This is a genomic window from Paraburkholderia sp. EG287B, from assembly GCF_040965595.1.
Lineage (GTDB): Bacteria > Pseudomonadota > Gammaproteobacteria > Burkholderiales > Burkholderiaceae > Paraburkholderia.
The window spans coordinates 1-112,987 of sequence record NZ_JBFRCG010000016.1 but is presented as its reverse complement, the minus strand read 5'-3'; the positions used below and the strand labels follow the sequence as shown (position 1 = coordinate 112,987).

Annotated in this window: 104 protein-coding genes and 2 pseudogenes (1 of these 106 cut by a window edge); 54 read left to right on the top strand and 52 right to left on the bottom strand. The window is 66.0% G+C overall.

Annotation, left to right across the window (positions count from 1 at the left end):
* On the bottom strand, positions 1-385 hold the start of the coding sequence (locus AB4Y40_RS28445) for a potassium transporter Kup (protein WP_368690681.1). The gene continues 1,553 nt to the left of window position 1, outside the view; the window shows 385 of its 1,938 coding nt (coding positions 1-385); it begins with the start codon at positions 383-385; the stop codon falls past the left edge of the window.
* A gap of 189 nt (positions 386-574) precedes the next feature.
* Between AB4Y40_RS28445 and AB4Y40_RS28440 the strand changes: the two genes are divergently transcribed.
* Positions 575-1,555, top strand: a complete 981-nt coding sequence (locus AB4Y40_RS28440; protein ID WP_368690680.1) for a GNAT family N-acetyltransferase — start codon at positions 575-577, stop codon at positions 1,553-1,555.
* Between the two features lie 6 nt (positions 1,556-1,561).
* On the opposite strand, the gene AB4Y40_RS28435 is transcribed toward AB4Y40_RS28440, so the two are convergent.
* Complete coding sequence (locus tag AB4Y40_RS28435; RefSeq protein WP_368690679.1) at positions 1,562-2,893, bottom strand: MFS transporter; 1,332 nt, start codon at positions 2,891-2,893, stop codon at positions 1,562-1,564.
* Positions 2,894-2,937: 44 nt separating this feature from the next.
* Entirely contained in the window at positions 2,938-3,822 is an 885-nt protein-coding gene (locus AB4Y40_RS28430) for an oxaloacetate decarboxylase (RefSeq protein WP_368690678.1), read from the bottom strand.
* A gap of 196 nt (positions 3,823-4,018) precedes the next feature.
* Here AB4Y40_RS28430 and prpR point away from each other — a divergent pair, with 196 nt between their 5' ends.
* From prpR to AB4Y40_RS28415, 3 genes are all read left to right on the top strand, one after another.
* Positions 4,019-5,980 (top strand): propionate catabolism operon regulatory protein PrpR, encoded by a 1,962-nt coding sequence (gene prpR / locus AB4Y40_RS28425; RefSeq protein ID WP_368690677.1) that lies wholly within the window; start codon positions 4,019-4,021, stop codon positions 5,978-5,980.
* Between the two features lie 72 nt (positions 5,981-6,052).
* Positions 6,053-6,667: a LysE family translocator gene (locus tag AB4Y40_RS28420; protein WP_368690817.1), complete on the top strand. Its 615-nt coding sequence runs from the start codon at positions 6,053-6,055 to the stop codon at positions 6,665-6,667.
* 16 nt (positions 6,668-6,683) lie between these two features.
* The gene (locus AB4Y40_RS28415; RefSeq protein ID WP_368690676.1) at positions 6,684-7,529 is read left to right on the top strand and encodes an alpha/beta hydrolase; all 846 of its coding nucleotides are present in this window, start codon (positions 6,684-6,686) and stop codon (positions 7,527-7,529) included.
* On the opposite strand, the pseudogene AB4Y40_RS28410 reads toward AB4Y40_RS28415, so the two are convergent.
* From AB4Y40_RS28410 to AB4Y40_RS28400, 3 genes and pseudogenes are all read right to left on the bottom strand, one after another.
* Positions 7,504-7,701 (bottom strand): annotated as a pseudogene (locus AB4Y40_RS28410) (hypothetical protein); the annotation flags it as partial. The gene AB4Y40_RS28415 and the pseudogene AB4Y40_RS28410 sit on opposite strands and share 26 nt — an antisense overlap.
* A gap of 28 nt (positions 7,702-7,729) precedes the next feature.
* Positions 7,730-7,999 carry a hypothetical protein gene (locus AB4Y40_RS28405; RefSeq protein ID WP_368690675.1) on the bottom strand — a complete coding sequence of 90 codons (270 nt, stop codon included), beginning with the start codon at positions 7,997-7,999 and terminating at the stop codon, positions 7,730-7,732.
* 393 nt (positions 8,000-8,392) lie between these two features.
* Positions 8,393-8,683: a hypothetical protein gene (locus AB4Y40_RS28400; protein WP_368690674.1), complete on the bottom strand. Its 291-nt coding sequence runs from the start codon at positions 8,681-8,683 to the stop codon at positions 8,393-8,395.
* Between the two features lie 165 nt (positions 8,684-8,848).
* On the opposite strand from AB4Y40_RS28400, the gene AB4Y40_RS28395 reads away from it, so the two are divergent.
* Both AB4Y40_RS28395 and acnB read left to right on the top strand, forming a co-directional pair.
* Positions 8,849-9,235 (top strand): DUF3175 domain-containing protein, encoded by a 387-nt coding sequence (locus AB4Y40_RS28395; RefSeq protein ID WP_368690673.1) that lies wholly within the window; start codon positions 8,849-8,851, stop codon positions 9,233-9,235.
* A gap of 180 nt (positions 9,236-9,415) precedes the next feature.
* Positions 9,416-12,001 carry a bifunctional aconitate hydratase 2/2-methylisocitrate dehydratase gene (acnB, locus tag AB4Y40_RS28390; RefSeq protein WP_368690672.1) on the top strand — a complete coding sequence of 862 codons (2,586 nt, stop codon included), beginning with the start codon at positions 9,416-9,418 and terminating at the stop codon, positions 11,999-12,001.
* 118 nt (positions 12,002-12,119) lie between these two features.
* Here the strand turns inward: acnB and AB4Y40_RS28385 are convergent, their stop codons facing one another.
* Positions 12,120-12,716, bottom strand: a complete 597-nt coding sequence (locus AB4Y40_RS28385; protein WP_368690671.1) for a TetR/AcrR family transcriptional regulator — start codon at positions 12,714-12,716, stop codon at positions 12,120-12,122.
* 115 nt (positions 12,717-12,831) lie between these two features.
* Here AB4Y40_RS28385 and AB4Y40_RS28380 point away from each other — a divergent pair, with 115 nt between their 5' ends.
* Both AB4Y40_RS28380 and AB4Y40_RS28375 read left to right on the top strand, forming a co-directional pair.
* Positions 12,832-13,212 (top strand): DUF4267 domain-containing protein, encoded by a 381-nt coding sequence (locus tag AB4Y40_RS28380; protein WP_368690670.1) that lies wholly within the window; start codon positions 12,832-12,834, stop codon positions 13,210-13,212.
* 1 nt (position 13,213) lies between these two features.
* Positions 13,214-13,534 carry a DoxX family protein gene (locus AB4Y40_RS28375; protein WP_368690669.1) on the top strand — a complete coding sequence of 107 codons (321 nt, stop codon included), beginning with the start codon at positions 13,214-13,216 and terminating at the stop codon, positions 13,532-13,534.
* A gap of 62 nt (positions 13,535-13,596) precedes the next feature.
* On the opposite strand, the gene AB4Y40_RS28370 is transcribed toward AB4Y40_RS28375, so the two are convergent.
* Positions 13,597-13,959 (bottom strand): BON domain-containing protein, encoded by a 363-nt coding sequence (locus AB4Y40_RS28370; RefSeq protein ID WP_368690668.1) that lies wholly within the window; start codon positions 13,957-13,959, stop codon positions 13,597-13,599.
* Between the two features lie 102 nt (positions 13,960-14,061).
* Positions 14,062-14,250: a hypothetical protein gene (locus AB4Y40_RS28365; protein ID WP_368690667.1), complete on the bottom strand. Its 189-nt coding sequence runs from the start codon at positions 14,248-14,250 to the stop codon at positions 14,062-14,064.
* A 98-nt stretch (positions 14,251-14,348) separates the two neighbouring features.
* Here AB4Y40_RS28365 and AB4Y40_RS28360 point away from each other — a divergent pair, with 98 nt between their 5' ends.
* A complete protein-coding gene (locus AB4Y40_RS28360) occupies positions 14,349-14,999 on the top strand; it encodes an ureidoglycolate lyase (protein ID WP_368690666.1) in 651 nt (216 codons plus the stop codon).
* A 38-nt stretch (positions 15,000-15,037) separates the two neighbouring features.
* Here the strand turns inward: AB4Y40_RS28360 and tatA are convergent, their stop codons facing one another.
* Complete coding sequence (tatA, locus tag AB4Y40_RS28355) at positions 15,038-15,265, bottom strand: Sec-independent protein translocase subunit TatA (RefSeq protein ID WP_368690665.1); 228 nt, start codon at positions 15,263-15,265, stop codon at positions 15,038-15,040.
* Positions 15,266-15,583: 318 nt separating this feature from the next.
* Here tatA and AB4Y40_RS28350 point away from each other — a divergent pair, with 318 nt between their 5' ends.
* The 3 genes from AB4Y40_RS28350 to AB4Y40_RS28340 all read left to right on the top strand — a co-directional run bounded on the left by AB4Y40_RS28350 (position 15,584) and on the right by AB4Y40_RS28340 (position 19,350).
* Positions 15,584-16,426 (top strand): helix-turn-helix domain-containing protein, encoded by an 843-nt coding sequence (locus AB4Y40_RS28350; protein WP_368690664.1) that lies wholly within the window; start codon positions 15,584-15,586, stop codon positions 16,424-16,426.
* Positions 16,427-16,509: 83 nt separating this feature from the next.
* Positions 16,510-16,902 carry a cupin domain-containing protein gene (locus tag AB4Y40_RS28345; RefSeq protein ID WP_368690663.1) on the top strand — a complete coding sequence of 131 codons (393 nt, stop codon included), beginning with the start codon at positions 16,510-16,512 and terminating at the stop codon, positions 16,900-16,902.
* A 267-nt stretch (positions 16,903-17,169) separates the two neighbouring features.
* A complete protein-coding gene (locus AB4Y40_RS28340; protein WP_368690662.1) occupies positions 17,170-19,350 on the top strand; it encodes a glycoside hydrolase family 28 protein in 2,181 nt (726 codons plus the stop codon).
* 316 nt (positions 19,351-19,666) lie between these two features.
* Here the strand turns inward: AB4Y40_RS28340 and AB4Y40_RS28335 are convergent, their stop codons facing one another.
* The 3 genes from AB4Y40_RS28335 to AB4Y40_RS28325 all read right to left on the bottom strand — a co-directional run bounded on the left by AB4Y40_RS28335 (position 19,667) and on the right by AB4Y40_RS28325 (position 21,734).
* Positions 19,667-19,978, bottom strand: a complete 312-nt coding sequence (locus AB4Y40_RS28335) for a high-potential iron-sulfur protein (RefSeq protein WP_028206842.1) — start codon at positions 19,976-19,978, stop codon at positions 19,667-19,669.
* A gap of 224 nt (positions 19,979-20,202) precedes the next feature.
* Complete coding sequence (locus AB4Y40_RS28330) at positions 20,203-21,216, bottom strand: NAD(P)-dependent alcohol dehydrogenase (RefSeq protein WP_368690661.1); 1,014 nt, start codon at positions 21,214-21,216, stop codon at positions 20,203-20,205.
* Entirely contained in the window at positions 21,213-21,734 is a 522-nt protein-coding gene (locus AB4Y40_RS28325) for an SRPBCC domain-containing protein (protein WP_368690660.1), read from the bottom strand. The genes AB4Y40_RS28330 and AB4Y40_RS28325 overlap by 4 nt, the downstream gene beginning before the upstream one ends.
* 120 nt (positions 21,735-21,854) lie before the next feature.
* Here AB4Y40_RS28325 and AB4Y40_RS28320 point away from each other — a divergent pair, with 120 nt between their 5' ends.
* On the top strand, positions 21,855-22,757 hold the full coding sequence (locus AB4Y40_RS28320; protein ID WP_368690659.1) for a LysR family transcriptional regulator: 903 nt from the start codon (positions 21,855-21,857) through the stop codon (positions 22,755-22,757).
* Positions 22,758-22,785: 28 nt separating this feature from the next.
* On the opposite strand, the gene AB4Y40_RS28315 is transcribed toward AB4Y40_RS28320, so the two are convergent.
* Positions 22,786-23,196 (bottom strand): hypothetical protein, encoded by a 411-nt coding sequence (locus AB4Y40_RS28315; RefSeq protein WP_368690658.1) that lies wholly within the window; start codon positions 23,194-23,196, stop codon positions 22,786-22,788.
* 110 nt (positions 23,197-23,306) lie between these two features.
* Complete coding sequence (locus AB4Y40_RS28310; RefSeq protein WP_368690657.1) at positions 23,307-24,215, bottom strand: LysR family transcriptional regulator; 909 nt, start codon at positions 24,213-24,215, stop codon at positions 23,307-23,309.
* Between the two features lie 128 nt (positions 24,216-24,343).
* Here AB4Y40_RS28310 and AB4Y40_RS28305 point away from each other — a divergent pair, with 128 nt between their 5' ends.
* The 5 genes from AB4Y40_RS28305 to AB4Y40_RS28285 all read left to right on the top strand — a co-directional run bounded on the left by AB4Y40_RS28305 (position 24,344) and on the right by AB4Y40_RS28285 (position 29,876).
* Positions 24,344-25,699, top strand: a complete 1,356-nt coding sequence (locus AB4Y40_RS28305; protein WP_368690656.1) for an MFS transporter — start codon at positions 24,344-24,346, stop codon at positions 25,697-25,699.
* Positions 25,696-26,763 (top strand): hypothetical protein, encoded by a 1,068-nt coding sequence (locus AB4Y40_RS28300; protein WP_368690655.1) that lies wholly within the window; start codon positions 25,696-25,698, stop codon positions 26,761-26,763. Before AB4Y40_RS28305 ends, AB4Y40_RS28300 begins: the two co-directional genes overlap by 4 nt.
* A gap of 75 nt (positions 26,764-26,838) precedes the next feature.
* Positions 26,839-27,717: a LysR substrate-binding domain-containing protein gene (locus AB4Y40_RS28295; RefSeq protein WP_368690654.1), complete on the top strand. Its 879-nt coding sequence runs from the start codon at positions 26,839-26,841 to the stop codon at positions 27,715-27,717.
* Positions 27,718-27,875: 158 nt separating this feature from the next.
* Positions 27,876-29,030, top strand: coding sequence for a methionine aminotransferase (locus AB4Y40_RS28290; protein ID WP_368690653.1), 1,155 nt, complete (start codon positions 27,876-27,878; stop codon positions 29,028-29,030).
* 57 nt (positions 29,031-29,087) lie between these two features.
* Positions 29,088-29,876: an ABC transporter substrate-binding protein gene (locus AB4Y40_RS28285; RefSeq protein ID WP_368690652.1), complete on the top strand. Its 789-nt coding sequence runs from the start codon at positions 29,088-29,090 to the stop codon at positions 29,874-29,876.
* A gap of 34 nt (positions 29,877-29,910) precedes the next feature.
* Here the strand turns inward: AB4Y40_RS28285 and AB4Y40_RS28280 are convergent, their stop codons facing one another.
* Positions 29,911-30,147, bottom strand: a complete 237-nt coding sequence (locus tag AB4Y40_RS28280; protein WP_368690651.1) for a hypothetical protein — start codon at positions 30,145-30,147, stop codon at positions 29,911-29,913.
* Between the two features lie 33 nt (positions 30,148-30,180).
* On the bottom strand, positions 30,181-30,759 hold the full coding sequence (locus AB4Y40_RS28275) for a hypothetical protein (RefSeq protein WP_368690650.1): 579 nt from the start codon (positions 30,757-30,759) through the stop codon (positions 30,181-30,183).
* A 198-nt stretch (positions 30,760-30,957) separates the two neighbouring features.
* Here AB4Y40_RS28275 and AB4Y40_RS28270 point away from each other — a divergent pair, with 198 nt between their 5' ends.
* Positions 30,958-31,338, top strand: coding sequence for a hypothetical protein (locus tag AB4Y40_RS28270; protein WP_368690649.1), 381 nt, complete (start codon positions 30,958-30,960; stop codon positions 31,336-31,338).
* A gap of 13 nt (positions 31,339-31,351) precedes the next feature.
* Here the strand turns inward: AB4Y40_RS28270 and AB4Y40_RS28265 are convergent, their stop codons facing one another.
* The 3 genes from AB4Y40_RS28265 to AB4Y40_RS28255 all read right to left on the bottom strand — a co-directional run bounded on the left by AB4Y40_RS28265 (position 31,352) and on the right by AB4Y40_RS28255 (position 35,279).
* Positions 31,352-32,674: an MFS transporter gene (locus AB4Y40_RS28265; protein WP_368690648.1), complete on the bottom strand. Its 1,323-nt coding sequence runs from the start codon at positions 32,672-32,674 to the stop codon at positions 31,352-31,354.
* Positions 32,675-32,801: 127 nt separating this feature from the next.
* Entirely contained in the window at positions 32,802-34,343 is a 1,542-nt protein-coding gene (locus AB4Y40_RS28260; RefSeq protein WP_368690647.1) for a bifunctional 3-(3-hydroxy-phenyl)propionate/3-hydroxycinnamic acid hydroxylase, read from the bottom strand.
* 84 nt (positions 34,344-34,427) lie between these two features.
* Entirely contained in the window at positions 34,428-35,279 is an 852-nt protein-coding gene (locus tag AB4Y40_RS28255) for a fumarylacetoacetate hydrolase family protein (protein WP_368690646.1), read from the bottom strand.
* Positions 35,280-35,424: 145 nt separating this feature from the next.
* Between AB4Y40_RS28255 and AB4Y40_RS28250 the strand changes: the two genes are divergently transcribed.
* Entirely contained in the window at positions 35,425-36,003 is a 579-nt protein-coding gene (locus tag AB4Y40_RS28250) for a VOC family protein (RefSeq protein ID WP_368690645.1), read from the top strand.
* Positions 36,004-36,015: 12 nt separating this feature from the next.
* On the opposite strand, the gene AB4Y40_RS28245 is transcribed toward AB4Y40_RS28250, so the two are convergent.
* The 4 genes from AB4Y40_RS28245 to phaP form a co-directional block, all read right to left on the bottom strand.
* Positions 36,016-36,771 (bottom strand): IclR family transcriptional regulator, encoded by a 756-nt coding sequence (locus AB4Y40_RS28245; protein WP_368690644.1) that lies wholly within the window; start codon positions 36,769-36,771, stop codon positions 36,016-36,018.
* Between the two features lie 230 nt (positions 36,772-37,001).
* On the bottom strand, positions 37,002-37,745 hold the full coding sequence (gene phbB / locus AB4Y40_RS28240) for an acetoacetyl-CoA reductase (protein ID WP_342924554.1): 744 nt from the start codon (positions 37,743-37,745) through the stop codon (positions 37,002-37,004).
* A gap of 257 nt (positions 37,746-38,002) precedes the next feature.
* Complete coding sequence (locus AB4Y40_RS28235) at positions 38,003-39,184, bottom strand: acetyl-CoA C-acetyltransferase (RefSeq protein ID WP_342925516.1); 1,182 nt, start codon at positions 39,182-39,184, stop codon at positions 38,003-38,005.
* A gap of 143 nt (positions 39,185-39,327) precedes the next feature.
* Entirely contained in the window at positions 39,328-39,903 is a 576-nt protein-coding gene (gene phaP / locus AB4Y40_RS28230; protein ID WP_368690643.1) for a TIGR01841 family phasin, read from the bottom strand.
* Between the two features lie 471 nt (positions 39,904-40,374).
* Here phaP and AB4Y40_RS28225 point away from each other — a divergent pair, with 471 nt between their 5' ends.
* The 9 genes and pseudogenes from AB4Y40_RS28225 to hmpA all read left to right on the top strand — a co-directional run bounded on the left by AB4Y40_RS28225 (position 40,375) and on the right by hmpA (position 46,933).
* Positions 40,375-40,635 (top strand): YXWGXW repeat-containing protein, encoded by a 261-nt coding sequence (locus tag AB4Y40_RS28225; protein ID WP_176732864.1) that lies wholly within the window; start codon positions 40,375-40,377, stop codon positions 40,633-40,635.
* Between the two features lie 92 nt (positions 40,636-40,727).
* Positions 40,728-41,327: an RNA polymerase sigma factor gene (locus AB4Y40_RS28220; protein ID WP_368690816.1), complete on the top strand. Its 600-nt coding sequence runs from the start codon at positions 40,728-40,730 to the stop codon at positions 41,325-41,327.
* Positions 41,324-41,779 carry a hypothetical protein gene (locus AB4Y40_RS28215; RefSeq protein ID WP_368690642.1) on the top strand — a complete coding sequence of 152 codons (456 nt, stop codon included), beginning with the start codon at positions 41,324-41,326 and terminating at the stop codon, positions 41,777-41,779. Before AB4Y40_RS28220 ends, AB4Y40_RS28215 begins: the two co-directional genes overlap by 4 nt.
* Positions 41,776-42,300, top strand: a complete 525-nt coding sequence (locus AB4Y40_RS28210; RefSeq protein WP_368690641.1) for a periplasmic heavy metal sensor — start codon at positions 41,776-41,778, stop codon at positions 42,298-42,300. Before AB4Y40_RS28215 ends, AB4Y40_RS28210 begins: the two co-directional genes overlap by 4 nt.
* An 87-nt stretch (positions 42,301-42,387) precedes the next feature.
* The gene (locus AB4Y40_RS28205; protein ID WP_368690640.1) at positions 42,388-43,839 is read left to right on the top strand and encodes a DUF1800 family protein; all 1,452 of its coding nucleotides are present in this window, start codon (positions 42,388-42,390) and stop codon (positions 43,837-43,839) included.
* On the top strand, positions 43,836-44,993 hold the full coding sequence (locus AB4Y40_RS28200; protein ID WP_368690815.1) for a DUF1501 domain-containing protein: 1,158 nt from the start codon (positions 43,836-43,838) through the stop codon (positions 44,991-44,993). Before AB4Y40_RS28205 ends, AB4Y40_RS28200 begins: the two co-directional genes overlap by 4 nt.
* Before the next feature lie 121 nt (positions 44,994-45,114).
* On the top strand, positions 45,115-45,330 hold the full coding sequence (locus AB4Y40_RS28195) for a YXWGXW repeat-containing protein (protein WP_342923058.1): 216 nt from the start codon (positions 45,115-45,117) through the stop codon (positions 45,328-45,330).
* Positions 45,331-45,474: 144 nt separating this feature from the next.
* Positions 45,475-45,630 (top strand): annotated as a pseudogene (locus AB4Y40_RS28190) (GntR family transcriptional regulator); the annotation flags it as partial.
* 91 nt (positions 45,631-45,721) lie between these two features.
* Complete coding sequence (gene hmpA / locus AB4Y40_RS28185) at positions 45,722-46,933, top strand: NO-inducible flavohemoprotein (protein ID WP_368690639.1); 1,212 nt, start codon at positions 45,722-45,724, stop codon at positions 46,931-46,933.
* On the opposite strand, the gene AB4Y40_RS28180 is transcribed toward hmpA, so the two are convergent.
* Together AB4Y40_RS28180 and AB4Y40_RS28175 are read right to left on the bottom strand one after the other, a co-directional pair.
* Positions 46,863-47,072 carry an amidohydrolase family protein gene (locus tag AB4Y40_RS28180; RefSeq protein ID WP_368690814.1) on the bottom strand — a complete coding sequence of 70 codons (210 nt, stop codon included), beginning with the start codon at positions 47,070-47,072 and terminating at the stop codon, positions 46,863-46,865. The two genes, hmpA and AB4Y40_RS28180, sit on opposite strands and share 71 nt — an antisense overlap.
* Positions 47,073-47,118: 46 nt before the next feature.
* Positions 47,119-47,991 (bottom strand): LysR family transcriptional regulator, encoded by an 873-nt coding sequence (locus AB4Y40_RS28175; protein ID WP_368690638.1) that lies wholly within the window; start codon positions 47,989-47,991, stop codon positions 47,119-47,121.
* A 104-nt stretch (positions 47,992-48,095) separates the two neighbouring features.
* On the opposite strand from AB4Y40_RS28175, the gene AB4Y40_RS28170 reads away from it, so the two are divergent.
* From AB4Y40_RS28170 to AB4Y40_RS28150, 5 genes are all read left to right on the top strand, one after another.
* A complete protein-coding gene (locus AB4Y40_RS28170; RefSeq protein WP_368690637.1) occupies positions 48,096-48,989 on the top strand; it encodes a CoA ester lyase in 894 nt (297 codons plus the stop codon).
* Positions 48,986-50,188, top strand: a complete 1,203-nt coding sequence (locus tag AB4Y40_RS28165) for a CaiB/BaiF CoA transferase family protein (protein WP_368690636.1) — start codon at positions 48,986-48,988, stop codon at positions 50,186-50,188. Before AB4Y40_RS28170 ends, AB4Y40_RS28165 begins: the two co-directional genes overlap by 4 nt.
* Positions 50,189-50,253: 65 nt before the next feature.
* Positions 50,254-51,129 (top strand): amidohydrolase, encoded by an 876-nt coding sequence (locus tag AB4Y40_RS28160; RefSeq protein WP_368690635.1) that lies wholly within the window; start codon positions 50,254-50,256, stop codon positions 51,127-51,129.
* Positions 51,130-51,206: 77 nt separating this feature from the next.
* Entirely contained in the window at positions 51,207-52,574 is a 1,368-nt protein-coding gene (locus AB4Y40_RS28155; RefSeq protein WP_368690634.1) for a short-chain fatty acid transporter, read from the top strand.
* Positions 52,575-52,618: 44 nt separating this feature from the next.
* Positions 52,619-54,103, top strand: a complete 1,485-nt coding sequence (locus AB4Y40_RS28150; RefSeq protein ID WP_368690633.1) for an MmgE/PrpD family protein — start codon at positions 52,619-52,621, stop codon at positions 54,101-54,103.
* Positions 54,104-54,121: 18 nt separating this feature from the next.
* On the opposite strand, the gene AB4Y40_RS28145 is transcribed toward AB4Y40_RS28150, so the two are convergent.
* The 4 genes from AB4Y40_RS28145 to AB4Y40_RS28130 all read right to left on the bottom strand — a co-directional run bounded on the left by AB4Y40_RS28145 (position 54,122) and on the right by AB4Y40_RS28130 (position 61,093).
* Positions 54,122-55,708, bottom strand: coding sequence for a Na+/H+ antiporter (locus AB4Y40_RS28145; protein WP_368690632.1), 1,587 nt, complete (start codon positions 55,706-55,708; stop codon positions 54,122-54,124).
* 55 nt (positions 55,709-55,763) lie between these two features.
* On the bottom strand, positions 55,764-56,669 hold the full coding sequence (locus AB4Y40_RS28140) for a LysR family transcriptional regulator (protein ID WP_342923066.1): 906 nt from the start codon (positions 56,667-56,669) through the stop codon (positions 55,764-55,766).
* 92 nt (positions 56,670-56,761) lie between these two features.
* Positions 56,762-57,529: an SDR family NAD(P)-dependent oxidoreductase gene (locus AB4Y40_RS28135; protein WP_368690813.1), complete on the bottom strand. Its 768-nt coding sequence runs from the start codon at positions 57,527-57,529 to the stop codon at positions 56,762-56,764.
* 30 nt (positions 57,530-57,559) lie between these two features.
* Positions 57,560-61,093, bottom strand: coding sequence for an indolepyruvate ferredoxin oxidoreductase family protein (locus tag AB4Y40_RS28130; RefSeq protein ID WP_368690631.1), 3,534 nt, complete (start codon positions 61,091-61,093; stop codon positions 57,560-57,562).
* A gap of 141 nt (positions 61,094-61,234) precedes the next feature.
* On the opposite strand from AB4Y40_RS28130, the gene AB4Y40_RS28125 reads away from it, so the two are divergent.
* The gene (locus tag AB4Y40_RS28125; protein ID WP_069263434.1) at positions 61,235-61,708 is read left to right on the top strand and encodes an Lrp/AsnC family transcriptional regulator; all 474 of its coding nucleotides are present in this window, start codon (positions 61,235-61,237) and stop codon (positions 61,706-61,708) included.
* A gap of 62 nt (positions 61,709-61,770) precedes the next feature.
* Here AB4Y40_RS28125 and AB4Y40_RS28120 read toward each other — a convergent pair whose 3' ends face one another.
* A complete protein-coding gene (locus tag AB4Y40_RS28120) occupies positions 61,771-62,730 on the bottom strand; it encodes a DNA-binding protein (protein ID WP_368690630.1) in 960 nt (319 codons plus the stop codon).
* 456 nt (positions 62,731-63,186) lie between these two features.
* Between AB4Y40_RS28120 and AB4Y40_RS28115 the strand changes: the two genes are divergently transcribed.
* The 5 genes from AB4Y40_RS28115 to AB4Y40_RS28095 all read left to right on the top strand — a co-directional run bounded on the left by AB4Y40_RS28115 (position 63,187) and on the right by AB4Y40_RS28095 (position 66,447).
* Entirely contained in the window at positions 63,187-64,593 is a 1,407-nt protein-coding gene (locus AB4Y40_RS28115; protein ID WP_368690629.1) for an FAD-binding oxidoreductase, read from the top strand.
* Positions 64,594-64,627: 34 nt separating this feature from the next.
* Complete coding sequence (locus AB4Y40_RS28110) at positions 64,628-64,921, top strand: GYD domain-containing protein (RefSeq protein WP_342923072.1); 294 nt, start codon at positions 64,628-64,630, stop codon at positions 64,919-64,921.
* 298 nt (positions 64,922-65,219) lie between these two features.
* Positions 65,220-65,564 carry a hypothetical protein gene (locus AB4Y40_RS28105; protein WP_368690812.1) on the top strand — a complete coding sequence of 115 codons (345 nt, stop codon included), beginning with the start codon at positions 65,220-65,222 and terminating at the stop codon, positions 65,562-65,564.
* Between the two features lie 4 nt (positions 65,565-65,568).
* Positions 65,569-65,913 (top strand): hypothetical protein, encoded by a 345-nt coding sequence (locus tag AB4Y40_RS28100; protein WP_342923073.1) that lies wholly within the window; start codon positions 65,569-65,571, stop codon positions 65,911-65,913.
* Positions 65,914-66,015: 102 nt separating this feature from the next.
* Complete coding sequence (locus tag AB4Y40_RS28095; RefSeq protein ID WP_342923158.1) at positions 66,016-66,447, top strand: lytic transglycosylase domain-containing protein; 432 nt, start codon at positions 66,016-66,018, stop codon at positions 66,445-66,447.
* 49 nt (positions 66,448-66,496) lie between these two features.
* On the opposite strand, the gene AB4Y40_RS28090 is transcribed toward AB4Y40_RS28095, so the two are convergent.
* Positions 66,497-67,468: a DUF6492 family protein gene (locus AB4Y40_RS28090; RefSeq protein ID WP_368690628.1), complete on the bottom strand. Its 972-nt coding sequence runs from the start codon at positions 67,466-67,468 to the stop codon at positions 66,497-66,499.
* A gap of 19 nt (positions 67,469-67,487) precedes the next feature.
* Positions 67,488-69,509, bottom strand: a complete 2,022-nt coding sequence (locus AB4Y40_RS28085) for a GumC family protein (protein ID WP_368690627.1) — start codon at positions 69,507-69,509, stop codon at positions 67,488-67,490.
* A 336-nt stretch (positions 69,510-69,845) separates the two neighbouring features.
* Between AB4Y40_RS28085 and AB4Y40_RS28080 the strand changes: the two genes are divergently transcribed.
* The 4 genes from AB4Y40_RS28080 to AB4Y40_RS28065 all read left to right on the top strand — a co-directional run bounded on the left by AB4Y40_RS28080 (position 69,846) and on the right by AB4Y40_RS28065 (position 74,963).
* Positions 69,846-70,565, top strand: a complete 720-nt coding sequence (locus tag AB4Y40_RS28080) for a polysaccharide biosynthesis/export family protein (protein WP_368690626.1) — start codon at positions 69,846-69,848, stop codon at positions 70,563-70,565.
* 64 nt (positions 70,566-70,629) lie between these two features.
* Positions 70,630-71,916, top strand: coding sequence for a hypothetical protein (locus tag AB4Y40_RS28075; RefSeq protein ID WP_368690625.1), 1,287 nt, complete (start codon positions 70,630-70,632; stop codon positions 71,914-71,916).
* Positions 71,903-73,588 carry a glycoside hydrolase family 44 protein gene (locus AB4Y40_RS28070; protein WP_368690624.1) on the top strand — a complete coding sequence of 562 codons (1,686 nt, stop codon included), beginning with the start codon at positions 71,903-71,905 and terminating at the stop codon, positions 73,586-73,588. Before AB4Y40_RS28075 ends, AB4Y40_RS28070 begins: the two co-directional genes overlap by 14 nt.
* A complete protein-coding gene (locus AB4Y40_RS28065) occupies positions 73,581-74,963 on the top strand; it encodes a lipopolysaccharide biosynthesis protein (RefSeq protein ID WP_368690623.1) in 1,383 nt (460 codons plus the stop codon). Before AB4Y40_RS28070 ends, AB4Y40_RS28065 begins: the two co-directional genes overlap by 8 nt.
* On the opposite strand, the gene AB4Y40_RS28060 is transcribed toward AB4Y40_RS28065, so the two are convergent.
* Positions 74,960-75,103 carry a hypothetical protein gene (locus AB4Y40_RS28060; RefSeq protein WP_368690622.1) on the bottom strand — a complete coding sequence of 48 codons (144 nt, stop codon included), beginning with the start codon at positions 75,101-75,103 and terminating at the stop codon, positions 74,960-74,962. The genes AB4Y40_RS28065 and AB4Y40_RS28060 overlap by 4 nt on opposite strands.
* Positions 75,104-75,132: 29 nt before the next feature.
* Between AB4Y40_RS28060 and AB4Y40_RS28055 the strand changes: the two genes are divergently transcribed.
* Complete coding sequence (locus AB4Y40_RS28055) at positions 75,133-75,471, top strand: hypothetical protein (RefSeq protein WP_368690621.1); 339 nt, start codon at positions 75,133-75,135, stop codon at positions 75,469-75,471.
* A 359-nt stretch (positions 75,472-75,830) separates the two neighbouring features.
* The gene (locus tag AB4Y40_RS28050) at positions 75,831-77,621 is read left to right on the top strand and encodes an FAD-binding protein (protein ID WP_368690620.1); all 1,791 of its coding nucleotides are present in this window, start codon (positions 75,831-75,833) and stop codon (positions 77,619-77,621) included.
* Positions 77,622-77,698: 77 nt separating this feature from the next.
* Here AB4Y40_RS28050 and AB4Y40_RS28045 read toward each other — a convergent pair whose 3' ends face one another.
* From AB4Y40_RS28045 to AB4Y40_RS28035, 3 genes are all read right to left on the bottom strand, one after another.
* A complete protein-coding gene (locus AB4Y40_RS28045) occupies positions 77,699-79,381 on the bottom strand; it encodes an alkaline phosphatase family protein (protein WP_368690619.1) in 1,683 nt (560 codons plus the stop codon).
* A 282-nt stretch (positions 79,382-79,663) separates the two neighbouring features.
* Positions 79,664-79,918, bottom strand: coding sequence for a hypothetical protein (locus tag AB4Y40_RS28040; protein WP_368690618.1), 255 nt, complete (start codon positions 79,916-79,918; stop codon positions 79,664-79,666).
* A 60-nt stretch (positions 79,919-79,978) separates the two neighbouring features.
* On the bottom strand, positions 79,979-80,311 hold the full coding sequence (locus tag AB4Y40_RS28035) for a PilZ domain-containing protein (protein WP_368690811.1): 333 nt from the start codon (positions 80,309-80,311) through the stop codon (positions 79,979-79,981).
* 243 nt (positions 80,312-80,554) lie between these two features.
* On the opposite strand from AB4Y40_RS28035, the gene AB4Y40_RS28030 reads away from it, so the two are divergent.
* A complete protein-coding gene (locus AB4Y40_RS28030; RefSeq protein ID WP_368690617.1) occupies positions 80,555-82,960 on the top strand; it encodes a putative bifunctional diguanylate cyclase/phosphodiesterase in 2,406 nt (801 codons plus the stop codon).
* Between the two features lie 233 nt (positions 82,961-83,193).
* On the opposite strand, the gene fabI is transcribed toward AB4Y40_RS28030, so the two are convergent.
* From fabI to AB4Y40_RS28015, 3 genes are all read right to left on the bottom strand, one after another.
* Positions 83,194-83,976, bottom strand: coding sequence for an enoyl-ACP reductase FabI (gene fabI, locus AB4Y40_RS28025; protein ID WP_368690616.1), 783 nt, complete (start codon positions 83,974-83,976; stop codon positions 83,194-83,196).
* Between the two features lie 27 nt (positions 83,977-84,003).
* Positions 84,004-85,185 carry an acetate/propionate family kinase gene (locus AB4Y40_RS28020; protein WP_368690615.1) on the bottom strand — a complete coding sequence of 394 codons (1,182 nt, stop codon included), beginning with the start codon at positions 85,183-85,185 and terminating at the stop codon, positions 84,004-84,006.
* A 78-nt stretch (positions 85,186-85,263) separates the two neighbouring features.
* The gene (locus tag AB4Y40_RS28015; RefSeq protein ID WP_368690614.1) at positions 85,264-87,654 is read right to left on the bottom strand and encodes a DUF3141 domain-containing protein; all 2,391 of its coding nucleotides are present in this window, start codon (positions 87,652-87,654) and stop codon (positions 85,264-85,266) included.
* 442 nt (positions 87,655-88,096) lie between these two features.
* Between AB4Y40_RS28015 and AB4Y40_RS28010 the strand changes: the two genes are divergently transcribed.
* The gene (locus AB4Y40_RS28010; protein WP_368690613.1) at positions 88,097-89,848 is read left to right on the top strand and encodes a SulP family inorganic anion transporter; all 1,752 of its coding nucleotides are present in this window, start codon (positions 88,097-88,099) and stop codon (positions 89,846-89,848) included.
* A gap of 28 nt (positions 89,849-89,876) precedes the next feature.
* Positions 89,877-90,557 (top strand): VIT1/CCC1 transporter family protein, encoded by a 681-nt coding sequence (locus tag AB4Y40_RS28005; protein ID WP_368690612.1) that lies wholly within the window; start codon positions 89,877-89,879, stop codon positions 90,555-90,557.
* A 77-nt stretch (positions 90,558-90,634) separates the two neighbouring features.
* Here the strand turns inward: AB4Y40_RS28005 and AB4Y40_RS28000 are convergent, their stop codons facing one another.
* From AB4Y40_RS28000 to AB4Y40_RS27985, 4 genes are all read right to left on the bottom strand, one after another.
* On the bottom strand, positions 90,635-91,702 hold the full coding sequence (locus AB4Y40_RS28000) for a hypothetical protein (RefSeq protein ID WP_368690611.1): 1,068 nt from the start codon (positions 91,700-91,702) through the stop codon (positions 90,635-90,637).
* 359 nt (positions 91,703-92,061) lie between these two features.
* Positions 92,062-93,963, bottom strand: a complete 1,902-nt coding sequence (locus AB4Y40_RS27995; RefSeq protein WP_368690610.1) for a hypothetical protein — start codon at positions 93,961-93,963, stop codon at positions 92,062-92,064.
* A 260-nt stretch (positions 93,964-94,223) separates the two neighbouring features.
* The gene (locus tag AB4Y40_RS27990) at positions 94,224-94,772 is read right to left on the bottom strand and encodes a DUF488 family protein (protein WP_368690810.1); all 549 of its coding nucleotides are present in this window, start codon (positions 94,770-94,772) and stop codon (positions 94,224-94,226) included.
* Positions 94,773-94,892: 120 nt separating this feature from the next.
* Positions 94,893-95,600, bottom strand: coding sequence for a transposase (locus tag AB4Y40_RS27985; protein ID WP_368690609.1), 708 nt, complete (start codon positions 95,598-95,600; stop codon positions 94,893-94,895).
* A 21-nt stretch (positions 95,601-95,621) separates the two neighbouring features.
* On the opposite strand from AB4Y40_RS27985, the gene AB4Y40_RS27980 reads away from it, so the two are divergent.
* Positions 95,622-95,789, top strand: a complete 168-nt coding sequence (locus tag AB4Y40_RS27980) for a hypothetical protein (RefSeq protein ID WP_368690608.1) — start codon at positions 95,622-95,624, stop codon at positions 95,787-95,789.
* Between the two features lie 164 nt (positions 95,790-95,953).
* Here AB4Y40_RS27980 and AB4Y40_RS27975 read toward each other — a convergent pair whose 3' ends face one another.
* Positions 95,954-96,901 (bottom strand): NAD-dependent epimerase/dehydratase family protein, encoded by a 948-nt coding sequence (locus tag AB4Y40_RS27975; protein WP_368690607.1) that lies wholly within the window; start codon positions 96,899-96,901, stop codon positions 95,954-95,956.
* Positions 96,901-98,619 carry an FAD-dependent oxidoreductase gene (locus tag AB4Y40_RS27970; protein ID WP_368690606.1) on the bottom strand — a complete coding sequence of 573 codons (1,719 nt, stop codon included), beginning with the start codon at positions 98,617-98,619 and terminating at the stop codon, positions 96,901-96,903. The genes AB4Y40_RS27975 and AB4Y40_RS27970 overlap by 1 nt, the downstream gene beginning before the upstream one ends.
* 308 nt (positions 98,620-98,927) lie before the next feature.
* Here AB4Y40_RS27970 and AB4Y40_RS27965 point away from each other — a divergent pair, with 308 nt between their 5' ends.
* Entirely contained in the window at positions 98,928-99,752 is an 825-nt protein-coding gene (locus AB4Y40_RS27965; RefSeq protein WP_368690605.1) for a WecB/TagA/CpsF family glycosyltransferase, read from the top strand.
* 58 nt (positions 99,753-99,810) lie between these two features.
* Here the strand turns inward: AB4Y40_RS27965 and AB4Y40_RS27960 are convergent, their stop codons facing one another.
* Positions 99,811-101,253: an undecaprenyl-phosphate glucose phosphotransferase gene (locus tag AB4Y40_RS27960; RefSeq protein ID WP_368690604.1), complete on the bottom strand. Its 1,443-nt coding sequence runs from the start codon at positions 101,251-101,253 to the stop codon at positions 99,811-99,813.
* Between the two features lie 654 nt (positions 101,254-101,907).
* Positions 101,908-102,264, bottom strand: a complete 357-nt coding sequence (locus AB4Y40_RS27955; protein WP_368690603.1) for a DUF4148 domain-containing protein — start codon at positions 102,262-102,264, stop codon at positions 101,908-101,910.
* A gap of 271 nt (positions 102,265-102,535) precedes the next feature.
* Here AB4Y40_RS27955 and AB4Y40_RS27950 point away from each other — a divergent pair, with 271 nt between their 5' ends.
* Genes AB4Y40_RS27950 through AB4Y40_RS27940 form a run of 3 tightly spaced genes read left to right on the top strand, consistent with a single transcriptional unit; the run spans position 102,536 to position 108,466 of the window.
* Positions 102,536-105,745: an efflux RND transporter permease subunit gene (locus AB4Y40_RS27950; RefSeq protein ID WP_368690602.1), complete on the top strand. Its 3,210-nt coding sequence runs from the start codon at positions 102,536-102,538 to the stop codon at positions 105,743-105,745.
* A gap of 9 nt (positions 105,746-105,754) precedes the next feature.
* Positions 105,755-106,969: an efflux RND transporter periplasmic adaptor subunit gene (locus AB4Y40_RS27945; RefSeq protein WP_368690601.1), complete on the top strand. Its 1,215-nt coding sequence runs from the start codon at positions 105,755-105,757 to the stop codon at positions 106,967-106,969.
* A 12-nt stretch (positions 106,970-106,981) separates the two neighbouring features.
* Positions 106,982-108,466, top strand: coding sequence for an efflux transporter outer membrane subunit (locus tag AB4Y40_RS27940; protein WP_368690600.1), 1,485 nt, complete (start codon positions 106,982-106,984; stop codon positions 108,464-108,466).
* Here AB4Y40_RS27940 and AB4Y40_RS27935 read toward each other — a convergent pair.
* From AB4Y40_RS27935 to tssF, 4 genes are all read right to left on the bottom strand, one after another.
* The gene (locus AB4Y40_RS27935) at positions 108,441-109,856 is read right to left on the bottom strand and encodes a heavy metal sensor histidine kinase (protein ID WP_368690809.1); all 1,416 of its coding nucleotides are present in this window, start codon (positions 109,854-109,856) and stop codon (positions 108,441-108,443) included. The genes AB4Y40_RS27940 and AB4Y40_RS27935 overlap by 26 nt on opposite strands.
* Before the next feature lie 8 nt (positions 109,857-109,864).
* Complete coding sequence (locus AB4Y40_RS27930; RefSeq protein WP_368690599.1) at positions 109,865-110,542, bottom strand: heavy metal response regulator transcription factor; 678 nt, start codon at positions 110,540-110,542, stop codon at positions 109,865-109,867.
* Positions 110,543-110,712: 170 nt separating this feature from the next.
* Positions 110,713-111,093 carry a type VI secretion system lipoprotein TssJ gene (gene tssJ, locus AB4Y40_RS27925; protein WP_368690598.1) on the bottom strand — a complete coding sequence of 127 codons (381 nt, stop codon included), beginning with the start codon at positions 111,091-111,093 and terminating at the stop codon, positions 110,713-110,715.
* Positions 111,094-111,239: 146 nt separating this feature from the next.
* A partial coding sequence (gene tssF / locus AB4Y40_RS27920) for a type VI secretion system baseplate subunit TssF (protein WP_368690597.1) occupies positions 111,240-112,987 on the bottom strand: 1,748 nt, incomplete at its 5' end.

Sequence of the window (112,987 nt, the reverse complement as noted above, 5' to 3'; positions counted from 1 at the left end):
CGCCGACGAGCCCCGCGAGCACGAGCAGACGCGGGGCGGGCCGCCCCGCCTTCGCGAACCCGGCGCGCACGAGCGCCGTGAGCGCGACGATGCCGCCCTCGCCTTCGTTGTCGGCGCGCATGACGAAAGTGGCGTACTTGAGCACCACGACGATCAGCACCGCCCACAGGATCATGGAGAGCACGCCCATCACCACGGGCTGCGCCGTGGAATGCGCCGTCTGCACGGCTTCGCGCAGCGCGTAGATCGGGCTCGTGCCGATGTCGCCGAACACCACGCCGAGCGCGCCGAGCACCAGCGCGCGCTGGCCAGCATCGGCGGCGTCCTGCTTGCGCGCCCGCTCTTTCGGCGCGTTTCCGGGCGGGTTGAGGCGTTCCTTGAGCATGGCTGCGCGGCGATCGTGGATGCTTTGCCTTCACGCAATTGGCGTTCCTCTTGCGCCTCGGCGAGTCAAGGGTCGAACGCAATTTCCCGGCCGCGTGGCGAACTTGCGTTATCCGCCGGGCGCGCCTATATTGAGTTCGAATGGTTGCGACTCGCAACCATTCGCATGAAGACCATAACGGAGACCATCATGGATTTTGTCGACGTGCCCGCGCAGCCCCGCGAGACGACCATCCTCGAGCTGCGCGAGTTCTCGCGGCGGCTGGTGCGCGAGCTGGGCTTCATGCGTACGACGCTCGCCGACAGCGATCTCGCCCCTTCCGCCGTGCACGCGATCATCGAGATCGGCGCGCAGCCGGGCATCAACGCGAGGGCGCTGGGCGACATCCTGCGGCTCGACAAGTCGAATACGAGCCGGCAGGTCGCACGGCTCGAGGCGGCCGGCCTCGTCAAACGCAAGACCGCCGACGACGACGCGCGCTCGTCAGAGCTGACCCTGAGCGCGGCAGGCCAGAAGCTGCGCGCGAAGATCGACCGCTTCGCCACGGACCAGGTGTCCAACGCGCTGCGCAGGCTCGTTCCGGCCGACCAGCAGACACTCGTGCGGGCGCTCGCGCTCTATGCCGACGCGCTCGCGCACGACAACCCCAACGAGACCAGCACAACCGCGCCGACGGCGGGCGTGCAGATCGTGGAAGGCTACCGGCCCGGCTGCATCGGCGACATTGCGAGTCTGCACGCGCGGTTCTACGCGGCGAACTGGGGCTTCGGCGCTTTCTTCGAAAAGAAGGTGGCGGCGGAACTCGCCGATTTCGCCGGCGCCTTGCCAGCCGTTGGCAAGGCGCTCTGGCTCGCGGTGGAGCGCGATCGCGTACTGGCTTCGCTGGCGATCGACGGCAACGAGAGCGGCAACGCCGGCGTGGCCCACCTGCGCTGGTTCATCGTGGACGACTCACTGCGCGGCACCGGCGTCGGCAGGCAGCTGATGACGAACGCGATGCAGTTCGTCGATGCGCACTACGCCGAGACTTACCTGTGGACCTTCAAGGGCCTCGACGCCGCGCAGCATCTGTACGAGTCGTTCGGCTTTCACCTCGCGGAAGCGTCCGAAGGCGACCAGTGGGGCACGAAGGTCACGGAGCAGCGCTTCGTGCGGCGCCGCGCCGGTTGACTCGCATCACACGGAACTTGCCGGGCGCCCGCGCGTTTCCGGCATGCGCAGATACACGATCAGCGAAATCGCCGCGCAGGCCGTGACGTACCAGTAGAAGTACTGCTCGTGCCCGCTCGCCTTGAAGCGCAGCGCGACGAACTCCGTCGTGCCGCCGAGAATCGCCGTGGTGAGCGCATACGGCAGGCCCACGGCGAGCGCGCGGATGCGCGTGGGGAACAGCTCCGTTTTCGCGAGCATGTGCACCGAGGTGAACCCGCTCAGCATCACGAGCCCGGCGAACGACAGCAGGAATGCCACCAGCGGATCGCGCGTATGGCTCAGCGCCGTGAAGAGCGGCACGGAAAACAGCGTGGTCGACAGGCCAAAACAGATCAGCACCGGGCGGCGGCCGAACACGTCGGAAGCGAGCCCGAACAGCGGCTGGAGCGGCATATACAGCAGCAGCGCGCCGGTGGAGACGAGCGTCGACATCTCCTTCGAAAGGCCCACGGTGTTCACGAGGTACTTCTGCATATAAATCGTGAACGTATAGAAGCCCACCGTGCCGCCCACGGTAATGCCGATGGCGAGCAGAATCTGCCGCCAGTGCGACAGCAGTTGCTGCAGCGCCGGCGGACCGGCTTCACGCCGGCCGCGCTCGAACGCTTCGGTTTCCGTCACGTTGCGGCGCATGTAAAGCGCGAACAGCGCGAGCGCGCCGCCCAGCAGAAACGGCACGCGCCAGCCCCAGCGCTCGATCTGCTCGGCCGTCATCAGCAGGTTCTGCATGACGAGCATGAGTGCGAGCGCAACGAGCTGCCCGGCCACCACGCTCACCTGCAAAAAGCCGAGATAAAAGCCGCGCCGGTTGGCGGGCGCGATCTCGCTGAGGTAAGTCGCGCTGGTGCCGTACTCGCCGCCCATGCTCAGGCCCTGCAGCAGGCGCGCCGCAATCAGCACGACAGGCGCGAGCACGCCGATGCTCGCGTAACCGGGCGTGAGCGCGATCATCAGCGAGCCGATGCACATGGCCGTGACCGACCACGTGAGCGCGGACTTGCGCCCGTGGCGGTCGGCGTAGAAGCCCACGAGCCAGCTGCCGAGCGGTCTCGCCACGTAGCCCACGGCCGCGATGGCCGCCGTGTTCATGAGCTGCACGGTCGGCTTGTCGCTCGGGAAAAACGACTTCGCGAAGTAAATCGAAAAAATGCTGTACGCCAGAAAGTCGTACCACTCGATCAGGTTGCCGGCCAGGCCCCCGACGATCGAACGGATGCGTGGCCGTGCGCTCGGTGCAGCGTATGCTTCCACCGCCTGGTTGTCGATTCGGACTCCGAAATCCGTGTCATTCGACATGCGTGTCTCCTCCTCTTGTTTTTCAAAATTCCGGGGGGTGCCGTTCAGTCCTTCGGTGCGTACTCGCGATCGAGCCGGTCGAAGAGCGGCTTGTTCACGAGGCGCTGACGCTCGGCGAACGGCGCGACGATCGTCGCGTCTTCATCGAGCCGGCCATTCGCGCGCAATTGCCCGAGAGCACGCTGCATGCCGACCACGGCGCCCTGCAGCGCCGCGTTCGCGTACAGCACCAGCGCGTAGCCAAGGCCCGCCAGCGCTTCGCGCGACTGCACCGGCGTCTTGCCGCCAATCACGATGTTGATGAGTTGCGGCGCGTCGATGAGTTTGGGCAGCCGTTCGATGTCTTCGAGCTTTTCCGTGGCTTCGATGAAGAGAATGTCCGCGCCCGCCTCGATGAACGCGTGGCCGCGCGCGATCGCGTCTTCGATGCCGTGCACGGCGGCCGCGTCGGTGCGCGCCATGATGAGCAGGTTGCCGTCTTCGCGTGCGTCCACGGCCGCGCGGATCTTGCCCACCATCTCGCTCGCGCCGATCACTTCCTTGTTGGCGAAGTGGCCGCACTTCTTCGGCATCACCTGGTCTTCGAACTGGATCGCGTCGGCGCCGCTGCGCTCGAGCGTGCGCACGGTCTGGCGCACGTTGAGCGCGTTGCCGAAGCCCGTGTCGGCGTCGACGATGAGCGGCAGGTTGACCGCGTCGCGCACGCGCGCCGTGTGCTCGGCAATGTCGCTCAAGCCGATGAAGCCGAGATCGGGCAGGCCGAACGACATGTTGGTGACGCCCGCGCCCGTGAGGTACAGCGCCCCGAAGCCGGCGTCCTCGATCACGCGGGCGCTCATGGCGTTGAAGGCGCCCGGCACGAGCAGGCCGCGGCGTTCGTCGACCTTGGCGCGGAACGCGGCGCGGCGTGCGGCAGTGGAAGTGGTCATCGCGATGACTCCGTTCAGTGGGTTTTGAGATGGCTCGGATATTCGCACGATGTATGCCAACCAGCGGAAGCTGGGCGCAAGCCATATAGAACAATACTTTAGGCGGCCCAGCGTGCGATCGACGTTTCATGCCACAATCTCTGGAACGTTTCATGAAACGTTCCAGAACGCCAACCTTCGTACCGAGGATTCCGCCGTGCCTCCCCCCAGCCCGCCCCAGGCCGCCAGCCGCCCGAGCATCGCGCTCGTGAGCATCAGCCGCTTGCGCAATCTCTGCGAAACCGTGGCGCCGCGCTATGCCAGCGAGGCGCGCTTCTTCAACGTGCGCGAAGGCTATGGCGACGCCGTCACGGCGCTGCAGCCCTATATCGAAGCCGGCACCGTGGACGTGGTGCTCGCCGCCGGCTCCAACGGCGCGTACCTGCGCGACAACCTGAGCGTGCCCGTGGTCATGGTCAAAGTGAACGGCTTCGACGTACTGGCCGGCATCACGCACGCGAACGCCACCTGGCCCGGCGCGCCGATCGGGCTGATCCTGCATGAGAGCGTCTCGCACGAACTCGCCGACCTCGGGGCGTGGCTCAACCTGCGCCTCACGCAGCGCGCCTATCGCACGGTGGACGAAGTGCGCGACGCCGTCACGGCGCTCGCCGACGAGGGCTGCCGCGTTATCATCGGCCCCGGCATGGCCTGCGATCTCGCCCAGGCCGCGGGGCTCGAAAGCGTGTTCCTCTACTCGCTGGGCGCGGTGCACGAGGCGTTCGAGCGCTCCGTGGAACTGGCGCGCGTGAGCCGCCAGAAGGAGTCCAAGCGGGTGCGCCTGAACACGATCGTCGCGCACCTGCGCGACGGCGTGGCCGCGTTCGACGCAGCCGGTCAGCTCGAAGCGGTCAATCCGGCCATGCTCGATCTGCTCGGTCTCGACCGCGCGCGCGATGTGAGCGCGCAACTGGTCCGCTCGGTGGGCCCGCTGCTGCGCGAAGTGGCCGGCAGCGATGCGGCCGTCGATGAACGCATCGAGCAGATCGGCGGGCGCTCACTGATCGTGAGCTGTGTGCCGATCGTCGAGCAAGGCGCGCGCTCGGGCGCGGTGGTCACGGCGCAGGATGCGCTCGTCGCGCAGCGCATCGACCGGTCGCTGCGCACGACCCAGCGGCCGCGGCACCTCGTGGCCCGCTACGAACTGGACGACCTGGTCGGCGTTGCGCCCGCCATGGCGCGCGTCCGCCGCCTCGCGGCCATGAGCGCCGCCCACGACGCCACCGTACTGCTCACGGGAGAAAGCGGCACGGGCAAGGAACTCGTCGCGCAGGGCATCCACAACGCGAGCCGGCGGCGCGGCAATCCATTCGTCGCCTTCAACTGCGCGGCGCTGCCCGAGGGGCTGATCGAGAGCGAGCTGTTCGGTCACGAGGAAGGCGCATTTACGGGCGCGCGGCGCGGCGGCAAGCCTGGCCTCGTCGAAATCGCGCATACGGGCACGATCTTTCTCGACGAAATCGGCGAGATGCCGCCCGCGCTGCAAAGCCGCCTGCTGCGTGTGCTCCAGGAGCGCGAGGTGATGAAGCTGGGCGCCAGCCGCGCCACGCCCGTGGACGTGCGCGTGATCGCCGCCACGCACCGCGACTTGCGCGCGCTGGTGCAGGAAGGCGCATTTCGCGCCGATCTGTATTTCCGGCTCAACCTGCTGCATATTCCGTTGCCGGCCTTGCGCGAACGGCGCGAGGACATAGGCGCGCTCGCGCGCCATCTACTCGAACGTATGGCCGATCGCTACGCCCTGCGCGCCGCCGCGATCGAGCGCGTGCTCACGCTGTTCGCGCCGTACTTCGCGAGCTATGCGTGGCCGGGGAATGTTCGCGAACTCGAAAATCTGCTCGCGCGGGCGGCCATCTTCCTCGCCGACGAAACCGGCGGCGCGCACGGCGATAGTTCGTTATACGATGTATTTCCGGAGTTCGCGCAAAGCGACGCAGCGAGCCATGCGCCGCGGCGCGCGGCGACTGCCTCGAGCGGCGCGCGGCGCGACGACGCCACGCCGGTCACGCGGGAAGACGTCGAGCGCGCGCTCGCCGCGCACCGCGGCAATCGGGCCGCCGCCAGCCGCGCGCTCGGCATAGGCCGCACGACGCTGTGGCGCTTGATGAAGGGCGCCTGAGCGCACGGAGTATCATGACGACCTTCACGATGCGTCGATTGAGGGCGCATCGGACCTGCCGCGGAACCTGCCATCGTGAACTATTTCAACGTCCTGCTCGCGCTTTCGGGCGTCCTGCTGCTGAGCGTCGCCAGCCCCGGGCCGAACTTCGTGATCGTCACCTCCACGGCGGTGGCCTCGCGGCGCGCGGGCCTCGCGACCGGCCTCGGCCTCGCCGCCGCCTCCGGCACGTGGGCATGGATCGCCATCGCGGGCCTGAGCCTGATCGTCACCCACGTGGCCTGGATCGGCACCGGGCTGCGCATCGCGGGCGCGGGCTATCTGATCTGGCTCGGCGCGAAAATGCTCCTCACGGCGCGACAGCCCTTGCAGGTTGCCGCGCAGGCGGGCGCATCGGGTTGGGCCGCCGCGAAGAAGGGCTACGTCGTCAGCATGACGAATCCCAAGGCCATTGCGTTCTACGGCAGCATCTTCGCGTTGATGGTGCCCGCTACGGCGCCGCGCTGGCTCGAAGTGGCGGTCGTCGTGATCGCCATTCTCATTTCGTGCGCCTGGTATTGTTCGATGGCCCTGCTCGCCTCGCATCCCACCGTGCGCCAGTTCCTCGTCCGGCGCAAAGCCGCGCTCGACTCGGTGGTGGGCGTTGTGCTGATCGGACTCGGCGGGCGCATGCTCGCAGGCCGCTGAGCCCGGTCACGCGGCCATGAGCGGGCGCCTGGCCTGGCGATGGCTGCTTGCCGCGCCGCTGGTGTGGGCATTGACACTGGCGTTCGTGCTCGCGGCGGCGTCCTTGCTAGCCCACGCGCAAAGCGCGCCCAGGGTCGTCGACCTTCCTACCCGGCCCGGCGTCACCCAGCGCTTTCTCTTCATTGCGCCGGCAGCGCCAAAGGCGGTCGCGATTCTTTACGCGGGCGGGCACGGCGGCCTGCAAGTGGACCCGCAGGGAAGCTTCGGCTGGGGCGCCAACAATTTTCTCGTGCGCAGCCGCATGCTGTTCGTGAACGACGGCGTGGCCGTGGCGGTCGTCGACGCACCGAGCGACCGGCAAGCGCCGCCCTACCTCGACGGCTTTCGCCTCACGCCCGAACACGCCGCGGACGCCCGCGCCGTGATCGCATGGTTGCGCGAACAGCTGCACGTGCCGGTCTGGCTCGTCGGCACGAGCCGCGGCACGCAGTCGGTCGCGGCCATCGCCATTGCGCTCGCGAAAGACGACGCAAGCCCTGGCGCGGGCCCGGACGGCATCGTGCTCACCTCGACCATCCTGCGCGAAAACCGGGGCGGCGATCCGGTCACGGGCATGAACCTCGCCGCACTCAGGATTCCCGTGCTCGTGGTGCACAACAAGGACGACGCCTGCAAGGTGTGCCCGGTAGCCGAAACGGACACCCTCATGCAAAAGCTCACGCAAGCGCCGAGAACGAAGCTGACGCTCGTCTCCGGCGGCGCCTCGCGGGGCGACCCGTGCGGGGCGTTCGCGTATCACGGCTTCAATGGCATCGAAAGCGAGGTCGTGCACGGCATCACGGCGTGGATGCTTGCGCCTTAGCGGGTTTTCGCACCGGGCGCCCCACCTCTTCCCGCACCTTGCTTCTCAGCCAGTCGCGAAACGCCGTGAGCCTCGGCAGACTCGCGCACTCGGGCCGATAGACCACGTAGTACGCCAGCGCCGACGTAAAGGCGACCTCCGGAAAGAGACGCACGGCGTACTCGGCGGCCAATGCGAGCGCGTCGCGGTATTTCGCAGGACTAACCGCCCTTCTTTTTCACGGGCGCGCTGTTGTGCCCGAACGACCCCGGCGGCTCCGCCCGGCCGTGGTGGCCGAGCGGCACCTCTGCGGTCTGCTCCGGATGCGGGCCGCCCTCGCGCGGCATGAACTCGGGCCGCGACTCCGGTTGATCGAAGCTGCCCGGCGCACCCCGTGCGGGTTTCTCCTGCGCCGGTTGCTTGCCGGCGGCGAGTTCGTCGCCGGTTTTGCTGGCCTCGTCCGGCCTTGGGTTTTGTGGCGAAAGACCCATACTCGGCTCCTTAAGGGGCGTGGATGCGAGGCATCCTGTTCATTCTTTCGGACCGCTCGCCGGCGCCGCTTGCGCGCCGGCTGGCGCCGACATCTGGCTACCCGGAGAATTCTGGGTTTGCGGGCGCGCACCTTCGTCCGCACGTTTGCAGGCCGTACAGCCGAGCGCCAGCGCGGCCGCGCCGAGCAGCCACAAACGCGGCCAGGAGCGGGGACGCGGCCTGGCCAGATTGGCAGCCGATTTCGCAGAGCTTTTCATCTGATCCCTCCCTTGTGCGCGCCATTTGCAAATCCGCGCGCCACGCTTGTAATTCTTCTACCCCGTTCCCCGCCTCTCCAATCTTTCACTTTGGCGCTGGCGCGCTCCGTCTCGCGCCGGTCCTGCGCCCATCCTTCATTCCCGATAGGCCGCCATCACGATCCACATGTCGCGCTCGCCGTTGCTCACTTCAGCAGCCAGCGCATAGCGGTCGTGCGGGCTGCAGGCGTTCTGCAGCGCCTTGCGCGCCTGTTCCGTGTTGTCGTAATCGCGCTTTTCCAGCGGACGCACTTCGTTGCGTCCCTCGAACATCTTCTGGTCCCTCCGGTAGATAAGCGTTTCGGTTTTCCATTCGCGAAAACATTCCCGGACATGCTGGAAATCGCCTCCGCAGACGTTCACTTCGTAGCGTGGAGTTGACTTCATGATCGACTGCCTCCCTTGCCGGTTCGACGCGCACCTGCCGTTTTCCTCACGCCGCGCGCGTGCACACCCGCGAGGTCGCATAGGGCGTGCCGGACCTGACCTCACAGTGCGGGCGGTATTGCAATTGCGCAGCGGGTGAATCGTCTGATGGGAGAGGGAGAAGTCATGAGCACGAGCCAGCATCCAGCTACGCGGCGCAAGGGCGGCCGCCCCGCGCGGCAGCGTCATGCCCACGCGAGCGCCGCGAAAGGTCACTCGAAACGTGCCACGAGCGGCGCCACGAACAAATGGTCGAAGCACGTGAACGAGACGAGCGACGCCATGGACATCGAGTCCGGCGTATTCAGGTCCGGCAGCGCCGAAGCGATCGCCCGTTCGCTCAAGGAATCGTCGCTGCACAGCCGGCGGCGCAAGGGCACGCCGTTTCAGTCGGCCATGTCGATGCTGAACTTCTACATCAATCGCGCGGGTAGAAATCTGCCCAAATCGCGGCGCGACACGCTCGTGAAAGCCAAGGGAAAGCTACGGGAAGCGTTTGGCCGCAAGCCCTGAGCGAAAATTTCAGGCTTTTTCACGGTGGCATCGGCTCTGCGGCTCAACTCTTATATAAGACATAAGACATTTGACGTTATATCGTATTGCGCTTAAAATCCCGCTCAAAGCAGTGCCTGGAAAAGCCTCGGAGTGCCTGAAAAGCCTTCGCCTTCAAACGCAATACCAGTAGGTCCCCCAATGCTTGAAAACTTTCGCGCTCACGTAGCCGCACGCGCCGCGCTCGGCATTCCCCCCCTGCCGCTCACGGCTCAGCAGACCGCCGAACTGGTGGAACTGCTGACGAATCCTCCCGCTGGCGAAGAGCAGACGCTGCTCGACCTGATCACCAACCGCGTGCCCGCAGGCGTCGACGAAGCCGCCCGCGTGAAGGCCGGGTTCCTGGCCGCCGTGGCCAAGGGCGAAACCGCCTGCGCGCTGATCTCGCGCGCTCGCGCCACCGAACTGCTCGGCACGATGCTGGGCGGCTACAACATCGCCCCGCTGATCGCCCTGCTGTCCGACGCCGAAGTGGGCACCGTGGCTGCCGACGCGCTGAAGAAAACCCTGCTGATGTTCGACCAGTTCCACGACGTCAAGGAACTGGCCGGCAACGGCAACGCCAACGCCAAGGCAGTGCTGCAAAGCTGGGCTGACGCCGAATGGTTCACGAGCCGTCCGGAAGTGCCGCAAAGCCTGACCATCACCGTGTTCAAGGTGACGGGCGAAACCAACACCGACGACCTCTCGCCGGCCCCGGACGCGACCACCCGCCCGGACATCCCGCTGCACGCGCTGGCGATGCTGAAGAACGCGCGTCCCGGCATCACGCCGGAAGAAGACGGCAAGCGCGGCCCGGTCAAGTTCATCGAATCGCTGAAGGAAAAGGGCCACCTGGTCGCCTACGTGGGCGACGTGGTCGGCACCGGCTCCTCGCGCAAGTCGGCCACCAACTCGGTGCTGTGGTTCACGGGCGAAGACATCCCCTTCATCCCGAACAAGCGCTTCGGCGGCGTGTGCCTGGGCGGCAAGATCGCACCGATCTTCTACAACACGATGGAAGACGCCGGCGCCCTGCCGATCGAACTCGACGTGTCGCAGATGGAAATGGGCGACGTGGTCGAACTGCGCCCGTACGAAGGCCGTGCGCTCAAGAACGGCGCAGTGATCGCCGAATTCCAGGTCAAGTCCGACGTGCTGTTCGACGAAGTGCGCGCCGGCGGCCGCATTCCGCTGATCATCGGCCGCGGCCTGACGGCCAAGGCGCGTGAAGCGCTGGGCCTGGCCCCGTCGACGCTGTTCCGCCTGCCGCAGAACCCGGCCGACAGCGGCAAGGGCTTCTCGCTGGCGCAGAAGATGGTTGGCCGCGCGTGCGGTCTGCCGGAAGGCCAGGGCGTGCGCCCGGGCACGTACTGCGAACCGAAGATGACCTCGGTCGGCTCGCAGGACACCACGGGCCCGATGACGCGCGACGAACTGAAAGACCTGGCGTGCCTCGGCTTCTCGGCCGACCTCGTCATGCAGTCGTTCTGCCACACCGCCGCCTATCCGAAGCCGGTGGACGTGAAGACGCACCAGACGCTGCCGAACTTCATCAGCAACCGTGGCGGCATCGCGCTGCGTCCGGGCGACGGCGTGATCCACTCGTGGCTGAACCGCATGCTGCTGCCCGACACCGTCGGCACCGGCGGCGACTCGCACACGCGCTTCCCGATCGGCATCAGCTTCCCGGCAGGCTCGGGTCTGGTGGCCTTCGCGGCCGCCACCGGCACGATGCCGCTGGACATGCCCGAATCGGTGCTCGTGCGCTTCAAGGGCAAGATGCAGCCGGGCGTCACGCTGCGCGACCTCGTGAATGCGATCCCGCTATGGGCGATCAAGCAAGGCTCGCTGACGGTCGCCAAGCAAGGCAAGAAGAACATTTTCTCGGGCCGCATTCTCGAAATCGAAGGCCTGCCCGATCTGAAGGTCGAGCAAGCATTCGAACTCTCGGACGCATCGGCTGAACGTTCGGCTGCCGGTTGCACGGTGCACCTGAACAAGGAACCGATCATCGAATACCTCAACAGCAACATCACGCTGCTGAAGTGGATGATCGCCCAGGGCTACCAGGACCCGCGCAGCCTGCAGCGCCGTATCAAGGCGATGGAAGCATGGCTGGCCGATCCGCAACTGCTCCAACCGGATGCCGACGCCGAGTACGCCGCCGTCATCGAAATCGACCTGGCCGACGTGCATGAGCCGATCGTGGCCTGCCCGAACGATCCGGACGACGTGAAGACGCTGTCGGACGTCGCCGGCGCCAAGATCGACGAGGTGTTCATCGGCTCGTGCATGACCAACATCGGTCACTTCCGTGCCGCGTCGAAGCTGCTCGAAGGCAAGCGCGACATTCCGGTCAAGCTGTGGGTCGCGCCGCCGACCAAGATGGACCAGAAGCAGCTGACCGAAGAAGGCCACTACGGCGTGTTCGGCACGGCTGGCGCGCGTACCGAAATGCCGGGCTGCTCGCTGTGCATGGGCAACCAGGCACAGGTGCGCGAAGGCGCAACGGTCATGTCGACCTCGACGCGTAACTTCCCGAACCGCCTGGGCAAGAACACGAACGTGTACCTCGGCTCGGCGGAACTGGCGGCGATCTGCTCGCGTCTGGGCAAGATCCCGACCAAGGAAGAGTACATGGCCGATATGGGCGTGCTCAACGCCAACGGCGACAAGATTTATCAGTACATGAACTTCGACCAGATCGCCGACTTCAAGGAAGTGGCCGATACGGTGACGATGTAAGTGTGATGCTGGAGTACGGCGCGGGACTTTAGTTCTAGATCTGCGCCGTAGCACCAGACAGTGGCGCCGCAGGCTGAATGCCTGCGGCGCCATTTTTTTGGTTCGTCGAGGTGCTTCCTTATGAGCCGGGGTCGAGCGAGCCGTTGCGAGAAGCGATGACTGCCCGGACGACCAGCATGATGCGTTCGACCCGTGCGCCGGGCCGGATTCGGCCTGCACGTTCGAGTTCGGCAAGCCCATGCAAAGCTGCCCAAAAGGTCTCGGTCACGTTCTCGACATCTATGCAGAACGGCGCGACGACCGATGCGAGCGCTTCGAAACCGGCCCGCAGTTCCGGCCGCGTTTCGGCGTCGGCAAACCGCAGATTGGTCGGAAGCGTGAACATCGCCTCGTAGAGCGCGGGACACCGCGCTGCGAAGCCGAGATAGGCCACGGCGACATTCTCGACGGCGTTTTCTTGCCCCGCCGCTCCATGCGCCGCTTCCCGCAGCGCTACCGTGAGTTCCTGAAAGCCCTCGAGAGCAACGGCTGAAACGATCGCGTCCCGGTTCTCGAAATGCGAGTAGAGGACTGGCTGGCTATATTCGATCTCTTCGGCGAGGCGGCGAACCGTGACGGCGTCCCACCCATCGCGCTCCGCGATCACGCGCGCTGCCGCGACGATGCGGGACTCGCGCTCAGCCCGTTGCCTGCCTTTGCGCTCGGCAATACTCAACTTGTCCTCTCCCTGACCCCGATGGTCCACATGGCCTGTGATGATACGGAAGCTTGAAAATATAGCAACGCTAGATTATATTCCGCCACTACACCACGAAGCATAGGACTCTGCGATGCATTGGCTTTCGTTCGGACTGGCGCTGTTTCTCGCCCTCGCGATTATCGCGATCGGCACCCAATATCTCGTTAGGCCGATGACCGCGACACGCAGTTTCGGTCTGCCGCTTCCAGAAAACGGCGCCAACACTGCCTGGTGGCTTCGCCTCAAGGGCGTGCGCGACATTGCGTCGGGATTGGCGGTCCTGGCGTTCATGGTGTGGGGCACGCCGCTCGGGATCGGCATCGTCCTGCTCGTGGAAGCCGTCATTCCGGTTGGCGACATGTCGCTCATTCTTGCCGCGAAGGGCTCCACCAAAAGCGCCTTCGGCATGCATGGCGCGACGGCCGCGCTGATGGTCTTCACCGCGATTTCGATGATGATGGGAGGGCGCTGAGATGGTCCACACGCTTTCGATCTGGCTGCTCGCCGCCGGCTTCTTCGGCGCAGGTCTCTTCAACGCGATCGGCACGCCCGCTTCGCAAGGCGATTACGCCCGGTGGGGTTACCCGCGCTGGTGGGGTCGTTTGACCGGCGCACTGGAGATGCTGTCCGCCGTGCTGATCGCGCTTCCGGCAACTCGCATGATTGGCCTGGCGCTCGGGACGCTCATCATTGCGGCTGCGGTGTTGACCGTTCTGCGTCACCGCGACTTCTCGCACCTTGTGCCGCTGGGTGTGTTTGTCGCTGTGATCGCGATCGCAGGAATCTCCGCTTGAAAGGGCCGCGCGCTGATCTGCACATCCCGCACAGTCAGCGCGCGAATGCCAACGCGAGGTACTCAGCCATTCCCGCCGTGAAAGAGCGTCAGCCTGTTCGTCACCGAAGTCACACCCTGCACCGAACGCGCAACGTCTTCCGCCTGGCGGATCTGGTCGCCAGTGCGAACCGTGCCGCTCAGCGTCACGGCGCCGCTGCGCGCGCGCACGAAAACGCCGGACACGTTGAATCCCTGCGCCCTCGACAACGCACGTCGCACGGCACGGGCAAGTGCGCGGTCCGCCTTCTTCTCGCTGGGCGCCGCCTGGGTCGTGCTCGGCGCCATCGACGCGTCAGTTGGCGCATTTGCCGATTGGGCATGCGCCATGCCAGCGGCGGTCAACAGAAAAGACGCCAACACGGCGCATCGCAGATTCGATTTCATGACCCACTCCTGACAGTGCCGCGCAGGGACGCGCCGGCAGCAAGCCATATTGCACCACCACGCGAACACCCGCTCCGAAGGCGCTCGTATCGCGACGCCGCACTACACGGCCGCGGATGCCGCCGCCACGCCCAGAAAGGTCTGCACGATTCCTCGCTTGCGCTGGCTGTGCAGGCAGGCCACCGAATCGATATTGCAGCCGCGCAGTTCCTCCACCGGGATGGCAACGCAACGCGCGCACTCGGGAATCTCGCGTTCGAGCACGAATCCGATGCCGAGGCCTTGCCGCACGGCTCGGCATTAATTTGACTGGCACCGGGTACGCGCTCTAAGCTCGATGCCGTTGCGGTTCTGGCGACCCGCCCTGTTGACGCCTGGTGAGATTCGTAATGAGCAAAGAGATCGACTACCTCAATCCCGCCCTCCCTCGGGGCCTGCGGCGAGTGGCGATGCCCGTGGTCGACGCGACCACGGCAACGCTGAATGGCTATGGCAAGCTGGTGGACGACCCGCACGCATGCCAGGTGGAAATCGTCCAGTGGCCTGCGATGGGGTCAAGGCCGATCGACCCGGGAACCGGCGACGAAGCGGGCACGACCGAAGGCACGTTCGTGAGCGAATGGCGCGGCGACATTCTCTACGGGCGAAACGAAGCCGTAGGCGGCAACTATGTTCTCGCCTACGCAACGGAGCCGGAAGACGCACGCGAAGACAACGCCGCCGCACCCGAACGCATGTTGATATGGCATGCGAACTATCACCCGGACGGCGGGCAACTGTTCTTTCCGCTCGATCATCGCCCGTTCTACGTGCCGCTGGCATTGCCGGGCGACGATATTACGCCGGAGAAGTTCGTGTGCTTCCGCTTCGACGGACGCCAGGGTCTCTATATCCACCCCAACATCTGGCATGAAGGCGTGTTCACGCTCGAGGGGACGCAGCGATTCTTCGACAAACAAGGCGCTGTTCATGCGCGCGTCTCGGTCGAATTTGCGTCGGAGTTCGGCTGTCTGCTCGAGGCCGCCATCGCGCGTGACTAGCGCGCGTTGCACCCGCAGATGCACGGAGACGGATGAGGCTAGCGGACGTCGCTCGAGCGGGTCACGTCCTTTGCTTCCGCGTCGACGGCATCGCTGTGCTGCAATGCAGGCTGCCGTTCAGGCGTTTCGCCTTGCGCCATGCCTTCCTTGAATCCCTTCACCGCGACGCCCAGATCGCCGCCGATGTTCCGTAGCTTGTTCGTACCGAAAACCAGTGCCACGATCAGAAGAACGATCATCCAATGCCAGATGCTCAATGAACCCATAACTGAAAATCCTCTCTTTGCCGTCGCAAGCGTCGCTTGCGACGAATGACATGAACGTTGCGGCCCGAACCGGCGTATCGCCCGATGTGCCGCAGGCGTATTGGAACGCGCGGACGTGTCTCGCTCGTTTCCTGGAACGGCGGTTTTGTATGCGCATGTACGCATGCGCCCTGTAGATACATGCAAATACAAAAGGGAGCCGGGTCCGCCAATTTGCGCGCGAATCCCGGCGTCAGCGCGGTCGTCGCACGACCGCCTTTCAAACGGTTCCAGACAAGCGTTTAATATCGGCTGCAACGTCTCTTTGGGAGCCCTCCCATGCTTAGGGTCCTTGAACCGGGCGACTACTTCGGCACCACTTCCCTGCGCTACGGTAGTGACGGCATCTCGCTCGTGGAGACCGATTTCGCCACGGATCTGATCATTCCGCAGCACGAGCATGTCAATCCGTTTTTCTGTTTCGTGCTGAACGGTTGCGGAACCCGATCCTGGCCGGCCCGCCGCGGTCAAGACGGGCCGATGTCACTGACGTTTTTCCCCGCAGGCGTGCCCCATGCCAACACCTGGTACGGGGCCGGCGGCAAAGCCCTCCATCTCGAGTTTTCGACTTCGTGGGCACAGCGCCTTGGCGGCCGGACCCGGGTGCTCGATCGTCCCGATGACTTTGCAGGCGGCGCACCGCTGTCGTTCATGCGCCGCCTGGTCCGCGAATGCCGTGAGCAGGATTCGGCGACGTCGCTGGCCGTCGAAGGGCTGGTACTCGAACTTCTCGCCGCGTGCGAGCGGTCCGTCCCGCGCGCGCCGACGGTTGGCGGTTCGCGCCGCTGGCTCACTCGCGTGGAAGCCATGCTGCACGATCGCTTTCGCGAGACGTTGGCGCTCGATGAAATTGCTTCGGAGAACCATGTTTCTGCCGACCACCTCGCGCGTGAATTCCGCAAGCACGTTGGCTGTACGGTCGGAGAGTACGTGCGCCAGCTGCGGCTCGATTTCGCCTGCGCTCAATTAACGAGTGGACGCCTTTCGCTCGCCGCGATTGCCGAGGCCGCCGGCTTTGCCGATCAAAGCCACTTTACGCGGGTCTTTCGGCGCAGCATGGGGCTGACACCAGGCGCGTATCGCGCGCAGCTGCTCGAAGATCGCTCCCGTACCAAAGATTGACGGTCCGGTACAAGACTCACGGTGCGGCCACGGCCTAAAGTGGCTCGCATGTTCGACACGAACTGACGTTCCTGGAGATCGATGTGAGCCCACATGCCTGTCCTTATTTGACGCGCCTTGACGTCCTCTACGCCTTCGGCGAAATCATCGACGTGCCCGCCCTCGTGGCGGCAAACAGCCATCCCTGGTACAACCAGACGCTATGCGAGGTAAACCAGTCGGTCGTTCGACTGGGTGTCGTGGAGGGCGCATATCACTGGCACAAACACGACGCACAGGACGAGTTCTTTTATGTCGTAAGCGGACACTTCCTGATCGATCTCGAGGACCGGGTCGTCGATCTGAGCCCGGGGCAAGCGTTTGTCGTGCGTAAAGGCCAGCTGCACCGCCCGCGAGCGCCGGAGAAGACAGTGATCCTGATGGTCGAGTCAGCGGGCATCGTTCCCACAGGCGACACGCCACACCCGCTCGTCTGACAAATTTACAATACCGTAAGCCACCCGCAGCCATAGGGCATATCCACGAAACCCAGGTACACCACCTAGATAAATCTGATTGACGATTTCGATGTCGTCTGACAACAATATCCAGGGTGATCGAGTCAGCCGCTCCTGTTCGATCTCGCCGCTGTAACCGTGCCTCCGTTCGCATTAGCGTCGCCACGCGGCCCAATCGCCGCCGAAGTCGAGCCACGCCCCCTGCAGCAAAACAATCCAGCGAGACAACATAGGAGAACGAATCAAATGGCAACTCATGACCAGGACGATCCCCTGTCCTCCGAAGCCCCCGCCTCGCCCAAACGGCGCGCGTTCATGGCCTTTGCCGGCGCGTCCGCAGGCGCAAGCCTCCTCGCCGCCAGCCGCGCAGCGGCAGCAGCCGATTCCATGTTTCCCACGCCTGCCACATTCGAAAGAAAGATTCCGCAGCCGCCCGGCCACGCAGCGGGCGACCCGATCTGGGGCCCGGACGGCCAGGCCACGGCGATCATCAGGAGGCTTGCCCACGTCGATCGCTCGCTGTTCTCCCGCGCCGACTTTCACGTGACGAGCTACGGTGCGCGCACACTCCCCGCCTCCGCACTGATTACGTCGACCGCGTGGCCGGGCGGCAAGATTCCATGGGTGACGGGCGGCACGGAACAGACCGCGCATCCGACCAGCGATCTGCAAAGCCCGGGCTCGGGCGTGATGGTGCCGTGCGACTACACGGGCACGCAATACGACTCAAGCACGGCGATCAATGCCGCGATTGTCGACGCGAGCCGTGCCGGTGGCGGCCGCGTGGTGGTGCCGTCCGGCAACTGGTACTGCGGCGGTCCCATCGTGCTGCTGAGCCACGTGAACCTCCACCTCGAATCGGGCTGCACGATCTATTTCAGCCCGAATCCTGCCGACTATGCGAAAAACGGCCCATACAAGACGGCGAACGGCAATCTCTACCACACGCGCTGGCAGGCGAACGACTGCCTGAATTTCGGCTCGCCGATCTACGCATTCCGCCAGACCAACATCGCCGTGACCGCCGACGACAACACCTGCGTGCTGAACGGTCAAGCGATGACGCCGATGCAGCTGAGCACCCAGGCGCCGACCTCGTGCTGGTGGACCTACAAGGGAAGCAGCAACACCTACGGTTGCGCCGGTTCCTCGACGCCTTCCCAGGCCTATGTGAATCCGAACAACGTCGCGCTAACGAGCCTCCCCGCTGGCCAGATCCAGAACCTGCAGGCGAACGTATCCTTCACGAATCAGTACGGCGTGACGACTTCGCTGATGACCCTGCTCACGGGCACGGGCTGGAACCAGGACCAGAACTATCTGCCCGCGCTCTCCGAACTGCGCGTGCCCATCGAGAACCGCATTTTCGGCAACGGTCACTATCTGCGTCCGTGCATGATCGAGTTCATCGGCTGCACCAATGTGTATCTGCAGAACTACCACACGCAGAACACGCCGTTCTGGCAACTCCATCCCACCGATTGCACGAACGTGGTGATCGACGGCGTGTTTGCCGACAGCATCGGACCGAACAACGACGGCTTCGATCCGGACGCGTGCAATCACGTGCTGGTGCAAAACGTTCAGTTCAACACCGGCGACGACTGCATCGCGATCAAGTCCGGCAAGTATCTCGACACCGAGTACGGTCCGATGCAGAACATCGTCGTGCAGAACTGCACGATGCAAAGCGGCCATGGCGGTCTGACGATCGGCAGCGAAATGAGCGCGGGCGTGCGCAACGTCTACGCTCGCAATCTGACGATGCAGAACGAGAACTGGGCGAGCAATCCGCTCAATATCGCGCTGCGGTTCAAGAGCAACATGAACCGCGGCGGCTTTATCGACAACGTCTGGATCAACGGCGTGACGCTCGCCAACGGCGCAAACCTCGCGGGGAAATACGGCGGCGGCTCGCTGGGCGCCGCGATCAGCAAGATCACGGGCACGGGCACGACAGGTCTCGCCACGAACCCGTCGACGGGCCAGGGCGGCCTGATCACGTTCGACTGCGATTACAGCCCGTCCGGCGACGCGGTGCGCTGGAGTCCGTCGGTGATCAGCAACATCAACATCACCAACGTGAACGCGAGCAACGTGTCGGGCGCGGTGTCCTACTCGATGCCTTCGGGCTTCGTCGCCGGGTCGAACTCGTGCTTCCAGGCGATCGTCATGCAGGGCCCCGAGGCGGTCGACTACAACGGTGCGCTGCCGGTGCCGACCGTGAGTCCGATCAGCGGCGTCACGATCTCGAACTGCAACCTCGGCAGCCCGGTGTGCACGGGCGCGGTGCCGACCACGCCGTCGACAGCGGCGACGGCCGCGCCGGGGCCGGTCTTCGCGAGCAACGTGAGCGGCATTACGCTGACCAATGTGGTGATCGCGGGCACCACCTACAACACCTCGCTGACCGCACCGGCGACCTGAAGCCGACGCAACGCACACGGACGCGGGCAAGCGCGTTCCGTGTGCGTTGCGATCGGTTCGTCAGCGTGGTTCCTTGTCTGCCGGAGGTTGCCGGCGTTTCGGCGCCGGCTCGTTTCCGGAGCCCACCGGCTCGCGCGCACAGGCGTCCGGCGGCATGACAAAGGGAATGTCGTCGCGGCAACACGCATATACCGGAAACCCATACGCGTTAGTACCGACGATAGTCGTTGGCCCATGCAGCGGGCACACCGCCTTCATGCTGCCTCCCGAAACTCATTGCTCGATGGCTTATAGCTTACCCCTCGCGGGGCATGGCTCAAGCCTTCTTCACGTAGGCATTGCACCAGCCTTTGGCGTCGACGATCTTGCCGCCATAAGTCGCGCATGGACCATTCGGCGCGCCCGGCTTGCCCTGAAACAGCTGGCAGTTCGCGCAGGTCTGCCCCGCCTGGAAGCGCGGAAACTTGGTCTTGTCGACTTTGCTCGCGTCGGTTTTGTAGCCGAGCGCCATGGCGGTCGGGTCGCTCTCGGAGAGCACCGGCGCGTCGGCGCGCGACTCGCTGGAAAGCGCCGCCGTGGAAGCCACGGAGGCGGCAAGGATCATGAAGCGACGACGGGAAAGCGGCATGGTGGGGCTCCTGAGCATGGAACGTACCCGGCTCTCGTTGTTGCCGATCAGCTGGCCGATTCGTTCGTGTTTTTTCCGTGTGCTATTTATTTATATCACTTCGTGATGCCTTGTAAAGAACGGAAACATTGCAGCACTTCGCATAGCGCTTGTAATTATTTCGCTATGCCAGGCAATTTTAACGGCGAGCGCAAACGCGACGCCACAGCGGCGCCGCATTGACTTCACCAGGCCGCGCAGACCTTGCCGAAATGCGCCCCGGCCTGCTGATGACGAAACGCATCGGCCAGTTCGTCCAGCCCGAACGTCCGGTCGAGCACGGGGCGAATGCCAGCCTGGTCGAGCGCCGCGACGTACTCTTGCTGCTGGCGCCGGCTGCCCACGATCAAGCCCTGCAGGCGCGCCTGCTTCGCCATCAGCGCGGAGGTCGGCACGGTGCCTTCGCGTCCGGTCAACACGCCGATCAGCGCGATGTGGCCGCCCACACGCACCGCGTCGATCGACTGGGCGAGCGTGCCCGGACCGCCGACTTCGATCACGTGATCCACGCCCTTGCCGCCCGTCATGTCGCGCACGAGCGCGCCCCACTTTTCGTGTTGCCGGTAGTTCACCACCTGGCCGGCGCCCAGCGCTTTCGCACGCGCCAGCTTCTCGTCCGACGATGACGTGACGATGACCGAAGCGCCCATCATCTGCGCGATCTGCAACGCCGCGATCGACACGCCGCCGGTGCCGAGCGTCAGCACGGTGTCGCCGGCCTTGAGGCCGCCGTCGGCCACCAGCGCGCGCCATGCGGTGAGTCCAGCCGTCGTAATCGTCGCCGCCTCGGCGTAGCTCCAGCCGTGTGGCGCGAGCGTGAAGGCGCTCGCGGGCCGCACGGCGTGCAAGGTCGCGAAGCCATCCGCGCCGTCGCCGGGCGTCTGCGCGAAGTTGCCCACGGCCTGCCACGGCAACCCGTCCGCCCATTGCGGGAAGAAGCACGACACCACGTGGTCGCCGCGCTTGAATTCCGTCACGCCCGCGCCGACCGCCGACACCACGCCCGCGCCATCGGACATCAGCACGCGCCCATCCGCCGTGGGGATCGCGCCATTGGCGATCAGCAGGTCGTGAAAATTGAGCGAGGTGGCGTGAAGCTCCACGCGGATCTCGCCAGCGCCGGGCGCACCGGGCTCGGCGATCTCGCACAGCTCGATGCGGTCGAGCCCGCCCGGCGCACGCACCACGGCGGCCTTCATGGCCGTGCTCCCTTCGCCTTGCGCGCGGCGTCGATCAGGCCGTCGAGCCAGTCCTGGTGCCCGTTGATCATCGGATTCGGACGCGTTTTCGCCAGCGTCACAGCCGGTTTGCCCGTCTGCGATTCCTGCGTGAGCACGCGCACGCGGCCGCCGGCAAGGTCTTCGATGAGCCAGGCGTGAATCACGTCCAGACGCGTTTCTGCGTCGCCCTCGGCCCAGCCGTGCCACGCCACGCGCGCGGGCTGGCCCGCGGCCGGCGGCACGTGCTCGGTCACTTTGGCCTGCACCGGAAAGCCGAAGGTCTTGAACTGAAAACGCGCGCCCGCGCTCAGCTCGGGGCCCAGGCCGTCGTGGAAGCCGACATCGGCGGAATTGCTGTAATAGCTCGGCCACACGGTCGCGTTGTTGAGCAGCGGCCAGACGTCGGCAGTGGAGAGGCCCGCCACGATCACTTCGTTGGAACAGAAGTTATCGGTCGTGCCGGGCAAGTAGTCTTCGGGCCAGATAATCTCGTTCATGTTCGTTACCTTTCGATGCTGTCGGTTTCGGTGCGGTGGACACGAGAAATCATGCGGGCTATGCTGAAATAAATCCAATCGCGACTCATTATTTCGGCCATAAATCATGTTGATATCAGAATGCTCGATCTGAACCTCTTGCGGGCGCTCGACGCCCTGCTCGACGAACGCAACGTCACGCGCGCCGCGCAGCGTCTGTCGCTCACGCAGCCGGCCGTGAGCGCGATGTTGACGCGTCTGCGTGAGAGTTTCGGCGATCCGCTGTTCGTGCGCTCGCAACGTGGCATCGTGCCGACCGAACGCGCGCTGCAACTGGCCGCGCCGCTCAAGCAGGTCTTGAGCGAGATCGAGCAGATGCTGCAGCCGCAGGCCTTCGCACCGGCCGAGGCCGAGATGACGCTCACCCTCGCTTCGACCGACTACGCGTTACGCGCCGTCGTCGTGCCGTATCTCGCGCGGCTGCGGGAAACGGCGCCCGGCGTGCGCGCCGTCATCGTGCCGGTGCAGCACGAGCGCCTGCAGGCACAACTGGAAAGCGGCGACGTCGATCTAGCCCTGATCACACCGGAGACCACGCCCGCCGACCTGCATGCACGGCGCCTGTTCGACGAGCGCTACGTGTGCGTGATGCGCGCGGATCACCCCGCCGCCCAGCGGCGGCTCACGCTGGAGCGCTTTTGCGCGCTCGATCATGCGCTGGTGTCGTATGAGGGCGGGAGCCTGAGCGGCGTCACGGATGAGGCGCTGGCGCGCGTGGGGCGTACGCGTCGCGTGACGGTGTCGGTGAACAGCTTTCTCGTGCTGCCCGATATCTTGCTGACGAGCGACCTGATTGCGGTCGTGCCGTCACGGCTCGTGAAGGACGCAGCGGGGCTCGCCGTGATCGAGCCGCCGCTCGCGATACCGGGGTTCACCAAGACGCTCGCGTGGCACGAGCGCACGCATCGCTCGCCAGGGCATCAGTGGGCGCGCGCGTTGTTGTTCGAGACGTGTGAGGCGTTGGCGGGCGAGGCGCGGGGGTGACGTCGTCCCGTCGGCGCGCACGATGCCATCAGCAGGACGGGCTGCCGTTGGCCGTGCAGAACGCCGCGGGCGCCCCCGCGATGAGCGGGAGCGGCATGACGGGTCCTGGCGGTGGCGGCACGATCCTCACGGCGCCGCACCACGAGGTATGGCTGTGCCCCGCGCTGGGCACGCAGGGCGCAACGGCCGCGCGCAGTTCCTCGGCCGCTTCCTCGCTCAGTTCGTTGCGTTCGCGCGCTTCGAGCGCCGGACGCAACTGGTCGTCCAGCCATGACGCGAACGCGACGACACAGCCCGCCGCGACGGCCAGCAGCACGACCCGCGCCTTGTGCTCGCGCAGCTTGATGAGCAGGCGCACCGTCGCCGGGCGCCCTGCAATGGGCGCCTCGCGCCCGGCGGCGGCCCGCACTGCCGCTCCTTCGATGATTCTCGTTGCCACTGTTTATTCGTTTTGCTCTTGTGATTGCGCCTGGCGCCCGTATCGAGGCATACGGGTTAACGGCAGGTCGGCCCAATCCGAAAGGGGCGCAACGAAAATATTTGAAAGCCTTAGTGGCCTTCGCGCGAGCGCTCCGCAAACGCGAACACGGTTTCGCGGAACCGCTCCACCGCCGGATTGCGCACGGCGGGCTTCGTCACGAGATGAAGCGGCGCGCGAAACGCCTCGTCCCCAGCCACGCGGCAGTAGCGCACGCTCTCCTGCTGGTAGCGCCGCATCGAAGCCGGCACGAGCGTCACGCCGCCGCCCGCGGCCACGAGATTGATCGCGGTGACCATGCGCGGCACCTCGTCGACCACGCGCAGCTGCACGCCCTGGGCTTCGCAGGCGCGCACGAAATCGGCGTACATGCCGGGGGCGCCGGGCCGCCGCACGAAGATGAACGGCTCGCCCGCGAGGCGCTTGAGCGACACCGCCCGCGTCCCCGCCAGCCGGTGGCCCGCCGGCAGCACGAGCAGCATGTGCTCCTGGGCGATGCGCTCGAAGCGCAGCTCGGCGGGCGTCTCGATCGGTTTGCGCAGGATCGCGACATCGACCTGCCCGTTCATCATCATCTCGATGATCTCGGCCGCGTTGATCTCGCTGAGCTCGATGGCGATGTCGGGATGCGCGTCGCGATACGCGCGGATCACGGCTGGCGCGAGCGGATGAAACGCGGCCGAACTCGTGAGCGCCACATGCAGCTTGCCCACCTGCCCGAGGGCCACCCGCCGCGCGTGTGTCACGCCCTGCTCGAGCGTGCGCAGAAGGTTGCGCGCGCAAGCAGCGAACGCCTCGCCCGGCGCGGTCAGCTCCACGCCGCGCGGCTGCCGCGTGAACAGCGCAAAGCCCAGTTCCTGCTCGAGTTCCTGGATCTGCTGCGAGAGCGGCGGTTGCTGCATGTGCAGGCGCGCGGCCGCACGCGTGAACTGGCGCTCTTCGCAAACCGCGAGGAAGTAGCGCAGGTGACGTAGCTCCATCGGGACACTCCGGCAGAAGTAATCGGTATAGGCATTGGATATGGCAACCCCATCCGATATGTATTTTACATTTGCCGCGCGACTCCCTAGTCTGTGAGGAAAACACCAACGACGACCTCCGGAGACATATGCAATCCATTCTCGAAGCAGGCCCGGCGGCGCTCGACGCGCCCCGCCTCACCACCTCGCAGGTGCGCCGCGCCGTGCTCGCCTCGGTCATCGGCAACGGGCTCGAGTGGTTCGACTTCCTCATCTACGGCTACTTCGCGAAGACCATCGCGCACGTGTTCTTCCCCGTGCAGAGCAGCTTTCTGTCGATCACGCTCACGCTCGCCACGTTCGCGATCGGCTTCGTCGTGCGGCCGCTCGGCGGCGTGGTGATCGGCGCATTCGCCGACCGCTACGGGCGGCGCAAGACCCTGTCGGCGCTGATCGTGCTGATGGCGGCGAGCACGCTGCTCATGGGCGTCACGCCCGGCTATGCGTCGATCGGCATCGCCGCGCCGCTCATCGTGCTGCTTGCGCGCATCCTGCAAGGGCTGTCGGTGGGCGGCGAGTTCGCCACCGCCGCCTCGATGCTCACCGAGTACGCGCCGCCCGGCCGCAAGATGTTCTATGGCAGCTTCCAGATGACGTCCCAGGCCGTCGCGCTGCTGCTGTCTTCGGCGTGCAGCCTCCTGCTCACCACGCGGCTCTCGCCGGCGGCGCTCGTCGAATGGGGCTGGCGCGTGCCCTTTCTGCTCGGCGCGCTGGTCGGCCCGGTGGGCTTCTATATCCGCCACAAGGTCGCCGAATCGCCGGAGTTCGTGCAGTTGCGCGAGCGCCTCGGCCATGCGCCGCGCCAGTCCTTGCGCACGTTCCTGCGCGAGCGCGGCGACGCGGCGCTGTGCGCGGTCGGCGTGATCGCCGTGGGCGCGGCGACCAACTATCTCTGGCATTCGTATATGCCGCTCTATGTCGAGCGCCAGCTGCATCTACCGCTCAAGAGCGCGCTGCTCGGCACAGCGGTGTCGGGGCTCATCGGCATCGTCGGCTATCCGCTCGCGGGCAAGCTCGCCGACCGCTTCGGCGCGTACCGGCTGTTCCTGCCCGTGACGCTCGTGTGGATCTGCGCCGCCTGGCCGCTCTTCGCCTGGGTCCTCGCCGCGCCCACGCCCGAGCGCGTGTTCGCCGCGCAGATGGTCGCCACCGTCGTGCTGAGCCTGATGTCGGGCGCGCACCCCGGCATGCTCACGCAGCTGTTCCCCACGTCCACGCGCTCCACGGGCGTCGCGCTCTCGTACAACATCGCCGTCACGCTGTTCGGCGGCATGGCGCCGCTCACGGTCTCGACGCTGATCGGTGTGACCGGTTCGCGCATCGTGCCGGCGTGGTATCTCATCGTCACGGGCATCGTGTCGCTCGTGCTGGTCTTTGCGAGCGTGTCGGGCCGGCGTCTCTTTCGCGAGCCCAATGCGTGGCCGGCCGAGTCGGAGCTGGAATGAGCGAGCCGTCCATCGTGAGCGACGTGAGCCGCGCGAGCGATCAACGCCCGCGCAACGAGTACCCGGTGCGCGCGATCGGCGAGGTGATGCTGCGCGTCGTCACGGCGCAAGGCAGCGGCAGCGTGCCGATGTTCGTGGGCGGCTGCACCCAGAGCGAGCGCGCCACGCGTGCCCTCGTGGTGCTGCACGGCCGCCTGCGCGACGCCGACGCCTATTTGCGCTCGACGCTGCGCGCCCGCGCCGCCTCCTCCGCGCATGACGACGACACGCTCGTCGTGGTGCCGCAGTTCCTCGCCAGCGCCGATGTCGAACATCACCGCGCGCCAGCGCACCTGCTGCACTGGGAATGGACCGCCTGGATGGGCGGAGCCGATGCGCGCGGTCCGGCGCCCTTGAGTTCGTTCGACGCGCTCGATGCCCTCGTCGCGCAGCTTGCCGACCGCGCCCGTTATCCGGCGCTGCGCGAAATCGTGATCGCCGGGCATTCGGGCGGCGCCCAGGTCGCGCATCGCTATGCGATCCTGAGTGCCGCGCCCGAGCGATGCGCGCAGCGCGGCGTGACCCTGCGCTTCGTGATCGCGAATCCCTCCTCCTGGGTGTATTTCGATTCGTTGCGCCCGCAACCGGATGGCGGCTTCGCGCCTGCGGATCGCACCGCATGCCCCGACGTCGACGACTGGAAGTACGGCATGCGCAAGCTCCCGCGCTATGCGGCGGCCATGCACGATGCCACCACGCTCGAGCGCCGCTACCTTGAAAGAGAAGTGGTCTATCTGGCAGGCGAGCGCGATTGCGACCCCGTGCATCCGGCGCTCGACCGTTCCTGCGCGGCCAGCGCGCAGGGGCCGCACCGGCTCGCGCGGGCCCGCGCCTACTTCGCCTACCTCGGCGCCCGGCATCCCCAGTTGCGCCATACGTGGTTCGAGGTGCCGGGTGCGGGCCACAACGCCGAGGCCATGTTCCTCTCCGGGGCAGGCATACGCGCCCTGTTCGGCGCGCACGCCACGATAGACGCGGCACGCGCCGCGAGCACGGAGCAAAGCACAGGCGGCGCAGACGATTGAAGCGGGCGGCCGTCGTATCATAGCGGCTCGATTCCCGCCGGCTGCGCGCACTCGCCCGGCCGCCCAACGACCGCCATGAGACGCCTTCCCCCGCTCAACGCCCTGCAGATTTTCGAAACGGTCGCCCGCTACGGCAGCTTTACGCGCGCGGCCGAGCACCTTTGCCTCACACAGGGCGCAGTCAGCCGGCAGATCCTCGCGCTCGAGCAGTACTATGGCCTGCCGCTCTTTCGCCGCTCGTCCAAAGGTCTCACGCTCACCGCCGAAGGCGAGCAACTGCTGCCGGCCGTGCGCGACGGCTTCGGGCGTATCGAAGAAGCCTCGCAGCGCCTCACGCGCCAGCGCACCGAGCTTGCGCTCAAGGTCCCGACCTGCGTGATGCGCTGGATGCTGCCGCGCATCATGCGCTTCCAGAACGAGCACCCCGACCTGCAGATCCAGATCACGACCACCTGGGGGCACGAAGTCGACTTCCAGGCCGAGCCGTTCGACGCGGCGATCATCTACGGTTCGTCGCCCGGCGCCGACGTGCATGCGGTGCCGCTCTTCGACGAATACCTCACGCCCGTCTGCACGCCCGAGGTGCTGTCGCGCCGCCCGCTCGTCGAGCCCGACGACCTCGCGCATCAGACCCTGCTGCACCCCACGCGCGACCACGCCGACTGGCGCCTGTGGCTCGCGCAGGCGGGCGCGAAACAGGTCGATGCCGATCTCGGTCCCACCTTCGAATCGCTCGATCTCGCGGCCACGGCCGCCATGCAAGGCTTCGGCGTCGCCATTACCGACCGCACGCTCGTGCGCGAGGATGTCGAGACCCGCCGCCTCGTCATGCCCTTCGACCTCGCCGTGCCCACGGGCTCGCGCTACTATTTCGTGTACCCCGAGTGCGTGGCCCAGCAGAAGAAGGTGCAGCTGTTCAGCGACTGGATGGGCCGGGACCGCTCGACGCCGTAGCGCGCCATGAGGGCCGTGCATGGCGGCCATGAGAATTAATCGATTGCATGCGGGCCGCTCTTTCGGCGTAATGGGGCGCTCCGCGCAAGGCCCGATCTTCCGGCAACCTCGCATTTGTCACACCATGCGGCCGCGCGCCGCCCGAAGGGAGACCGACCATGCAGAGCGCCGCGCAGGCCCGCTCGAAGCTGCCCGATGTAGGCACGACGATTTTCACGGTAATCGGCCAGCTTGCCGCCGAGCATCAGGCGCTGAACCTCTCGCAAGGCGCGCCGAATTTCGACCCGAGCGCGAAACTCGTCGACGATGTGGCCGCCGCCATGCGCGCGGGCCACAACCAGTACGCGCCGATGGCGGGGCTGGCCGACCTGCGCGAAGCGCTCGCTGTGAAGTTCGAAACGCTCCATGGCGCCCACTACGATCCGTCGAGGGAAGTGACCGTGCTCGCGAGCGCGAGCGAGGGCCTGTACTCGACGATCAGCGCGCTCGTGCATCCCGGCGACGAAGTGATCTATTTCGAGCCCGCGTTCGACAGCTATGCGCCCATCGTGCGCCTGCAGGGCGCGCAGCCCGTGGCGATCAAGCTCGCGCAGCCGCATTTCCGCGTCGACTGGGACGCCGTGAGCGCGGCCATCACGCCGCGCACGCGCATGATCATCGTGAACACGCCGCACAATCCCACGGCCACGATCTTCGGCGAGGACGACATCGCGCGGCTCACGGCGCTCACGCGCAACACCGACATCGTGATTCTCTCCGACGAGGTGTACGAGCACGTGGTGTTCGACGGCGCGCCGCACCGGAGCATGGCGCGCTATCGCGAGCTGGCTGAGCGCAGCGTGATCGTATCGTCGTTCGGCAAGTCGTATCACGTCACGGGCTGGCGGGTGGGCTATTGCCTCGCCCCCGCCGTGCTGATGGACGAGATCCGCAAGGTCCACCAGTTCATGGTCTTTTCGGCCGACACGCCCATGCAGTATGCGTTCACGCAGGCGCTTGCCGAGCCGCAGAGCTATCTGGGACTCGCGGCCTTCTACCAGCACAAGCGCGACCTGCTCGCGCGCGCGCTGTCAGCCTCGCGCTTCGAACTGCTGGCGAGCGAAGGCAGCTTTTTCATGCTCGCGCGCTTCCGCTCCTTCTCCGACGAGCGCGACAGCGACTTCGTGCTGCGGCTCATCCGCGATGCGCGCGTGGCGACGATTCCGCTCTCGGCGTTCTACACCGACGGCACCGACGAAGGCATCATCCGCCTGAGCTTCGCCAAGGATGACGAAACATTGCTCGAAGGCGCACGCCGCCTTTGCGCGATCTAGCGCACCGGATTCGAAACACAACGAAACTGCCTGGAACTGGCAGGCAAGGAGATCACCATGAAGCGACTCAACGCGCTCCTCGCGCTCGCATGCGTGTACGGCGTACTCGGCCCGGCATCGGCATTCGCCGATGCGAACCTGTTGCGCTTCGGCGTCGAGGCGCAGTATCCGCCGTTCGAAACCAAAGCCTCGGACGGCACGCTGCAAGGCTTCGATATCGACATCGGCAATGCCGTGTGCGCGAAGGCGGGCATGACCTGCAAATGGGTCGAAACCTCGTTCGACGGCCTGATTCCCGCGCTGCAGGGCCGCAAGTTCGACGCCATCAACTCGGCGATGAACGCGACCGAAAAGCGCCGCGAGGCCATCGACTTCACCACGGTGATCTATCGTGTGCCGAGCCGACTGATCGCGCGCAGTGACAGCGGACTCGTGGCCACCGCCACGTCGCTCAAGGGCAAACGGGTCGGCGTGCTGCAGTCGTCGATTCAGGAAACCTACGCAAAGGTGCACTGGGAGCCGGCCGGCGTGACGGTGGTGCCCTACCAGGACCAGAACCAGATTTACGCGGACCTCGGCGCGGGCCGTCTCGATGCAACGCTCGTGCTCGCGCCCGCAGGCCAGAAGGGCTTTCTTTCGCAGCCTGACGGCAAGGGTTTCGCGTTCGTGGGCGAAGCCGTGCGCGACGACAGGATTCTGGGCAGCGGCGTGGCGTTCGGCATCCGCAAGGGCGATACGGCCTTGCGCGAGCGCCTGAACGCGGCCATCGCGAAGATCGAGTCCGACGGCACGGTCACCTCGCTCGCGCACAAATACTTCGGCGACATCGACGTTTCGCCCAAGTAATACCCCGCACTCAGGGGCGGGCGCATGGCATGAGTCAGCGCCGCCCCTCGCGCGAATTGCGGTTCACGTGGGCGTCGTTCTTCGTGCGCTCCTGGTACTCATCGCCGCCCCAGCGGTCCGTGTCCTCCTGCCCGCTTTCCACGTCGCTATGCCCCTGGCGGCCCACCGAGCGCGGCTCGTGCGGGTGGCGCCGCGCGAGCGGCTCGCTGCTTTCATGCTGCGGACGCTTGACGTTAGTGCCGTCGTCGTCCGGGGTCTCGTGATGCTTCATGGTTGCCTCCTTGTCTGCGCAACGCGCCGCCGCTCATTCGCGCAGCGGCTCGACGCTGCGGGTCGGGTCGAAGTCGGCCCAATGGCCCTGCTGCCAGCGGCCGTCGGCGCGCTCGATCTCCATGCCGCCCGCCGCGCCCAGTACCTGCGCGGCCGTGTGCTGCGTGCCGGGGCTCACGTGCACGGCCACCAGCACGCCGGACTCGCGCGCCTTCGGCGTGCCGTCGGGCTCGTGGCCGATGTCGGGCTGGCGCCCCTTGCCGCCGCCCCTCGTCTGCCATAGCGCGCCCGCGAGCGTGCCCACATAGGCGCCCACGCCGGCGGCCACCGCCAGCACCACCAGCGAGTGAAACACGACGTACGAGATCAGCACGCCGAGCACGAGGCCGAGCACCGCGCCCGCCGCCGCTCCCGTGGCCGCGCCGAGCGACGTGTCGCGCGCGCCCGGGTCGACGAACTCGTCGCCGCCCACCGGATAGCGCGCGTGCTGGCCGCTCGGGTTCACGAAGAACGAGGCGACATCCTCGCCGACGAAGCCGCTCGAATGCAGCTTGTCGACGGCCGCTTCCGCTTCGTGCAGGGTCGTGAAGCGGCTTGCAACGATCATGGACATGGCTCTCTCCTTGCAGGCTTCGATGAGTGGAAGTTCCTGAGCGAGCGCGCACGCGTCGTGCCATTCGCCTCGCGCTACGCGATGCGCGCGTTCGCCTGCCGCTTGCCAGTTAGCGCATCGGGCGTGCCCAGGTACGGCTGGAACGCCCGATGCGCGCTGCGAGGTCACCGGGAAGCAGCCATCGAGACGGGAGCCCCTATGAACACCTTCGATTTCGACCAGCGTCTGGAGGAAATCCAGATCGCTGTCGCGACTATTTTCGATTCGCCCAAGCGGCCGGCGGTCAGCCTCATCGACGAGGGCGAGACGTTCGTCATCCAGCTTTCGTGGGTCGTGGACTCGCACCGCGACACCACGCTCGACGCGCGCTGCGCCGCCACGCTGCGCTTCTCTCGCGCGCAACTCGACCGCTACGCCGCGATGGACACGGCGCGCCGGCGCATGATCCAGCAGCGCATTCGCGAGCGCGTGCGCGAACGCTTCGAGGCAAGGCAGACGCCGCCCGCCACGGAGGGCGCGTGCTCGATTGAACTCGACGTCGACGATTCGGAGTTCGAAATGCCGGCAGGCTTTCCTTGAGCCACGCGTACGCCTAACCCGCGGCTGCCGCCGGGCGCTCCACCCGCGAGCGCGACGACGCGTGCAGCCCGAGGTTCGCCACCAGCGCGACCAGCGCCGAGCCGATCACGTACCACGCGGGCGCAGCCGGCGACCCGCTCATGCGCACGAAGGCCGCGCAGAGCAACGGCGCAAAACCGCTGAACACGACCACCGAAACGTTGTAGGCGAGCGCGATGCCGCTAAAGCGCACCTGCACCGGAAAGAGGTCGGCGAGGACCGCGGCCCACGTGCCGCTGGCGAGCGAGAACACCAGCGCGGCGATCACGAACAGCACGACCACGTTCACGCTGTGCGCTGCGAGAGCGGTATAGAACGGCCAGGCGAGCGCGGCGAGCAGCACGCACGACACGCGCAGCAGGTATCGGCGCGGCACGAAGTCGCCAGCCCAGGCCGCCGCGAGCAGCCCCACCGAACTCACGAGTAAGTACGCATTCTGGGCGAGCGCGGCCTCGCGTGGCGCGTATTTCAACGTCTCGATCAGATACGCGGGCATGTGGCCGTAGAGCACGCCGTTGAAGCCCGCCATCACCGCAATCGACAGCGCGCCGCCCACCACCGCGCCGCGATGGTGGCGCAGCGTTTCGCGAAACGGCTGCTTCACCACGGCGCCCTGCATTTGCCGGAATTCGGGCGACTCGTCGAGATTGCGGCGCAGCAGATAAGAAACGATCCCGCACAGGCCGCCCACGAGGAACGCGATACGCCAGCCGTAGCTCGCGGCGTCGGCGGGTCTGAGCGCGGACTGCACGACGAGATTGACGATCGTCGCGAGCATCACGCCCGTATTGATCGCGCAGACGATCACGCCGGCCGCGAGGCCCGCGCGTCGCGGCGCCGCCTCCACCGCGTAGGTGATCGCGCCGGGCATCTCGCCGCCCACGCAGAAGCCTTGCAGCACGCGCAGGCCGATCAACGCGATGGGCGCCGCAATGCCCCAGCGCGCGTAATTGGGCAACAGGCCGATGCAGATTGTTGCGAGTGTCACGACGACGATCGAGCCCATGAACACGGGGCGCCGCCCGATGCGGTCGCCCAGGCTGCTGAGCACGATGCCGCCGAGCGGCCGGATGATATAGCCGATGGCGAGCACCGAAAATGTGAGCAGCATGCTCACGAGCGGGTCGCTCGCCGGAAAGAATTGCGCGGCGATCGAATGCGCGAAGAAACCGTAAATCACGAAATCATAGAACTCCAGCGAGCCGCCCAGACTCGCAATGAGGATCATCTTCCACTGGGCGCGGGTCAGGCCAGGCGCCGCGGCGTGCGACGCTGGCAGTGAGGGTGTCGTCTCCATATGCTCTCCTTGTTGATGGACCTGGCGGCGCTTGGGGTTGCTGCTAGCGGATCTTCGTCCTGCGCCACTTCTTCAAAAGCATCGGCCCGCGCGGCCGCGTTTCATCGCGAACTGCCCGGGCGTTGGGTCAAGCGGCCTCGCGTCGCTGCAGCGCGCACGCAACGCCTGCGCGTGCGAGCAGTGCTTCCAGTTCAAGCGCGTCGTGCGCCACGCCGCCGACGTAGCGGTCGGGCCGCAGCAGCACGGCGCGCGCGCCGGTTTCCGCAAGCCAGGCGCGCAGCGGCTCCCGTGTGGCCGGCACGATCGCCACGCGCGCGCCTTGCGCTGCGGTCGTCAGCGCGTCCTGCGCGGGTTGCGCCAGCGCTTCGTCGACGATCAGGGCGAAGCGATAACCGACGGCGTCGTCGAGGCGCGAGCCGTCGTCGAACACGGGTTGCGGCCCGATATCGCCGCCCGCCGCACCGGCGTGCCAGCCCGGGCCCAAGCGCGGCTGGGGCGTGCGGAACTCGCGAATCGCGGCCGTCATCTCGCGGTCGCGCGCGGCGACGGCGTCGCTGTCGGTGGCCTGGATCACGCCGCCTAGCTGCACCGCCGTTTCGATGAACGTGCGCACGTGCGGCTCGCGCTCGCTCTCGTAGGTGTCGAGCAGCGCGTCGGGCAGCGCGCCGTGGATCACGTCGGCGAGCTTCCATGCGAGGTTCGAGGCGTCGCGTATGCCCGCGGCCATGCCCTGCCCCATGAACGGCGGCGTCTGGTGCGCGGCGTCGCCCGCGATCAGCAGCCTGCCGCGCCGCCAGCCCTGCGCGATCACCGAATGGAACGTGTAGATCGCCGAGCGTTCGAGTTGCGCGTGCTCCGGCGTGATCCATCGTGCGAGCCGCTCCCAGATCCATTCCGGCGTGCCGATGCGGCGCTCGTCGTCGCCCGGCATCACCATGATTTCCCAGCGGCGGCGGTTGTGCGGTCCGCGCGTGTATGTGGTCGGCCGCGCGGGGTCGCAGTACTGGATCGAGTAGTCGCCGAGATCGGCGCGCTCGCCCTCCAGCAGCACGTCCACCACGACCCAGCGTTCGTGCGATTTCAGATCGGCCAGCTCGGTGCCGATGAAGCGGCGCACCGTCGAGCGCGCGCCGTCGCACCCCACTACGTAGCGCGCCGTGGTATGGGCGAGGCGCCCTTGCGCCGTATCCTCGAAGCGGATGCGCACGTGGTCGTCGCGTTCGTCGAGCGCGAACACCTCATGACGCAAGTGCACGTCGGCGCCGCCGCGCGAGCATAGCTGCGCGCGCAACGCCCGTTCGAGATCCGGCTGATGAAACTTGTAGCTCGCGCACCAGCCTTGCGGGCCGATGCCGCCGGGCCGGGTCCAGTCGATCATCAGCTCGCCGCGCGCATTCACGAACTTCATGCCGGGGCCGACGAAGAGATTGGGCAGCAGCGTCTGCGCGATCCCGGCAGCCTGAAACACGCGCATGCATTCGCCGTCGAAGTGCACCGCGCGCGGGAGCTGGAATACGTCCTTGTCGCGCTCGAACACCACCACTTTCAGGCCGCGCAGCGTGAGCAGATTGGCGAGCGTCGCGCCCGTCGGCCCGAAGCCGACGATCGCGACGTCATAGTCGGGCTCCGGATTTGATTTGCATACCGAACTGTCTACGACATCCTTCATCCCATTCACCTGATCCATGGCTAACTGCGTGAAAACTGCGTGGATGACTGCGCCGCCTGCAGCGTGCGGGCGGCGTCCTGCGGCTTACGCTTCGTCCGCGACGGAATTCCTGAGCGTGCCGATGCGATCCACTTCGACTTCCACCACGTCGCCATGCTTCATAAAGAGCGGCGGATTGCGCTTCGCGCCCACGCCACCGGGCGTGCCGGTCACGATCACGTCGCCGGGGAACAGCGGCGTGAAAGTGGAGAGATACGCGATCTGCTTCGCAATGCCGTGAATCAGCATCTCCGTGGTCGCGCGCTGCACTTCCTGGCCGTTCAGACGCGTGACGAGCGTCATCAGCGCGTTCGGCTCGATCTCGTCGCTCGTGACCATCCACGGGCCGAACGCGCCCGTGCGATAGAAGTTCTTGCCCGGTCCCCATTGGCCCGTGTGGCGCTGCCAGTCGCGCACCGAGCCGTCGTTGTAGCAGCTGTAGCCCGCGATATGACGCCATGCGTCGGCCTCGACGATGCGCCGCCCGCCCTCGCCGATGATCACGGCGATCTCGCCTTCATAGTCGAACTGCGTGGACTCGCGCGGACGCAGCATCGGTTCGCCCGCGCCCACTTGCGAAGCCGGCAGGCGCATGAAGATCACGGGCTGCTCGGTGGTCTCGCGATTGGTCTCCTTCACGTGCTCCGCGTAGTTCAGGCCCACGCAGAAGATCTGCTGCGGATTCGCAATAACGGGCTCGAGCGTGACTTCGGCAAGCGGATAGTCGCCCTTGCCTTCGCTCGCGGCACGTTCCGCTTCGGCGAACGCGCCGGCTGCGATCAGCGACTTGAGGTCGGCATAGCGGCCGTCCAGGCGCTTCTTGAGGTCGAACACCGCGCCGTCGCGCACGACGCCGAACGACGAACCTTCATGGGTGGAAAAGCTGGCGAGTTTCATGATGCTCCGATGATAAAGAGTGGGGTTTCCTTGATATAGAGACGCGCATTTGTTGGTGCGTTTATCGTATTTTGAGAATACACTACGAAAAACGCGCTACACAACTTGATTTTTATCAGGGTTTATCACTACCACTGGAGACAGCATGACTCTGCCGAACACCGAAACAGCCACGAAGCGCACCGGCCTCACGCTCAGCCATATGGGCTTTTTCGTGAACGACATGGCGAAGGTCGAAGACTTCTATACGCGGGTGCTCGAATTCACGGTGACGGACCGCGGCACGCTGCCCTCGCCGCGTGGCACGGTCAGCCTCGTCTTTCTCAGCCGCGATCCCCGCGTGCATCACCAGATCGTGCTGGCGAGCGGCAGACCCGAGCAGTTGCCGTTCAATCCGATCAACCAGATTTCACTGGAGGCGGACAGCCTCGCCACGCTCAAGCACTTTCACCGGCGCTTCGTGGAGGAAGGGATGGAGGAGATCGTGCCGGTCACGCACGGCAATGCGATCTCTTTCTACGCGCGCGACCCGGAGGGCAACCGGCTGGAGATCTTCATCGACACGCCGTGGTACGTGGATCAGCCCATGCGTGTCGCCGTGGACTTCACGCTGCCCGACGACGCGTTGCTGGCCGAGGTCGAGCGCCATGCGAGCACGTTGCCGGGCTTCCGGCCACGCGCGGTGTGGGAGAGGGAGATGGCGGCGCGGATGGGCGTAGCGTGACGCCGCGCCGTTTTATGACTCGATCAATGCACGCACGCGCGTGGAAATGCGCGCGGCGGCTTCCTTCACCGCCTCGACCACGCGCTCGAGGTTGAAGAACGCGAGGCGCTGCTCGGGCACGACGAGCGCGAGCGCGGCCACGGCTTCGCCCGATGCGTCGGTGAACAGCGGCGAAGCGACGGCGGACATGCCCGCTTCGAGTTCGCCCTTCGAGAGATAGAAGCCCGCGCGGCGGATCTTGAGCAGGCTCGCGCGGAATTCTTCGAGCGAGCCGCCGAGTCCGCTGGCCGCGATGTCTTCGGGGTACTGCTCGAACAGCGCGGCGAGTTTCGCCTTCCGAAACGTCGAAAGGATCGCCTTGGGCGCGGCGCCAAGAAAGAGCGGACGCGGACGGCCGCGTCCATAGCGCAGGTCGAATACGGCGTCGTGCGATTCGCGATGCGTATCGACGAGTTCATTGCCGTACCAGCGCGACATGACGGCGTCGAAGCCCGATTGCTCCGCCAGCTCGCGCATGACCGGCTGCCCCGCTTTCAACAGCGGATCGGAAATGCGCAGATGGTAGTCGAGCGTGATGATGCGCGGACCGAGGCCATATTCGCCGCCCACGAAGCGCAGCAGCATGCCCGTCTCGACGAGTTCGCGCAGATAGCGGTAAGCGGTCGGCACTGAGCATTGCAGTTCGGCCGCCACCTGTTCGGCGGAAAGAAAAGGCCGCGCCTCGGAGAAGAGTTCGAGGATGGACAGCAGTTTCGCAATGCTCGACAAAGGCCGGTCTCCGGTCACGCGTGGGGTGGCCAATTATAGCGGCACGCTTGACCGCGTTCGTGCCCCGCAATCCCGGCGGCACCATGCAAAACCGCCGCATTGCAGGGCACGCTTTACACGTGCCCTGCAATGCGGCGGTCGGTATGGATTACCGCTGCCACATGCACCTCGCATCGCCCAGGCGAAATTCGCCTGACATCATTCATGCGAGATACATGTTTAGCATAGCTTTATTGCATATGCTGGCCGCCGTTGATAGGAATATTTGCGCCCGTCACGAAGCCCGCTTCGTCCGAACACAGGAACAGCACAAGCGCAGCGACTTCACCCGGATTACCGAGGCGGCCCATCGGGATTTGCGGCAGGATCTTCGAGTCGAGAATGTCCTGAGGAATGGCGGTCACCATTTTCGTGGCGAGATAGCCCGGCGAAATGGTGTTTACGGTCACGCCCTTGCGAGCCACTTCCAGCGCGAGCGACTTCGTGAAGCCGTGCATGCCGGCCTTCGCCGCTGCGTAATTGGTCTGGCCGACCGAACCCTTCGAGCCGTTCACCGACGAAATGTTGATGATGCGGCCCCACGCGCGCTCGACCATGCTGTCGCACAGCGGCTTCGAGATATTGAAGATCGAGTCGAGATTCGTGCGCAGCACGGCGTCCCAATTGACCTTGTCGAGCTTGCGGAACGTCATGTCGCGCGTGATGCCCGCGTTGTTCACGAGAATATCGACAGGGCCGATCTCGCTCTGGATCTTCTGCGCGCCGCGCTGGCACGAATCGTAGTCGGCCACGTCCATGCCGTAGGCGTGGAATTCGCGGTCGGTCTCCTTCATGCGCGCCAGCCAGTCCTTCGCGCCTGCGTTATCGGGCGAGTGCGTCACCACAACGCGATAACCCGCGTCATGCAGTTTCACGCTGATGGCCTCGCCAAGGCCGCCCATACCACCAGTCACCAATGCAATACGATTAGTCATCCTATATATCCGCGAGAGTTGAGCGTCACTAAAACCGTGGCGTTACGCGCTACGCGTGCAGGCGCCACATACACTGTTGCCCGGCTTCATCCTTCCACCCAGGAAAAAGACAGGCGAATGCCGCGCGGCTTCTGATCAATTTCTAGTATTGCGCGTGGTTGCTGCTACAGGCGGATCGCCGCTGCTTTTCGCGCGACGAACCGCCTGATACCTCCATACTGCTCTGCTTACTGCCTTAATAGCGGGATCAAGCTGAATCAAGCGCGCTCGAGCGCGAGCGCCACGCCCATGCCGCCGCCGATGCACAGCGAGGCGAGACCCCGCTTCGCATCGCGGCGCTGCATTTCGTGCAGCAGCGTCACGAGAATCCGGCAGCCCGACGCGCCGATCGGGTGACCGATCGCAATCGCCCCGCCGTTCACGTTGATCTTCGACGTGTCCCAGCCCATCTGCTTGTTCACGGCCAGCGCCTGCGCCGCGAACGCCTCGTTGATCTCCATGAGATCGAGGTCGTTCACCGACCAGCCCGCGCGCTCCAGCGCACGCTTCGACGCCGGCACCGGGCCCATGCCCATCACCTTCGGATCGACGCCGCCGCTGGCGTACGCCTTGATGCGCGCGAGCGGCGTGAGGCCCAGCGCCTCGGCCTTCTTCGCCGACATCACCACGACCGCCGCTGCGCCGTCGTTGATGCCCGACGCGTTCGCCGCCGTCACCGTGCCTTCCTTGTTGAACGCCGGCTTCAGGCCCGCGAGCGATTCGGCCGTCACGCCGTGGCGCACGAACTCGTCGGTGGCGAACTGCAGCGGCTCGCCCTTGCGCTGCGGAATCGCCACCGGCACGATTTCCGCGTCGAAGCGGCCGGCCTTCTGCGCGGCTTCCGCCTTGTTCTGCGACAGCGCCGCAAACGCGTCCTGTTCTTCGCGCGTGATGCCGTATTCCTTCGCGACGTTTTCCGCCGTCACGCCCATGTGGTACTGGTTGTACACGTCCCACAGGCCGTCGACGATCATGCTGTCGATGAGCTTCGCATCGCCCATGCGGAAGCCGTCGCGCGAGCCCGGCAGCACGTGCGGCGCGGCGCTCATGTTCTCCTGGCCGCCGGCCACGACGATGTCCGAATCGCCCGCGATGATCGCGTTGGCCGCGAGCATCACCGCCTTCAGGCCCGAGCCGCACACCTTGTTGATCGTCATGGCGGGCACGGCCGCGGGCAGGCCCGCCTTGATCGATGCCTGGCGCGCCACGTTCTGGCCCGAACCGGCCGTGAGCACCTGACCCATGATCACGTCGCTCACCTGCTCGGGCTTCACACCCGCGCGCTCGAGCGCGGCCTTGATGACGATCGCGCCCAGGTCGGGCGCCGCCACCTTCGCGAGCGAGCCGCCGAATTTGCCTACTGCCGTACGTGCGGCCGAAACGATCACAATGTCAGTCATGTTGAGCTCCTGCTCTGCAGATGCGCTAAAAAATCGATGTCTGGAAAACTGAGCCGGCAAACGCCGCGCCCCCGTCGTTCACATTCACGACGAAGACGCGTGTTGACACGTACTGGCGTATTACCGGCGGGCAGGAACGCGAATCAGGCCTTGGCCGGGCTGGCCTTGGCGGCAGCCGGCTGGACCGCGACCGGCGCGGCTTCCTGGGCGGAAGCCACGACGTGCTGGAAACCGCTCTGGGCCGTTTCGATGGCCTGGCGGGTCACGCCGCGCAGCGTTTCGGCGGCGTTGTTGACTGCGGCGAAGGTCGAGTTCATGGCCGCGACGAACGGCTCCACGCCCGCGGGCGCGTTTTGCGTCAGGCCTTCGGAGAAGGCCTTGAAACGCTGCTCGTTTTCGCCCGATTGCGCCTGGGCAGCTTGAATCAACTCGTTTTGGGTCGTCGTCGCGATGTCGACGAGATGGCGGCCGTACGACATGGCCTTGGCGGCGGCTTGCTGCGACGCACCAATCTGCTGCGTCAGGAACTCGGCGGGATTGCCGCTTTCGAGGGCGCCCTTGAGCGTCGCTTCGCTTTCTGCGATGGCAGCCTTGCTGGCCTGGACGTTGAGATCGATCACGGCCTGCACGCCCTCGACAACGGGCTTCGTGAGCGCAAAGAACGCTGCGACGCCAGCCTGGTAGTTCGCGCGGAATTGTTCGGGTGCGGAAATGGACATCAGCTCATACTCCTTGGTTAGTCTTACTAATTAAAGCGCCAACCCCGATGGCCTGACTTGCGGCTGTATTCCTATGTTTTGAAAGCTAATGCTGCATTGCCGCAGTCGATCTCGAGTGTCCATTCTAAGACAGAAATTTAACAATTTTGTGGCGATTCATATTAGGTAGAAACCCTTAACGTAAGTCTTTCGGGTTCGGAAATTGCAGTTGTCAAGCAACCCCTTTCGAGACCGGTAATTTCGACGCTGAGCGCGAAAATTGCATGGTGAATAAATGGTCCGCGACGGGTTTTCCCCGCGGCGCCGTTTAAGTCCTTATAGGGGCTGTTGACCCCTCTGCATCAAGGGAGAGAAATCATGACCCGCAAACCGCTGCGTTCGTCACTTGCCGCCGCTCTGCTCGCCTCCACCGCAACGGCCGCGCTCGCACAGCCCGTGGTCGTCGAGCCGAATGAGGCGCCACGGCAGCCCATGGTCGTCGAGCCAAATGAGCCGCCGCAGCAGCCCGTGATGGTCGCGCCGACGTCGCCGCCGCCTCCGCCGCGGGAAGAAGCGGCTCCCCCGCCGCGCCAGGGTTACGTGTGGCAGTCCGGCCACTGGCGCTGGGACCGGGGCGTGTACGTCTGGGAACCGGGCCACTGGGAAGAAGCCCGCTCGGGGTACAACTGGGTGCCGGGGCACTGGGTCGAGGACGGCCCGAACTGGCGATGGATCCCGGGCCACTGGGCATAATGCCGCTCGAGCGGCATCAGGCCTGAGTGCCCGACTTCAAACTGGGAAACGACTATGACGGCGCGGCAGCGGGTTCGCCTGCGGTTCCATCGTTGCAGACCGACAAGGCCGGGAAGGCCTTGAACGAACGCGATCCGGACGCGGAACTCGTTGCGCGTGTCGGCGCGCGTGATCCGCTTGCCGTGCGCGCGCTCGTCGCGAGCAAGCTGCCGCGCCTCATCGCACTCGCCACACGCATGCTCGGCGACCACAGCGAAGCCGAAGACGTCGCTCAGGAAGCGTTCGTGCGGATCTGGAAACAGGCGCCCACCTGGCGCACGGGCGAAGCGAAATTCGACACGTGGCTGCATCGCGTGGCGCTCAACCTGTGCTACGACCGCTTGCGTGGACGGCGCGAAGAAACCGTGGAAGACGTGCACGCCGTGAGCGCGCCCGCACCCGATCCCGCAGGCTCGCCCGACCAGCAGATCGAAGCACGCACGCGCGACGAACGCGTGCGGGCCGCACTCGCGGCGCTGCCCGTGCGCCAGCGCGAAGCGCTCGTGCTCACTTACTATCAGGAGCTTTCGAACCTCGAAGCAGCCAGCCTGATGGATATTTCGGTGGACGCGCTCGAAAGCCTGCTGGCGCGCGCCCGGCGCACCCTGCGCGCACAACTGGCCGGCGAAGCTGCCGGTAAGGACTCCGTATGACACCCGAACGATTCCACACGCTCGTCGCGGCCTATGGCGCCGACCCGCAACGCTGGCCGCAGCACGAGCGCGAAGACGCGCTCGAATGGGCGCGCGCGCACCGCGCCGAAGCCAACGCGGCGCTCGACGAAGCCATGGCGCTCGACAGCTGGCTCGCCCGCGACATGGTCGCGCCGCCGGGACGCGCGCTCTTCGAGCAGATCGTCGCGGGCGCACCGGTGAAGCCCGTTGCGGCCGTGAAGCGCCGCAGCTTCTGGTGGTCCGGCGCGGCATTCGCGGGCGTGGGCCTCGCGGGCGCACTCGCGGGCGCGCTGACGATATCGCTCGTCGTGCTCGGCGGCGCGGCGCCCGCCGCCCCGCACGAGACGTATCTCAGCACGAGCTTCGGGGGGACGGGTTCGGACTGGAGCGAAGCGAACCTCAACCCCGGCGCCGAAGGGAGTGACGAATGAACGGCTGCTCATGGAAAACGCTGCTCGTCGGCTCGGTCCTCCTGAACGTTTTTCTGCTCGGCGGAATTGCGGGCGGTGCGTGGCGCTGGTTCGCCGTACGCGGCGAGCCGCAGGCGCAAGCGACGCAACGCGTGGCGTTGCGCTTCGCCACCGAAGAGCTTTCGCCGGCCCGCCAGCAGCAGTTCGCCCAGGCGCTCAAGTCCTCGCGCCGCGAAGGCCGCCAGTACGCGCGCGACGGACGCGACGGAAGGCGCGAGGTGCTCGACCTGCTCGCCGCGCCGCAACTCGACCGCAACGCCATCGACGCCGCGCTCACGCGCACGCGCACCGCAGACAGCGCGTTGCGCGCGCAAATCGAAAGCGGCGTGGTCGATTTCGCGGCCACGCTCACGCCCGAAGAACGCGTGAAGTTCGTCGCAGGGCTCGAAAAGCGCGGCCAGTGGCGGCTGCCGGCACAGTCGCAAAAGCAGCCGCAAATGCAACCCCAGAAAGCCGTGAGCGAGGCGAGCGGCGCGCAGTAAAAAATCTGGCAGACCAGCGACGGATACCGCGAGCGACGAGCGTTTAACGGGAATACGCAACGCTCCAGTGAGCACAAGGGACCGCGCATGGAAAGCCTTTCGAATGCCCGCGCCGGCGCGATCGCCATGAACCGCTTCGGCCTCGGCGCGCGCGCCGACGAGACGCCGCCCGCCAACCCTCGCGGCTGGCTGCTCGGCCAGTTCCAGGCCTACGAACCGCTGCCCGCCGCATGGCGCAACGAGCCCGGCGCACTGGCGCTCGCGGCGCGCTTCGGGGAGGAACGCCAGCAAGGCATGGCGGGCAACGCGGCAGCGAGCGCGGCTTCAGAGACGAACGCACAAGAGAACGCGCAACAAGCCGCACGCCGCGCGGTCAACCAGGCGATCCGCCGCGAGAGCGTGGGCATCTACCGCAGCGCGGTCAACGCGCGCCTCGTGAGCGCCTTGCAGACCGATACGCCTTTCGTCGAGCGCCTCGTACATTTCTGGTCGAACCACTTCGCCGTATCGGTGGACAAGGCGCTGATTGCGGGCATTGCGGGCGCATTCGAAATGGAAGCGATACGGCCGCACGTGCTCGGCAATTTCGCGGACATGCTGGTCGCCGTCGAGCAGCACCCTGCCATGCAGCTCTTTCTCGATCAGGCGCGCTCCGTCGGCCCCGACAGCCGCGCCGCGCTGCGCGCCGATCAGCGCGACCCCGCGCACAAGCGCGGCCTCAACGAGAACCTCGCACGCGAGATCATGGAACTGCACACGCTCGGCGTGCGCACCGGCTACACGCAGGACGACGTGACCGAATTCGCCCGCGCGCTCACGGGCTGGAGCGTGGCAGGCGTGCGCGGGCCGCAGCCCGGCAATGCCGCGCCCGGCAGCTTCGTGTTTCGCCCCGCGCTGCACGAGCCGGGCACGCGCACCGTGATGGGCAAGCGTTACGATCAAGCGGGCGAGCAGCAGGCGCTCGCCATCCTCAACGACCTCGCACACGCGAACGCCACGAGCCGCCATATCGCGTTCCAGCTCGCGCGCCACTTCGTCGCCGACAATCCGCCACCGGCGCTCACCGAGCGTCTCACGCTCGCCTTCGAGCAAAGCGGCGGCGACCTGCCCACCGTGTACCGCGCGCTCGTTGAAGCGCCGCAGGCGTGGGCGCCCATCGATGCGAAGTTCAAGACACCGTGGGAGTGGACCGTATCGTCGATGCGCGGTCTCGGCTGGCGCGAACCCGGCGAAGCGGGCGAAATCAACGCCGCGCCGCTGCTCACGCAGCTTGGCCAGCCCGTGTGGCGGCCGGGCTCGCCCGCCGGCTACGACGACATCGCTGCAAGCTGGGCCGCGCCCGATGCGCTCGTGCGCCGCGTCGAAGTCGCGCAGCGCTTCTCGGCGCGCGTGGGCGACCGGCTCGACCCGCGCACGCTCGGCAACACGCTCATGGGCGCCACGCTCAGCGCGCCCACGGCCAGTGCCGTCGCGCATGCAGAAAGCGCGTCCACAGCGATCGCCTTGCTGCTCGTCTCGCCCGATTTCCTGAGGAGATAACCGCCATGGTTTCCCGCCGCCATTTCCTGCGCGTTGCCGCCGCCGGCGCGGGCGCGATGCTCGTCGCGCCCCGCATCGTGTTCGCCAGCGTCGAAACCGAGCGCCGCTTCGTGTTCGTGATCCAGCGCGGCGCGGCCGACGGCCTCAACATCGTCGTGCCCTATGCGGAGCCGGCCTACGCCACGCTGCGCGGCCCGCTCGCCATCGACATCGACAAGGCCACGAAACTCGACGGCACGTTCGCGCTGCATCCGTCGCTCGTCCAGATGGCGCAGATGTATGGTGAAAAGCAGGCGCTCTTCGTGCATGCAATCGCTTCGCCGTATCGCGACCGCTCCCACTTCGACGGTCAGAACGTGCTGGAAACGGGCGGCCGCGCGCCCTACCAGGTCAAGGACGGCTGGCTCAACCGGCTCGTCGCCATGCTGCCGGCCTCGCGCGAAAGCGCCATTGCGCTCGCGCCCACCGTGCCGCTCGCGCTGCGCGGCACGGTCCAGGTAAGTTCGTTTGCGCCCTCGGCGCTGCCCAGCGCGTCCGACGATCTGCTCACGCGCGTGTCCGCGCTCTACGAAGCAGATCCGCAGCTGCGCGCGCTCTGGACTTCGGCAATGAATGCACGCGGGCTCGCGGGCAACGCGAGCGCGCGCCAGGACCCTGCGAGCGTCGGCAAGCTTGCGGCGGGCTTCCTCTCGCGCCCCGATGGCCCGCGCATCGCCATGATCGAAAGCGGCGGATGGGACACGCACAGCGCGCAAAACGCGCGGCTCGCGAATCAGCTGAAAGCGCTCGACACGATGCTCGCCGCGCTGCGCGATGGCCTCGGCCCCGCATGGGACAAGACCACGGTGCTCGTCGCGACGGAGTTCGGCCGCACGGCCGCCGCGAACGGCACGGGCGGCACCGACCACGGGCAGGCTTCGGTAGCGATGCTCGTGGGCGGCGCCGTGGCGGGCGGACGCGTGCGGGCCGACTGGCCGGGGCTGCGCAGCGCGGATCTCTACGAGTCGCGCGACCTCAAGCCCACGGCCTCACTCGATGCATTGATCGCGGGCGCGGCCGCGGAGAGCCTCGGGCTCGATCCACAGCGCACTGCATCGACGCTATTCGGCGATGCGGGCACAAAAAATGCGGCTACGGGTTTGATAAGGACATGAACGGATAGAACAGACGAACACGAAAGCGGGCCGCTTTACGTGGACCCGGATGCCGCCATGCGACGAGACCAGCCAGCCGTTCGGATAACCAAACAATTTCAGTCAGTGGAGGAAACCCGCCATGAAGATAAAACTACTGCACCCCGTGACCCTGGTCGCCTGCGCCGCCCTGCTTTCCGCCTGTATCGTGGAGCCGGCCCACCCGCCGGAGCCGGCGCCCCGCGTCGAGACACCGCCGCCCGCCCCCGCCGAGGGCTATGCCTGGACCAAGGGACATTACCGCTGGGAAGGCAACCAGTGGGTGTGGATTCCGGGACATTGGGTGCAGGGGTACTAACAGGGAACGTTGGGAAGGAATACTGAGTATTCGTATTGCGGCGGTGAAATTGCATTCACCGGGCAAATCGACCGCCGCACCTCGTTGAATTCGAACTTGCCGCAAACAGAATCGTGACACCGACGCGCCAGCATTCGATCACCTCGCGCGCCGCTGATGGTCGAGCACATGACCGAGGCGTCCAGGCATGTCAAGCGAATGGAAGGCAAGCTGCGCGGGCGACTGATTCTCGATTCGGAAATTCGCAAACGCGTACGCATGATCGTGGGTGCCGCCGCTGCCGACGACAAGGAGGAGTGAGCCGCTGCCATCGGAGCCTGCGATTGCGGCTGTCTTTGTCTAGACTGGAACGAGTACGTGCGCTTCCCCACTCGTGAAAGGAGGACCGACAATGCTCACGCAGCGAACGAAGGACATCGTGAAGGCGACCGCGCCCGTGCTCGCCGACCACGGTTTCGCCATCATCAAGCGTTTTTACACGCGGCTCTTCGAGGCCCACCCTGAACTGAAGAATGTGTTCAACATGGCGCACCAGGAACAGGGGCAGCAACAGCAGGCGCTCGCGCGCGCCGTCTATGCGTATGCGGAAAACATCGAAGACCCCTCGAGCCTCGCGGCCGTGCTCAAGAACATTGCAAACAAGCACGCGAGCCTCGGCGTGCTGCCCGAGCACTACCCTATCGTTGGCGAACATCTGCTAGGCGCGATCAAGGACGTGCTCGGCGACGCCGCCACGGAGGACATCATCTCCGCATGGGCGCAGGCCTACGGCAATCTCGCCGACGTGCTCATGGGCATGGAAAGCGAACTCTATGAAGGTTCCGGCGACAAGCTGGGCGGCTGGACCGGCTGGCGCAAGTTCGTCGTGCGCGAGAGGCGGCCCGAAAGCAGCATCATCACCTCGTTCGTGCTCGAACCGGCCGATGGCGGCCCGGTCGCGAACTTCGAACCCGGCCAGTACATCAGCATCGGCGTGACCGTGCCGGCGCTCGGCTTGCAGCAGATCCGCCAATACAGTCTTTCCGACATGCCCAACGGCCGGACCTACCGCATTTCCGTGAAGCGCGAGGCCGGCGGCCCGCAGCCGGCCGGCTACGTTTCGAACCTGCTGCATGACCACCTGAACGTGGGCGACGAAGTGAAGCTGGCCGCGCCCTACGGCAACTTCCATATCGACGTGAACGCGCATACGCCTATCGTGCTCATCAGCGGCGGCGTGGGCCTCACGCCGATGATCAGCATGCTCAAGCGCGCGCTTCAGGATCCGAACCGCAAAGTGGTGTTCGTGCACGGCGCGCGCAATAGCGGCGTGCATGCCATGCGCGACCGTCTGCGCGAGACCGCGGCCACGAACGCCAACTTCCATCTCGAGATTTTCTACAACGAGCCGCTGCCCGGCGACGTGCAGGGCCGCGATTACGATTACGCGGGGTTCGTCGATATCGGGCAGATCAAGCAGGCGATCCTGCAACCCGACGCCGACTACTATATTTGCGGCCCCATTCCCTTCATGCGCATGCAGCACGATGCGCTCAAGAATCTCGGCGTCCACGAAGCCCGGATTCACTACGAAGTCTTCGGGCCGGATCTCTTCGCGGAATAGGCGCGAAGTTCATCCAGGCAAGCGCGGCGCCAACGCCGCGCGTGTCGTGCACCTGGTGCGGCCAGTCCGTGCCGAACATGACCTGGTCCGCGCCCACCACCGAGATCAGGAACTCGACCGAGGCCGGGCTATACGTGATGCAGTCGTAATAGATGTGGCGCAGATAGTCGATGGGCTTGCGCCCCTCACTTGCGCAGCGCCTCGCCGGAGCATTCGATCATCCCCCGAATCAGGCGGCTGCGCGCGGAAGCGCGCGACCACAGAATGCCGAAGCGGCGCGGCTCGGTTGCCTCGGCCAGCGGCAGGCGCGCGAGCCGCAAGCCCTTCGTAAGCGGCGTGCCGATATCGGGCACGAGCGAGACGCCAAGGCCGCGGTCCACCATCAACGCGATCGCCATCAGCGAGTTCAGTTCGAACAGCTCGCGCGGTGCGATCTTCGCGCGGCGCAAATACTGGTCGGCCTGCTTGCCGCCGCCCAGTGCGCGGTCGTAGCGAATGAACGGCTCGCGGCGCAGCAGGTCGTGCGGATCGGCGCGCGCGAATTTTGCCGGCGCGAGCACGACGATGGGCTCCTCGCGCAGCAGATGCCAGTCGTACGACTTCGGCAGCGCGAAGGCGGGATGCAGGCAAATCGCCACGTCCACCTCGCCGCGCTGCAAGGCTTCGAAGAGTTCCATCGACGTGCCCGCGCGTATCAGCAGCTTCACTTGCGGGAACGCGGCGGCGAAGCGCGCCAGCACGTCGGGCAGCACGCTCAGCAGCGCCGACGTGATGGTCCCCACGCGCAGCTCTCCGCCCATTTCCTGCTCCTGCGCGAGCGCTTTCAGCCCATCGAAACCGCGCACGAGCGAGCGGGCGCGCTCCACCACGCGCTGGCCCGCCTCCGTGGGAATGACCGTGCGGCCCGCGCGCATGACGAGCGCCACGCCCAGTTCGCGCTCCAGCGCCTGGATTTGCTGCGCGATCGCGGCGGGCGTCACGCCCACGCGCCGCGCGGCCTCCGCCATCGAGCCGCTCTCCACGACGAGCAGCAGGTTGCTCAGGAACCCCGTGTCCATAAACGTAGCTTCTCTACGGTTTAAAGATAGATTTGCATAGTTTATCTAAATCGTTACCGATCGTAGACTGCCCTTCAGTGGTGATCTATACGGAAAGCATGGAGATGAGAAGCAAGTTGTTCGTGCCGGCATCGCGCCCGGAGCTGTTCGAAAAGGCGCTGGGCAGCGCCGCGGACGCGTTGTCGTTCGACCTGGAAGACTCGGTTGCCCCTGCGCGTAAACCCGAAGCGCGTGAGGCGCTGCGCACGCTGCTGGTGTCGTCTGCCGTGCGCGAACGCGGCAAGGTGCTGATCGTGCGCGTGAACGCGCTCGACACAGCGTGGTTCGCCGACGATATCGCCGCCGTGGTTCAACCGGGCCTCGACTACGTGAATCTGCCGAAACCCGAATCCGCCGACGACGTGCGCGCCGCTGCTGACGCGATCGAGCGCGCGGAGCACGCCAATGGCGTAAGCCGCCCCGTGAGGCTGTTGCTCAACGTCGAGTCGCCGCGCGCGCTGCGCGAAGCGGCGACGCTCGCCGCCGCGCATGCCCGCGTGGCAGGCCTCCAGCTGGGTCTTGGCGACCTCTTCGAGCCGCTCGGCATCGCGCGGCGCGACCCGGCGGCCATTCAGCAAGCCATGTTCAGCCTGCGGCTCGCCGCGGGTGAAGCGGGCGTGTTCGCGTACGACTCGGCTTTCGCCAATATCAAGGATGCCAAAGGATTTCGCGCCGAAGCCGAACTGGCCCGTTCGCTAGGCTTTCTCGGCAAAAGCTGCATCCACCCGAGCCAGATCGCGCTCGCCAACGACGTGTTCCGCCCTACCGACGAAGAAATCGCCCACGCGCTGCGCGTGGTGGAAGCGGCGCGCAACGCCGAACACGACGGCGTGGGCGCTTATGTCGTCGACGGCAAGATGATCGACGCGCCTTTCGTCGAGCGCGCCCGCGCGCTCGTGCAAAGCGCCGAACGGCTTGGACTCGTTGCGTCCGCAACGTCGAGCGAGGTGCGCCAATGAGCCGGCTTCCCAAAACGAATGCGGCGCCGCGCGGCCCGCTCGCGGGTGTGCGCGTGCTCGACCTGAGCGCCTATATCGCGGGCCCGTATGGCTGCACGCTGCTCGCCGATCAGGGCGCCGACGTCATCAAGATCGAGCCGCCCACGGGTGACAACCTGCGCAAGTATCCGTCGACGCTGCAGGCCGAAAGCCGCGCCTTTCTCGGCGTCAACCGCGGCAAGCGCGGGCTTGTGCTCGATCTGAAGCAACCATGCGCGCAGGAGGTGCTGCTGCGCCTCGTCGAACAGGCCGACGTGCTCGTGCACAACTTCCGGCCCGGCGTGCCGGCACGCCTTGGCATTGCCTGGGAACAGCTGCGCGAAGTGAACCCGCGGCTCATCTACTGCGCGGTCACCGGCTACGGCGACCAGGGGCCGAACAAGGACAAGGCCGGCTATGACCAGGTGCTGCAGACCATGACGGGCATGTGCGCGCTGCAGGGCAAGAGCGACGGCCCGCCCGAGATTCTCTATGGCTCGGTGGTCGACTACTACGCGGCCGCGCTCGTCGCAGCGGGCGTATCCTCCGCGCTGTTCGAGCGCGAGCGCAGCGGTGCGGGCCAGTACGTGGGCGTTTCGCTGCTGCGCAGCGCGCTCACCATGCAATCGGCGCGCATGATCTGGGCCGACGACGAACCGAAGGACGTGGGCCGTGACATGCGCTCGGGCGGCATCACCGGCATTCATCCCACGCGCGAAGGCTGGCTCTACATCTCCGCGAACACGCCGCATTTCTGGCAGGCGCTCTGCGAAAAAACCGGGCTCGCTGCACTCGCGCAGAACGCGCGTTACGATTCGGTGCGCAAACGTGCCGAGCATCGCGACGAGATCGTGCCGCAACTGCACGCCGCGTTGCAGGCGCGCAGCGCGCTCGAATGGGAGGCGCACTTTGGCGAGGCGGTGCCCTGCGCGGCGGCGCGCACGGTCGAAGACATGTTCGACGATCCCCAGGTGCTCGCCGAGGAGATGGTCACGCGCTACGACTATCCCGGCGTGGGCGCGTATCGCGGCTTTCGCGAGCCGATTCGCTTCGGCGCGACGCCGGCACCGGACCCGATCGCGGCGCCCGCCTTCGGCGAGCATTCCGATGCGGTGCTGCGCGAAGCCGGCTGGAGCGATGCCGATATCGAACGATTGAGAAACGAGCACGCCGTGCTCTGAACACACAAAGCGGCATCCGCGCGCATCCATGCCTGGCGGCGCGCGGCAAACAAGGAGACAACGCGATGGACCGTGAGCAGCATGTCCATACCCTCGACGCCCCCAGGGCGCGCATAGCGGCGCCTGCCTTCGCGTGCGATTCGCACATCCACATCTACGATCGCCGCTTCGCGGCCTCGCCCGGCAATGGCGCGCATATCGTCGATCGCGCGACGGTCGAGGACTATCGACGCGTGCAGGAACGCACGGGCACGCAGCGCACCGTCATCGTCACGCCGCGCCCGTACGGCACCGATAACTGCGTGACGCTCGACGCGATCCGCCAGCTGGGCATCGACAACGCCCGCGGCGTAGCTGTGCTGCGCCCCGAGGTCAGCGACGCCGAACTCGCCATGCTCGATCGCGGCGGCGTCCGCGGCATCCGCTTCACGTTGTACACGCCGCATCAGGCGGTCGTCACCTTCGACATGGTCGAGCCGCTTGCGCGGCGTATAGCGGAACTCGGCTGGCATGTGCAACTGCACTGGACCGCCGACCAGATCGTCGAGCACGAGGCCTTGCTCACTCGCCTGCCCTGCAAGATGGTGTTCGACCATCTCGCGCGCCTGCCCTTGCCCGCGGGCACCTCGCATCCCGCATTTGGCGTGGTGCGCCGCCTCGCCGCCTCGGGGCGCGTGTGGGTCAAGCTCTCGGGCGCCTACCTCGATTCGCAGGTGGGCCTCGCGGGCGGTTACGCCGACCTCGCCGAGACCGCGCGCGCATGGGCCGCACTGCTGCCGGAGCGCACCGTGTGGGGCAGCGACTGGCCGCACGTGACGGAGACGCACAAGCCCGACACCGCCGCGATCTTCGATCTGCTCAGCAGATGGGTCGAGGACGAAGCGGCACGCAAGCGGATTCTCGTCGACAACCCCGCCGAACTCTACGGCTTCGCCCGATGAACCAGCGCCACGGCGCCCCCATACAAACAGCCGTGCGCCAGGTACGCGCGGCCACATTCAGCACCAGGAGACGATACGTGAAGTCCACCGCCACCGCCGCACCCGTACGCAAGACACGCTTTACCGACGCGACGATCAGCCTGTTCGAGCGCACCATTCCCGACCCGTTCGTGCTCGCGATTCTCATCACCGCGGTCGTGGCCGCGCTATCGGCGATGTTCGCCCCGCATGCGACGCTCAACACGCTCGTGGTCGGGTGGTACAAGGGCTTCTTCAATATCCTCACGTTCGCCTTCCAGATCACACTCGTGCTCGTCACGGGCCACGCATTCGCGCACGCCGCGCCGGTGCAGCGCGTGTTCAAGGCGCTCGTGGGCGTGGCCCGCACGCCGGTGCAGGCCGCGGCGCTCACCTTCGTGCTCGTGGCCGTGGCCTCGTTCTTCAACTGGGGGCTGGGTCTCGTGGTGAGCGCGCTGCTCGCGCGCGAAGTGGCCAAGCGCATGCGCGTGGACTTCGCGTGGATCGTCGCGGCGGGCTTTTCGGGCTGGGTGGTGTGGGCGAGCGGCATTTCCAGCTCCATCGCGCTCGCGCAATCCACGCCGGGCAGCGCGATGAACGTCGTGCAAAAGCTCACGGGCGAAGTGCTGCCGTTCAACGACACCGTGTTCACGGCGTTCAACCTCGTGCCCGTGGTCGTGATGCTGATCGCCACGCCCATCGTGCTCGCGCTCCTCAAGCCGCGCGATGAAGACGCCGTCGTGCTCGACATCGAGAAGAACCCCGACCCGGAACCGCGCAAGCGCCCCGAAGGCAAGCTGAGCTTCGCGAAGTGGCTCGAATACTCGTGGATCGGCAGCGCGTTCATCGGCCTCGTGGGCGTGACGTTCCTCGTGCTCGCGCACGTTGAGCATATCGAAGCGTTTTCCGGCGTGAACGCCGTGATCTTCGTGATGTTCATCGCGGGCGTGATCCTGCATGGCTATCCGCTTGCCTACGCGGACGCGGTCAAGAACGCCGCCAAACAAACCGGCTCGATGATGCTGCAATACCCGCTCTACGGCGGCGTGATGGGCATGATGGACGCCACGGGCCTGCCCAACGTGATCTCGCACTTCTTCATCGCGATCTCGAACACGCATACGCTGCCGTTCTGGAGCTATGTGTGCTCGCTCATCGTCACGTTCTTCATTCCGAGCGGCGGCGGCCACTGGGCCGTGCAGGGGCCGTTCGTCGTGCCCGCCGCGATCGCGCTGCATGCTTCGATGCCCGCGACCACCATGGCCGTCGCCATGGGCGAGCAGGTCTCGAACATGATGCAGCCGTTCTGGGCCGCGCCCGTGGTCGCGATGGCGGGCATCGGCGTGCAGCGCGTGCTGGGCTTCACGGTCATGACGTTCCTGCTCGGCACCTTGGTATTCGGCGCGGCGCTGCTGCTGCTCGTTTGATCGGCATTCTTCCCTAAAACCAACGAAGATCAAGGAGACACCGCATGCAACGGCGTGCATTCATGGCGTCGCTCACGGCGCTCGCCGCGAGCGCGGGTACATTCGGCGGCATCGGCGCGGCGCGCGCGCAGAAGGTCGCGTCCGCATCGGCATCGGCCACCATCGCGCAGCGGCTTGCGGCTTACGCCGCCGCACTGAACTACGACGACCTCGACGCCGGCACGATCGAAGCGGTCAAGACCCACACTGCCGACGCGCTGGGCTGCGGCATCGCTGCGCTCGGCGAGAAACCCGTGGGCATCGCGCGCCAGGTTGCGCTCAACTACGCGAGCGGCGACGGCCGGGGCGCAACCGTGCTCGGCACGCAGCGGCGCACGTCGCCCGACCTCGCGACCTTCGCGAACGGCGCGGCCATCCGCTATTACGACCTCAACGACGTCTACGCGGGCAAGGAAATCGGCCACCCGAGCGACAACATCGCAGCGTGTCTCGCCCAGGCCGAGGCCGAAGGTGCGAATGGCCGCGATCTGATCGTCGCCATCGCCCTTGCCTACGAAATCGATTGCCGCCTCATGGACGCCGCCTCGATCAGTTCGCGCGGCTGGGATCACCCCATCTTCAGCCTGCCCGCAGCCGCGCTCGCGGCGGGCAAGCTCATGAAGCTCGACGAGCGGCAACTGGCCGAGGCGGTCAACCTCGCGCTCAACGGCCACCTCGCGCTGAACCAGACGCGCGTGCAGACCATGTCGAACTGGAAGGGTCTCGCCGATGCCGACGCCGCACGCAACGCCGTGTTCTCGGCCGCCCTCGCGCGCGACGGACTCACGGGCCCCGCGCCGATCTTCGAGGGCAATGCGGGGCTGTTCAAGCAGGTGTCCGGACCATTCAGCATCGACACGGCGAGCTTCGGCGGCAAAGGCCGGCCGTTTCGCATCAACGACTGTGCCGTGAAGTTCTACCCGGCGCAGGCGCTCACGCAGACGGCCATTGCCGCCGGCATCGACGTGGCGAAGCAGGTGGGCGACCTCGACCGTATCGTCAGCATGGAGATCCGCACCTCGCACGAAGGCTACTTCTCGGCGGGCATGGACCCGCAGAAATGGGCCCCCGAAACGAGCGAGACCGCCGATCACAGCCTGCCCTACGTGACCGCGCGCGCCATGTTCGACGGCGATATCAGCCTGGCGAGCTATCGCCCCGAAGCGCTGCGCGACCCGAAGATCCGCGCGTTCATGCAAAAGATCAAGGTTGTAGACGATGCCGAACTGACCCGGCTCTATCCGAAGTATTACGCGACCCTCGTGAGCGCCACGCTCGCGGACGGACAAACCGTGTCGAAGCGCGTGGACGACATTCCAGGCTTCGCCACTCGGCCGATGCAGCGCGGCGACTTCGAGGTCAAGTTCCGCAAGAACGCGGCGCCTGCGATCGGCAAGGCGCGCGCCGACGATGCGCTTGGGTTTCTCTGGAACCTCGACCAGCAGCGCGACCTCTCGCACCTGTTCGCGCCACTCGTCGTGCACGCCTGAAGAACGCGGGGGAAAGCATCAACCCCTGCCGTGCCGCGCCGAAAGCTCCTCCAGATCGAGATCGCGTTCGAGCACGCGCAGCAGTTCGTCGTGGATGAGTCCCGCGCGGTGCATCTTCAACAGCTCCGCGCGCCCGGCCTCCACGGCGGCCAGCACGACGTCGTAGTGCGAGGTGCGCATCCCCTGCGGATAGCTCTCGGCATTCGCATAATTGCGCGTCAGGTTCGCGCGATACGTGTACTGCTCCAGCAGCCGCGGGTGGATCACGCTGCCGTCCGGCCCGTGGACGAGCGGCGTGATCGCCGCCAGCTGGGCAGCTTCGAGGCGCGCCCATGCCTGCGGCTCGTTGAGGTAGGGCTCCTCCCCTTCCATATCGTCCGCAGGCCTGATCAGCTTGATGAGCGGCCCGATGGTCGTGCCTTGCAGCAGCACCGTGAACAGAATGACGGCAAACGCGGCGAAGAGAATGAGATCGCGGCCCGGCATCGCCTCCGGCAGCGCGAGCGCAATGGCCAGCGTGACCACGCCGCGCATGCCGGCCCAGCTCACCACGGTTGCGCCGCGAAAGTCCGGCGCGCTCACGCGGCGCGGCATGATCCGGTGCAGCGCGGTCCTCACGATCTCGATGCCATACGTCCACACGCAGCGCGACACGACAACGGCGAGCACCACGGCCATCGCGGCCGGACCGAGCAGCGCGACGGCATTCGCCGTCCCGCCGAGACGCAGCATGACCCCGCGCAGCGAGAGGCCGATCAGCACGAACACCAGCGCCTCGAGCACGAAGACCATGACCTGCCAGAACGCCGTACCGCGGCTGCGCACCGTGGCCGAAAAGATTTCGTGCTGATGCCAGCCTAGCTGCATGCCGCACGTGACCGTGGCGATCACACTCGAAACGCCCAGCATGTCCCCGGCGATATAGGCAATCCAGCCCGCCAGCACGGAGGCGGTGATGATCAGATACTCGTCTTCGAGCTGACGCAGCAGGCACACGACGACATAGCCGACGACAGCGCCGACCACCATGCCGCCCAGCGCGAGCCCGACGAAACTGAGCGCCGCATTCGGCTCGCTGAAAACGCCCGTCAATGCCGCCGCGACGGCGAAGCGAAACAGCACGAGACCGGCGGCGTCGTTGAGCAGGCTCTCGCCTTCGAGCAGCACCATCAGGCGGCGCGGCAGCGCGAGCCGTTCGAGCACGGCTTTCGCGGCGACCGCATCGGGCGGCGATACCACCGCGCCCAGCGCGAAACATGCGGCCCACGGCAGCGACGGAACGGCCCAATGCGCGACCACGCCAACGGCCCACGTCGTGAAAGCCACCGCGCCGATGGCGAAGAGCAGGATGGGCGCGAGGTGACGCTTGAAGTCGGACCAGACGAAGAAGTAGGCGCCGTCCATCAGCAAGGGCGGCAGAAACACGATGAGGACGAGGTCCGGGTCGATCACGACCGGCGGCAGGCCGGGCGCGAAGGCCATGGCGGCGCCGCCGACCAGCAGCGCGGCAGCGGGCGGCAGGCGCAGGCGTTTGGCGAGCAACTCGAGCGCGATGATGGCGATGAGCGAAAGGAGCACGAGCTTGAACGCCGACACGGCCGACATGAGGCTTCCTTGTTTTTACCCAGGTACGGTGCGTGGAGGAGCGCGGCCGCCCCCCTCAATTCCCACAAGCATGAATCAAAAACTGCTGCATCGCTCTCGCCGGATCGCTGAGCACTGCCCCAGGATGCCACAACATGCCCGCTTCCATCTGCGGAATGGCATCCTCGATGGCGCACGCGTCGATGCGCTTGCCCTCCAGCGACCACGGCCTGAACACCATGTCCGAGAGAATCGTCACGCCGAAGCCGTGCGCCACGAGCCCGCGCAGCGCTTCCATCGAACTCGTGCGAAACGCGATATTCGGCGCAACACGGCGCTTTTTCCAGTAGCGCAGCGTCGAGGCTTCGCCCTCGTCCACCGTGAGCTGGATATAGGGGTAACGCGCGATGTCGCGCAGCGTGACGGTGCCCATCTGCGCGAGCGGATGCGTCGGCGCAGCCCACAACTGGCGGCGTGAACGCATCAGCAAGTGGTGGCCGAAGCGCGCGCGCCGCTCCACGTTGGAAAGCAACGCCACGCCGAGATCCACCTCGCCCGCGAGCACCGCCGCCTCGATGGCGGGCCGGTCCAGATCGTGCAGGTCGATCTCGATCTCGGGATAGGTCGCGCGAAAGCGCGCGAGCAGTTCCGGCAGGAAGTAGCCGAGCAGCGTATAGGAGGCGGCCATGCGCACCGTGCCGCGCAGGCTATGCGCGCGAAATGGCGCCTTGTGCAGCGCGTCGCGCACCGACTCCAGCACGTGGCGCGCGTGATTGAGGAAGTCCTGCCCGTCGGGCGTCAGCTCCACGCCCTGGGGCAAGCGCACGAAGAGCCGCGTGCCGAGCGCCTCCTCGAGCGCGAGCACCGCATTGGTGATTGCCGACTGCGAAACATGCTCGGCCGCCGCCGCCATCGAAAACTGCCCGTTCTGCGCCGCCGCCACAAAGTAGCGGAACTGCCGCAAGGTCACGTCCTTGGCCATGTGCTTTTCGAATATCGTGAGTCGATGGTTCCGATTCTACGATACGCGGTCTGCGACGTCGCCCCGACGGTCGGCCCCACACAAACCGGATATCAGCGCGGCGCCATGCGCAAGGCGCCGTCGAGCCGGATCACCTCGCCGTTCAGATAGCGGTTGCCGACGATATGCTCGACGAGCGCCGCGAACTCCGCGGGCTGGCCAAGACGTTGCGGAAACGGCACGCCCGCGCCCAGCGCCTGCTGCACTTCGGCGGGCATGGCGAGCAGCATCGGCGTTTCGAAGATGCCGGGCGCGACGGTCACGACGCGAATGCCGTTGCGCGCCAGTTCGCGCGCCGCGGGCAGCGTGAGCGAAACGACACCGCCCTTCGAGGCCGCATAGGCCGACTGCCCGATCTGGCCATCGTACGCGGCCACCGAAGCCGTATTGACGATCACGCCGCGCTCGCCGCCGGCGTCGGGCGTGTTGTTCGCCATCGCCACGGCGGCGAGGCGCATCACGTTGAAGGTGCCGATGAGGTTGACGCTCACGACCTTGGCGAACAGATCGAGCGAATGCGCGCCCTCTTTGCCGACGATGCGCTGCGCCGGTGCGATGCCCGCGCAGTTGACCACGCCATGCAGCGCACCGAAGCGCTGCGTGACGAGCGCGATCGCCGCCTCGACGCTTGCCGCCAGCGTCACATCCACCTCGACGGCCAGTGCATGCTCGCCGCCGAGCGCCGCCACGTCACGCGCACGCGCTACGTCGATATCGCCGAACACGACATTCGCGCCGCGTTCGAGCAGGTGTCGGCCCACCGCCGCGCCGAGTCCCGAACCACCACCAGTGATAAAAAACGTCTTGTCCTGCACAACCATTTGAGTCTTCTCCATTAGTTATCCGATCTTTTAAACCGTCTCAACCGCCAGTTCCGCGCGATACTTTTCGCGCACGCCGCGCGAACGCTCGTAATTGCGCTCCTTGACGATACCGAAGCCTCGCACCGCACCCGGCACGCCGAGGAGGCCCACGGCCGCTGCAAGCGTCCGCTGCGTGAGCTTGCCGAGCACGAGGCGCACGTCGTCCTCGAATTCGCCGATCATCGCGCGCTCGATCACGCGGTCGCGCTGCAGTGCGAACGGATCGAGCGGCGTGCCGCGCAGCGCCTTGCCGTGCTTGAGCACGCGCAGCAGCGGCTCGGCCCACACGCCGCGCAGCGCGATCTTGTTGCGGCGTCCCGTTTGCGCGTCGCGGCGCGTGAGGAGCGGCGGCGCCATGTGGAAAGTCTTCTTGCCCGCCGTGCCGTCGAACAGGCCGGACAGGTACGCGCCGAAGCCGCCATCCGTGTGCAGGCGCGCCACTTCGTACTCGTCCTTGTAAGCCAGCACCTTGAAGTAATGGCGCGCTGCCGCTTGCGCGAGCGCGCCGCTCGCCCCTTCGATCGCGCGCTCGGCCTGCGCAACGGTATCGACCAGCGCGCGATAGCGCTTCGCATAGGCGGCGTTCTGGTACCGCGTGAGGTCGCGCTCGCGTTCGGCCACGAAACGTGCGAGATCGAACGGCGTGTCCGCGGCCGCAACCTCCGCTCCCGTCACGCGTTCGAGCACGCGAGTGTCCTGTGCGATCAGACGCCCCCAGAGGAACGCGCGTTCGTTCATCTTTACAGCCGCGCCGTTGAGCCCGATTGCCTGCACGATCGATGCTTCGGCAAGCGGCACGAGGCCAGACTGATACGCGTAGCCCACCATCATCATGTTCGAGGCGATGGCGTCGCCGAAAATCGCTTCCGCCGCCGCCGTACAGTCCCAGAACACCGCGCCGTCCGCGCCCATCGCGCTCTCTATCGCTGCCTGATGCACGGCCTTGCTCACGGGCAGATCGCCGTCGCGCACGAAGTCGGCGGTCGCGGTGATGCGCTCGTTCACGATCGCGCGCGCGCCGCTGGCCGGCAGGCGCGAGAGCGCGCCCGACGATGCCGCCACCACGGCGTCGCAGCCCAGCAGTACGTTGGCCGCCTGTGCGCCGATGCGCGAGGTGGTGATGAGCCCGCGGCTCTGCGCGATCTGCACGTGGCTCAACACCGCGCCGTTCTTTTGCGCGAGGCCGGTGAAGTCGAGCGTCGAGGCGCCGCGCCCTTCAAGGTGCGCGGCCATGGCGAGGATCGCGCCGATCGTCACGACGCCCGTGCCGCCCACACCCGTCACAACCATGCGCAGATGTTGCTCCAGCGCCTGCGGCACGCGCGCGGGCGGCGCGAGCGTGGCGCGCAGTTCGGCCTCGATGCGCTGGATGCGCGCGGCGTCCGGGCGCTTCGGCTCCATGCCCTCCACCGTCACGAAGCTCGGGCAAAAGCCCTTCACGCACGCGGTGTCCTTGTTGCAGCTCGATTGATTGATGGCCCGCTTGCGGCCGAGCGCCGTTTCGAGCGGCTCGATCGCGATGCAGTTCGACTGCACGGAACAGTCGCCGCAGCCTTCGCACACGGCCGGATTGATCACCACACGCGTAGGCGGATCGATCAGCTTGCCGCGCTTGCGGCGGCGGCGCTTTTCGGCGGCGCAGGTCTGGTCGTAGACGATCACCGAAACGCCCTTCTGCTCGCGCAGGCGGCGTTGCAGCGCATCGAGCGCGTCGCGGTGGAGGAGCGTCACGCCCGCAGGCAACCCCAGCGATCCCGCGTATTGCTCAGGCCGGTCGGTGACCACCACGACTTCGTTCACGCCTTCGGCCTGCACCTGCGCCACCACGCGATGCACGGTCAGGCCGCCCTCGGCGGGCTGGCCGCCGGTCATCGCCACCGCGTCGTTGAAGAGAATCTTGTAGGTGACGTTCGCGCGCGCCGCCACGGCCTGGCGGATCGCCAGGCTGCCCGAGTGCTGGTAGGTGCCGTCACCGAGATTCACGAACAGATGCGGCATGTCCGTGAAGGTCGACATGCCGACCCACTGCACGCCTTCGCCGCCCATCTGGCAGAACGTCGCCGTGTTGCCCGCCTCGCCGAGCGCCATGATGTGGCAGCCGATGCCGGCCGCGGCATGCGAGCCGTCCGGCAGACGCGTCGACGTATTGTGCGGGCAGCCCGCGCAGAAGAACGGCTTGCGCGTGAGCGGTTCGCCTTGCGGCACCTGCGCGAGCGCGATCACGCGCTGCGCGCCGCCCAGACGCGCCTGGGTTGCGCCCGTAGCGAGCAGCGGCACATCGACCTCGACGTGCCGGAAAAACCGCTGCAGTGCGTGCGCCAACTGCTCGGGCGCGAACTCCATCGCGGCGGGCAGCAGCGGCTCGTGCTCGCCAAGCGTCTTGCCGTGCACGGAGGGCCGCTCGTCGGCACGCACGTTGAAGAGCGCCTCCTTGATCTGCCGCTCCACGAACGAGCGCTTCTCCTCCACGACGAAAAGCGCCAGCATGCCGCGCGCAAATACCTTGATCCCTTCGGTTTCGAGCGGCCAGATCATGCCGACCTTATAAAGCCCGATACCGAGTTGTTCGAGGCGCTCCGCCGTGAGGCCCAGCGCCTCGAACGCGGCCAGCACGTCCGCATGCGCCTTGCCCGCCGTGACGATGCCCACGCGTGCCTGCGCGGGACGCAGCAACGCGCGGTCGAGCGGATTCGCGCGCATGAAGGCGAGCGCGGCGGGCAGGCGCTCTTCCAGCACGCGGCGCTCCAGTTCGGCGCGCTCCGCGGGCCAGCGCAATTGCGTGTCGTAGTTGAAGCCGCGCTGCGGCGGCACCGCGATGTCCGCAGGCAAGCGCAACGGCGCGCCACGGCCCACGCGCATCGAGCGGCCGCTTTCCACCGTTTCCGTAATCGCCTTGAAACCGACCCACAGCCCGCTGAAACGCGACAGCGCATAGCCGGTGAGCCCGTAGTCGATGTACTCCTCGACCGACGCCGGAAAGAGAATCGGCATCATCGCGCCTTCGAAGACGTGGTCCGTCTGGTGCGGAAACATCGACGACTGCGCCGCGTGGTCGTCGCCGGCCACGGCCAGCACACCGCCGTGCCGCGCGGTGCCGAGCATGTTGGCGTTGCGGAATACGTCGCCGGTGCGGTCCACGCCCGGCCCCTTGCCGTACCACATCGAGTACACGCCTTCCACACGTTTGCCGGGAAACGCGTCGAGTTGCTGTGCGCCCCACAGCATGGTCGCGCCGAGGTCCTCGTTCAGGCCCGGCTCGAAACGCACATCGAAGTCCGCGAGCAGCGCCTTCTGGCGCCACAGTTCCTGATCGAATCCGCCGAGCGGCGAGCCGCGATAGCCGGAAACGAGACCCGCCGTTTTCAGCCCGGCAAGCCGGTCCGTGCGCGCCTGTTCGATCAGGATGCGCACCAGCGCCTGGGTGCCGGTGAGAAACACCGCGCCGTCCTCGCGCAGATAGCGGTCTTCGAGGCGATAGTCCGTATCGATCTGGCGGTCGGTCTCGACGGCTCGCATGTTCATGTTTGTCTCCGCTGTTCGGCTTGTGGGTATTAGCGGATTCTAGGTAGCCAATAGCGGCGATTCGTGCCAAACTGAGCCACGGTTTGCTCATGAATTAGCAACACTCGCCCCAAATTCACCTTTTTCAGGGAAACCTGGCCAATGAAATTCGACCGCGTAGATGTGGCCATCCTGCACGCCCTGCAGCGCGACGCGCACGTGAAGTCCGCCGACCTCGCGGAATCGCTCGGGCTTTCGCTCTCGCCGTTCTACCGGCGCATCCGCATGCTCGAAGAGCGCGGCGTCATCACGCAGTACGTCACGCTGCTCGATCAGGAGAAGGCGGGCTTTCCCGTCAACGCGTACGTGTCGGTGGCAATCGAGAAGAAGAACGAGACACGGCTGGCCGCGTTCGAGCGCGCGATCTCGAACTACGACGAGGTGATGGAGTGTTATTTGATGACGGGCGCGTTCGACTACATGCTGCGCGTAGTGGCGAGCGATATTGCGGGCATCGAGCGTTTCGTCATGACGCGCCTCACCAAGATCGAGGGCGTGCGTGACATTCACACTTCCGTCGCGCTGCGCCGCGTGGAGTACAAAACCGAGCTGCCGGTGCGCGTGCGCGACGAGTGACACGCGGCGCGACGCCGTGGTTCAGTGAGGATCTCGAAGGAATCGCGGAACAGATAAAGCCTTCACGCCTTTTGCCCCGCCTTGCGCGCCGCTCGCAACGGCTTCGCAGCAGCGCCGTTCTCCGGCGCCGCCTCACGCTCTTGCCCCTGAATTGTGTGGGTCGAACGCAGTGCGTCGAGCCGGCCTTCGAGCGTGCCCACCTGGTGGCGCAAATCGCCGAGCTGCGTCTGCAACGCCTGAATTTCGGCGCGCGCACTGTCCTCCGTGCGCGCCGCGCGCTGCGTGGCGGCTTCGGCATCGCGCTGCAAACGCGCGTTGGCCGTGCGCTCGCGCTCGATTTCGAGCTGGGCGCGCTTCTCCGCTGCCTGCCAGCGCGTTTCCGCGAGTTCGGCGCTTGCGCGCAGCTTGTCGCGTTCGGCCGCAAAGTCGGCGCGCGCCTGGGTGAGCGCCGTGTCGCGTTCGCGGCTCGCCTCGCGCTCGCGCACCAGTTCCGCTTCGAGTGCGCCGCGCGTGGCAACCGCGGCGGCTTGCGCCTGCTCCAGCTCCTGAATGCGCACCTGCGCCGTGAGCAACGCGGCGGTGCGCTGTTCGAGCGCCACCTCCGTGTGTGAGAGGTCCGCGCGCACGGTGGCCGTTGCGCCTTCCGCGGCGCGGCGCGCCTCCTCCACTTCCAGCCGCAGCGCTTCGAGCGACGCCTGTGCGGCCGCCGTGGCGCGCGTCCAGAGCGCGCCCATGAGTTCGCCGGCGGCCCCTTGCAGTTCCTCGGGCAGATCGGCGTGCTCGATACGCACGCGGCTCTTCTCGCGCAGGGTGGCCCAGAACTCCGAAAGGACTGCCGTAGGCGTGCTCATGCTGCCGCGGTGCACGAGCTGATAGAGCCGGTTGGCCGTGGGCGTGATGCCATAACGGAAGAACATCAGCGCGCACACTTCGCGATACAGCTCGCGCGTTTTGGGAAACTCGGCCTTGAGCCGTTCGATCTCGGCGGCGAGGCGTACTTCGTCGGGGGCGACGTCGGTCATGGGGCGGTGCGGGGCTGGAATGCGTCGATATTACAACGTAAAGCGTATGATTCCTACCGCCACGCATGCCGCCCGCTCGTGCGCGAAAATGATAGAAGCCATGCAGTGCGCTTGCTAAACTATTAAAGCGAATCCAGACGCGACAATAATCTGAATTAATTGCACGTTTTTTTATCAGGCTGCGTAATTTAGGTTATCTAATGAATCGGCGAGGCTCGGTGTCACAAAGCGCTCGCCCCCGGTCCCTCGCGGTCCGGCCAGAGGCGGCCCCCACCGCCCTTTGCGAAAGCCCTTCCTTCCCGCTTTCCCGACCGGACGCATGCCGCGTCACGCGCGTGCGTCAGCCGCATTGATTCGACAATTGAAGCGGTCGCCCGCAGTTCCGTTCAGTCCATGAAAACGCACGCCCGGCTAGTGGCGCGCGCTTGTCCGATCCGTAGAATTGAGAGGTGTGCCATGTCGAGCCTGTCGAGCGAATCCATCGCCACATTGAAAAGCACGCTGCGCGGCGAAGCCCTGCAACCCGGCGACGCGGCCTACGAAGAAGCCCGGCAAATCTGGAACGCGATGATCGAGCGCCGCCCCGCACTCATCGTGCGCTGCCGCGGTTGCTCCGACGTGCGCCAGGCCGTGGCGCTAGCGCGTGAAAGCGGGCTGCCGCTCGCCGTGCGCGGCGGCGGCCACAATATCGCGGGCAGCGCGCTATGCGACGGCGGCATCGTGATCGATCTCTCGCTCATGAAGTCGGTCAGAGTCGAGCCCGCCACGCGCCGCGCGTATGTGGAGCCAGGCGCCACGCTGCACGACTTCGACCATGAAGCGCAGGCGTTCGGCCTCGCCACGCCGCTCGGCATCAACTCGACGACGGGCGTCGCGGGTCTCACGCTGGGCGGTGGCTTCGGCTGGCTGAGCCGGCGCTTCGGCATGTCGATCGACAACCTCGTCGCTGCCGACGTCGTGACCGCCGACGGCAATCTGCTGCGTGCGAGCGCCGAAGACAACGCCGACCTCTTCTGGGCGCTGCGCGGCGGCGGCGGCAACTTCGGCGTGGTGACGATGTTCGAGTTCGCGCTACACCCCGTCGGCCCCGAGATCTACGGCGGACTGGTCGTGCTGCCGTTCGACGCCGCGAAAGAAGCGCTGACGCATTACCGCGAGGCGGCCGAAGCGATGCCCGAAGACCTGACCGTGTGGAGCGTCTCGCGTCTCGCGCCGCCGCTGCCGTTCCTGCCGCCCGAGGTGCACGGCAAGCCCGTCATCGTGTTCGCGATCTGCTATTCGGGGCCGCCGGAAAACGGGCCGAACGCGGTGGACGCGGTGCGGCGCTTCGGCAAGCCGTGTGGCGAACATCTCGGGCCGATGCCCTACGCCGCGTGGCAGCAGGCGTTCGATCCGCTCCTCACGCCGGGCGCGCGCAACTACTGGAAATCGCACAATCTCAACGCGTTGCCCGACGGTCTCATCGACACGCTGATCGACGCCATCGCCGCGCTGCCCTCGCCCGAGTGCGAAATATTCTTCGGCCAGATCGGCGGCGCGACGCTGCGCGTCGCGCCCGATGCGATGGCCTACCCGAATCGCGACGCACTCTACGTCATGAACGTGCACGGCCGCTGGACCGATCCCGCCGACGACACCCGCTGCGTCGCCTGGGCGCGCGGCTTCTTCGAAGCTTCCGCGCCTTACGCGCTCGGCAGCGTCTACGTAAACTTCCTCACCGACGACGAAAGCACGCGCGTCGAAGCCGCCTACGGTCCGAACATGAGCCGTCTCGTCGCCGTCAAGACGAAATACGACCCGCACAATCTTTTCCGCCACAACCAGAACATCCGGCCCGAAGGGTCGGCCGAGGGAAGCCAGTAGTCCGCGTATCGATGTCATCGTAAGGAGATTCGTCATGGCGACTTATGTGGTGCTCTCGCAGTTCACCGACCAGGGTATCCGCGCCGTCAAGAACAGCGCGCAACGCGCCAGTCAGGCAGCGGAACTCGCCAAAACTTTCGGCTGCGAAATGAAGCAGATCTACTGGACGCTCGGGAAATACGACGTCGTCACGGTCATCGACGCGCCCGACGAGCAAAGCTTCATGGCGTTCGGCCTCGCCCTCGGGTCGCTCGGCAATATCCGCACGCAAACGCTGCGCGCCTTGAGCAAGGACGAGTTCACGGCGGTGCTCGGCAAGCTCAATTAACGAGCGCCGGCGCGCGGCACCCGGGCCGGTGCCGCGCCGCCGTTCAGCATTCTTCACACCTATTCGCCGCATGCGCAGCGCATTCCCCATCCAGATCGGGGAGGCAGTTCCCTGCCCGAACACACCATGGCGCGCGGGCAACCTTCCGGGAAGCGGCACTGCGCGAGCGAAGTCTTTCTTTTTGGCAAACGTTTGCCGCCTGGGTATCAAGTCCGCGCGCGCGAGGCCGACAACGCGTACATCGCCACGAATTTTTGGAGACCCGGACGTGACGCGCGTTTTGCTTTTACTTGCCGTAATGGTTATGACAGGCTGCGCGCAACTGCAGCCGGCCACCACGGCACAAACCGGGAAACCCGCCGTGTCGAACGTCATCATGAAGTTCGACATTCCCGCCGATGCGCTAGGCGCGCACGACCCGCAGCTGAGCGCGGTGCTCGCCAAGGCGGGCGCGCTCGCCGCCGCGCAGAAGCAGCCCACCGTGATCCGCGTGACGGCGCTCGGCCAGGACTTCAAGTACATCAATCAGGCCATCTGGCGGGGCGTGCCCGCGCAAGGGCCCAAGCCCACGCTCGAAAACCTGACGGCCGGCGCGAACCAGACGTACAGCGTCTCGATCGAGCCGTGGCATGCGGGGAGCTGACACGATGCGTCCGATCGTTCTCGCCGCCGCCGCATTCGGCTTCTGTAGCGCCGCCTGGGCGGGCCAACCCGCCGCCAGCGCGCCCGCCACTGCCACCGTCGTTGCCGCTGCGGCGACGCCCGCCGCCGACAAGGTCTATCCGCCGCTGCCCTCGCTCGCCATGCTGCCGCCCACGACCGGCGACGACGACGAGGTTCCCGCGCCGCATTCGTCTTCGCACAGCAAGAAGAAGGTGCGCCAGCGCGATTGCCATTGCGCCATGCCCACGCCGCGCCTCGTCGTCTCCGACACCTCGCGCGCCTACCTCAAGGACATCGAGCAGCAACTCGATTCCGCTCTCGCGCAGTGACGTCGCGCATTGACGCCCAACCCGGAGCTTCGACCCATGCAGCAGAAGACCAACGCCCTGCGCCAGCTGCGATCGCGAGTCATGCGCGCGTGGGTCGCGTTCATGAGCCTCGCGGCGCTCGGCGCAACGGCCGCGCACGCCGCGCCGCCCGCCGACGAATGCTTTGAAAAGGCCGGCGCCTACCAGGGCGTGAATCCGCTCGTGCTGCGCGCCGTGGCGTGGCGTGAATCGAAAGGCGACGCGGCGGCCATCAATCACAATGCGAACGGCTCGATCGACGTCGGGCAAGCGCAGATCAACTCGATCCACTTTTCGGAGCTTTCGCGCGAGGGCATTCCACACGGCGCCCTCACGGACCCGTGCGTGAATATTTTCGTGGCCGCCTGGCTGCTCAAGCAAAAGATGGTGCGATACGGCAACACGTGGCGCGCCATTGGCGCGTACCACTCGGAGTCGCCGCACGAGCGCGATGCCTACGCGCGCAGCATTCAGGCCATCCTCGTGAGCTGGGGCCACCTGCAGCCGGGGCGATGAACGACGCGCCCGGCGTCGTTTCGGGCTCGCTTCAAACGCAACGGCCTGATTAGCCGCGCAGCTTGTTCAACAGCTTGAGCCCGCGACGCGCCACAGCCGAATAAAGCTCGGCACCCTTGAGCGTGGGGTCGATATGGCGCTCGTAAGGCTGCAGCGTGATCGGGAAATACGGCGCAAGCTTTTCCACCACGCGCTGCGGCGAGATGTGCGTGTTGCTCTGGACCACGGCGAACATGCCGTCGCTTTCCGGCGCGAGGTGGCGCGCCTCGCTCCAGCCTTCCATCTTGTCGGCAAACCAGACGCTTTCGTCGGCGTGCAGCGCGCGCTGGCCAGGCTTCGGGCCCGTGTGGTACTGCTCCAGCAACCCTTCGTTTTCCGCGTTGAGCCAGTAAAGCGTGTATTCGGTCCAGTCGAGCGCGTAGTTGGCGAGCAGCACGCGGCGCCAGTCGGTGCCGTGCAACGCCGCCAGGCGCTCTTGCAGGCTCAGGCACAGCGTGCGCGACAGGATGGCCGGCGTCCACCAGATGCCGTCGCGCGCGAGTTGTGGATCGAGACTCAGCAGCTTCGCCGAAGCCTCCCAGTAATACGGCTCCACCGTACGCGGCTGCACATGCGTGAGCGCACGGCCGTCGAGAATCAGCGTATCCGCGCTGAAGCGATGCGTGGCGAAGCAGTCGGGGTCGAGCACGAGGAAATACTCGGTCTCGATCCATTCGGGCGCATTCAGCTTGATGATCTGCTGCCGGTGCCAGTTGCGGATCTGGTGACGCTGCGAGAACTCCGCAAAAATGCCCATGTACAGCGATTCGTCGACCACTTCGATGGGGAAATCGGACCACGCCTTCGCGTAGCCTTTGACCTCGTCGAGTTCGTCGTGCGGCACGACGATCACGAAACGGTGAAACGTTTTGGGCGTCGTGAAGTGACGCAGCGACGAGAACAGGATGTCGCAGCGGCCGATGTTGTCGGCGTAATGCCGTCCCCGCGTCTTGACCGGCAGGATGGCGCTGATCTGATGCATGGCAGTCAGGTCCCGAATGTTAGAAGAATCGATAAATGAAGTTCGGGATATAGCCGCGCCGATGCGTCAGCGCGATGCCGATCAACCTGCCGCCCGCGTCGAGCAGCTGCGTTTTGAGGCCGAGGACTACGGGCTTGCGCGACACCTCTGCGCGCACCGCCATGACCGTGGCGTCCGCCAGCGCCGCGTTTTCGATGCCGGCGAAGGACTGGCTCGCGGGCGGCGCATGCACGACGATGTAGTCGTGCGCCTCGCGCAGCGCGTCGAAGAGAGTCGTGGTCTGCTGCCACGAAGCCGGGAACGTGCCGCTTTCCGGCCGCGCGACGACGATGTTGTGCCGCTCGACGCTCTCGAACACGAGTCCGCCAGAAGCCGCGATCTCCGTGGGCGCCGCGCTCGCCGCCCGGCTTTGCCCGCCGTGCCCCGACCACGTCAGCAGGCCCTGCGCGTTCGGCGGACCGTAGAGCGGCGCGTCGGCGCCGGAAGCCATGTCGAGAATGAGGACCGGCTTGGTCGTGCGGTGCTCCAGTTCGACGGCGAGGCCGCGAATCACCGAAAGCAGCCCGTCGTTCTTGCCGAACGAGAGCGCCATGACGACCTTGGCGGGCGAGTCCGTGCTCGCGTTGATGGCCGCGATCATGCGGCCGTACGCCATATGCGCGGGCCGGCTGGCCGCCTTGCCCGCGTCGGCTGACGCGCCCGCGGCGCCGGGCCGGCGCGCGCCGCCGCCGCCGAGCATCACGGGCGCGTTCAGCACCGGCAGCAGCAGCGAGCGCTCGGCCTGCTCCGGACTCAGGAAGGTCTCGCGCAGGCTCGCCATGACGAGCACGACGAGCGCCGCAATCAGCAGACCCGCCGCCACGCTCGCCGCAATGATGAGACTGGCCGACACGCTGCGCTGCGAAGGCGGGAACGGCGCCTGGATCACGCGCACGTTCGTGCTGTTCACCTGGCTCACCTGCCCCTGCTGGATCTTCGCCAGCTCGACCTGGCGCGAACGGTCCTTGAAGCTGTCGGCCAGAATGTCGCGCGTTGCCTGCAGCTGGCGCAGCTGGCTGGAGATGTCGCTCAAGTTCCGCAGCGTCGCGCGGGTGTCCTTGATCTGATCTTCGAGCGCCTGCTGGCGCGCGGTTTCGCCCGCGATGCTCGCATTGAGCGCGGCCAGCCGCCCTTGCACCACGTCGTAGTAGTCGTTGTGGCCGTAGCGCGTGGCCGTGGCCATCTGCGCCTTGCGACGCGCGATGCTCGCGTGCATGTCGGCAATCTGCTGATCGAGCTGCTGCACGAACGGCGAGCTATCCATGTAGCGCGAGGCGAAATCGGCGCGGCGCGCTTCGAGCTGCATCAGCGAAAGCTGCATCGTGTCGAGCGCGTGGGCGGCTTCGGAGTCGTCGGTGAAGATCGGAATCGTCGCCTTCACCCCCTTCGAGGACGCCTGCTCCGACTTCAGTTCGCCGCGATGCTGCGCGAGCGACGTGTCGTTCTCGAGCTTTTGCTGCACGAGCTGGCTTTCGAGCAGCACGGCACGCGAAGTCTGGTCGTCGATATTGACGATGCCGTGCGTTTTCTGGAACGCGAGCAGGTCGGCATCGGCCTTTTTCAGCTGCCTTGCGACTTCGTCGCGCTGGCCGGTCAGGAAATCGACGCGGCCCGACGTGAAGATCGTCGCGCGCCGGCGGAAGTACGTGTCGAGCAGACGCGACAGCCCATCGGCCGCTTCCTTGGGATCGGCGTCGTAATACGTGAGGTTGATGGTGCTCGCGAGATCGTTCTGCTCGATATGCAGCCGGTGCTCGAATTCCTGCAAATGGCTGTCGATTTCGTGTTCGCTGGCGTTCGGCCCCAGTTTCGCAATCACCACGTCGCGATGCAGTTCCGGGCTGCTGAGAATTTGCGCCTCGACGCCGTCGAGCTGGCCGATGGCGGGCTGCACCGCGGCGCCGCCATTCGGGTTGTTCGACTGGTCGTAATATCCTGCAAGGAGTACGAGCAGCGTCGACTGCGCCCGGTAAGGCATGGGCACCAGCAGCGCGACCGCCACGCCGATCGCCACAACGGAAAGAAATACCGCCGTGGCAAGCTTGCGATAATAAAAAACGGTGTTGAGATAATCCCGGACCGTCAGTTCGACAACAGCCGCCTTCCTTTCAGGCCTTGTTCTAGTAGTAATAACCATACAGGTGCGGTTCCGGGCCAACAGTGAAGATTCGACGGCGCATATAATACGTAAGAAAACATCCAGGATGTCGCGTTAAACTGACAGTCTTGGCAAATTCGCGAAAAAATCGTGTGAGTTCCACCCTTCATTAACGGCAATTCCTGCCGTTACTTGACAAGAGATCAGGAACCGCAAGCCACCGCTTCACCCACGCGCCCGATGAACATACTCCGACCAGCCTGCGTCCTCGGGCTGCTGACGCTTACCGCCTGCACCCAGACCTGGGTGGAACCGCAATTCCAGCAGCGCGCGCAGTTCGCCGCGTGGTCGCAAGCCACGCCCGGCGTCTATCGCATCGAACCCGGCGACGACCTTTCGGTCGTCATGCCCTTCAATGCCGAGCTGAACTTTCGCGGTTCGGTCGCGCCGGACGGCGGCCTGACCATGCCGTTCGCGGGCACGATCCCCGCCGCGGGCCTCACGGTGGCCCAACTCGGCGACGCCATCAACAAGGCGCTCGCCGCCAACGGCATGGCGAAGAACGCGCACGCTTCGATTGCCATCGTGCAGTCGGCCGCCAAGGTCTATGTGGCCGGCCAGGTCGGGCGCCCCGGCGAAATCGCGCTGCACACGGGCATGAGCGTGCTGCAGGCCATCTCCGCCGCGCAGGGCTTGCTCGACACGGCGCGCACCAACGAAGTCGTGCTGATCCGCCGCAGCCCCGACGGCCGTCCGATGCTGCGCACGATCGACCTCGACGCGCTCACGCATCGCGGCGACCCGACCCAGGACGTCGTCCTGCAGGCCACCGACACGATCTTCGTGCCGAAGTCCTCGATCGCCGAAGTCGACCAGTGGGTCGATCAGTACATCGACAAGGTCATTCCGTTCCAGCGCGGCTTCGACTACACGATCTCGAACAACCCCACGACTTACTAGGCCTGCTCCGCGAGCCCGTGGTTTTCCACGCCCGGGCCAACGAATCAAGCGCGAATCACACGCGATGGAAACCGCCACCACGACCACCGGGCTTGCCCCGGTCTTTTCGAGCGAGCCCGCCAGGTGGCGGGTCACGTGGTGGCTGCTCGCGCTCCTGCCGCTCTTCGGCCAGACCTTCCACTACCTGAGCACGCTCGTGCCGCTCTGGGCGCTCTCGAAAGCGCTGCCGGTCATTTCGCTGCCCGCCGTGCTGCGTCTGGGCGGCGAACCGCGTTTTCCCATGACGCGGCAAATCCTCATCAGCTTCGCGTGGCTCCTGCTGGTGCCGAGCTTCGCCGCCGTGTTCTATTTCCACGAGGGCTTTTTCACGAGCATCACGGCGCAGGTGAAGCTGCTGCCCGTGCTCTATTTCTTCTCGTTTCTCGCGCTGCTCCTCACGCTCAAGCCCACGCTCGGCGAGCTGGAGCGCGGCTTCCTGGTGCTCGGCGTCGTCATTCTCGCGGTGCTGATCGTGCTCTGGGCCGTGGTGCCCTCCGACTGGTACCAGGAGTCGTATGTGATCGGCCAGTCGCCCTTTTTCAGCAGCGACAACCGCGGCCATCGCATCCGCATGTCGATGTATTTCCCGCTCATCCTGCTGTTCTTCTGCTACCGGCGGGCCTTTTTCGAAAAGCACGCGGGCTATCTGTGCGGCGTGGTCGTCGCGTTCGCCGTCACGCTGCTGATCGTCAAGACGCGCGCCATGGTCATCGGCATCATGGGCGTGCTCGTCATCAACACCTTCGCCTGGTCGCGCATGCGCACGCGCGTCCTGCTGCTGCTCGCCGCGCCCGTCGCGCTCGTCGCCCTGTTCTCGGCGGGCTACCTCGCCACGACCTTCAGCACCGACGCGAGCACGGGCTTCGACACGCGCCGCATCACCATCCTGCTCGCCACGAAGTTCCTCGGCAGCGAGCCGATGCGCTGGCTCTTCGGCGTGGGCACGATCAGCTCGACCAGCAAAGACAACCTGATCGACTACTTTCACCACTTTTTCTTCCTCGCCGACATCACGTGGCTCGGCATCGTGTTCGAGTACGGCCTGATCGGCGCGCTCATCATCCTGTTCTTCCAGCTGCGCGGCATCGTGTTCTACCGGCGCCTGCGCAAGAAGGTCGACGACGATTTTCTCGGCGCGCTGTTCGACTATCTCGTCTACGTCCTGCTCATTTCATTCTTTTACCCGCCTACCCTCACGCCGGGCGAGACCGCGGTCATTCTCGCGATCTTCGCGTACATCTGGCGCGTGGGCGAGCTGGACGGCCATCACGACGACCATGCCGATCTGCAGGTTCACCATGCCACGCCCTAAGCGCAACAAGCGCATCAAGCGCCCCAACCTGCATGCGCTGCTGGTGGGCGCGCTGCTCATGTCGGGCGCGGCGGCCTGCACCGACGCGACCTCGGGCACGCCCTTGCCGGTAGCCATCCCGGTGGATGCCGCCGCCGGCCGGCACCCCATCAGCCCGCTGATTTACGGCGTCAACTTCGGCACGACGGCCGTCCTGCAAGACCTGCGCGCGCCCATCAACCGCTCGGGCGGCAACAGCGCCTCAGCCTATAACTGGCGCCTCGACGCACGCAACGCGGGCAAGGACTGGTATTTCGAGAGCCTCGCCGTCAATCCAGCCGATATCAACGACCAGTTCGGCGAGCGTTTCGTCGCGCTCACCCAGGCGGCGGGCGCCACGCCCATCGTGACCATTCCGATGCTCGGCCGTGTGGCGAAACTCGGACCGGCGCGCGAGACGCTCGCGAGCTTCTCGATCGACAAGTACGGCCCGCAGCCGAATCACGACGTGAACGGTCACGCCGACGCCGGCAACGGCGTGGCGGCCGGCGGCAAGCCGATTGCCGGCAACGACGCGAACGACGCCTCGACGCCCGACGACCCGCAAAACGAGCAGGCGCGCGTCGCCGATCTGGTGAAGCAATTCGGCGGCGCGAGCGGGGGCGGCGTGCGCTACTACGCGCTCGACAACGAGCCGAGCCTCTGGCAGCTCATACACCGCGACGTGCATCCCACGGGCGCGCATGCGAGCGAAATCGCCGGCAAGGTGATCGCCTATGCGCGCGCCGTGAAGGCGGCGGACCCGCACGCGCAGATCGTCGCGCCCGAAGAATGGGGCTGGCAGGGCTATTTCTACAGTGGCTTCGACCAGCAGTACGCCGCGGACCACGGCCTCGATCACACGCCGGACCGCACGGGCGAAACCCAAGGCATGCCGTACGTGCCCTGGCTACTCGCGCAATGGAAAGCGGCGGGCCATCCGGTCGACGTGTTCAGCCTGCATTTCTACCCGCAGGGCGGCGAATACGCCGAAACGGGCGTGACGAACTCGCAGGCCGTGGCGCTCACGCGCAACCGCTCCACGCGCGACCTGTGGGACCCGAACTACAAAGACCCCACGTGGATCAACAGCGTCGTGGCGCTGATCCCGCTGATGCGCCATTGGGTCGATACGTACTACTACCCGGGCACGCCCATCGGCATCACGGAATACAACTGGGGCGGCGACACGCTGATGAACGGCGCGACGGCCCAGGCCGACGTGCTCGGCATTTTCGGCCGCGAGGGGCTGGATATCGCCACGCGCTGGGGCACGCTCGATCCCTCGATGCCGGTGTACAAGGCATTCAAGCTCTACCGCAACTACGACGGCAACGGCGCGGCGTTCGGCGCGACCAGCATTGCCGCGAACGCGCCCGACCCGGACACCGTTTCCGCATTCGCCGCCTTGCGCGAGCGCGACCATGCGCTGACGCTCGTGGTCATCAACAAGCAGCTGGACCGCCCCGCCGACGCCGCCGTCACGCTCGCTCATTTCGCGGCGAGCGGCGTGGCCGAAACCTGGCGGCTCGCGAACAACCAGCTGTTCCGCATGCCCGACGCGCGCTACCAGGACAGCACGCTGCGCGCGAGCCTGCCCGCGCAGAGCGTGACGCTGTTCGTCCTGCGCGGCGCACAGGCGCAGCATGAGTGAAGCCCGCGAAGCGCGCGTGCCCGCGCGCCCAAACGGCGGCTCGATGATCCGGGGCTCGCTCGTGAGCCTCGGCGTGCGCCTGCTCGACCTGCCGAGCCGCTACGGCTTCCATCTGCTGATCGCCGCCATGCTGGGCGTGGTGCAGACGGGCGACTTCTATATCGTGTTCAGCACGATGGTGGCGCTCGCGGGGTTCGGGCGCCTCGGCATCGACCAGGCGCTCACGCGGCAGATCGCGATGGACCTCGCGGCGGGCGAGGCGCGCGGCGTGCGGCCCGCCATCCGCCGCGCGCTGTGGCTGGTGCTGCTCGCCTCCACCGCCATCTCGATCGCGCTTGGCGCCGGCGCATTCGCCTTCGCGCACGCCGTGCTGAAGAAACCCGAACTCGCCTGGCCGCTCGCGCTCGGCGCGCTCTCGTTCATCCCGCAAAATCTCGGCGCGGCCATGGCGGGGGCGCTTGCCGGACTCCAGCGCGTGGGCTGCAGCCAGATGATCTATTCCTGGCTCTGGCCCGCGATCTTCTGCGCCGTCGCCATCCCGCTCGGACTGACGCACGGCATGAGCGTCGCCAGCACGCTCATGCTGATCGCCGCCAGCTTCACGCTCACCGCGCTGACCGGCGCGTTTCTGCTCAGGCGTTTTCTTGCCGGCGTGCCCGCTAGCGCACCAGCGCCCGCCGAACCGCCGCGCCTGCTCAAGGCGGGCTTGCCGCTTTTCACGCTGGAATTCACGAAGCTGTTGATCACCTCGGCGCCCGCCATCGTGCTCGGCATCGTCGCCTCGTCGCGCGAGACCGGGCTCTTCGCGCTGGCGTGGCGTCTCGCGCTCGTCATCAATCTGCTGATCAGCGGCGTGACCGGCATGGCTGCGCCGAAGTTCGCGAGCCTTTTCGCGCGCAACGACCGGCATGGGCTCGACAAAAGCGCGGCCCAGGCGGCGGGCCTCGTGCTGTGCCTCGCGTTGCCCGCCGCGCTCTGCATGCTGCTCTTTCCCGAACACTTGCTGCGCCTGTTCGGGCCGGGCTTCGGCGGCGGCGCGGCCGCGCTGCGCGTGCTCGCGCTCGGCCAGATCGCCGCGGCCTGCTTTACCGCCATGCCCGAACTGCTGGGCATGACAGCGCACACTTCCGTCCTGTACCGAATCAACTTCTACTCGGTCGCCATGTTGCTCGTGGGCCTCGCCGTGCTCGCGCCGATGGGCGGCAGCGTCGGGGCTGCTGCTGCGGCATCGCTCGCCATTGCCGTGAACGGCGCGCTCGCGGCCTGGGCGGCGCACCGGCTGCTGGGCGTGTTGCCACTTGCGCTGCTCGGGCGATGGGCACTCGGACGCGTGCCGGGACGCAGCGCGGCGCGAGACGGAAAACAGGACGCCTAGATCGTCGCGATTTCAACGGCGCCGGCTTCAACTGCTTGCGCCTGCAACGACTCATCGTTCCGGCGCGAATAAGCGTCGACGAGCGCAGGCGGCACGGCGATTGCGGAATTCATGGTCAGGCAGGCGGCAATCGTCTGCATCGATACCCAGTCTCAAGGAGGTACGGATCATGACCAAGGCAACCAGCACCCTTATCGCGGCCGCCGCCCTGCTCGCACTGTCGGGCGGTACGTATGCACAAACGGCGCCGGCGGGCGCAGGCACGGGCAGCAGCGGTTCATCGAACCCTGGCACGGCGCCCGCAGCGACGACGAACCAGATGAACGACACGTCGAGCGGCTACGGCATGCCTGGCGCCACGACCTCCGATAGCGGCATGGGTATGGCCCCGCCGAACTCACCCCAGCAGCAGGGCATGAACCCTGACGTGGCGCCTCACACCAGCGGGCCGAAGAGCAACAATTCGCTCGCGACCCCGAGCGTCGTGTCCCCGGCCGACCAGCAATAACGCAATATCGGCACGCCAGGACGACAGCGAGGCGCAAGCGAGCGCCGCGGCCCGCGACATGCTGCGCGCCCCAGACGCGCGCAGCATTGCTGATATCATGAAAAGAACCCCCGACCCCTCTGGGCTAAAAACCGCTTTACGCCGATGGCGGGACGGTGCGACGCGATGCGGTGCCACATTGCTCGTCAACACCGTGAAGTACACCCATCCTGACCGCGCGATCCGCGAGTGCGCTTGTTGCTCGACGGGTTAGACGCGGCGATCGTCGAAGCCGGCCGCTCGCTTCAGCGGGCCTTGGCTGCGCTGCCTCATAATTTGGAAAACTAAGCGTTTCACTCGTCGCGAGGAGAAAAGCCGTCATGAAACGACGCTGCCTGCTGAAGGGGGTTGTCGCGTTGCCGTGCCTCACCGCCACCTCGAGTTTTGCCGGCGCGCAACCCGTTGCCGCTCGCGCGGGCCGCATCCGGCCCGGCGATCCCGCGTGGCCGAAAGCGCCGGAATGGGAGGCGTTGAGCCAGGCAGTCGGCGGAAATTTGCTGCAACCCACCACGATCTGGCAGACCTGCGCGCAAGCGCCCCACGCGCCAGAGTGCCTCGCGAGAATCAAGGAAGCGCGCAATCCGTTCGCGCTCGGCGACGATCCCGGCGCCACCCAGATCTCCGGCTGGCTCGATGCATGGACGGCGCACGCAAGCGCCTACGCAGTGGCGGCCCGCTCGACCGCGGACGTCGTCGCGGGCGTCAATTTCGCGCGCCGACACAACTTGCGCCTGGTGGTAAAAGGCGGCGGCCACAGCTACCTTGGCGGCTCGAACGCGCCGGATTCCCTGCTGATCTGGACGCGCGGGATGAACCGCATCGCACTCCATGACACGTTCGTGCCGGCCGGCTGCCCGACGCCGCCACAGCCGGCTGTGACGGTGGAGGCAGGCTGCATGTGGATCGACGTCTATACCGCCGTCACGACGCAGGCGGGACGCTATGCTCAGGGCGGCGGATGTACGACCGTGGGTGTCGCCGGCCTCGTTCTGGGCGGCGGCTTCGGGTCCTGGTCGAAGCGCTACGGACTCGCCGCCGCGAGTCTGCTCCAGGCGGAGATCGTCACCGCCGATGGCGTTGTCCGCACGGTCAACGCATGCCAGGAGCCCGATCTTTTCTGGGCGCTCAAAGGAGGCGGCGGCGGCAGTTTCGGTGTGGTGACGAGGCTCACGCTGCAGACCCATGACCTGCCCGACAACTTCGGCTGGGCCAGGTTCAAGGTCAAGACTTCATCGCCCGAGGCTTACCGGCGGCTCGCTGCGCGACTGGTCGATCACTACGCAGAGCATCTGTTCAACCCGGCATGGGGCGAGCGCTTCATCTTTCACAGCGACGAGATCGAGGTGGCGATGGTGTGCCAGGGCCTCGACGACCATCAGGTCAAGTCGGTCTGGGCGCCAGTCATCGATTGGGTGCGCGCCTCGCCGGCCGATTTCACTCTCAACGAGGGACCTCGCGTCGGCGCCGGTCCATCGCGCCGCTGGTGGGACGTCGAAGCCAACCCGGGACTCGTGCCCGACCCGCGCGCGGGCGCCACGCACAACCACGGCTGGTGGCAAGGCGATGGCGAGCAGGCCTCCGCCTTCCTGCACGCCTACGAATCGCAATGGCTGCCCGCGGCCCTTCTCGAACCGGCGCAGCGCGGCCGGCTCGTTGACGCCTTCGTGGCGGCGGCCCAGTTTCAGGCCGTCGAGCTGCATTTCAACAAGGGACTCGCGGGTGCGCCGCCGGAGGTGAACGAGCAGGCGCGCCAGTGCGCGACGAATCCGAAAGTCGCCGACGCCTTCGGCCTGATGATCGTCGCCACCGGCGGCCCGCCGCCGTTTCCCGGCCTGCCCATCCCCGCGCCTGACATGGCGCAGGCACATCGCAACGCCGAAAATATCGGCAGGGCCGCGACGATTCTCAAGGCGCTGTCGCCGCAAAGCGGCTCCTATATTTCGGAGACCGATTTTTTTCGCAACGATTGGCGCGAAGCGTTTTGGGGCGTCAACTACACGCGGCTGAAAACGATCAAGGATCGCTACGACCCGGAAGGTTTCTTTTACGTCCATCACGGCGTGGGCAGCGAGGACTGGAGTCCCGACGGCTTTACGCCCGCGCAATCGTGAACGTTGCGGCGGCGGGTGCGTATCTTCACGACACGCCGGCGGCCCCAAGCCAAACATGGACCGCCGGCGCGCTCACGCTACTGCTGCGAATTGCCGCCCGAGTCGTCGTCTCCCGTGGTCTGCAGGCCCGGAAGGACCTGGGTGCCTTCGCGCTGAACGGCAACCAGCTTGTGCGGGTCGAGACCGAGCGCCTTCAGGATGGTCGGCGCCACCTGCATGTTGGTCACCGGCGTATTGACGACATTCTTCTGCAGCTTCGGGTTGGAGACCACCAGCAACGTGTTCGTATCGTCGGTGTAGAGTCCGCCGTGCTCCGCCAGCTTCGCCGCGCTCTTGCTGTAGATCGTTCCGGGTATCGGCTGAATGATGAGGTCGGGGACACGGCCCTGGGCAGGGTCGCCCCAGATCGCCTTCAGCGCTGCATCGTGATAGAGCGTCTGGATATGAGTGGAATTGCCGCTCGCCACGTCAGCGTCAAGGAGCGAGACCGCCTTTGCCGCATCGCCGTGGTTCTTGAGCCAGATGAGCGACACGTCGTCGGCAGTTTCCTGGGCGACCGGCACGCCGCCATTGCCGAGCACGGTGGCGACATCGCTGACGTCGGCGGTCGCATAAGCGTTCTTCGAACCGCTCAGCATGTGAAGCTTCTTCAGGTCGATCGGCGACTGGCCATGTTTGCCGCCGACGATGAACAGCGTCGAATGCAGGAGATGGCCCGCTTTGAGCGCGTCGTACATCTGGCCCAGCGAGGCATCGACGAAGTCGAGCGACTGTTCGAGCGGCACGGTCGGCGTCCCGGCGGCGTCGAGATAGCCGCCGCGCGTCGTGGTCGTGCCTTCCATCGCGGACGTGACCTTCTGCCCGACGCTCACCGCCTGGAAGTTCATGCCGAAGATCGCGGGGACGCCCACCTGCTTCGCGCCGGTCTGATCGAGCCCATGAATCCAGTTCAATACGACCTTGACCTTGAAGCCGTCATAAGCCCGGGTATATATCGGGTCGGCGGTCCAGTCGACGGTCGCGGGCGCGCTCGGGAAGCCATTGGCTTGCAGCGAGGTCGAGTTGATCTCGGGCGCGTAGAGTTCGTCGAGGCCGAGCCCCGAAGGCCCGTTCACGATCTCGTAGGCCGGGTGCTTGTCCGACCAGGCGGTGCGCATGCCGGCCTGATGAATGATCTCGAAGATCGTATTCGTGCCGTTCTTCATGTACAGATGCGGCCAGACCTGCACGCAGGCGCCGCCGGCCGTCTTGCGCAGTGGAAGCTTCGCGGGATTGATGTGCGGATTGCGCGGGTCGTACGTGGCCCCCGCAGGCGGCGAACCGCCGTCGAGCTGGGTGAGATCCCAGTCGAGCGCTTCGAAGTTGGTCACCTCGGTGCCGGGCGTGCCCGTGCAATTGCTTCCCGGCGGGTACAGGGTCGCGTCGTAGGTGTCGTCATAGAAGACGCCGTGGCTCAGCGGGCTGCCGCCGGTTGCGAATGCAAGGAGCCCGGGATACGAGTCGGAGGGCCGGGACGTCGAGGCATGGGTGTACTCGACACCGTGTTTGACGAGCTTCGCGAAGGTGGATTGCGGGTGCGTCTTGATGTAGTTTTCCAGGTCGGCCTCGTGCATCCCGTCCACACTGATCAGCAAAACGTGCGTGTATGGCTGGTTGTGATCGCCATCCTGATCCTGCGCTGCCGCGGCCATGCTCGCAAACGCCAGCACGCTCGCACTAACGATTGCCCTGACTCCAAACCATTTTCCGATCGCGTTCATTCTTCACCTCTTGATATGAATTATGAATTGGGCGCGAAAGCGCCCAAGAGGAGATAACTCGCGGAATGAGAAAATGCCGTGAAAGATTACTTTCGGTTGTCTTCCACAGGAGCGCGGGAGGCTTGAGGGCCGTGCGTTTGACTCAATGTAACAGGTTGTATCAGGGCAGCGCGGCTATTCCATGAGGTTGTGAATGCAGCGATCCCTTTCAACCGATTAATCCATTTCCGATGTCAATCTGGAATCCTGATGATAATGTTTATCATTTATTGCGTTAATCGTCTAACCAGTCGAGTCCGCCCCGTTCAGATCGATGTCATTGCCCTTTTCACGCTCGAGCATGTCGAGCGCGAGCACACGCCCGACATCGCGCACGAACGCTTCCATGACCGCGAATGATTCCGGGCTGCCCGGCACACAGTCTTCGGGATTCCGCCTTCCCTGTGCCCGTCTGATCGCGCGGATGCTGGCTTCCAGCGCCCGTGCTTCTGCCCAGATCGGATCGTCTTGCGGTGGTTTGGGTTGTTCGTGCGCCATGCTGGGATTTTCGGCGGCCGGCACACAAACTTTAGCGTCTGGGCGTGACTCGTTGATCGGCTAGGGCGCGGCCTTCGCAATGAGATCCTGCAGCCGGGCCATCGAGCGCTGATCCAGCGGGTGCATCTCGCAACCCACGCGGCTCCACCCTCTGTCCTGATCCTCGGAGATCCAGCGAACATCGAGCGCGACGGCCAGGACGATCTCGTCTTCGTCGTCGATCGGCGCCGACTGCAGCCACCCCGAGACCGTCTCTCCGCGGAACAGCAGACCATTGCGCGCGTGCAGGAGCGCCCCGCGCGAGCTGAGGTCGGCGACCTGGGCGAGAGCCTTGCCGTCCTTGTTCAAAAGCAGCGGGGCGAACAACATCGGCGTACGGACCTCCCGACGCATATCCAGTCCACTTCGTATACGCATGGCACCTGTTTTCAACGTTTCATTTTTATTGAGCGTCGGGATTTTAACGTGACTGCGCACAATTAAGCGCCTGAACAGTTCGGCCGCTCTTCACGTGTCCCCAATCCGCCCTGGCGAAATAGCGATTGCCTGCCCTCAAGTTGCGCGGATCTTTGTCGATATGTCAATTGCATTGATTGTGGGCGCAGGGTGACGAGTATGCAGCGTGAGGACAGCAAGATGGCGGATAGCGCACGAAATCCGGCCGCGCGGCCGGCGCTCAGCGGGCTATGGCGCGTGCTGCACGTATGGCGCGCACATAAAACACGCCTGGTTGCGCCGCTGGCGCTCGTTGCAATCCTGTCGGCCATCGCCCTGAATACCGTCATCGCCCTGCGGCAATCTCATGAGCAGCGCTATGCGCTCGCGCAGCAGCGTGCCGTGGAATCGGCCAAGCGCGATCTCGACGAACTGCAGAACGCGCTTCTCGATGAGCATGAGCAGCTCTACACGGTCATCGGCACGCGGCCGTTCTACCGGCGCGCCGCCTACATTTATCCGCTTCCGGCGCTGATCGACAACGCCAACGCGGCGCAGCGGACCTGCGAAGGCCGCGAGCGCTGCATCGCCCTGCTCGACGAGTTGAAGGACATGATTCGCCATCTGGGCGCCCTGAGCAACCGGCTCGCGATGCTGTCCATGCTCAAGCCGGGCAGCGTGACGGTGGCTACGCCGTCGCTGGGCGAACTCGACGCGCGCTTTTTCCAGACGATGCAGAAGATCGGCGAGATCCGCATGGACGAAGACGCGCATCTCGACCGGTCGGTCACCAGGGCGTCGCGTGATTCGCAAATGGCCTCGGCGCTCCTGCTCGGCTCGGGACTGGCGGCGGCTTTCCTGCTGCTGGCCTTTCTGCGCCGCAACGCGCGCATCACGAAATCGTTGCGCAAAGCGCTCCAGACGGCGGACGTGAACCGCAAGAAGTACCAGCGCCTCTTTCAGCTCAACCCGCTGCCGATCTGGATCGTCGACGACGCGTCCATGCGGCTCGTCGCCGTCAACGACATGGCGGCAAAAGCCCTGGGCTATCGCGCGAGCGAGATGCTCTCGCTGACGCTTGCCGATCTGCGCATGAACAAGACCGCGCTGCACGGGGCCTCGTTCGCGCACGCGCGCGCCCAGGACGACGGCACGGCCATCTGGGAACATCGGACGAAAAGCGGCGAGCTGCGCTCGATGAACGTGTTCCAGCTGCAAACGGATTTCGACGGCCGCAGCGCGACCCTTTGCGTGATGGAGGACGTCACGACGCAACTCGCCGCCCAGGCCGAACTCAGGCACCGGGCCGAATACGACGCGCTCACCGGCCTCACGAACCGCAAGTATTTCGACGAGCGCGCGACCCGCGAGCTGCAACTGGCGAGCCGGACGGGCAAGACGCTGGCGATGATCTTCCTCGATCTCGACAATTTCAAGGAGGTCAACGACTCGCTCGGCCACCGCATCGGCGACGCGCTGCTGGCCCAGATCGCGCGGCGCATCGAGCGCGTCGTCGGCGAACGCGGGACGGTGGCGCGCTATGGCGGCGACGAGTTCATGGTCATCGCCGACGGCGCCGCCCCGTTGCTCGAACCGCTGCTCGACGCGCTGCTCGCCGCGATGACGGAACCGATCCGGGTGGCGGGCCACGAACTCTTCATCGAGGCCAGCATCGGCATCAGCCTCTACCCCGCAGACGGCGACGACGCCGACGCCCTGGTGCGCAACGCCGACGCCGCGATGTATCTGGCCAAGCAGAACGGCCGCAACCAGTACCAGTTCTATCGCCCGGAACTGAGCGAGGCCGCGACCTCGCGCTTGCGCATTTCGACGCGCCTGCGCCAGGCGTTCCGCAACGGCGCGTTGACCGTGCTGTATCAGCCGCAAATCGATATGGCGACAGGCACGATGATCGGCGCCGAGGCGCTGCTGCGCTGGACCGACGCGGAACTCGGCAGCGTGTCGCCGGCCGTGTTCATCCCGGTCGCCGAGGAAACCGGCCTGATTCGCGGCATCGGCGAATGGGTGCTGCGCGAAGCATGCCGGGAAGCGGCACGCTGGAATCTGGACCCGGCGCGGCCGATCCGCGTCTCCGTCAACGTCTCGCCGTTGCAGTTCGAGCATGGCGACCTGATGGGGCAGGTGCGGGAGGCACTGCGCGATTCGGGTCTGCCGCCGGCGCTGCTCGAACTCGAGGTGACCGAGGGCGCGCTCATGCGCACGCCCGATCTCGCCGCGCGCACGCTGGCCGGTCTGCGGGAGATGGGCGTGCGCGTCGCCATCGACGATTTCGGCACGGGTTATTCGAGCCTCGGGTATCTCAAGCGCTTTCGCGTCGATCGCCTCAAGATCGACCGCGAGTTCGTGCGCGAGATCGGTCAGGACACGGAAACGGAAGCGATCACGCTCGCCGTCATCGCCGTGGCGAAGGCGCTCAATTTCGAACTCATCGCGGAAGGCGTCGAAACCAGCGGTCACCGCGATTTCCTGCTGCAAAACGGCTGCACGCATGCCCAGGGATTCCTGTACAGCCACGCCGTGAGCGCCGGTGCAATTGCCGACATCGCCGCGAATGCGGCAGCACGTCCGGCGCCGCTGCCCGCGTGAACCGTGCTACGGCGCGCTCGCGCGGCGCGACGATTAGCCGCGTCACAAAAAATTCACTCAACGTTTCAGTCGATCCGCCGTCACGGTGATGGATCGCGTCACCCAGCAAAACGCCGCCTTCGTGCAGGACGGCGTTCAAGCAGCCGGCGCACTGCGGGCACAGGCAGAAACGTTGCGCTCGGCGGTGCGCGCATTCCAGCTGTGATTCGCGACCGGCAGCGGCGTTCGCGTGCCTACGCCATGATGTGAACGCCGCCGTCCACATAAAGCGTTTCGCCAGACAGGCGCCGCGCGTAGGGCGTCGCGAGGTACGCGCAGGTGAAGCCGACGTCCATGATGTCGACCAGTTCGCCGAGCGGCGCCCGCTCCGCCGCCTGGGTGAGCAGCACGTCGAAGTCCTTCAGGCCCGATGCCGCGCGTGTTTTCAGCGGCCCGGGCGATACGGCGTGCACGCGGATCTGCTGCGGACCCAGTTCATACGCCAGATAGCGTGCACACGCTTCCAGCGCCGCCTTGACCGGACCCATGACGTTGTAGTTGGGGACCACCTTGTTCGCGCCGTAATAGCTCATCGCGAACATGGTGCCGCCCTGCTTCATCAGTGGCGCGGCGAGCCGGGCCATGCGCACGAACGAATGGCATGAAATGTCCATGGCCGCCGCAAAGCCCTCGGCGGAGCAGTTGAGCAACCCGCCCTGCAAATCGTTCTTCGGCGCCCATGCGACGGAATGCACGAGGATGTCGAGTTCGCCCCATTCGCTCGCGATCCGCTCGAATAGCGCCTCCAGCTCCTCCTGCTTCGAGACGTTGAACGGCATGAATATTGGCGCTCCGAGGTCTTTTGCCAGCGGCTCCACGTATGGCCTGGCCTTCTCGTCGGCATAGGTGATCGCGAGATCGGCGCCCACTTCATGGAACGCCTTCGCGCAGCCGTAGGCGATCGAATGCTCGTTGGCGATACCCGTCACCAACGCCTTCTTTCCGGTCAGCACCGGGTGTTGAACGCTCTGGCTCATCAGACTCTCCAAGGCAAGCGCGCAGATTCACGCAATGCCCGTCACGTCACGCGTGTGGCGGGCGATCATGAGTTCTTCGTTGGTCGGTATCACCCAGACCGAGACCTTGCTCGACGCCGTGCTGATGCAGGGACCGCCCGCTTCGTTCGCCCTGCCGTCGATTTCCACCCCGCACCAGCGAGCCTGTGCGCAGGCCCGCCGCCGGATCTCCGGCGAGTGCTCGCCGATGCCCGCCGTGAAAACCAGCGCGTCGAGCCCCTGCAGCGCGGCGGCGAGCGATCCCAGTTCGCGTCCGATGCGATACGCGTACAGCTCGACCGCGAAGGCCGCGCGCGCGTCGTGGCTCGCCAGCAGCGTACGCATGTCGCCCGAAATACCCGAGACCCCCAGCAGCCCCGAGCGGCGGTACAGCAGGTCTTCGACGCCGCGCGTATCCATCTTCAGTTCGTCGAGCAGATAAAGAATCGCGCCCGGATCGAGATTGCCGCTGCGCGTGCCCATCGGCAGCCCGTCGAGCGCGGTGAAGCCCATCGTGCTCGCCACACTCCTGCCCGCGTCCATCGCACACATGCTCGCGCCATTGCCGAGATGCGCGACGACGGTGCGGCCTTTCGCGGCGTCGGGAGCCACATCGGGCAGCGTGCTCGCGATGTACTCGTAAGACAGGCCGTGGAAGCCGTAGCGCCGCACGCCTCGCTCCGTCAACGCTGCCGGCAGCGCGAACGTCGAGGCAAGCGCAGGCTGCGTCGCATGAAACGCCGTGTCGAAACACGCGACTTGCGGCAACTCCGGGTTGCGCTCGGCGATGACGCGAATCGGCTTCAGGTTGTGAGGCTGATGGAGCGGCGCGAGCGGCGTGAGCTTGTCGAGTTCGTCCAGCACGGCGCGCGTGACGGCCACGGGCTTCGAGAATCCCTGGCCGCCATGCACCACGCGATGCCCGACGGCGACCAGGCGGTTGCCGTCGCGATGACTGCGCAGGAACTGGGCGATGTGAGCAACGGCCTCATCATGCCCAAGGGGTTGAGTGCCCCAATCCTGACTCCCGGTCAGCACGCCTTTGCCATCGAACGCGACGAAACGCGGTGCCGACAGCAGCCCTTCGATCTGGCCGTGCATGACAAGCGGCAGATCGTCCGGCTGCGCATTGAACGCGCTGAACTTGATGCTCGACGAACCGGCATTGAGAACGAGGATGACGTCGGCCATGGTGCTACCCTGCCGCTCGCGCGCCGGCGAGCAACGACGGACCGCTGGCAAGCCGCTCAAACTTTTCGTGTTCGCGCTTCACGACGCCTCCTTGAGATCGGGTGCCACGCGGGTGGTCGGGGCCTCGGGGACTTGATGCATCGTTGCGGCGGACCGGACTGCCGGCGCACGTTCCAGCGGCAGGGACGAACGGATCTTCTCAAGCATGCTGAGCTGCGTGGCGGTCGGCCCGGCGTCCTGAACGCGCCGGTCCGCCAGCAGCTTTTCGGCCAGTCCGAGCAGCTTCTCCCGGTCCTTCGGGTCTTCCAGCAGATGCGGCAGCGTGGCGAGCGCCTGTTCCGGCTCGTAACGCACGATGATTTCCTGCTCGCCGCGCACGCGCCTCCACTGGTCGCCCGGAAGCTGGGGCAAATACGCGGCATAGTCCTTCGCGAGTTCGCTGCGCAGCGCAAGCCGCGCGAGCGGGAGCGGCTCGCCCCGGCGCGCGAGCAGGCAAGCGGCGCGAGCCAGCGCCTCCGTGTAGCCGCCTTCGGTCATCGACGCCAACGCGTCCCTCACGTAGGGCAAATCGCGGTGGTCTCCGGCCGCCGCGGCGGGTCGGGCTCGCGCCTCTTCGCCGTGTTCGACGGCGTACATGTTGCCGTAGAAGGAAAAGAACGCGCTCTCCGTCATGGCGTCGCGCATCGCGCGATAGAAGTCGAGCGACGCACTGATCATCTCCGAGCCATAGTGTTCGAATTCCCGCAACCGGGTGTCCTCACGGGCTTCGGCATGCCGCTTTGCCCGGACTGCCTCGGCAGCCGGCCCAAGCCATGCGAGCCACGGATTCAGGTCCGAAAGCGCCCAGCGTTGCGCGCGAAGCGGATGAAACTGCCGCTGCAGGTTCGCCGTCGTTTCGTTCGACCATGCCCGTACCCACGGCTGCAGGAATAGCTCGTACGCGCGCTGGTTCAACTCCGATACGCGCTTGACGGCCTCGAACGGCTGCTCATCGCTACGCTCGAACCGGTTCAGGCGCACGGCGATATCTTCGAGCCGGTACTCGCGGAACGACACGTCGTATTCCGTCTTACCGTCTTCGCTCCCGCGCTCGGCGATCTCCATGCCGTAGAGACCGGGCGGGAAGGCTTCGATCGCCTCGAGCACGGAGGCGATCTGCTGATGCTCCTTCTTCGCCACCTTGCCCGAAACGAAGATGCCGAGATGGCCGATGCTCTGGTGCACGAGCCCCACGATCACCTGACCGCGCGCCTTGATTTCCTCCGTGCTGCCGTAAATATCGGCGACCCAGTTGAATGCCTGCTGCGGCGGCGTGATGTTGTCGCCCAGTGACGCGAACAGGATGATCGGCGACTTGATTTCCCGCAGATCGAACGCCGTCCCGTCGAGACCCCGAACCTCGCCCGACCAGAGTGTGTTGCCGACGAACAGATTGCGCGTGATCCACTCGATCTCCTCGCGGTTCATCAGGTAGTAGCCGCCCCACCAGCGCTCGAAGTCGAGGAAGCGCGGCGGCTCGGTGTCGGCGTTGTCGAACAGGTGGTAGTACTTGTCCCACAGGCTGTTGGCGGGATTGAGGTTCTCGAAGTTCTGCACGAGATGGGCGCCGTCGAACTTGCCGTTGCCGAGATCGGCCGTCAGCGACGCGAGCCAGGTGCCGCCCAGCATGCCGCCCGAGTAGCGCATGGGATTGTCGCCCTCGCCTTCGCTCCACGCGCCGCTCCAGTACGACATCGGCGCGCCGTTGATGACGAGCGGCCCCGTATGGTCCGGATCGGAACTCGCGAGCATCATGGCGGCCCAGCCGCCCTGACAGTTGCCGACGATCGCCGGTTTCGGGCTGTCCGGGTGCAGTTCGCACACCTTCTTGACGAACTGCGCTTCCGCCGCACAGACATCGAGCAGGGTCTGGCCGGGCTCCGGATCGCGAAAGAAGATCACGAAATACACGGAGTGGCCGGCCTTGAGCGCAACGCCGGCCTGCGAATCGACCTTGAACCCGCCGATGCCGGGACCGTGGCCCGCACGCGGGTCGATGATCACATAAGGACGCTTGCTAACGTCGATGACCACACCGTCGGGCGGCAGCAGGCGCACGAGCGCGTAGTTGACCGGCCGCGCCAGCTTGCGGCCGTCGATCACGAGTTCGTGGCCGAAATGGAGGACGGGTTGCAGACCGTTGCGCGCCTGCTCGACGAAACCATTGCCGCGCTGACGCAAGGTGTCCCAGAACAGCACGGAACGCTCGGCGACGTCCACCGCGTAGCGGTAACCGGCCCAGGGGTCCAGCGCAGTTGCCCATGCGGGGCTCGCCGAAGCGGGTTGCTCGCTCTCGCCCAGGCGCTCAGCCGCATCCGCTAAACGCTGACTGAATTGGGTTTGCGCGACTTGCGATCGCTTTGCGAGGACCCGGGCAACTTTGCCGCCTGTTTCCTGGCAACGCGCATATTGATTGGCTAGGTCGATCATGGCATCACCTTCTGGTCCGCGAGCGGGTGGCTAACGCGACGTCCGCCGCCTCGATTGAATGAAAGGAATGCTTACGAATATGCCGGGCAGTCACGCGCGTAGCCCCGAAGGCGGACATGGCTGCTGTCTCTGTAGACACTGGCAGACGCACGTGACAGGTTCGTTACGGGCCGCGCCGGGCCGGCGACGATGTCGCCTGCACGAACTGAATCGTGCAACCGCTCGCGAGCTTTCTCTATAGGACCATCGGCCCATACCCTGCCGTTACGATTGCCCCCGGCCGCAGTAGGACCAAAGTCCGATTGACGCTTGATCCACAACATGGGATTCGTCAAATTTCCGCTTCGGCACGTTGAATGCAGTAGCCCACGGGAAGGCAGCGGTGAGACATTCGACGTCGATGTGCGTCGGTAGTGTTTCTGTTCCTGGAGGCCACAGCATCATGCGCGATCAGTCCGCGTCGCACCGCAAATCCAGCTTTCGTCTTCCCGTGCTCGAATGGGTACGCGACTACCGGACAGCGTGGATCAAACCCGACATCGTCGCGGGCGTCACGGCGGCGGCTGTCGTGTTGCCGAAAGCGATGGCTTACGCGACCGTTGCCGGACTGCCGGTCGAGACCGGGCTCTACACGGCGTTCGTGCCGATGGTGATCTACGCGCTCTTCGGTACGTCAAGGCCACTGAGCGTCAGCACCAGCGCGACGCTGGCCATCCTGAGCGCGGCCGCGCTCGGTCAGGTTGCGCCCGATGGCAACACCGCCCAACTGGTCGTCGCGACCGCCACGCTCACGCTGCTCGTCGGCCTCTTCCTCGCGCTCGCTGCCTTGCTCAGGCTGGGGTTTGTCGCGAACTTCATTTCCGAGCCGGTGCTGACGGGCTTCAAGGCCGGCATCGCCATCGTCATCGTGCTCGATCAACTGCCGAAACTGATTGGCATTCACGTCGTGAAAGGATCGTTCTTTCATAACGTGTATGCGCTCGCTGCAGGGCTTCCCCATGCGTCGATGGCGACGGTTGCCATGGGCGCGCTGACGATCGTCGTGCTGGTCGCGCTCGAACACTGGTATCCGAAGTCCCCGGCCCCGCTCATTGCGGTGGCGCTCGGGATTGCGTGCGTCGCTTTTGCCGGCGTGCAGCGGTACGGCGTGGAGGTCGTCGGCGAGATCCCGACCGGACTGCCGTCGTTCGTGATGCCGGATCTTTCGCTGATCGGCGCGCTCTGGCCGGCGGCGGTGGGCATTGCCTTGATGAGTTTTACCGAAACGATTGCTTCAGGGCGCGCATTCGCGCTCAGCGGGGAACCCGTTCCGCTGCCGAACCGCGAACTGCTGGCGACGGGCCTGGGCAATGCGCTGGGCGCGCTGTTCGGCTCGATGCCCGCGGGCGGCGGGACGACCCAGACGGCCGTCAACCGGCTGGCCGGTGCGCATTCGCAACTGGCCGAACTCGCCACCGCGGCCGTGACGCTCGGCACCATGGTGCTGCTCGCGCCCGTCATCGGCCTCATGCCGCACGCCACGCTCGCTGCCGTGGTGATCGTCTATTCGATCGGCCTGCTCAATCCGGCGGACTTCCGCGCGATCCTCGCCATCCGGCGAACCGAGTTCGTCTGGGCGGTCGTGGCGCTGGTGGGCGTCGTGCTGCTCGGCACGCTGCAAGGCATTCTGATCGCCATCGTCGTCTCACTCGTCGCACTCGCCCATCAGGTCTCCGATCCCCCTGTGTACGTGCTGCGGCGCAAGCCCGGCACGAACGTATTCCGCCCGGTATCGGACGAGCATCCAGACGACGAGGACTTTCCCGGACTGCTGCTCCTGCGTCCCGAGGGACGCATTTTCTTTCTCAACGCCGCCAACATCGTGCACAAGATCATGCCGCTGCTCGCCCAGACGCGCCCCAGGGTCATGGCGCTCGATATGCGGGCCGTTTTCGATGTGGAGTACACAGCATTGAAGATGCTGACCGAGGCCGAGAAGCAATGTCGCGAGAGCGGGATCGAAGTCTGGGTGGTGGGCCTCAATCCCGAAGTCTTCGCCGTGGTCGAGAAGGCGCCGCTCGGCAGCGTGCTTGGACACGAGCGCATGTTCCTCAATCTCGAACAGGCGCTAGCCGCGTGGTGGGAAGCGCAGCATGCCATTTCGCGCGATGGCATATCGTCTGCCAGTCGCCATCCCGAACAGAGAACGCCATGACCGCTCATCTCCTCCTGTACGAGGCCATATGAATACCGCTACCCCGACACAGCAGACCACGTCTGAAAAGCGCGAGCCCATACTCAATACGGTCGAGCGCGTGACCGAACTGTGCTTTGGCCTGTTCATGGCGTTGACGTTCGTCGGCGCGGTCAAGGCGGTCACGGCGGGCGAGGACGCCGGCAGCAAACTGTTCTTCGCCGCCCTCGGCTGCAATCTCGCCTGGGGCCTCGCCGACGCCGTGATGTATCTGGTCCGCACGCTCGCGGATCGCGGACAGCGCCTGACGCTCGCCCTGACCGTGAAGCGCGAATCGGACCGCGCCGCAGCCGTGCGGGCGTTGCGCGCCGCGTTGCCGAGGGCGCTGGAGCCGCTCGTCGACGACGATGAACTCGAGCTGATTCGTGCGCGCCTCGCCGCAGAGCCTACGCTGCCGCCTCGCGCGCATTTCAGGCGCGACGACTTTCTTGGGGCACTGGGCGTTTTTCTGCTCGTCGTCATATCGACGTTCCCCGTTGCGCTGCCGTTTATCCTCGTGAGGGATCACACAGTGGCGCTCGTCGTCTCCCGCGTACTCACGCTCGCGATGCTCTTCACTGCCGGTTTCGCGCTCGGACGCTACACCGGCGCGGGCGCGATGAAAGCGGGCTTCGCGATGACGCTGCTTGGGATCGTGCTGACGATGGCGATCATTGCGCTCGGCGGCTAGCCATCAGGCAGCACGGATTCGTTATCCGCGGTCATCGGCAACCCGCACTGCGGTTGCCGATGACCGTCACCCCTGCTTTAGAAGTGGATTTCGGCCACGAACATCGGCACGGATGTCTGCGTCGTGCCCGGTTGTTCGGAAGCCGGCGTGCCGTACATGTTGTGCCAGTATTCGTAGCCAATACCCATGTACGCCGTGCGCGGATGGCCGGCGAACGATCCGACGTCCGCCAGCAGATACGCGCGGGTCAGGAACTCCGTCGTGGTATCGACTCCGGCGCCATCCTTCCCTTTCGGCCCGGTGACGCTTGCGAAGCCCTTGAAGACCAGAGGCACAGGACCGATACGGAAGTTGTAGAGCCAGGAACTCTCGAGGTGCACGGCGGGGTTGAAATGCACATCCACGTTCGTGATGCCGTCGTGATTGCTCTCGGTGCGAACGCCGAGCGTGATGTTCCAGAACCCGTTCGGTATGGCAAGGTCGATGGTGGGCCCGACAACCAGCATGCGGGCCCGTTGGCCAAAGGCATCGTTCTTGGTGCCGAATTCATAGCCGACCGTCAGGCCGAAGTCCCGCATGAAGCCATAGGAAAACGATCGGCCGAAAATCTTGCCGGCGCTGAAGGAGACACGGCCGACACTGTAGAGCTCCTGCGCGCCGCCCGGCCCCGGCGTGGGATAACCGTATTGATTGGTCGGACCCGCTTCGGGGTTCGCCATGCTCGATACGAGGTAATCGACGTTGAACGCGTAGCTGCCGAACCTGAAGCCGCCCGTGGTCGTCAGATAGCCGATGTTCTGCGTGATTTTGGCGGGTGCGCCGGCCTCGGTTCGCACACCGGGGTAGTAGAAATTGGTGCCGACGCGATAGCCGATATACGTGTCGTTCCACGAGGTCGGCGGCGTGTACAGTCCGGGCGGCGGCGAGAGCGGCGCAGTCACGGTGCTGGCCTGCGACAGCGTCAGCGGCGCGGCGGCCGAAACCGGCGTGGTGCTGGATGCCTTGCTGTCCGTCTGGGCAACCTGTGCCGGCTGAGCCCCGCCCTCTGCAGTCTGTGAGGGATCCGCTGCGTGTGCCGCACCGGCGAAGCAGCTGAGGACGGCAACACTTAACAGCGGCGTGCGGATAGCGATCGTTTTTTTCATGTCTCCTTCCATATTTTGTCGATATGCAAGATGCGGTCGATTGGCGACTCTCGATTTTTCGCACCGTCGGCAAAGCCTTGCGTTGGTCAACGTGGTAAAGCCTGCTGCGGTGGAGTGGAATGTATGCGATACCCGCGTGTATGCCTTTACACAAAAGTGATTTTCGCTGGCACTTTTTACTGAGAGCGGGTGAATATCCGGGTAAATCTCGACTCGCGCAGGACTCGAAAGTACCGGACGTTGAATCGCGCGATTTCATTGATCAGTACTGCCATGCGAATCCTGGTTGCGAGCAGCCGCAATAAAAAAGGCACCGCGCCTGAGCGCGGTGCCTTTGTCGATTAAACCTGCGGAGGGGCTTACTGTTTGGGAATATAAAGCGGCATCGAATCTTCCCAAAGCGTGTCGGTAATCGCACGCCGGTCGCTGCCGTCCGCATTCATCACCCAGTTCTGGCCGTCGGGCTGGAACGTGTCGTCGTAAAGCGAAAGCTCGTCGCGGAAGCCATACTCGCCTGAGCTGTAGGCAATGCGGCCGTCCCATGTCCAGGTTGCGTGGGCCTGATTCGAACCCGGCGGCGTGACGCGCTGCACATCCGTGCCGTCCGGGTGGATCGTGTACACGTCATAGTGGAACTTGTTGGGGTCAGTCGGGTTGACCTCCTTGCGCGTGAACACGATGCGCTTGCCGTCCGGCGACCAGCCTGGCAGGTTGTCCGGCTCGGTGGTCAGCACGGTGGTCTTGTGCGTCTCCAGGTCGAGAACGCGCAAGCCCTTGTCCGTATCGCTCCATACGCGGTAGACGACCCGGGTGCCGTCCGGCGAATAGCTCGGGAAGCCTGCGTTCTCTTTCCCGTCGGTCAGCACCTCCGGCTTGCCGTTCATGCTGCCATCGGCCTTGATGCGCATGATGCGGCCCGGCATGTGAGCGCGCGTGAAGAACCAGCCGCCCACGCCGAAGGCCACCCACTGCTTGTCCGGCGACCAGGTCGGCTCGAACGCGCCCGCCAGCCCCATCTTGATCATCTTCGGATCGAGGCCGCTGGTCGCGGGATCGTAGATATGGCGGGCGTCGGTGAAGTCGGCATTCGCAACGACGATCGACGAGCCGACCGCCTTCTCCGTGTACACGAGCGATTTGCCGTCGCGCGAGAGTTGCGGGAACACATCGACGAAACGGTAGTTCCATGCGGGATCGAAGCTGTAGAGCGGCGTGCCGTTCGGATGGAACGGCTTGTTGTACACCACCTTCTCGTAGACGACCTGCTTGCCGTCAGCCGAATAATGCGGCGAGCGGATGCCGCTTCCCGCCGTCGCGCGCGATTGGCCGCCCGTCGTATAGAGCCCTTCCTGAGCGCCATTCTTGATGTGATACGCGACGTCGGTTGCACCCACGTATTGCGGGAACACCTTGAATCCCGGCGTGTTCGTCAGTTCCTTGCGCTCGCCCGTCGCCACGTCGACCTGAACGATCTGCGTGTCGACCTTGCCGATCGCCTCGGGACGGTGCGCGCCCCAGGTCGATTCGACCGGCGTCTCATAGAACACCACGTGCTTGCCGTCCGCCGACCACGACGGCGAGCCTTCGGCGAAGCCAGCGCGGGAGGTGATCTGCCTGAAGCCCGTGCCGTCCGGATGGATCTCGTAGATGCTGCTTTCCTGGGTACGCTCCCAGCCGACCGGCAGGTTGTGGCCGCGCCAGTCGCTGCCGATATCCGACGACAGCGCGATCCACTTGCCGTCCGGCGACCACGAAGGCCGGAAGAAGCTGTGCGGCTTGTCCGGGTCGAACTTGATATCGCCGGTCACGTTATGCAACGCACCCGTCTTGAGGTTGAGCGTCCAGATGTTCGTCGTGCCCCAGCTGTCCTTGCCGCGACGCGACGACACGAACGCGATCAGATCCGGATCGGCCGGGTTGTAGACCGCCGCGTCGCTCACCCCGATCCAGTCGGTCAGGCGCTGCAGGCCCGTGCCGTCCACGCGCACGCGATAGAGGCTGGCATGGCCGAGACCGTCGCGCTCCGAGCTGAACACGATCCATTTGCCGTCCGGCGAAAAGGAGCCGTGATAATCGAACCCGTCGGACTGGATCAGACGGTGTTCGTCGCTGCCGTCGGCATTGGCGACGTAGAGCTCCGAGGTGCTCGGGCCGATGCGGTAAATCAGCAAGTCGCCCTTGGTGGCCGTCGCGGCGTCCGCGCCCGGAACGAGCGCCGCAGCGGCGGCAAGGGCGAGGCACGTCAGGATTTTATTTTTCATCTGAAGCGAAGAACGCACAGTACTAGTCTCCATTTTTTATCAGCGTCACAGCCACCCGTAAACCGCTGGACATCGGATTCGCTGGCAGAAAGATAGGTCCTGGGCGCGAAGCTGTCCCTACACAATTTTCAGATTCGCTGGCACTTTTTGGGAGCCGGGCAGCCGTAGCGGAAGCCGGACGAAGCGATGGCCGAGGCCGCGGATGCTGGCGCTTGCGGCCTGGCAGGCGGGCGTGCCGTAGACATCGCCCGGATGGCAATTCAGGTTTTCGCCTGGTTCGCCGGGGGATAGACGATCGACCCATCAGGACGAACGACCGCCCCCGCCGTCAGTTGCGCGGGTTCGTGCCGTTGCGCACTCATGATGTGTAAAACCGTTTCACCGCGCGCGATCAGATAGTCGGCGATGATGCGTCGGTGACACCGCCACCAGACGGCTTCCGAGCACATCACGGCACAGCGCCTGGCGCGCCCCTGTTCGATCAGATGATCGATGCCCGCGTGAAACGCCTCGGAAAGCGCGTAATCGGCGTAATGATGGAAGCTGCTGTTGATCCAGAAGCCATTGACGTCCGCGGAGACGGTTCGCGATTTTCCGCGCAGACCGCCGAGAACGGATTCGTGCTCGTATGAGATCTCGCAGGCCGCAAGCGCTGCGGGCAAGGTTTCCTCGTTGAATTGCGGGTTGGTTCTCGACCTCGGCATTTTTCTGACGTCGACGAGCATGCCGATGTCCGCACCCCTCAACAGCCCGATAAATTCATCGAGGGTGCGGTCGGAATGGCCGATCGTGAAGAATGGGAGATTCACTTCCCGCCTGCGCGTGAACAATAGCTGGATGACTCGCCGAGCGCTTATTATGCGCCTCCACGAAAGAGGCGCACGCTCGTGATTCCGCTCGCTGTGCAGCGGCTAGCCCTTCGTCGCTCGTCATGCGTGGGCGCTAGCCGGGCGAACCTTGCTCGGCCGGTCGCGCAGCAGCAATGGCATCAACCGCCGGTTGGCGGTCTGCGCCGCCCACTCGCAGTATGCAGCGCTACCGAGCACCCAGCCTTCGAGCGTCGCCCGCATCAGGTTGTTGACCTCGGCTTCGTCCAGAGGCTGCACGCCCAGATCGCGGTAGGACTCGTGGCGCTCGAACGGCGTATCGCCGAGCGCCCGGTAGAGCGGATGGTCCTTGATGAACCTGTCGACACGCAACCCGACGTGGTGCGTGTAGCTCGACCACGGATAGTTGCCCGGCTCGGCCACGAGGTGGTTGCGCACCGGCGCATGATCGATGACCTGGCTCGCGAGCAGGAAATAGCGGTCGGGTTCGATCACGGTTGCCCGGTACTCGCCACGCCACATCGCACCGCGGCGGCCATGGCGGCGGTTGAAAGTCTCGACATAGCGACGGCAAACCGCCTGCATCGCCATGGCCACGCTCGACTCGTAGGAAGGCGTGACGAGGAACTGCACCGCGTCGGGCATGAGCACCCACGCGTGGACTGCCAGATCGGCGACGCGCGCGGCGTCCGCGAGGCAGGCGAGGAAGTAGAGGTAGTCTCCTTCGTCGAGGAATGCGGGCCCTTTGAGCCCCTGCAAGATAACGTGCTGCGGTTGTTCTGGGACGTAGTGCCGTGCAAGCCGTGTCATGCTGAATTAACCGGAAATCCGATGTGGGGAAGCGATCCGACAGGTATCGATCGCCTGACGCTGCGTGAGTGGATCTACGCTCAAATTCTATGGGGCGCGCGCGTGCGTCTGCGTCGCGAACAGGCCTTTTTTATGGCCTCAATTCGCTGGTTTGCCGATTTGAGCGCATGCTTTTTATGCCGCCGTTGAATAGCCGTCGCGTCGCGATCCGGCACCACAAAGGCGTCGCAACATGAGGGTACGATGGTCGAAGCGGCTGCGGTTGCCGAATGTTGTTTGCAGGAGTCCGAACGATAACGGCAAGCCGAAGCCCGAGACTCCGGCGAACCGAAACCCGGACTAACCCGACCGGTTCAGTCGGCGCGCGACGCTGCCGCCACGAACGCTTCGGCCTGCAGCGCGACGCGCCACGGCGTCCACGTCATGTCAAACGCCTGTTCCGCGCGGCGCGCGTCGAGCCGGATGTCCTGTTGCCACAGCCGCGCGAGCGAAGGCGGCAGCGGCGGCGGCACCTTCACGCCACCCAGTTTCCGTCCGGCGATCCCGGCAATCTTCAGTGCGGGCGCCCACAGCTTCGTTTCGAGCGCAAGACGCCGCGCACCGATCCGCTCCACCGGCGTCGCCCCCAGAATGCGTGCGTATGCGACGAAGTACTCGTTCCAGCGCGGCGCCTGGGCCATCGCCAGGTTGTAGGCCTGAGCGTCCGAAGCCGGCGTGCGCAGCGCGGCCAGCGCCGCCCGCACGACGTCATCGATGTGAACGAGATTGCTGCAACCGTCGCCGGCAGCGCCGAGGTCGCCCAGGCGCCGCGCGCGCACCAGTTGCGCAATGCGCGCCGACCACTGCGGACTGCCGCCTCCGTAGATGCACCCCGGGCGCAATATCGTCAGCGCGGGCAGCGAAGCGAGCAGTCGTTCCGACTCGACCTTCGCATGGCCATAGGGGCTCACGGCGTCGAGCGCCGCCGCTTCGTCGATACGGCCTTCGGCGGCGCCGTACACCGCCATCGAACTGAAGTGGACCACCGGCAGCGGCGCACCGCGTGACGCCAGCGCGGCAGCCAGCGCGCGCGCATTCGCGACGATCGTCGCCGGCGCACCCGCCACGCAGTTGACCACGCCGTCCACGTCGGCCAGCGCGGCGGCGAGCGACGCGGGGTCCGCGGCATCGACACGGCGCAGGCCGCTTCCTTGCCGGCGCGAGGCGGCCACCGGCTCGGCCCACCCGGTACTGTTCAACGCTTTCACTAGATGGCGGCCGACGAAGCCGGTCGCGCCGAGAACGAGAATACGGGCTTTCATCACGCGGGTTCGGATTGGTTTGCGATGGGAACGGGCAGCGCGCCGAGATCGGCGGCGCCCTTGAGGTGTTCGGCGAGCCGCAGGGCGAGCGCGACGATGGTCAAGGTCGGATTCGCCTGGCCCGAAGTCGGGAACACGGCGGCGCCCGCCACATAGACGTTGTCCGCTTCGTGCAGCCGGCAGTCGGCATCGACCACGCTCGTGCGCGCGTCGCGCCCCATGCGCGCCGTGCCGATGTGATGGCCGCCATAGGCGCCGTAGCGCGTCATTTCGGCTTCGACCTGCGCGGGGTCGTAGCTGAAGCGGCCCACGCCCGCGCGCTCGACCTCGTGCGCGAGCGCGGCGAGCGCGCGGCTCACGGTCTCGACGTCCTGTTGCGTATACCGCCAGTCCACATGAATGCGGCGCAGGCCGAGCGCATCGGTTTCGTCGCCGAGCGTGACGCGGCTCGCCGGATTGGGCTCCTGCTCCGCATGGAAGTCGAGCGAGAAGCGCAGATTCGCGGGCCGCACGATCACCGAGGGGAACTTGCGCGCGGCCAGCGTGCGCCGCCGCAGCCAGTGCCACAGGAAACGCGCCGCGTTCGGCGCGTCGGCGACGACGTTCTTTGCGTGCGCGAGCGTGGAGCCCGCATAGCCTTCGGGTGCGCCGTCGTAGAGGCGCTTCGCGTATTCGTAGGGCACGATGCCGCGCGCGAGATACAGCGCGGAGAGGATGCCGTTGCCGTGCCCGGCGTCCGGAATGCGCGGATGATGCAGGCGCGCAATGAAGTTGCCCGCGCGCAGCGCGGCTTGCTGTTCCGGGCGCAGTGCGAGGCGGCGACGGCAATAGATGCCCTCTTCCGTCACCTCGTAGCCGTGCCAGACGGACTGTGCCGCCGCGAGATCGAGCGCGCCGATCGTGCCCGCGAGATGGCTCATGTAATAGCGGCCCACCACGTCGTGGGCGTTGCCGAGCCCCCGGCCGCTCGGCCCGGGGCTGTTGAGCAACAGACGCGGCACTTCGAGGCCGCCAGCCGCGAGCACGTAGGCGCGCGCGGCCACCTCGAACGTCGCGCCGCCCGTCGCGTCCTTTGTATTTAGCACGCGCACCTGGGCCGCGCCGACGCGCCGCGTCGAACCCGCCAGCATCGGCAGGCGGCACAGGTTCGCATGCTGTAGCACGCGCACGCGGCCCTTCGCGAGGCGCGCCCGGTAACGTTGACCGAAATCGGTCGGGCAGCTGAAGCGCTCGAGCGTGTGCGTCGAAAACACGTCGCTGGCAAAGCCGCCGATCATCGGACGCGGCGGCACGGCGAACGCGCCTTCGGCCGTATAGGCGAATTCGCCCGCTTCGCACAGCGCGTTGGCTTGCGGGTAGTGGCGCAGCACATCGGCGAAGGCGATCGGCCAGCCGCTGTGCGCGACGTAGGCGCGCGTCTCGAAGTCGAGCGCGTCGAGCGGCATGCAGCGGCCGCCCCACAGCGTGGTCGAGCCGCCGAAGCGGCGCACGCGGTAGTGGTCGGGCGGCGGATGCAGCGCCGCGTTCGCCACCGTGCCCGCGTACAGCTGCTGGGTGGCGGGCTCGGGCGCATCGCCGCCGCTCTCCAGCACGATCACGTCGAGCCCGCTCTCTTCCAGCGCGAGCGCGAGCGCAATGCCGGCGGCGCCGGCGCCCACGATGCACAGGTCCGCGTGCAGCGTCGTGCCGGCGGGAATCTCACGGGCGTCGGTGATCATCGTCTGTTACGTATGGGAAAGGGAAAACGGGCCGCGGCGATCGTAACCGATCGCCCGCGTGCAACCACCGGCGCCACCAGAGAAATTTCAGACGCATCCCGATTTTTGTCTCTAAAAAAACACTGTCGTATTACCCGACGCACCGACACAGCAGTAAGATTCTGTCTGAAGTCCAAAACGCCTTGGCAAAAGCCAGGAGACCAGAAAAAAACATAACGTACGTCGCATGACGGGGTGGCACGACGCCGGTTCAACGGGCGCCGTGCGTGGCTCTCGTCGTGTGCGCACGTCGGGGTCACAAAAACAAGATGAGCACGCCTTACATAACAGCGGCGCCGCAGGCGGCCGCACGGGGTGTCTTCAAGCCGAGCATTCCCTTGTTCGGTCTCAATATCGCCGCCGTGTCGTTCGACACCGCGCTCGACGTGCTTTGCACCGCCGCCTTGCAGCGCGACGGCCGGGCGCAGGTGGCGGTCACGCCGAACGTCGACCACGTGGTGCGTCTCGACACGCAGCCCGATCTGCAACGCCTTTACCGCACCGCCGACTTCCTGTTCGCGGACGGCATGCCCGTGGTCTGGGCGAGCCGCCTGTTCGGCGCGCCGCTGCCGGAACGCGTGACCGGCTCGGACCTGTTGCCCGCACTGTGCGAGCGCGCCCACGCAGCCGGCTGGAAAGTGGTGGTGGTGGGCGGCCGCCCGGGGCACGAAGCCACGCTCGTGGATGGCTTCGCGCAGCACTATCCGGGCCTCGACGTCGAGGTGATCGCGCCTTCCATGACGTTCGACCCGACCGGCCCCGAGGGCGATGCGGTGGCCGAACGCGTGCGCGCGGCCGCGCCCGATATCGTGTTCGTGTGCCTCGGCATGCCCAAGCAGGAACGCTGGGCCCTCCATCACGCGGGCAAGCTGCCGGGCGGCCTCATGCTGTGCGCGGGGGCGGCCGTCGAGTTCGCCGTCGGCCTGCAGCAACGCGCCCCCCTGTGGATGCAGCGCTGCGGTCTCGAATGGTGCTGGCGCATCAAACAGGACCCCGCGCGCCTGTGGCGCCGCTACCTCGTGGACGACCGCCGCTTCTTCGCCATCCTGTGGCGTCACTGGCGCATGGCGCGCGCGCAGCAGCGCGCGGCGTAACGCCGCCGATGCGAGCGCGGCCGGCTCACGTCCGGCCTCGTCTCGCGCGGCGCACGCTTCACACCGCATTGCGGCCCGAGACGATCGACGGGATCGTCTTCAGCAGGATCTGCAGGTCGAGCCACAGCGACCAGTGCGTGATGTAGTAGCGGTCGTACTCCACGCGGCGCTGCATCTTGTCGGGCGTGTCGGTCAAGCCGCGCAGCCCGTTGATCTGCGCCCAGCCGGTAATGCCCGGCTTCACGCTATGGCGCAGCATGTAGCCGGGAATCAGTTGCCGGTACTCTTCGTTGTGCTCCGCAGCGTGCGGACGCGGACCCACGAGACTCATCGAACCGCCCAGCACGTTGAAGAGCTGCGGCAACTCATCGAGCGAAGTCCGGCGCAGATAGCGCCCCACGCCCGTGATCCGGTCGTCGCCGCTGCGGGCCTGGCGCACACCCTGCTCTTCTGCGTCGCCCTCGTTGTACGCCGCGACGCGCATCGAGCGGAATTTGTGCACGACGATCGCCCGGCCGTGCTCGCCGTTGCGGCGCTGTTTGAACATCACCGGGCCCGGCGAATCGAGCCGGATCGCCAGCGCGATCGCGAGCATGACTGGCCACAGCAGCGCGAGCAGCAACGCGGCGCCGGCAAGGTCGACCGCGCGCTTGAGCATGCGCGAAAGGCCCAGAATCGGCACGTCGTGGAGCGCCAGCAGCGGCACTCCGGCGAGGTCTGCGCCGGTCGTCGCGACGTCTTCGAGGTAGCGCAGCTCGGGCACGAGATAGATCGCCGCCGTCGAATCGTAGAGGCGCGTCACGATGTCGGCCGTGATGTCCTTCACTTCCGTTGCGTCGGCGCGCGCCATTGCGGCCTGGTTCATCGCGAGGAACACGATCTCGTAGTCGTTCGCGTGGATGCGCGCGGCCGCGTCTTCATAGCGGCCGAGATAAGGCGGCAGCGCTTCGCCGTCACGCGGCACGGCGGGTGCGTCGTTGTAATAGCCCGTCACGTGAATGCCGAGAATCGGCGAACGCCGCAGGCGCAGGTTAAGCTTGCGCGCCTCGCTACCCATGCCGAAGAACACCGCACGGCGCAGATTGCCGGGCGCGTTGTTGACGCTGTGGGCCACGCCGCGCAAAACGGCCAGCCCGACGAGCTGCAGCGGCAGCGCGATGGCGGCCCACTGCACGACCAGCGAGCGCAGGGCCGTCGTGCCGCCGTCGCCATGCGTCACGAACAGCAGCACCATGAGCGCGACCGGCAGCCGGCACCAGCGCCATGCGCCGCGGCCCAGCATCCACCAGAGATGACGCGCGCTGGCGATCAGGTGAAAGCGCGCAAACACGACGAACGCGGCCACGGCGAACGCGCCGGTCAACGCACGCGTGTACGGCGTGTCGCCGGTCTGTCCGCGCAGCAACAACAGCGCGACGAGCGCGCCCGTATTGAGCGCCGCGCTGATGACACCGACCAGCGCCATAAAGAGGCGATGATGGTGGGTCGACTGGGTGGACATGACGGGTTCGGCCGGTATGTGCGACTGTTCGATACGCCTGATTGGCATGACGGCGGGATTAGACCGCGGGGGGAATGACCGTCTGCGCAAGGCGCAACAGCGGCAAGCGGCGCCAGACGATTCGCCGGAACGGCGAAACGCGAGACTCAAACGCTTGCGATTAAACACACGATCCGAACGTACGCGCTTTTTTTAAACATCGCGCGCGATTCGTAGTGCAAGACGGCCGCTCCCCGTCGGCCTGATGGCGCGGACTCCTGTTCCGGTGGCGCGAGTGGTCTGGGTTCGCGCCAATAGCCCGGAATGGAGAGCGGCCATCCCAATTCGCGCGTATCTTACCAGCGCATTATGAATTTGCGTGATCCGGAAAGATGACGCCGTAAAAACACGCGATATTGTGGTGAATTTGCCAATGCGGCTGATTTAACGCCGCCGTTATTAATGGGGCAGGTTCGCAGCTTTAATAAAAATGAATAACGCTTTTTTACGCGCGAATGGGGCGAATTACGTCCGCGCAAACGTTTGATCAAGCGAATCGAAATGCGCGGCGGCGCCCGGCGTTATCGCCGGGGCTGCTGCGCCGCGCTCGAGCACTCAGCGGCTCGCGCATTGACCCGCGCATTGACCCGCGCATTGACCCGCGCAGTGGCCCGCTCAGTGGCCCGCATAAATCGACCGCTCGCCGACGCTCGCCACGACCGGCGCACCCGCGTCCGAGCTGCCCGTCATCGCCACACCGCCGACCGCCGTGCTGCCGGGCGCGGCCTGCTGGGTCTTTTGCGCCTGCTCCTGCGCCACGATCGCCTCCGCGTGCTGAATGTCATCCGGGTAGTTGACGTCCTTGGCCACAGGACGATACCCCGCCTGCTCCACCCGCACGAGATCGGCGATCACCTGGGCGCGTGTGACCGGCGCGTTGGCGGGGTCGGCGGGGGTGGCGCTCTGTGCGAAAGCGGCAACCGGAGCGGCCAGGGCGCAGGCAACGAGCAATGTGCAAACGAGTGCTTTCATGATGTTCATCTCTCAAAGAATGGCCGCTGCATCGGGGAGATGCCGCCTCAGCCGCCCTCGGCAATATCGCGAAGGTTGACTGCATTCTGGTCGTGCGGCGCTGACCCAAAGCTGACCTGCTGATTACGAGTTCGTTATCTGGGCGCTACGCGCCCACGGCGGCCAACGTCCCCGCGCGGCAAAGATGACAAATCCGTAATGTCGAGGTCAGCACCGGGTAAGCGCGCCCTCCCGATACTTGCGCCACTCCTGCCTCAACCCGGACCCCGTCATGTGGATCGTAAAACTGGCGCTCAGACGGCCTTACACGTTCATCGTGCTGGCCGTACTGCTCTTTATCCTCGGGCCGCTCGCCATCATGCGCACGCCCACGGACATTTTTCCGAACATCAATATCCCGGTGGTCAGCATCGTCTGGACCTACAACGGCTTCTCCGCCGAGGACATGGCGCACCGCATCACCTCGAACTACGAGCGCGCGCTGACTTCGGACGTGGACGACATCGAGCACATCGAATCCCAGTCGCTCAACGGCGTGTCGGTCGTGAAGGTGTTCTTCCATCCGGGCGCCGACATCAACCGCGCGATTGCCGAAGCGGCGTCGAACTCCGCCTCGATCCTGCGCGTGCTGCCGCCCGGCACGCTGCCGCCGAACATCATCACGTACAACGCCTCCACGGTGCCAGTGCTGCAACTGGGCCTCTCTAGCGCGACCTTGCCCGAGCAGTCGCTTTACGACCTCGGCAACAGCTTCATCCGCACGCAGCTCGCGACCGTCCAGGGCGCGGCCGTGCCGTTGCCCTATGGCGGCAAGATTCGCCAGATCATGGTGCAGCTCGATCCGAAAGCGTTGCAGGCCAAAGGTCTCGCACCCGCGGACGTCGTCAACGCCGTGAACGCGCAGAACCTCATCCTGCCCGGCGGCACCGCGAAGATCGGCTCGCGCGAATACAACGTGGAAATGAACGGCAGCACGCAAACCGTCGCGGCGCTCAACGACCTGCCCATCAAGACCGTGAATGGCAGCGTGGTGTATGTGCGCGACGTCGCGCACGTGATCGACGGCTACGCGCCGCAAACGAATATCGTGCGCGCGGACGGCAAACGCGCCGCACTCCTTACCATTGAAAAGACCGGCAGCGCCTCGACGCTCACGATCATCCAGCAGGTGAAGGCCATGCTGCCGAAGATCGCCGCGGGCCTGCCGAGCGCGCTCAAGATCACGCCGCTCTCCGATCAGTCCGTGTTCGTGAAGTCGGCGATCTCGGGTGTGGTGCGCGAGGCGCTCATTGCGGCCTGCCTCACCGCCGCGATGATCCTGCTCTTTCTCGGCAGCTGGCGCGCCACGCTCATCATCGCCGTGACGATTCCGCTCGCCGTGCTCACGTCGCTCATCGCGCTCGCGGCGCTCGGCGAGACCATCAACATCATGACGCTCGGCGGGCTCGCGCTTGCGGTCGGCATCCTCGTCGACGACGCCACCGTCGCCATCGAAAACATCACGCATCACCTGGAGCGCGGCGCGCCGCTGCACGATGCCATTCTCAACGGTTCCGGCGAAATCGCCGTGCCGACGTTCGTCTCGACGCTCTCCATTTGCATCGTGTTCGTGCCGATGTTCCTGCTTTCGGGCGTTGCGCGCTATCTGTTCGTGCCGCTCGCCGAGGCCGTGGTGTTCGCGATGTGCGCGTCGTACTTCTTCTCGCGCACGCTGATTCCCACGCTCGCCATGTATCTGCTGCGCGCGCGCAAGCCTGACGCTGCACCCAGGCGCGGCATCGCGGGTATGTTGACGCGCTTTCAGGCGGGCTTCGAGCACTGCTTCGAAGCCGTGCGCAACCGCTATCGCGCGCTGCTTCAGGCCGCGATTGCGCAGCGCCGCCGTTTCGTCGTGCTGTGGGTCGCGCTCTGCCTCGGCTCGCTCGTGCTCGTGCCGTTCACCGGACGCGACTTCTTTCCCGCTGTCGATACCGGCGAAATCCGCCTGCATCTGCGCGCGCCCACCGGCACGCGCATCGAGGAAACGGCCCGTATCACCGACGAAGTCGAAGCGAAGATCCGCAGCGTGATTCCGCCCGCCGAACAAGCCGCAGTGCTCGACAACATCGGCGTGCCGGTGAGCGGCATCAACCTAACGTACGACTCCTCGGACCCCATCGGCCCCGAAGATGCGGACATCCTCGTTACGCTCGCGCCGAAGCACAAACCCACCGCGCAATTCGTGGCGAAGCTGCGCAACGTGCTCAACGCCGCGTTTCCGGGCGTGACCTTCGCGTTCCTACCCGCCGACATCGTGAGCCAGATCCTGAACTTCGGCCTGCCCGCGCCCATCGACGTGCAGATCGTCGGCAACAAGCTCGCGCAGAATCGCGTCGTGGCGAACCGCCTGCTCGACCAGATGCGCGGCGTCCGCGGCCTCGTCGACGCACGCATCCAGCAGCCCGGCGACGAGCCCACCATCAACGTCGACGTGGATCGCACGAAGGCCTTGCAAGCAGGCCTCACGCAGCACGACGTGGCGCAGAACCTGCTCATCGCGCTCTCGGGCAGCTCGCAGACCACGCCCAATTTCTGGCTCGATCCGAAGAACGGCGTGAGCTATCCGCTCGTGACCGAGGTGCCGCAATACGATATTCATTCGCTGCAAACGCTCGCCAATATTCCGCTGACGACGTCGCAATCGGTCACGTTCTCGCCGCAAAACCAGCTCGGCACGCTCGGCACGGTTTCGCGCAGCTCGCAGGAAGCCGTGGTCTCGCACTACAACGTGCAGCCCGTGCTCGACATCTTCGCGTCGACACAGGGACGCGACCTGGGCGGCGTCGCCTCCGACGTGAACCGCCTCGTGAACGCCGCGCGCGCGCAACTGCCGCCGGGCTCGTCGATCGTGATGCGCGGCCAGGTGCAGTCGATGAACGCCTCGTTCAGCGGCCTCGCAGCGGGCCTCGTGTTCGCCATCGCGCTCGTGTACCTGCTGATGGTCGTGAACTTCCAGTCGTGGCTCGATCCGCTCATCATCGTGAGCGGCCTGCCGGCCTCGCTCGCCGGCATCGCGTGGATGCTGTTCGTCACGCAAACCACGCTCAGCGTGCCGGCGCTCACGGGCACGATCCTCTGCATGGGTATCGCCACGGCCAACAGCATTCTCGTCATCAACACGGCGCGCGAGTCGCTCGCCGCGGGCATGGAGCCGCTCGCCGCCGCGCTCGACGCGGGCTTCAACCGCTTTCGCCCCGTGCTCATGACGGCGCTCGCCATGCTGATCGGCATGCTGCCGATGGCGCTCGGTCTCGGCGACGGCGGCGAACAGAACGCACCGCTCGGGCGCGCCGTGATCGGCGGCCTCGCGATCGGCACGCTCTCCACGCTCGTGTTCGTGCCGGTCGTGTTCGGCATGGTGCATGGCTGGCTCGCGCAACGCCGCGCCGCGCGCGATGCCAGCAACGATGCGCAAGCCAGTGCAACCACTCACGTTGAATAAGGATTCCAGATGAAATCGCAGACACCGCACGAAGAACGCGATGCCGCGGCGCCAACCGCAACGCGAGGTCGCTCGGCTGTCGTCGTCGGCCTGACCTGCCTCGCCATCGCCGCGACGCTCCTCACGGCGGGCATCGTGCCGCGCCTCGAGGCGCGCACGGCGCAAGCCCGGCAGGTCGCGGCACAGCGCGAGCTGATCGTCTCCACGCTCACGCCCACGCGCGCACCCGCCACGCAAGACCTGTTGCTGCCCGGCTCGGTGATGTCCTGGGCCGACGCCTCGATCTACGCGCGCACGAGCGGGTACGTGCAGCACTGGTACACGGATATCGGCGCGCATGTGAAGGCGGGCCAGACGCTCGCGCAGATCGACACGCCCGAACTCGACGCGCAGCTCCAGCAGGCGCGCGCCGACGAAGCCACCGCACAGGCCAACTATCGCTTCGCCAGCAGCACGGCGCAGCGCTGGCAGACGATGCTGCAGACGCAATCGGTTTCCGAGCAGGACGCCCAGGCGAAAACGAGCGACGCCGCCGCGAAACTGGCCACGCTCCAGGCGGCGCAGGCCAACGTGGCGCGGCTGCAGGAGCTGGTTTCCTATCAGAACGTCACGGCGCCTTTCGACGGCGTCATTACGGCGCGCAACGTGCAAGTGGGCGCGCTCGTCACCGCGGGCGGCACGCCCGGCCTCGCCACGATGCCAGGCGAGTTGTTCCATATCTCCCAGACCGACCGGCTGCGCGTGTACGTGGACGTGCCCCAGGACGACGCGAGCCTCGTCACGCCGGGCACGACCGTCTGGCTGACGACGCAGCAATATCCGGGGCGCCGCTTCGAGGCGAGCGTGGCGCGCAGTGCGAACGTGATCGATCCCGTGAGCCGCACGTTGCGCGTGGAAGTCGATGTCGACAACCACGACGGCGCGCTGATGCCCGGCGCCTACGCGCAGGTGCATCTTGCGTTCACGGCGGCCGCGCCCGCGCTCGAACTGCCCGTGAGCGCGCTGCTGTTCCGCCCCGACGGCGTGACCGTCGCGGTGGTGGATGCAAAGAATACGGTGCAATTGCGCAAGGTGACTATCGGCCGGGATTTCGGGACTTACGTGGAAATCGCCACCGGACTCGCGCCGGCCGATCGCGTCATCAACAATCCCGGCGACGCCATTGCCAGCGGCCAGAGCGTGCGCGTGGTCGCGGCTTCGACGGCTACGCAAGCGAACGCGTAAGTGAGGCTCATCATGTTCGAACACCCTCTTCCATCGCTTCGCCGGATCGTCGTCGCCTGCACGGTGGCATCGCTCGCGGCGTGCATTACGCTGCCGCATTACAGCACGCCCTCGGCGGACGTACCCGAGCACTACGCCACACAAGCAGTGCAACCCGCAGCGGCGCCCGGCTGGAGCGTCGCCGCGCCCGCCGACGCCAAATCGCGCGGCCCATGGTGGACGCTCTTCGGCGACGACGACCTCGACCAGCTCGAAGCCCGCGTCGACGTGTCGAACCAGACCGTGCGCCAGGCCGTCGCCAATCTCGAAGCCGCGCGCGCGATGATCGACTATCAGCGCGCGGGCTATGCGCCGACCGTCACGGCAGGCGTGGCGGCGCAGCGTTACCGGACCTCGCAGAATCTCGTCGACCATTCGCTCGCGGGCAAGACGATTCCCGATTATTCGACGGGCCTCACGGCAAGCTGGGAACCCGACCTGTTCGGGCGCGTCAAGGACGCGACCACCCAGGCGCACGCCAACGCCCAGGCCACGCAAGCCGACCTCGAATCGGTGCGCCTTTCGGTTGCGAGCCAGCTTGCTACGGATTACTTCGATTTGCGCTCGCTCGATCGACAAAAGAAGCTGCTCGACGACACCGTGACCGCCTACACGGCCGCGCTACACATCGTGCAGCAGCAGCTCGCCGATGGCGCGATCGACGCCTCCGCCGTCGCCCAGGCGCAAACCCAGCTCGAAAGCGCGCGCACGGCGGACAGCGACATCGACGTGCAGCGCGCGCAGCTTCAGCACGCCATCGCCACGCTGACCGGCGTGCCCGCTTCGACGTTCAGCCTGCCGCCGCGTGTCGATCCTGCCGTCGTGCCGTCGATTCCCGCGGGCGTGCCCTCCGCGCTGCTCGAACGGCGTCCCGACATCGCGGCGGCCGAGCGGCGCGTGGCCGCGGCCAATGCCGGAATCGGCGTAGCGCGTGCGGCCTTCTATCCCGACCTCACGCTCTCCGCGACGGCGGGCCTCGAAAGCACGTTCTTCGCGCCGTGGCTCAGCGCGCCGAGCCTGTTCTGGTCGCTCGGCTCGCAACTGGCGGGCACGCTCTTCGACGGCGGACGGCGCGACGCCACGCTCAAGGGCGCGAACGCACAATACGACGCGGCCGTGGCCGGCTACCGGCAAACCGTGCTGACGGCGTTCCAGCAAGTCGAAGACAACCTGAGCGCGCTCGACACGCTGGCGAGCGAAGCGCAAAGCCAGCAGCGCGCCACCGCCGCCGCGCAACTCTCGCTCAAGCTCACCACCAACCGCTACCAGGCGGGCGCGGTGAACTATCTCGATGTCGTGACGGCGCAGACCATCGCGCTCTCGAACGAACGCAACGAAGAGCAGATCGCGGCAAGAAGGCTCGATGCGAGCGTGCATCTGCTGGAGGCGCTCGGTGGCGGCTGGGACCGCGCGGCACTGAGCGACCTGAGCGCTAAAAGCGGGCGAACGTCAGGATGAACCGCGTGCTCGCCGCATCGCTTTCCGCGCGCGCCGAGCCGCCGTGCAGCGCCATGATCGTGCGCACGATCGCGAGCCCCAGACCTGCCGAAGCTCCCGCGCGCGCCTCGCGGTGGCGCGACGCATCCGCGCGATAGAAGCGGTCGAAAATGCGCTCCAGCAGCGCGGCTTCGATGGGCGGGCCCGGATTGGCTACCGTGATCTCGACGGCCGTTGACGTCTGCGCGACGCTCAGCGTGATCGCCGCGCCACGCGGCGTATAGCGCAGCGCATTGGCGAGCAGGTTGCCCACGGCGCGCCGGAACAGCTCCTTGTCCGCGCGCAGGCGGCCCTCGCCCTGCACGCGGATTTGCACGCCGGCCTCGTCGGCGAGACCTTCGAAGTAGTCGGCAATCTGCGTGAGCGCTTCGTGCACGTCGAACTCCGCGAGCGTCGTCATGAACTGCGGGTGCTCCGCGCGTGCGAGAAAGATCACGCTTTCGATCATGCGCGAAAGCCGTTCGCATTCCTCCAGATTCGATTCGAGCAACGCCTCGTATTCGGCCGTGGTGCGCTCTCGCGCGAGCGCCACTTCGTTCGCGCCGCGCAGGTTGCCGAGCGGCGTGCGCATGTCGTGCGCGAGATCCGCCGTGTATTGCGACATCCGCTCGAAGCCGCCGTGCAAACGGTCGAGCATGGCGTTGAGCGATTTCGTGAGTGCTTCGAGCTCGCTCGGCGCGCGTTCGACTTCGATGGGGGTATCGAGCCGGTCGACCGTGACCGTGGCCGCGCGCGCCGCCATCTCGCGCAGCGGGCGCAGCGACTCGCGCACGAGCAGCCAGCTCATGAGGAACGCGAGCAGCATGCCCGCCAGGCCGAAGCCGTAGAGCCGCTCGCGATAGTGATCGAGCAGCCGCCAGCGATCGGTCATGTCGCGTGCGATGACGATGGTGACGGGCGTGCCGTCCGCCAGCGCGGCGTCGGTGGCGAGTCCGCGCACGGGTACGCCGCGCGCGTTGCGCCACGCCACCACGTCGCCTTCGGTAATGCGTTGCGTCGGCGGGAGGCGCCACGCGAGCGCCGCTTCCGGAAACCCCGCGTCCGCGATGCCCGCCGTGTTGTGCTCGACGAGTTGCGCACCGCCGGCGCCGAGTATTTCCATGGAAAGCGCGGGGTTGCCGAGCACCTGGCTCGTGAGGCGCTCCGCATGGTCGCGCACGTCGTGCTCGTTGTGCAGCTCCTGCGCGAGGCGGCGCGTGTGCCGCGAAATCAGCACGATATCGAGGTCGTCCTGCTGCTTCACTTCGCGGTCGAGCGTGAAATAGAGCGTGCTGCCCACGAGCGCGAATACCGCGAGCGTGGTACCCGCGAAACTCAGCGCGAGGCCGGTGGCGAGCGAGCGCACAGCCATGCGCGGCATCAGGCATTCCCTTTGATTTCAGCGACGTAGCCCACGCCGCGCACCGTGTGGATCAGCTTGACGTCGAACGCGTCGTCCACCTTCGCGCGCAGGCGGCGAATGGCAACTTCCACGACGTTGGTGTCGCTGTCGAAGTTCATGTCCCACACGTAGGAGGCGATTTGCGTGCGCGTGAGCACTTCGCCCTGGCGGCGCACGAGCAGTTGCAGCAGCGAGAACTCCTTCGGCGTGAGGTCGATGCGCGTGGCACCGCGCTTCACGCGCCGGCGCGTGACGTCCACTTCGAGGTCGCCGAGCAGCAGCACGTCGCTCTCGCGCGGTGGGCCGCGGCGGGCCAGCGTGCGCACGCGCGCGAGCAGTTCGACGAAGGCGAACGGCTTGACGAGGTAGTCGTCCGCGCCCAGCTCGAGGCCCTTCACGCGGTCGCTGATATCGTCGCGCGCGGTGAGGAACAGCACCGGCGTGGTGTGTGTGGCGCGCAGCGTCTTGAGCACCGTCCAGCCGTCCATTTCGGGCAGCATGACGTCGAGCACGATGACGTCGTACGCGGCCTCTTTCGCGAGAATCAGGCCTTCCGCGCCGTCCACGGCCACGTCCACGGCATAGCCGGATTCCTCGAAGCCCTTCTTCAGATACGCGCCGGTCTTCGGCTCGTCTTCGATCACAAGAATGCGCATCGCCGTTCAGTTCTGAGTGGGTCCGGGTCAATTGTATGCGTTGTGCCGGTTGGTGCGCGTGGGCGTGACACCTGGCAGTGTGCGTCCCCGTGCGATACCGGCCCGTGGCTTCGTCGAGCGCCGGTTCCAGCGCGGCCAGCGCATGACTATCATCCATCAGTGCAGAGACTTCATCGGTGCTCCGAGTCGATTTCCAGCGTGCGCTCCGCTGCCACCAGCCTCACCGGGTCGGTCTTCTTCCACTGCGATTTCGGCACCAGTACGGACCATTCGGTGTTCGCCGTGTCGCGAAAGAACGCCGCTACGGCTACGTAGTTCGCCGCTTCGCCAATCGGCTTCGACACCTTCAGCGTCTGCCCCGGTCCCAGCGTCACGTCCCGGCTCCAGAGCGTTGAGGCCTTCAGCGCATCGTTACCCTCCAGCAGCTGCGCATAGGTCGCCGTCGCAAAGGGCTGGTCATCCTTGAGCTGATAGATCCGCAGCACGACCGGCAGCGAAGCGCCGCGCACGTCCTGGTTCAGCGCGCCGCGCGCCGTGATGACAAGATTCATCTATTCGACCTTCGTCTCGAACACCGCGCGCGCGGCATGCACGGTTCCGTCCTTGACTGACTGCCACATACCGCACGCCGAAACCGACAGCGCGAGACCTGTGGCGAGCGCACCCCGCACGATTCCGGTATGGATCCCAGCACGCATCAGAATGGTGCCCCCTTAAAGTCGGTGCGTGGATAGACCGTCTCCTTGCCGTCGATGGTGAGTACCACTTGCATGGAACATGGCGCGCTCGCGTAGCGTCCCAGGAAGTGGTTCAGCACGTCACCGAACAGGATAGCGTCGCCCGGCCCGTCGAAACCGCCCGCGTCGAGGTCGACGTGGATGCGCACGATCCGCAGGACGTAACCATGCTGCAGGATCTGCTGGTCTTCCGAGAAATGCACGGTCCGGATCGCGTCGATGCGCTGCGGTACCGCCTCGTCAGGCGTCCAGTCGTAGAGTTCGAGGATCTCGCGCAGTACCGGCGCGCCTTCCATCAGCATCCGGTTGAATTCATTCGCACCATTCGCGGCGTAGTGCCCAAGCACGCGCCAGTCGTAACCCGGGTAGTAGCGCGGCGGATACTGCGGCAGGCTCGGCTTTGTCACATTGTGCACCAATGCGATGCCGGTAAAGCCCGTGACCGTTTCCGTGATCGTTGCCTCCGCAAGCGCCATGCGCGGCAGACGTCCGTTGTTCGCGAGCGCACGCACCGTGACATGGCGGTCGGGCCGTGGACGCGCCTCATCGTCCGGTGCGTGGCGGTACGTCCCGGCCCAGAGCTGCCCTGAGAGGGTCACCCACAGCTCCTGCCCCAGCACGCCATAGCGCGTCGAGGTACGGAAGTACCGTTCCGGCTTCTCGTAGTGCAGCATCCATCCGCGATGCCTGAAACTGCTGAACGGCCTGTAAGCGTACCGTGCGCTGCCCTCCGGGTCTGCGGCGGTCACCTCAAGCAGGTCGTAGGGCTCGACGTGGCTCTCCACGGCGGGATGCACGCGTACGCGGTGTTCCCTGTCATGCCAGTCGGCGGGCTGCAGCGGCCGTGCATCAACCTCGAACAGGTTGATCACGGGCGTGCAGAAGAGGCGAAAGCTCTCGCGCCCTACCGGTTGGTCGCCAGGCATACGCCCGTCCAGTTCGATCTCGAGGATCATGCGCGTTTCGCCCGCCGGCACCATCGAGCTGTCGAAACCGCACAGGTCGACGAAGTGGAACTTCTGCGGGAAGACGAAATATTCCAGCAGCGTCTGTTCGCGGTCGAGTTCCTGGTCGCGTTTCGGGTCCAGGACCGGCCACAGCCGCGTCGACGGGCCAAACCCCGCTGGCTTGAAATGCACCCCGTCGAGCGGTACCAGCGCGCCGTCGCGTACCGAGGGCAGGCGCAGGCCAATGGCGGCGATCTGGCGCGTCAGTGCAGCATACAGCGCGGCGGCGGCGGGCCTGTCGCCATGCAGGTAGAGGCGGATGCGCGACAGGTCGGTATGCTCGCGCTGGTCGCCGAACCAGAGGCCGAACGTCAGGCGGATAACCGTACGCCCGTCGGGGCGTACCGCGAGGACCGAGTCCTCAACCGAAAGCGGCAGCAGATCGACTGCCTGCGTCGTACGGAACGGGCACTGCACCCCGTCGGGGCCGACGGGCGCCGAGCGCACCACGGCCCCGGCGGGAATCTGTGCCACCTTTGCGCCCCGGTTCAGGGGCGCGCACTCGATGATCGACAGCGATGGAATCGCCCGCGCCATGTGCTCGAACATGTTATCGAGCAACGGATCGGTCAGCTCCTGCATGCCGTCGTCGAGTTTCATGCGCAATTGCGCCATCACGAATGCGAAGGCTTCGTTGACCGCACGGACCTGGTCGTTCTCCTGGCCGTACTGCATGCCCAGGCGCCGCGCGGCCTCGGGCT

Coding starts and splice junctions, on each gene's coding strand:
- AB4Y40_RS28115 (WP_368690629.1), top strand. CDS start 63,187: ATGTCGAGCCTGTCGAGCGAATCCATCGCCACATTGAAAAGCACGCTG.
- AB4Y40_RS28435 (WP_368690679.1), bottom strand. CDS start 2,893: ATGTCGAATGACACGGATTTCGGAGTCCGAATCGACAACCAGGCGGTG.
- AB4Y40_RS28050 (WP_368690620.1), top strand. CDS start 75,831: ATGAAACGACGCTGCCTGCTGAAGGGGGTTGTCGCGTTGCCGTGCCTC.
- phbB (WP_342924554.1), bottom strand. CDS start 37,745: ATGACTAATCGTATTGCATTGGTGACTGGTGGTATGGGCGGCCTTGGC.
- AB4Y40_RS28215 (WP_368690642.1), top strand. CDS start 41,324: ATGACACCCGAACGATTCCACACGCTCGTCGCGGCCTATGGCGCCGAC.
- AB4Y40_RS28440 (WP_368690680.1), top strand. CDS start 575: ATGGATTTTGTCGACGTGCCCGCGCAGCCCCGCGAGACGACCATCCTC.
- AB4Y40_RS28350 (WP_368690664.1), top strand. CDS start 15,584: ATGCTTAGGGTCCTTGAACCGGGCGACTACTTCGGCACCACTTCCCTG.
- AB4Y40_RS28265 (WP_368690648.1), bottom strand. CDS start 32,674: ATGGAGACGACACCCTCACTGCCAGCGTCGCACGCCGCGGCGCCTGGC.
- AB4Y40_RS27945 (WP_368690601.1), top strand. CDS start 105,755: ATGAAATCGCAGACACCGCACGAAGAACGCGATGCCGCGGCGCCAACC.
- AB4Y40_RS28320 (WP_368690659.1), top strand. CDS start 21,855: ATGCTCGATCTGAACCTCTTGCGGGCGCTCGACGCCCTGCTCGACGAA.
- AB4Y40_RS28285 (WP_368690652.1), top strand. CDS start 29,088: ATGAAGCGACTCAACGCGCTCCTCGCGCTCGCATGCGTGTACGGCGTA.
- AB4Y40_RS28000 (WP_368690611.1), bottom strand. CDS start 91,702: ATGAAAAAAACGATCGCTATCCGCACGCCGCTGTTAAGTGTTGCCGTC.
- AB4Y40_RS28405 (WP_368690675.1), bottom strand. CDS start 7,999: ATGGGTCTTTCGCCACAAAACCCAAGGCCGGACGAGGCCAGCAAAACC.
- AB4Y40_RS28255 (WP_368690646.1), bottom strand. CDS start 35,279: ATGAAACTCGCCAGCTTTTCCACCCATGAAGGTTCGTCGTTCGGCGTC.
- AB4Y40_RS28165 (WP_368690636.1), top strand. CDS start 48,986: ATGAGCCGGCTTCCCAAAACGAATGCGGCGCCGCGCGGCCCGCTCGCG.
- AB4Y40_RS28235 (WP_342925516.1), bottom strand. CDS start 39,184: ATGACTGACATTGTGATCGTTTCGGCCGCACGTACGGCAGTAGGCAAA.
- AB4Y40_RS28060 (WP_368690622.1), bottom strand. CDS start 75,103: ATGCAGACGATTGCCGCCTGCCTGACCATGAATTCCGCAATCGCCGTG.
- AB4Y40_RS28135 (WP_368690813.1), bottom strand. CDS start 57,529: ATGGTTGTGCAGGACAAGACGTTTTTTATCACTGGTGGTGGTTCGGGA.
- AB4Y40_RS28280 (WP_368690651.1), bottom strand. CDS start 30,147: ATGAAGCATCACGAGACCCCGGACGACGACGGCACTAACGTCAAGCGT.
- AB4Y40_RS28335 (WP_028206842.1), bottom strand. CDS start 19,978: ATGCCGCTTTCCCGTCGTCGCTTCATGATCCTTGCCGCCTCCGTGGCT.
- AB4Y40_RS28035 (WP_368690811.1), bottom strand. CDS start 80,311: ATGCGTCGGGAGGTCCGTACGCCGATGTTGTTCGCCCCGCTGCTTTTG.
- AB4Y40_RS27960 (WP_368690604.1), bottom strand. CDS start 101,253: ATGTCCACCCAGTCGACCCACCATCATCGCCTCTTTATGGCGCTGGTC.
- AB4Y40_RS27975 (WP_368690607.1), bottom strand. CDS start 96,901: ATGAAAGCCCGTATTCTCGTTCTCGGCGCGACCGGCTTCGTCGGCCGC.
- AB4Y40_RS28080 (WP_368690626.1), top strand. CDS start 69,846: ATGAACATACTCCGACCAGCCTGCGTCCTCGGGCTGCTGACGCTTACC.
- tatA (WP_368690665.1), bottom strand. CDS start 15,265: ATGGGTTCATTGAGCATCTGGCATTGGATGATCGTTCTTCTGATCGTG.
- AB4Y40_RS28005 (WP_368690612.1), top strand. CDS start 89,877: ATGAATACCGCTACCCCGACACAGCAGACCACGTCTGAAAAGCGCGAG.
- acnB (WP_368690672.1), top strand. CDS start 9,416: ATGCTTGAAAACTTTCGCGCTCACGTAGCCGCACGCGCCGCGCTCGGC.
- AB4Y40_RS28120 (WP_368690630.1), bottom strand. CDS start 62,730: ATGACCGACGTCGCCCCCGACGAAGTACGCCTCGCCGCCGAGATCGAA.
- AB4Y40_RS27980 (WP_368690608.1), top strand. CDS start 95,622: ATGTGGGGAAGCGATCCGACAGGTATCGATCGCCTGACGCTGCGTGAG.
- AB4Y40_RS28400 (WP_368690674.1), bottom strand. CDS start 8,683: ATGAAGTCAACTCCACGCTACGAAGTGAACGTCTGCGGAGGCGATTTC.
- AB4Y40_RS28030 (WP_368690617.1), top strand. CDS start 80,555: ATGGCGGATAGCGCACGAAATCCGGCCGCGCGGCCGGCGCTCAGCGGG.
- AB4Y40_RS28175 (WP_368690638.1), bottom strand. CDS start 47,991: ATGGACACGGGGTTCCTGAGCAACCTGCTGCTCGTCGTGGAGAGCGGC.
- AB4Y40_RS28325 (WP_368690660.1), bottom strand. CDS start 21,734: ATGAACGAGATTATCTGGCCCGAAGACTACTTGCCCGGCACGACCGAT.
- AB4Y40_RS28195 (WP_342923058.1), top strand. CDS start 45,115: ATGAAGATAAAACTACTGCACCCCGTGACCCTGGTCGCCTGCGCCGCC.
- AB4Y40_RS27940 (WP_368690600.1), top strand. CDS start 106,982: ATGTTCGAACACCCTCTTCCATCGCTTCGCCGGATCGTCGTCGCCTGC.
- AB4Y40_RS27935 (WP_368690809.1), bottom strand. CDS start 109,856: ATGGCTGTGCGCTCGCTCGCCACCGGCCTCGCGCTGAGTTTCGCGGGT.
- AB4Y40_RS28270 (WP_368690649.1), top strand. CDS start 30,958: ATGAACACCTTCGATTTCGACCAGCGTCTGGAGGAAATCCAGATCGCT.
- AB4Y40_RS27970 (WP_368690606.1), bottom strand. CDS start 98,619: ATGATCACCGACGCCCGTGAGATTCCCGCCGGCACGACGCTGCACGCG.
- AB4Y40_RS28250 (WP_368690645.1), top strand. CDS start 35,425: ATGACTCTGCCGAACACCGAAACAGCCACGAAGCGCACCGGCCTCACG.
- AB4Y40_RS27995 (WP_368690610.1), bottom strand. CDS start 93,963: ATGAAAAATAAAATCCTGACGTGCCTCGCCCTTGCCGCCGCTGCGGCG.
- fabI (WP_368690616.1), bottom strand. CDS start 83,976: ATGAGCCAGAGCGTTCAACACCCGGTGCTGACCGGAAAGAAGGCGTTG.
- AB4Y40_RS28380 (WP_368690670.1), top strand. CDS start 12,832: ATGCATTGGCTTTCGTTCGGACTGGCGCTGTTTCTCGCCCTCGCGATT.
- AB4Y40_RS28310 (WP_368690657.1), bottom strand. CDS start 24,215: ATGGAGCTACGTCACCTGCGCTACTTCCTCGCGGTTTGCGAAGAGCGC.
- AB4Y40_RS28150 (WP_368690633.1), top strand. CDS start 52,619: ATGCAACGGCGTGCATTCATGGCGTCGCTCACGGCGCTCGCCGCGAGC.
- AB4Y40_RS28130 (WP_368690631.1), bottom strand. CDS start 61,093: ATGAACATGCGAGCCGTCGAGACCGACCGCCAGATCGATACGGACTAT.
- AB4Y40_RS28045 (WP_368690619.1), bottom strand. CDS start 79,381: ATGAACGCGATCGGAAAATGGTTTGGAGTCAGGGCAATCGTTAGTGCG.
- AB4Y40_RS28300 (WP_368690655.1), top strand. CDS start 25,696: ATGAGCGAGCCGTCCATCGTGAGCGACGTGAGCCGCGCGAGCGATCAA.
- AB4Y40_RS28275 (WP_368690650.1), bottom strand. CDS start 30,759: ATGTCCATGATCGTTGCAAGCCGCTTCACGACCCTGCACGAAGCGGAA.
- AB4Y40_RS28140 (WP_342923066.1), bottom strand. CDS start 56,669: ATGGCCAAGGACGTGACCTTGCGGCAGTTCCGCTACTTTGTGGCGGCG.
- AB4Y40_RS28090 (WP_368690628.1), bottom strand. CDS start 67,468: ATGCATCAGATCAGCGCCATCCTGCCGGTCAAGACGCGGGGACGGCAT.
- AB4Y40_RS28100 (WP_342923073.1), top strand. CDS start 65,569: ATGCGTCCGATCGTTCTCGCCGCCGCCGCATTCGGCTTCTGTAGCGCC.
- AB4Y40_RS28125 (WP_069263434.1), top strand. CDS start 61,235: ATGAAATTCGACCGCGTAGATGTGGCCATCCTGCACGCCCTGCAGCGC.
- AB4Y40_RS27985 (WP_368690609.1), bottom strand. CDS start 95,600: ATGACACGGCTTGCACGGCACTACGTCCCAGAACAACCGCAGCACGTT.
- AB4Y40_RS28370 (WP_368690668.1), bottom strand. CDS start 13,959: ATGAAATCGAATCTGCGATGCGCCGTGTTGGCGTCTTTTCTGTTGACC.
- AB4Y40_RS28205 (WP_368690640.1), top strand. CDS start 42,388: ATGGAAAGCCTTTCGAATGCCCGCGCCGGCGCGATCGCCATGAACCGC.
- AB4Y40_RS28145 (WP_368690632.1), bottom strand. CDS start 55,708: ATGTCGGCCGTGTCGGCGTTCAAGCTCGTGCTCCTTTCGCTCATCGCC.
- AB4Y40_RS28330 (WP_368690661.1), bottom strand. CDS start 21,216: ATGAAGGCCGCCGTGGTGCGTGCGCCGGGCGGGCTCGACCGCATCGAG.
- AB4Y40_RS28210 (WP_368690641.1), top strand. CDS start 41,776: ATGAACGGCTGCTCATGGAAAACGCTGCTCGTCGGCTCGGTCCTCCTG.
- AB4Y40_RS28160 (WP_368690635.1), top strand. CDS start 50,254: ATGGACCGTGAGCAGCATGTCCATACCCTCGACGCCCCCAGGGCGCGC.
- AB4Y40_RS28095 (WP_342923158.1), top strand. CDS start 66,016: ATGAGCCTCGCGGCGCTCGGCGCAACGGCCGCGCACGCCGCGCCGCCC.
- AB4Y40_RS27930 (WP_368690599.1), bottom strand. CDS start 110,542: ATGCGCATTCTTGTGATCGAAGACGAGCCGAAGACCGGCGCGTATCTG.
- AB4Y40_RS28020 (WP_368690615.1), bottom strand. CDS start 85,185: ATGGCCGACGTCATCCTCGTTCTCAATGCCGGTTCGTCGAGCATCAAG.
- AB4Y40_RS28075 (WP_368690625.1), top strand. CDS start 70,630: ATGGAAACCGCCACCACGACCACCGGGCTTGCCCCGGTCTTTTCGAGC.
- AB4Y40_RS28305 (WP_368690656.1), top strand. CDS start 24,344: ATGCAATCCATTCTCGAAGCAGGCCCGGCGGCGCTCGACGCGCCCCGC.
- AB4Y40_RS28260 (WP_368690647.1), bottom strand. CDS start 34,343: ATGAAGGATGTCGTAGACAGTTCGGTATGCAAATCAAATCCGGAGCCC.
- AB4Y40_RS28290 (WP_368690653.1), top strand. CDS start 27,876: ATGCAGAGCGCCGCGCAGGCCCGCTCGAAGCTGCCCGATGTAGGCACG.
- AB4Y40_RS27965 (WP_368690605.1), top strand. CDS start 98,928: ATGAGCACGCCTTACATAACAGCGGCGCCGCAGGCGGCCGCACGGGGT.
- AB4Y40_RS28415 (WP_368690676.1), top strand. CDS start 6,684: ATGAGCGGGCGCCTGGCCTGGCGATGGCTGCTTGCCGCGCCGCTGGTG.
- AB4Y40_RS28430 (WP_368690678.1), bottom strand. CDS start 3,822: ATGACCACTTCCACTGCCGCACGCCGCGCCGCGTTCCGCGCCAAGGTC.
- tssJ (WP_368690598.1), bottom strand. CDS start 111,093: ATGAATCTTGTCATCACGGCGCGCGGCGCGCTGAACCAGGACGTGCGC.
- AB4Y40_RS27955 (WP_368690603.1), bottom strand. CDS start 102,264: ATGAAAGCACTCGTTTGCACATTGCTCGTTGCCTGCGCCCTGGCCGCT.
- AB4Y40_RS28070 (WP_368690624.1), top strand. CDS start 71,903: ATGCCACGCCCTAAGCGCAACAAGCGCATCAAGCGCCCCAACCTGCAT.
- hmpA (WP_368690639.1), top strand. CDS start 45,722: ATGCTCACGCAGCGAACGAAGGACATCGTGAAGGCGACCGCGCCCGTG.
- AB4Y40_RS28110 (WP_342923072.1), top strand. CDS start 64,628: ATGGCGACTTATGTGGTGCTCTCGCAGTTCACCGACCAGGGTATCCGC.
- AB4Y40_RS27950 (WP_368690602.1), top strand. CDS start 102,536: ATGTGGATCGTAAAACTGGCGCTCAGACGGCCTTACACGTTCATCGTG.
- AB4Y40_RS28040 (WP_368690618.1), bottom strand. CDS start 79,918: ATGGCGCACGAACAACCCAAACCACCGCAAGACGATCCGATCTGGGCA.
- AB4Y40_RS28375 (WP_368690669.1), top strand. CDS start 13,214: ATGGTCCACACGCTTTCGATCTGGCTGCTCGCCGCCGGCTTCTTCGGC.
- AB4Y40_RS28295 (WP_368690654.1), top strand. CDS start 26,839: ATGAGACGCCTTCCCCCGCTCAACGCCCTGCAGATTTTCGAAACGGTC.
- AB4Y40_RS28225 (WP_176732864.1), top strand. CDS start 40,375: ATGGTCGTCGAGCCAAATGAGCCGCCGCAGCAGCCCGTGATGGTCGCG.
- AB4Y40_RS28395 (WP_368690673.1), top strand. CDS start 8,849: ATGAGCACGAGCCAGCATCCAGCTACGCGGCGCAAGGGCGGCCGCCCC.
- AB4Y40_RS28340 (WP_368690662.1), top strand. CDS start 17,170: ATGGCAACTCATGACCAGGACGATCCCCTGTCCTCCGAAGCCCCCGCC.
- AB4Y40_RS28360 (WP_368690666.1), top strand. CDS start 14,349: ATGAGCAAAGAGATCGACTACCTCAATCCCGCCCTCCCTCGGGGCCTG.
- AB4Y40_RS28055 (WP_368690621.1), top strand. CDS start 75,133: ATGACCAAGGCAACCAGCACCCTTATCGCGGCCGCCGCCCTGCTCGCA.
- AB4Y40_RS28170 (WP_368690637.1), top strand. CDS start 48,096: ATGAGAAGCAAGTTGTTCGTGCCGGCATCGCGCCCGGAGCTGTTCGAA.
- AB4Y40_RS28015 (WP_368690614.1), bottom strand. CDS start 87,654: ATGATCGACCTAGCCAATCAATATGCGCGTTGCCAGGAAACAGGCGGC.
- AB4Y40_RS28105 (WP_368690812.1), top strand. CDS start 65,220: ATGGTTATGACAGGCTGCGCGCAACTGCAGCCGGCCACCACGGCACAA.
- AB4Y40_RS28010 (WP_368690613.1), top strand. CDS start 88,097: ATGCGCGATCAGTCCGCGTCGCACCGCAAATCCAGCTTTCGTCTTCCC.
- phaP (WP_368690643.1), bottom strand. CDS start 39,903: ATGTCCATTTCCGCACCCGAACAATTCCGCGCGAACTACCAGGCTGGC.
- AB4Y40_RS28065 (WP_368690623.1), top strand. CDS start 73,581: ATGAGTGAAGCCCGCGAAGCGCGCGTGCCCGCGCGCCCAAACGGCGGC.